The sequence below is a fragment of the Agrobacterium sp. FDAARGOS_525 genome (genome assembly GCF_003938925.1).
In the GTDB taxonomy this organism is placed as follows: domain Bacteria; phylum Pseudomonadota; class Alphaproteobacteria; order Rhizobiales; family Rhizobiaceae; genus Agrobacterium; species Agrobacterium pusense.
In genome coordinates this window covers 2956577-3042889 of sequence record NZ_RKIU01000003.1, presented here as the reverse complement: position 1 = coordinate 3042889, position 86313 = coordinate 2956577, and the positions used below count along the sequence as shown (strand labels likewise).

The following is an 86313-nucleotide window of genomic DNA, read 5'->3' as shown; positions in this document are numbered from 1 at the left end:
TCAGGAAAGCTGCCGCGGTTCGCAGGAGAAGGGGTTTAAGCCGCCAGGCGCGTGCGACCTTTTCGCGAGTCAGCATCGATGCGTCACGCGGATGTGCGGCGGCATAGGAGGCGAAGGCATTTCTCAGGCTGTCGGCCTGTCTCTTCCAGTCTTCCACCCGGCTCTGCTCTTCCGGTCTTTCCGCGAGCCATGCCTCGACAGCCGCGCGGTCATCGTCGGAGAGAAGCCCGTCGACATAGGCGTGCAGGTCGTCTTCGGTTATGGCATCAGCCCGTTTCATCGTGGTCTCCGCAGGGGAATGATATTATCCGCCGCCAGATGCTGGCGAAGGGTTTCGCGGGCGCGGGACAGTCTGGACATGACGGTGCCGAGCGGGATCGACAATGTCTCCGCCGCCTCCTGATAACTGTAGCCCTCCACCGTCACCAGCATCAGTACGGCGCGCATCTCAGGCGAAAGCAGCGCAAGCGCGCCGTGCAGGCGGTCGTTCTCCAGCGTATCGCCCAGCGTTTCGGCAGCGGCGATCGTTTCATCGAGACTTTCCGAAGGATGCCGTTTCTCTGTCCGGTGGCGGTTGCGATAAAGATTCGTCATTATCGTGTAGGCCCATGATTTCAAACCGGTTCCGCGCCATGTTGCTTTATTGGCCAGCGCCTTCTCGACGCAGTCCTGCAACAGGTCCTCTCCATCGGTATCTGAGCGCGAAAGGCTGCGGGAATAACGGCGCAGCATCGGTATCAGGGCCAGCATCTCCGCTTCGAAGCTGCCGGCCGCGGGGGACTGTCTCCCCCGCGTCGCAGCTTCCATCTCGTCAGGGTTTTGCTGCATCCCACACACCGTTCACGCCGTCGCCGGTGGCATCGCCCTTCTTGGTGTCCTTGATCCAGTAATAGAGCGGCATGCCGTCCTTCGCCCATTGCTTCTTGCCGTCCTTGCGCGTCACGATGGAGTAAGCCCCTTCGGCTTTCGCATTCTCCGCAGCGAAGAAGGGCGGCCAGTTCGTGGCGCATTTGTCATAACAATTGGATACGCCCTTCTTGTCGTTCTTGAAAGTGTAGAGCGTCATGCCTTTTTCACCTGCGAGCACATTGCCTTTTGCGGTCTTGACCGTTTCGACCGCCGGGGCGGCATAGGCTGTTCCGGCAAAGGCCAGAACGAGGGCGGGGACGATGAAGCGGATTTTCATGGACATATCCTCCTTGGTTCGGGCGGGCTCGAGCCGCCGGCACAACAAGAGACACCGTTGGTCCGTGATTTATTCCCTTCGCAAAATATTTTTTTCAGCAGCCTGATGACGAACGGGGAAAACCGGGCGTAAACCTGCGCTTCAGCGCTCACGATATTCATCTTTCGTTCTTTTTCTGTTGCGTACCGGGCTCGAATCCTGCGATGAGGGCGCATGTTATTTTCACCGCAACAGGACGAAGCGCTCAAGGCTGTTTCCCGCTGGCTCAAGGAAGGCCGGTCGCCGGTTTTCCGGCTGTTCGGCTATGCCGGAACCGGCAAGACCACGCTTGCCAGGCATTTTGCGGAAAACGTCGATGGAGAGGTGCTGTTTGCGGCCTTCACCGGCAAGGCGGCGCAGGTGCTGCGTTCCCGCGGCGCGACCAATGCCCGCACCATCCACTCCCTGATCTACCGCCCGCGCGGAGAGGAGACGGTGGAAGACGAAGAAACCGGCAAGACCTCGATTGCCCCGATGTTCTCCATCAACCGCCAGAGCCCGCTCGCCAAGGCGGCGCTCATCATCATCGATGAATGTTCGATGGTCGACGAGCAGCTTGGCAAGGATCTGATGAGTTTCGGCACGCCCATCCTCGTGCTCGGCGATCCCGGCAGCTGCCGCCGGTTTCGGGCGGAGGCTTCTTTACGAGCAGGAGCGGATTATCTGCTGTCGGAAATCCATCGCCAGGCGAAGGACAATCCCATCATCCATCTTGCCATGGATGTGCGGGAAGGCCGGGAGATCATGCGCGGCGATTATGGTTCCGCGAGGTGATCTCCAAATCCGAGGTGACGCAGTCGCTGGTGCTCGATGCCGATCAGGTGCTGGTTGGCACCAACCGCACCCGCCGCCGCTACAATCAACGTCTTCGCGAGCTAAAGGGTTTTACCGCCGATTATCCGCAATCGGGCGACAGCTGGTCTGCCTTCGCAACGATCCTGCCAAGGGCTGCTCAACGGCTCGCTGTGGCAGGTGATGAGTTCGTCGCGCGAGACGGTGAAGCCTGGTATCACCTGATGATCCGGCCTGAAGACGACGATATGGATCGCGGTGCGGCCAAGATCAAACTGCTGAAGGCGGCCTTCGAGGACGTGGAGACCGAAATTCCGTGGTCCACGCGCAAGCGTTATGACGAATTCGATTTCGGCTATGCGTTGACGGTGCACAAGGCCAGGGTTCGCAATGGAATAACGTGGTTCTCTTCGATGAGAGTTATGCGTTCCGGGACTCGCGCGAGAGGTGGCTTTACACCGCCATTACCGCGCGGCTGAGACCCTGACCATCGTTCGCTGATCCTGATCAGGCGCGGATGACGCCGAGCAGAACGCCTTGGCCACGCCTGAAACGGTTGCTGGCGCTGAACTTGCCGATAATCTTCGTTCGAGGATGTTAAGGCTCGTTTGCCGAAAGGCCAAGGGCACGGGCGAGCCTGACAGGGGCGTATCCTTCCGCCATGAGTTCGAGACATTTCCGTTCAGGATCGGTTAGCGCGATGTCGTTTGCCTGTCCCCGCTCGGCCGCGTCCGCGCCATCTTCGTCGCTATCGGTGACGAGCAGTTCCTCGATCTGCTGGGCCTGGCGCTGGAGCGTGGAAAGCTCCGCCGTCAACTCTCGCTTTCGCTGCCTTAGTGCGTCGCGAAATATATCGTCTGCCTCTTCCTGTGAGAGAGAACGGACTAGTTTTTCCATGATCTCCGTAATCGAAGCCACGGAAATACCGACTTCGCGGCAAACGTTGATAACGGCCATGCGCTGGACGTTGCGGTGAGAATAGACCCGCATCTGTCCGATGCGTTTAGACGTCAGCAGTGCCTTTTCTTCGTAAAAATGCAGGGTACGGTGGGTCACTCCGAAGATATTGGCCATGTCCGCGATCGGAACCGGTTCGGCGGGCAGCGATGAGGGCAGGCTTATATCCGGTAGAAAGCTGTTGACCCTTAGATTGGGTTTGTCCTCGTCGCCGCGACTTTCGAACGGCATCCGGCCATCCTGCATTGTCTCCCCCTTCGCGCTCTCCGGCAGCGTGTCTGCCTTTTTAAAGGCGTCTGTTGCTTATTCCCCCGCAACAGACCGTTTTTCGATAAAAACATAATGCCAAACGCTACATCAAAACCGGAACGTGTCATGCGCACTTTCGTTCCCGGTATGATAAAAAATTTATCAGCCTCCTTGCGGTCGGCGTCAACCTGCGTGAAACAGGATGTCAATTCCGAACCGGAGCCCGATGCCATGCCCGCAAAACTCTCTGTCAATCTGAACGCAATTGCCATGTTACGCAACCGCCGCGATCTTCCATGGCCGGATGTCGCGCATTTCGGGCATATTGCACTGGAGGCGGGGGCAAGCGGGCTGACTGTACACCCGCGGCCTGACCAGCGCCATATCCGCTTCTCGGATCTACCGGCCCTGCGCGCGCTGATCGATGACAGGTTTCCCTCCGCGGAGTTCAACATTGAAGGATATCCGAGCGAGGATTTTCTCCTTTTGTGCGAAAAGACCCAGCCCGAACAGGTCACACTCGTACCTGACGATCCGTCGCAGGCAACCTCCGATCATGGCTGGGATTTCCGCGCGCATGCGAAATTTCTGAAGCAGGTCGTCGGACGGCTGAAATCGGGCGGCATGCGGGTGTCGCTTTTCGCAGATGGCGACGGCGAACGCGAGCCGGTGGAACTGGCGGCTGAGACGGGCGCTGCGCGTATCGAACTTTATACCGGGCCCTATGGCGGCTGTTATGACGATCCGCACAAGGCCGATGTGCTCGTCGAGACGCTTGGGCGGACGGCGGACCATGCTGCGGCGCTCGGACTTGCCGTCAATGCGGGCCATGATCTCACCGTCGCGAACCTGCCAAAGCTGATGAAACGTATCCCTTATCTGGCCGAGGTTTCAATCGGCCACGGGTTGACGGCGGATGCCCTGGAATATGGCATGGCGGAAACAGTCCGGCGTTTTCGGCAGGCCTGCGGTCAGGCTATTTCATAACCAAAGCCAATTTTTTCGCCTATGTTCTGCCTTGCGCATGCTCCGTGCGCGAGGGCGGCGGGAGATATGTCGGAACCGGTCCCGCCGAACTAGGTTCTGGGTTGAGTATCGGCGTTTCCGATAGTCGGAATTCACTTTCCGGACCGATGCTCGGGCTTTTGAAGGCAGAGACATATGCAAGAACATCATGTTGTCGTCGTGGTGGAGGCTTCGGCGGTTTGCAGCTGGTACACGGGCTGGAGGGGGCCCTGTCCGCATCACATTGATCGATCGTCGCAATCATCACCTTTTCCAGCCATTGCTTTATCAGGTTGCGACGACTGCGCTGGCGACATCCGAGATCGCGTGGCCGATCCGTCATCTCTACCGCGATCGCAAGGAGGTCACGACGCTGCTTGCCGAGGTGACCGGCGTGGATCGGGCGGCCCGGACCGTGCATCTCAACACCGGTGAAACGATCCGCTTCGACACTTTGGTGCTGGCTACAGGCGCACGCCACGCCTATTTCGGTCACGATGAGTGGGAGCGTTCCGCGCCGGGTCTCAAGACGCTGGAGGATGCGACAACGATCCGCCGCCGCCTGCTTCGGGCTTTCGAACGGGCCGAACTCGCGACCAGCGAAGAGGAACGACAGGCACTGCTAACCTTTGTCATCATAGGGGCAGGCCCGACCGGCGTGGAAATGGCAGGCATGATTGCAGAGCTTGCCCATAAGGCGCTGCCGGCGGAATTCCGCAACGTTGACACCCGAAAGACCCGCGTGCTGCTCGTCGAGGCTGGTCCCCGCGTGCTGCCGGTCTTTACGGAGGATCTTTCGGCCTATGCCAAGGAGGCGCTTGAGAAACTTGGCGTCGAGGTTCTGCTCGGAACGCCGGTGACGGCCTGCAGCGACGAGGGCGTGACGGTGGCGAGACCCATATCCATGCCGTACGGTCGTCTGGGCCGCCGGCGTGCAGGCTTCTCCCGCGGCTAAATGGCTCAATGCCGCCGCCGACAGGGCAGGACGGGCCATTGTTGGGCCGCAGCTTAATCTGGAAGACGATCCTGATATCTTCGTCATCGGCGATACCGCCGCCGTCAATCAGGAAACGGCAAGCCGGTGCCGGGTATTGCGCCTGCGGCAAAGCAGCAGGGCGCTTATGTCGCGAAGGTCATCAAGGCGCGGCTTGACGGCAAGCCGTTTCCTTCACCCTTCCGCTACAGCCATCAGGGCAATCTTGCCACGATCGGCAAACGCGCGGCGGTGATCGATTTTGGCCGGTTCAAGCTCAAGGGCGTGTTGGCATGGTGGATATGGGGACTTGCCCATATCTATTTCCTGATCGGAACGCGTTCGCGGCTGGCCGTGGCGTGGAGCTGGCTTTGGATTTACTTGAGTGGCCAGCACAGCGCGCGGTTGATCACCCAGAAAGAGACGCTGAAGGACGAGGCGTGAGGCAAGCGACAAAGAAACGGCGGGAAGCATGGCTTCCCGCCGTTTCTGTTTCGCCGTTTCCGGACGCATCAAGCGTCGAGCGACGCCATGTCGATGACGAAGCGGTAACGTACGTCGCTCTTCAGCACGCGCTCATAAGCCTCGTTGACGTCCTTGATGTCGATCGTTTCGATTTCGGACACGATGTCGTGCTTGCCGCAGAAATCCAGCATCTCCTGGGTTTCCTTGATAGAGCCGATCATAGAGCCAGCCAGAGAACGGCGGCCGGGGATGACCGAGAAGGCGTGCACGGGATCGCATGTTCAGGCACACCGAGAAGCACCATGGTGCCATTGACCTTCAACAGGCCGAGATAAGCATTCCAGTCGATTTCCGCCGAACGGTGCAGAGGATCAGGTCGAAGGTGCCGGCGAGCTTTTCGAAGGTCGAGGCATCGCTGGTGGCATAATATTCCTTCGCGCCAAGCTTAAGGCCGTCTTCCTTCTTGGAGAGTGTCTGCGAAAGCACGGTGATATCCGCGCCCATGGCTGAACCGATCTTCACGCCCATATGGCCAGACCGCCCATGCCGACGATAGCCACCTTCTTGCCCGGGCCGGCATTCCAGTGCTGAAGCGGCGAATAAAGCGTGATACCAGCGCAGAGCAGGGGAGCGGAGGCATCGAGCGGCAGGTTTTCCGGAATGGAGAGGACGTAATCTTCCCGCACGACGATATGGTCGGAGTAACCGCCCTGCGTGGCGGTCTTGCCGTCGCGTTCGACGGAGTTATAGGTCTGCACGAGACCCGGCATGTACTGTTCATTGTCGAGATCGCGGGTGGCGCAACCGACGCAGGAATCGACAAAGCAGCCCACGCCGACATGATCACCGACCTTGAATCTGGTGACCTTGGAGCCAACGGCGCGGACGACACCGGCGATTTCGTGGCCCGGAACGATCGGGTAGACGGCGTTCTTCCATTCGTTGCGGACGGTATGAATGTCGGAATGGCAGATACCGGCATATTTGATATCGATGACGACGTCGTCATCATTCGGCTCGCGGCGTTCGAAGGTGAACGGGGTAAGCGGCTTCGACGCATCTGTAGCAGCGTAACCTCTTGCAATAGCCATCTGAATATCCTTTCGGAAGTTGGGGACGGCGGAATATGCAATGGAAGAACGAACGGGCGTTAGAGCGATCCTCCTAGCTTTTTGCACGATCCTGCAAAAATATGATGGTGCGCTCTTTGCGCGGGCCGAGAGGCTTTCTAGATAGATGACATCAAACGCACCTCTTCCGTCAGTCAAGGGATTTCCCCTATGTCCTTGTCGTTCAATGTCTATCAGGAAATTGCTTCCATCGCCGCGCGGCATGCCACCAGCGACGGCGAGGTGCAGACGGCAATCGGCTCCCTTGGCATCAGCCGGCGTACGACTCCGAGCGCTCCCTGCCACGGCAGTTATCGCCCTTGTCTCGCTATGGTGATCCAGGGATCGAAAAGCGTCCAATTGGGGACGGACACCATCAACTACAGTGCCGGCGATTATCTCCTGACATCGCTTGATCTGCCGGTTGCGTGGCGGGTGGTGGAGGCGAGCAGGGAAGTGCCGCATTTCTGCATCTCGCTTGCCATCGACAGTGAAAAGCTGCTCGATCTCATGCGGCGTGTTCCTATCGATCCGCCGGTGGAGCCGACGAATGCGCAGCGCGGCATCGTGGTCAACACAGCCACGCCGGAACTTCTCGATGCGGCCATCCGCTGCTGCGCTTGCTCGATCGTCCCGCAGACATTGCCGCCGTGGCGCCGCTCATCGAACAGGAAATCCTCTATCGCATTTTGACCGGACCGGCCGGCGGGCAGCTGATGAACATCATTGCCGCTGGAAGTCACGGCAACCGCATCGCCCGCGCCATCGCATGGCTGCGCGAGAATTTCGCACGCCAGCTGCGCGTCGAAGACCTTGCAGATCACATCGGCATGAGCGTGTCGTCCTTCCATCATCATTTCAAGACGATCACGGCCATGACGCCGGTCCAGTACCAGAAGCAGCTTCGCCTGCATGAGGCCCGGCGGCTTATGCTGCTGGAGCGACTGGATGCCGGTACCGCGGGCCATCGCGTCGGTTATCAGAGCCCTTCGCAGTTCAGCCGAGAATATAGCCGCTTTTACGGGCTGTCGCCGTCACGGGACGTCGATGCATCGCGCGAGATTGCGGCGGGGTAGATTGGGGCTGTGCATTCGTAGCGGGTCGTCGGTAGGTGTGGCTTACCCCCTTTGCCCTGCCGGGCATCTCCCCACAGGTGGGGAGATAGATATGCGGCAAGGTTTTGCCCATCTCGACGTTAGAGAATGAAGTGGCGATAGCGCATCTTGTCGATCTCCCTCCTTGTGGGGAGATGCCCGGCAGGGCAGAGGGGGGAAGCCACACTTACCGACGACCCGCTACCACACACAACCGCCTGAAGACGCACCCGCGTTGCTATTCATCCCCACGCCGCACCGCGTCAATTCTCATCCCCCTCTAAAGAATCCGCTTGACCGCAACGCCGCCTCCGCTTAAATGGCGCTCGAACCGTACCGTACGGTACATCAATCGAGCCCCTTGGAGTGGAAAGACTTGGCTTCCGACCCGATCACAGCGCAGGAATTTTCGCCGCGCCAGAACGCCGTTCTGGACCAGGCATTGCGTCTATTGGTCGAAGGCGGCGAGAAAGCGCTGACCACATCGGGACTGGCGCGCGCCGCCAACTGTTCCAAGGAAAGCCTTTACAAGTGGTTCGGTGATCGCGATGGCCTGCTGGCAGCGATGATCACCTTTCAGCAGAGCAAGGTCCGCACCTTCGAAAAGGCAGGTGACCGCGTCTCCGCACCGCAGCTTGCCGATCACCTCGAGGTTTTCGCCCATGATCTGCTGGATGTGCTGGCAGGCGACGTGTCATTGGCGCTTAACCGTTTGGCGATAGGGCAGGCGAGTCGGGATGGCTCGAAGCTCGGTGATCTGCTGCTGGAACGTGGTCGTCGCCAGATCGACCGCCGCGCCCGTGGGCTGATCGAGGCAGGTCGCCGTTCCGGTTACCTGCGTTTCGATGATGCCGAAGAGGCATATCGCAGTTTTTACGGCCTTATCGTCTCGGATCTGCATGTGCGCATGCTGCTGGGCGAGGCGCCGGACAAGGATTTTTCTGCCCGGGCGAAGAAGGCTGTCATTGCCTTCCTGACCCTCTACGGCACGGAAAAGGTACATTCGGAACTGGGCGGCAAGGTCGCTTAAGCTTCCGGTTCAGACAACTGAGAGACAAGCATTAGGGAAGGACCATAAAATGCGCGTTTATTATGATCGTGATGCCGATCTCAATCTCATCAAGTCCAAGAATGTCGTCGTCGTCGGTTACGGCTCCCAGGGCCGCGCCCATGCGCTGAACCTCAAGGATTCCGGTGCCAAGAACGTCGTCATCGCTCTCAAGGCCGGTTCTCCGACCGTCAAGAAGGCCGAAGCTGATGGCTTCAAGGTCATGACCGTTGCCGAAGCCGCCAAGTGGGGCGACCTGCTGATGATGGCAACGCCTGACGAACTGCAGGCCGACATCTACAAGGCCGACATTGCCGGCAACATCCGTGATGGCGCAGCGATTGCTTTCGCGCACGGCCTCAATGTTCACTTCGGCCTCATCGAGCCGAAGGCATCGCTCGACGTCGTCATGATCGCACCGAAGGGCCCTGGCCACACGGTTCGCGGCGAATACCAGAAGGGCGGCGGCGTTCCCTGCCTCGTTGCCGTTCACCAGAACGCTTCGGGCAACGCCCTTGAACTCGCTCTCTCCTACGCCTGCGGCGTTGGCGGCGGCCGTTCGGGCATCATCGAGACCAATTTCAAGGAAGAGTGCGAAACCGACCTCTTCGGCGAACAGGTCGTTCTGTGCGGCGGTCTCGTCGAACTGATCCGCGCTGGTTTCGAAACTCTGGTCGAAGCCGGTTACGCTCCGGAAATGGCCTATTTCGAGTGCCTGCACGAAGTGAAGCTGATCGTTGACCTGATCTATGAAGGCGGCATCGCCAACATGAACTACTCGATCTCCAACACCGCAGAATGGGGCGAATACGTCACCGGTCCGCGCATCATCACTGCCGACACCAAGGCTGAAATGAAGCGCGTCCTGCACGACATCCAGACCGGCAAGTTCACCTCCGAGTGGATGCAGGAATGGAAGGCTGGCGGCGCTCGCTTCAAGGGTATCCGTCGCAACAACGACAGCCACCAGATCGAAGAAGTCGGCGCCAAGCTCCGCGGCATGATGCCCTGGATCGGCAAGAACAAGCTGGTCGACAAGGCCGTCAACTAAGCTTCATTGCTTGATGAAAATTTTGGAGGCCGGGGCGAAAGCTCCGGCCTTTTCCGTTAGGGAACGGGCCGGTTTAGCTTGACTCTCGATTAACGATACGTACATAAATCTGTACATATCTACGAGAGGCGGTTCTCATGGCAAATGTGCGATTCACGGAATTCCGGCAGAACTTCGCGACCCATTTCGACCGGGTTCTGGAGACGCGCGCGCCGTTGCTGGTTACTCGGCAGGGGAAGGAGGCGGTCGTGGTTCTCGCTGAGGGGGAATACGAGAGCATGCAGGAAACGCTGCATCTTTTATCCAACCCGGCAAATGCCTTACGACTTCGTACTTCCATGGATCAACTTGAACGCGGCGATATCATCGAGCGGGATCCAACCGAAGAATGAAGCTCGTCTGGACGCTGAGTTCATGGGACGATTACGAGTTCTGGCAAAGAACCGATGCTCGTATGGTAGAGAAAATTAACGACCTCATACGGAATGCCAAACGGACGCCCTTTGCTGGGCTCGGAAAACCGGAGCCTCTGAAGGGCGATATGGCAGGATATTGGTCTCGGCGGATTTCCGCCGAGCATCGGTTTGTCTATCGTGTATCCGGGTCCGGCAGCGAACAAAGGCTGGAGATCATCCAGTGCCGCTTCCATTACCAGTAATCGGTCACTTGGGCGGGATGACGCCTTCGTCAGCAGAAAGCAGCCGTAAAACCGCGTCTCGCCCGTCGTGATGACGCAATAAGCCTGCTTGGCTTTTTCGTAGAAGGCAAAGCGTTCAATGCCGTACATGGGGGCGGATTTTCCTTCAGCCGCGTCGATTTCCCTCTGCACTTCGGCCTGTACCGGTTCCAGTTGATCGGGCGCGCCCATTACTTCCATGCGGCCGACCGAGGGCTGCAGCGGGGTATCGAGGGGCAGGACGGACAGGATCGCTTTCATTGCGCGGGCAGCGGAGACGTTGTCGATGTGAAGAACCTTGCCGACTGTGGTGTGGCGGGCAACAGAGTCGGAGGGGAAATTGGTGTCCGAGATCACCAGCGTGTCGCCGTGACCCATGGCGCGCAGCGCGTGCAGAACGTCGGCATTCAGCGCCGGGTCGATATTCTTCAGCATGTCCTCAAACTCCCATGATGCTTTCGCCGTGTCGTGGCTCGCGTGCAATCCAGCCGGAAAACCCCGTGGCGTCAATCGCAAAGGTGTGATTGTGAAGCTTTGCGCAAGGGTGTATTTGGCTTTGTCCGCGAAATCGGCCTCGATTGAGACCAGTTAAGGGCAATGTGCAGGGAGGCAGAAATAATTCGAAAAACTGATAAGTCAGTATTGCTGACGTATCGACATTTCTGTAAAGATGCACGCATAAAAACGACACAAGAGGAAACGTACCCATGCTCAATTGGGAACAAATTTTCGCCACGCGCTCTTCGCGCATGAAAGCGTCTGAAATCCGCGAGCTGCTGAAGCTGCTCGAGCAGCCCGACATCATTTCCTTTGCCGGCGGTATTCCGGACCCCGCTCTTTTTCCAGCAGAGGAGTTTCAGCAGGCTTACGCGGAGATTTTTTCTGGCGCGCAGGTCAACGCCGCGCTGCAATATTCCGTCAGCGAAGGTTACAAGCCGCTGCGCGAATGGCTGGCGGGAGAAATGGACAAGATCGGCATCGAATGCACCGCCGACAACGTCTTCATCGTTTCCGGTTCGCAGCAGGGTCTCGATTATCTCGGCAAGCTGTTCCTGTCGCCAAAGGATACGGCGCTGGTCACCTGGCCGACCTATCTCGGCGCGCTCTCGGCATTCAATGCCTATGAGCCCAACTATGACCAGCTGAACCCCGGCGGTAACCGCACGCCCGAGGCTTACCGCGAAACCGCGGCCAAGCTTGGCGGTTCGGTGAAGTTCGCTTATCTATCGGCCGATTTTTCCAATCCGACCGGCGAAACCGTCGATCTGGCCGGACGGCAGAAGCTCCTGGAGCTTGCTGACGAGCTCGATATCGCCGTCATAGAAGACGCGGCTTATCAGTCGCTGCGTTATGATGGCGAAGCCGTTCCGCCGATCATGGCGCTCGACATTGCCCGTTCGGGCGGCATTGAAAACACCCGCACCATCTATTGCGGCAGCTTCTCGAAGACGCTCGCTCCGGGTCTGCGCGTCGGTTACATCGTCGCTTCCGCTCCTGTCATCCGTAAGCTGGTGCTGATGAAGCAGGCCGCCGACCTGCATTCCTCGACGATCAACCAGATCGCCATCGAACGCGTCGCCTCGCGCGGCTTCGACAAGCAGGTGGCCAAGATCAAGGCAGCCTATAGCGCACGCCGCGATGCGATGCTGGCGGCGCTCGAGAAGTACATGCCGAAGACGACCAGCTGGACGAAGCCGGAAGGCGGCATGTTCATCTGGGTGACGCTGCCTGAGGGCATGGATGGGGCGGCGCTGCTTGCCAAATCCATCGCCACGGAAAAGGTCGCTTTCGTTCCCGGCCGTGCTTTCTTTGCGGATGGTTCGGGCACGAACACGCTGCGCATCAGCTTCTCCTGCGCCAACGAGGCGATGATCGAGGAAGGCATGAAGCGCCTCGGGCGGTTGATTGCGACGGCTCAGGCGGAAACGGCTGAGGTAGTTCCGGCGATTTGAGGGTTGCGAGGTTTTTCGGCGGCGACGGGGGTTGTGGCTTCACCCCCCTCTGTCCTGCCGGACATCTCCCCCTCAAGGGGGGAGATCGACTCGCGGTTAAGGTATCGCCTATCGCAACAGTTGAAAATGAAGTGCTGTCAACGCCTCTTGCCGATCTCCCCCCTTGAGGGGGAGATGCCCGGCAGGGCAGAGGGGGGTGAGCCGCAAGCACCAAGAGGCACTGTTCCCCTCAATCCCGCTGGCCCCAACAGATCACACCACTAAAATCCTGCCTGTCACATACATGTTATGCAATCATGTTTTAGCGGTCCCACCGAACAACAGGGACTGGATCCATGAAAACGCTGCTCTCCGCTTTCACCGCCGTCGTATCGCTTGGCTTCATCGCCACTGCTGCCAATGCCGCCGATCTGGTGCTTTATACCAGCCAGCCGAATGAGGACGCGCAGGCGACCGTTGACGGGTTCAAGGCTGCCAATCCCGGTCTCGACGTCGAATGGGTGCGTGACGGAACGCCGAAAATCATGGCCAAGCTGATGGCGGAAATCAGCGCCGGCAATCCGGTTGCCGACGTGCTTCTGATCGCCGATACCGTGACGCTGGAGCGCATGAAGCAGGCCGGTCAGCTGCTCGCCCACAAGTCTCCCGAAGCCAAGAATATCGATGCCACGCTCTATGATGCAGACGGCTTCTATTACTCCACGAAGCTCATCACGACAGGCATAATGTACAATACGGCCGCCGCGATGAAGCCGACGAGCTGGAAAGATCTGGCGAAGGCGGAAGCCAAGGGTCTCGTGACCATGCCGAGCCCGCTGACGTCGGGTGCGGCACTGATTCACGCGCAGACGCTTGCCGCAGCAAATGGCCTCGGCTGGTATTACTACAAGCAGCTGAAGGCCAATGAAGCCATTGCCGGCGGTGGCAACGGCGCGGTGCTGAAGTCCGTCGCTTCGGGCGAAAAGGCTTACGGCGTGGTGGTCGATTACATGCCGATCCGTGAAAAGGCCAAGGGCGCACCGGTCGAATTCGTCTTCCCGGAAGAGGGCGTTTCTGCTGTCACCGAGCCGGTCGCGATCATCAAGGGCACCAAGCACGAGGAAGCGGCCAAGAAGTTTGTCGATTACGTGCTTTCGGAAAAGGGCCAGCAGGGCTTCGTCAAGCTCGGTTACATCCCTGTCCGTGCCGATGCCGGCATGCCGGAAGGTTTCCCGGCCCGCGACAAGATCAAGGTTCTGCCGCTCAGCGCTGCCGATGCACTGAAGAATTCCGACCAGGATCTCAAGACCTTCTCCGATATTTTCGGTTCCAAGGGCTGATAAATCGGAATGACCCGTTCCAAGGCTTATGGAAACAGCCAGCCGCGCTGGCTGTTTCCTTTTGTGGTGAGTGTTGTTTTTGCGCTGAGCGCGCTGCCGCTCGGACGCCTTGCCTATACCGGCGTCGTTTCGTCACTGAATGGTGATATATGGCGACTTCTGGCCGATCCGGCGCTCTGGGATGCGGCGCTGAACACGCTCTCCACCTCGTTTTCAGGCATGCTGATTTCACTCGGAATCGGCGGCGCTTTCGCGCTTGCCCTGACTCTCTGCGACATCCGCGGCAAGTCGATCTTAAGCTTCCTGTTCATGCTGCCGATGATGATCCCGCCGCAGGTGACGGCGCTGTCGTGGATCGGCATGACCGGCCCGTCGAGTACGCTGTTGAAGGCCATCGGCCTTGCGCCGGCGATGGGTTCGCCGCAGCCGCTTTATTCCATCGCTGGCATCGCACTCCTGCTCGGTGTGCAGCACGCGCCGCTCGTCTATCTGTCGCTGCGCGCCGGGCTGCTCGCCTTACCGCAGGATGGCATTGAGGCCGCCAAGCTTTCCGGGGCTTCACCACGGCGCGTTTTGTGCGATATCATCCTGCCGCTTTCCACGCCTGGACTGATCGCCGGTGCGGCGATCTCCTTCGTCTCCAACGTCGGCAATTTCGGCATTCCGGCGATCCTCGGCATCCCCGCTTCGATCTTTACCCTGCCGACGCTCATCTACAGCCGTTTTGCCAGTTTCGGCACCAGCACCTTCGGCGATATCGCCATTCTCTCGACCATGATCGCCATCATTTCCGTGGCCGGGCTTGCTCTGCAGGAACGGGCGATGAAGGGGAGGGATTACCGCATCATCGGCCTTTCCGGAAAGGCGGCGACCTTCCGGCTCGGTTTGTGGCGGGTGGCGGCGGAGCTTGCCCTGTGGCTCATCCTGTTCTTCATGCTGGTGGCGCCGCTGACGGCGCTTGTGGCAAGCTCGCTCGCGCCCGCCTACGGCGTGCCGCTCAGCCTCAAGACCGCGACGCTGCATGCCTATGAGGAGCTGCTTTACCGGCAGAGCGTGACCCGCACGGCCTTCCGCAATTCGCTGTTTCTGGCGACGGCGACATCCTTGTGTCTCCTGGCGGTGACAGTGCTGACGGCTTATTTCCTCGTGCGTGGCAAAAGCCGGTTCATGTTCTTGCTCTCGGCGCTGGTGGATATTCCCTATGCGCTGCCGGGGGTGGTGATTTCCGTCTCTTTCGTGCTGCTTTTCGCCGCTCCCATTCCATTGCTCGGCATTACGCTTTACGGCACGATCTGGATCATTCTGCTTGCCTATTTCTCCTCTTTCTTCGCGGTCAGCCTGAAACCAATGGTCAGCGCTTTCCTGCAATTCGATCCATCGCTGGAAGAGGCAGCAAGGCTGTCGGGCGCGGGTTTCTGGCGACGGCTCAAGGATATTATCCTGCCGCTGGTAGGGCCCGCGGCAGGGGCTTCCGTCATCCTCGTGTTTCTGATCGCCTGCAACGAGCTGACGGTTTCGGCGCTCCTTTGGTCTGCCGGCACACAGACGCTCGGCGTGCTCATCTACAACCTCGATGACAGCGGCAGCTTCGATCTCGCCTCGGCGCTATCGGTGCTTGTCGTCATCATGGTGATTTTCCTCATGCTGCTGCTGGAAGTTCTGGGGCGCTATCTGCCAAAAGGAGTTGTGCCTTGGCGAAACTGATCCTTAACCGCCTGTCGAAGAGCTTCGGTGCCGGTTCGAAACCGGCCGTGGACGATGTTTCTCTCACTGTGCGGGAAGGCGGCTTTCTGGCGCTGCTCGGACCCTCCGGCTGCGGCAAGACCACGGTGCTGCGCATGGTTGCCGGGTTCGAACAGCCGACGGATGGTTCCATCCTGCTTGGCGAGCGGGTGCTGGCCGATGCCGGCAGCATGGTGGCGCCGGAGCGGCGCAACATGGCAATGGTGTTCCAGTCCTATGCGCTGTGGCCGCACATGTCGGTTGCCGACAATGCCGGCTACCCTTTGAAGGTGCGCGGTATTACGGGCGAAAAATACCGGGAGAGGGTGCGTCAGGCGCTTGCCGCCGTCCGACTTGAGAGCTTCGCGAATCGCCGTCCCGCCGAACTTTCCGGTGGCCAGCGGCAGCGTGTTGCGCTTGCCCGCTGCCTCGTCACCGAGCCTGACGTCGTGTTGCTCGATGAACCGCTCGCCAACCTCGACCGGCATCTGCGGCAGGAAATGGAAGAGACATTTCGGGATTTCCATGCCCGTTCCGGCGCGACGATGATCTATGTCACTCACGATCAGGCGGAAGCCATGGCGCTGGCAACCGATGTCGCCGTCATGTCGCACGGCAAGCTGCTTCAGGTCGCGGCGCCGGCGGAGCTTTACGCGCGGCCGGAGGGCAGGCTGGTCGGGTCGCTGGTCGGGCAGGGGACGATCCTCAGCCTCCCACTGCCGGAAGGGGCATCGCGCGATCTAGACTGGTCCGCACTTCGGGCGGCGATGGAGAGAGGCGCGGGAGCATCGCGGGCCGACGTGCTTGTGAGGCCGCAAGATGTGGTGCGGGATGCGGAAGGCATTGCCTGCACCGTCACCTCGGTTCTGTACGAGGGCGAGCGTTATGCCCTTCGTCTTGACCTGCCGGATGGGCAGGCGGTCAGGGCCTATTCGCGTGAAGCCGCAGCTGTGGGTGACAGGCTTCCGGTTGCCATTCGCAGCGGGTGGCGGCTTTAGAGCGCACGCACTGCCGAACGCTGGAAAGGCGGAGCGACACCGGCTAAGCTGGGGTCGCAGCAATAGGAATGATTCATGTCGCTTCGGCTTGCCACCTTCAATATCGAAAATCTTCTCACCCGTTTCGATTTCACCGGCTTTCGCAACCAGACGCGGCGCGACAGGGCGATCCAGCTTTTTGATATCAGGGACGAGGCGACCTATCAGGCCCTTGAAAGTGCGCGGATGGTCTCATCCACCGACGATACGCGCCAGCTTTCGGCGCTCGCCATCGCCGACGCGGATGCCGATATTCTTTGCCTGCAGGAAGTCGACAACATGGCGGCCCTGCAGGCCTTCGAATATGGCTATCTCTATCGCATGGTCGGCAATGGCTATCTGCAGAAATATCTGGTCGAGGGCAATGACAGCCGCGGTATCGATGTCGCGGTCGTCATGCGCGAGGAGACGCGGGATGGCGAGAAGATCGAGGTGGTCGACATCAAGAGCCATGCGGCGCTGACCTATCGCAATCTCGATCTCTTCAATCCGGCACTTGCCGCGACCAACCAGATCGATGACAAGATATTCAAACGGGATTGCCTTGAAATCGATCTGAGGATCGGCGGCAAGCCGCTGACGCTTTACGTCACGCATTTCAAGTCCATGACCAATGCCCGCGAAGCGTTGGACGCCCGGCTCGGCACCATGCCGATCCGCGAGGCGGAAGCCATGGCTGTGCGCCGCATCATCGAAATCGCTGGGGTGCGGGCAATACGCGCAACAAGAATTTCGCGATCTGCGGCGACATGAACGACTATCAGGAACGCGTCGCGATTGCCGGTGACAGGCGCAATGGCTACAGCTTCACGCCCGTCGAAGAGGCAAGAAGTGCGCTCGATGTCTTCACTGCCGACGATTTTGTCATCAATCCGATGCTGCGTCGCGATGTCATGGACCGCTGGACGCTCTATCATTCGCGGGGCCCACAGGAGCAGCATTTGTGCCAGCTTGATTACATCTGGCTTTCTCCGCGCCTGGCCGAAAGCAACGCGACGCGGGTTCCCGAAATCGTCCGCGCCGGCCAGCCTTATCGCACCATCTTTCCGCCGGGGCAGGAGGTGGAGCGTTATCCGCGCACTGGCTGGGACCGCCCCAAGGCTTCCGATCATTGCCCTGTCGTGATGACGCTGGACCTGATCTGACGTCGTCGGCGGTCGGAAACCGGTGGCTTCTAACCGTTGGCGGCTTTCGGGAAATAGGTGGCCCAGACCCGGTTGCGACCAGCGCGCTTGGCTTCATAAAGCCGGTCATCAGCAATCGCGATCAACTCGTCCCAGCTGTTGACCGCCCGCGCTTCCTGCCAGACGACGCCAAAGCTCGCCGTCAGCGACAATCCACTTTGTTCATCCACGATCTGGGCTTCGATCAGGCGGCGGAGGCGGTCGGCCGTTGCCGTTGCCGTGGCATGGCTGACATCCTGCAGCACCACGACGAATTCTTCGCCGCCATAGCGGGCAAGAATGTCGTTCTTGCGCAATGCGCCCCGCAACAAAGCCGCGGTCTTTTGAAGTGCAATGTCACCCATGGCATGGCCATAACGGTCATTGATCGATTTGAAATGGTCGATGTCGACGATCATCACGCCGAGCGACTGACACTGGTCCTCGCCCGTCAACAGGGAACGAACGGCCTTTTCGAGCGCCCGTCGGTTGAAGACGCCCGTCAGCGCATCCGTCTCGGAAAGTGCGCGTAACTGTTCGGCCAGCGCGCGCTGCTGGTTCTCCATTTCGCCCTTTTGACGAAGCTGCTCCCGCAGGAAGTCGAGTTCCTGGAACATCTTCTTCACCTCCGGGGCGACCCTGTCCTCATGCTGCGCCTCTGAAAGATCGCCCGCGGCGATGGCCGCAATCTGTGCCTGAACGGATTGCATGGGCCGGAACAGCGCTGTTTTGTAGACAGATGTGAGCCGTAGCAGGACCAGAACCGCAATACCTGCGAGAAAAAGCGATGTGGCGCCGTAGATCAGGGCTTCCTGCTGCTTCTTTTCGAGTCGCGCGCGTGTCTCGGCCAGAATGAGATCGCGCAACGTATCGGATGAACGCATCCCCGAAATATAGTTCCTGGAAAATTCAAGCACGCTCGGCTGGGCGGACGGCATGGCGATCACGATCGTATTCTGCGCGTAGCGCAGCGCCTGACCGAAATAATAGGTTTCGAGATCGCGGAACGCCCTGTCCAGTCGCGGCGTGGAAAGATAGGCGGCGGTGTAGTTGGTCAACGATGCCTTCAGTGATAGCAGGCTCTGCATCTCCGCATCGAACTTGGCGCGATAACCCAGCTTTTCCTGTCTGTTCGCCCGCAGACCCATGATCACATAGGAGCCGAGGCGGCCGATCCTGTCCCGCATGACACCGGCGGTGCCCGTCATCGCGATGTCTATCGCCACATCGGGCGTCACCTTGATGATGGCACGCGCTGCCTTGCCACGCAGCAGATTGACACTGTCCGCGGCCTTGAACATCGATGATATGGCGCCCGACATGGCCGTGTGGCTGCGTGCCGACAACGGCAGGGCGGCTACCTGATCCACCGCGTTGCGGGACTGCGCGAGTTTCTCGCGGGTCTCGGCCAGCGATTTCGCCAGCTCCGGCTGGGTCCTGATGTCGTCGGCGAAGAAAGCTTCCAGTTCCGACAGCTTGTCGTCCGTTGCCTTGCGCGCGGCAGCGAGAGCTGCGACCAAATCCTGTTCAGCGGTGGATGCGCCCATCACATTGTTCGCGGGACCGCGCTCCGCCGAAACCAGCCATGCGGACTGGAGAGCGGTTTCGAAGCGGGTGAGCTGCGCCGCGTTGGTACGGTAACGCAGATAGTTGGAAACGCTTGGCAGCGCGGCAAGTGTGGCCAGCAGGATGGAGCTCGCGGCGATGACGATCGTGCCCGTTAGCTGAATTTTCTGTATGCTTGCGCGCATTTGATGCGTTGTTCTCACTCAATCGGGTATAATTCATCACCATTTTAGCCGCGTCGCGTAAATACTTCGCTTATATTGCTGCGCTTTTGCCGTCTTGACGATCCTGCGGCCTGGCCTGCGGGCATGGTGTGGAAAAGCGCGCCGCCCGTGCTGCGTGATCAGTTTTCGCTTTACACCCGGTCAGAATCTGATAGTTGGCAAGGCACTGGATTGCCCTTGTAGCTCAGTTGGTAGAGCACCTGATTTGTAATCAGGGGGTCGCGGGTTCGAACCCTGCCGGGGGCACCAGTTTTTCGCTTTGAAATCAATTATTTACGCGAAATTTCAACAGCATCCATTTTACAGCCTGTCACGCGTTTTACAATTTGTTGCTAACGCGTTCCCTTGCTGATGGCGTCAATGACCTCCTGTCCAGCAAGATAATGACGCCGAATAATTCCTTCAGCTTCCTCCCGAGAATGGCCAGAGATCTCCGCAATTAGCTGGACCTTGTCCTCATGCGAGCGGTGCAGGTGCGCGTATGCGTACGTAATAGCCGTTCCTCGCAAGTCGTGGAACGTAACGCCCTTGATCTTCAGTCGCGCCATCTCTTTGCGCCAGGATGACTTGAAGCCACTTGCCGTCCAGTTCTGGCCGAACGAGTTCACCAGCACGCGCTGGCGGCCGCTGTCTTTGGCGTCCTGCAATATCGGCAGGATTGCAGGGGCGGCTGTGATGCGCACGCGAGCGCCCGTCTTCCCCTGCTTGATCGATACGCGTTGTCCATCGAATGCGATCATCGGCATCGTAAGGATGTCAGCCTGCCTCTGCATCGTCCAAAGTGCGATGCACGCCACGTTTCTGATGTGCGGCGCAGCTTTGGTCAGCACGGTATTGATCTGGTCCATAGTCCACACGCAATCGCGCCTGGTGCCCTCGTGAAGATGCTCGACGCGTTCTAGAGGGTTGCGGAGGATGATTTCATTATCCTTTGCCCACGCGAATACGCGCGCCAGCAGCCCCAGATGCATGTCAGCAGAGCGAGGAGCGTCCTTCATGGTGTCTCGCCACTCGATAAAGCGTTTCCGGCTTCCACGAGCCTCTACGGCCTCAAGCCGCAGATCCCGGAAATTGTTTTCGATCACGCCGAACATGCGCTCGTAGTCTTTCCGAGTGGTGACCGCGAGTTTTTTATATTTCGCGGTCGCTCGAAAGTCGGCGATCAAGGATCCGACCGTCCCCTGATAAGTGAACTTTGCCCGATCCTTCGTCAGCCGGATAAACTCGGCAGTGAAAGCTTTGGTGCCGGGCTTTGATGTCATGCGCGGTGCCCCTTTGCCGCGCCATGCGTAGTAGTACGTGACCGTCGAGCCATCAGCGAGTTTGGCTTTAACCTCGTGCACGCCCACCAGCTTTCCTTCCATTTTCCCAGTCCCTCCAAGCCTTCTCACCGGCATCATCTTCACGATCGACAACAGCGAAACTCTTTGGGGCGAACTCAATCTCGCCTGACGGGTGCATGATGACCCGGACGTTGTGCGCTGCTGCAGCTGATGCAGCATCCGCAATTTCGGATTTTGTGTAAGTGCGGGCCCTACTCATGAAGTGTTGTCCACATTGTTTCCACAGGGTGCGTTGATCCCGTTGGTTTCAAGAAAATACCCATTACGCGACGCCTTCGATCAACAGCGGGATTGCGTCGAGGCGATCTCTGCCGGCCGGGTTAACCCAAAGAACCTCAGTGCGAGTGCGGGCGCCGTCCGCCTGCGCTGCGCGTGTCACCCGCTTCCAGTCAGACAGGGCGTCGTCATAAAGCTCGGAGGCGTAGCCGGAGAGAACGACCATACCCTCAACCGCGCGCAGCTGCTCAAGGAGCCGAACGTGGTCGTGATCGGTCATCTCAAATTCGTACGTGTGTCGCGGTAGTTTGCCGTTTCCGCCAAGGTCACGACTGCTGTGAACATAAGGTGGATCGACGTAAAAAAGCGTCTCGGGTCCATCGAATTTACCGATTACATATTCTGCTGGCCTGCTCTCGATGACGACGCCACGGAGGCGCTCGATCAGCGCCGGCAGACAGTCCGGATAGTTCGCCCAGTCTTTCGCCGGCGGCCCGCCGCTTCGGTTGCTATCGTTGCGAAATCCCGTGGTTCTGTTTTTGACGGCATCACCGCCGAAGCCAAGAAATGACCGCGTTACCAGGCGCCGAGCCCGCTCTACCGGATCTTCGTGCTTTTCATATGCAAGGGCGAACTCCGTACGAGCGAAGGGCGTAAGGCGAAGCGCCTCAACTAGCTCTCCTGCGCGGTCGGACCGCATAACTCGAAAGAGGTTTACGGCCTCGTCGTCGAGGTCGTTGTATACCTCGGCATACGATTTGCATTTTCGCAACAGCACTGATGCGGCGCCGCCAAAGGGCTCGACATATGTGCGGTGGTCAGGAAAGTGACTGATGATCCACGGTGCAAGCAGCCACTTGCCGCCGTGCCACCGCATAGCTGGTCGGGTCGGGCTCATGCACCCACCTCGCCGGTGCTGTCTGCACCGAAAACTTCCTCGCACCGCATCCGTCGGGCCTGCTCACGGCGTATGGCGTTCTGTTTGCGTGTGACCATCTCCAGATGCTCAGGATCCGGATTGACACACAGCCGGTTACGGCACTTGTGGTCCAGCTCCTTCTTGCCGGGAATGTATCCGTGCTCGTTGGTCCACATCGCGATGTGCACCGCGACGGTTTGGCCTCCAAGCGACATGCGAGGGTAGCCGTGGCCGCGTCCGCTGGTGCCGGACGTTGGGCCTGTCCAAAGCCAGCAGCCCGTGACCGGATCAACGCTGACACGGCTCATAATCTTTTCGCGGATAGACTGGCGCCTGGACATTACACGCTCCACGGGATGAGAGGTGTGGCGTAAGCGACCATCAGCGGGTGTCGTGGCTGTCCGTCCGTCGCCACTCCCCAGCACATCGGCTTAGCTCCAGCGTCACGCAAAACACTGACGACGGATTGCCACCTGGTGCGCAAAGCTTTCGGCAGTTTGGTCGCGGGACCCCACGCCACGATGTGAATGTCCGCACCCTGTATCGCCTTCGCGATATGCGCATCATTCTCGGGGCCGACCGGATCGGCTGCGCGCGCCAAAGCCTTTACGTCCTTGTTAATGAGCGCACACAAATTCCAGACGATGACCTTGCTGGCGCCAAGGCGATAGGCGAAGCCGTCTACCTTCGTCATTGTGGAATCGTTCTTTTCCTCGTCCGCCTCAGACGGATTGACCATTCCAAGCGAAATGACGGGGCCGGAGCGTCCGTAGTCGTGTTCAAGGAGATAGCGGTAAAGACCGCAGTCGGAAAACATAGCGCGACGAGTCATAAGTAGATCGCTCATGATATACCGCCTTTAGACGCATAGAAGGCGATCCGGTGCTCGATGCCTGGGATTAGGCCCTCATTGAGCATCCCAGCTGCTTTGCGTGTCAATCGGCGTCGTAACGGGACCCCTTATCGGCTCCCAAAAGGGACCCCTGCCTCTAGTTGCATCGGGTCAGCGCGCGTAGGCCCGGGGCTCTCCATTTAGCGCAAGGGCCTGCGGGCGCGGGTTGTTTGTCTTTTCGGCTTTAGCTTTGAGAGCGGTTTTTAAAGCGCCAGGATTCGTTCCCGGTTTCCACGATCTCGCAATGGTGGGTGAGCCTGTCGAGCAGAGCGGCGGTCATCTTGGCGTCGCCGAATACGGCCGGCCACTCGCCGAAGGCCAGGTTCGTCGTGACGATGATGGACGTCCGCTCGTAGAGCCTGCTGATGAGGTGGAAGAGGAGCTGGCCGCCCGCCTGGGCAAATGGGAGATAGCCCAGTTCGTCCATGATGACGAAGTCGAGCCTGGTGATGAAGTCGGCCAGCCGTCCCTGTTTGCCGCTACGTGCCTCCGTCTCGAGCCGATTGACGAGGTCGACGACGTTGAAGAAGCGGCCGCGTGCGCCATTGCGGATCAGAGCACGAGCAAGGGCGATGGACAGGTGAGACTTTCCCGTGCCGGTTCCGCCGACCAGAACGATATTGTGCTGCTCGGCGAGGAAGGCCCCGGTTGCGAGTTGGCGCACCAGGCCTTCGTTGACCGGCGTGTCGGTGAAGTCGAAGTCGTCGATGTCCTTGGCCAGCGGCAGCTTGGCGACGGTGATCTGGTATTTGATGGAGCGCGCTTGCTTCTCGGCGATCTCCGACTGAAGCAGGTCACCGACGATGCGCGGCGGTTCGTGCTGTCGCTTGATGCCGGAGGCCATGATCTCGTCATAGGCGCTACGCATGCCGAACAGCTTCAGCGTGCCCATCATGTCGAGGATTTGGGATCGTTCCATATCAGCTTGCCCTCCTCAGGCTGTCGTAACGGGCGCAGTCGGCCAGAGGCTCATGGGTCAGGCGAAGCGCATCGGGGATGGAAAGGATGGCGGCCGGCTGCGGATCACGCTTGCGGGCCAGAATGTTGATGATGACGGCGGCCGAGAACACGCCCTGATCGATCGCCTCCTGGCAGGCCGCTTCGACGGCGGGGAGCCCGTCCAGGCCCACGCATTCGAGGATCGACACCATCTGCCGGTCGCCGTCATGCATTGCCTTCAGCCGGCGGCGCACCTTCTCCATGGCGGCGGGCAAAACCCAGTCGTGGAACGGCGCACCGTTGCGCAGTGCTCCCGGTTTGCGGGTCAGGACCGGCACGTAATGCCAGGGATTATAGATCGTCTCGCCACGGCCGAAGCAGCGATCGTGTTGGCCGATTTCCACGCCATCCTGCCGGATGACGATGCGATCTGCATAGGCATGTATCTCGGCAGGGCGGCCGACTGCCGTAGACAGTACCGAGTATTTGTTGTTGTCGAAACGCACGAGGCAGGTCTTGCCGATCGAGGCCTGCACAGCGTGGAAGCCGTCGAATTTGCCGGGATAGCCGACCAGGTGCGGCCGCTCCGCATCGAACACCTCCCAGATCGTGCGCTCCGTCTGATCGACGTGCTTATGAGCGCGGGCGTAACTGATGCACTTGTCCAGCAACCAGCCATTCAGTTCATCGTAGGATTTGAAGCGCAGTCGCGGCGTGAAGAAGCGTTCGCGCACCAGATTGACCTGGTTCTCGACCTGGCCTTTCTCCCACCCCGACGCCGGCGTGCAGGCCACCGGTTCGATCAGGTAATGGCTGCACATCTGTAGGAAGCGGCGATTGTATTGCCGTTCCTTGCCGACGAAGACCGTCTCCACCGCGGTCTTCATATTATCATAGATGCCGCGCGTGCAGGCCCCGCCGAAGAAAGCGAACGCCCTGTCATGGGCGTCGAAGACCATCTCTTGCGTCTCGCGCGGATAGGCTCTCACATACATCATCCGGCTGTGGCAGAGCCGGATATGCGCAACCTTCACCGTCGTCGTCACGCCGTTCAGCACGACAATCTCGTGGCTCCAGTCGAACTGGTAGGCCTCGCCCGGCGCGTAATAGAGCGGCACATAGGCTTGCGCCGTCACGGACCCGCGCTCCTTCGCCCATGTTCGGGCGTAACGCCGGACTGTGTCGTAACCGCCCTCGTAGCCGAGGTCGCGCAAGTCCTCGAATATCCGGATCAGTGTCAGCCGTTCGCGAGAAGATTTGGCCTCATTGGCGAGGAGCATTCCATCGAGCTGACCGCGCCAGGGGCCGAGCTTCGGCTGAGGTTGACGGGTCCGTTCGTATTTGAACTCCGTCTCATCGGTGCGCAAAACCTTCCGCACCACTTTCCGCGATATGCCCAACTCCCGGCAGATCGCCTTGATCGACTTGCCCTGAACATGGGCTAGCCGCCGTATCTTCAGAATTGTTTCCACAATAAGCATCCGAACAAAAAGCCTCCGATGAAACCGGAGGCTGTTGTAACCCCATTGCAAATGGGGGTCCCGTTTGGACGCCGATCACCCCATGTGCGGGGTCCTTATTCCATGCCTAATCACAGCCGGGCTCGACTGGCGTCGGGTTCGGTCCGTAGAGGCACGAGCGCCAACCGCAATCGAATAGGTGCGTCACGATGACTCGGTTCGCAAATTCCGGCGGCGTGATGCCGCCCAATTTGATAAGATTCCAGCATGTTGGATGCGGTCGATCTTCCAGACGATATTGCTGCCCTGAAGGCGATGCTGATTGCCTCCCAGCTTCGTGAAGTCCGCAAGGACGAGCGGATCGAACGGCTGGAGAAACTGGTCGCTGCTTTCAAACAAGCCGCCTTTGGCCGCAAATCCGAGAAGGTCGATCCTGAGCAATTCGATCTTGCACTGGAAGACCTAGAAACGGCCATTGCGGCGATCCATGCCGAAGACGAGGCCGACAGCGCTCCAGGTAAGCCGCACCCCAAAACTCGCGCCGCCAATCGTGGCTCTCTTCCCGCCCACCTTCCTCGTGTCGAGGAGATCATCGAGCCCGAAAGCTTGATCTGCAACTGTGGCGGCGGCCTGCATTGCATCGGGGAAGACGTGTCCGAGCGACTCGATATCATCCCGGCACAGTTCCGCGTCATCGTCACTCGTCGTCCCAAATATGCCTGCCGTGCCTGCACCGATGGCGTATCTCAAGCTCCAGCGTCTGCACGATTGATCCACGCCGGATTGCCGACCGAGGCGACTATCGCGCATGTGTTGGTGTCCAAATACGCCGATCACCTGCCGCTTTATCGGCAGGCACAGATCATGAGCCGCCAGGGTATCGATCTCGACCGTTCGACGCTCGCCGATTGGGTCGGGCGGGCGGCATTCGAACTCGGTCCGGTCTTTGATGCTCTGATCGCCGACCTGAAGCGCTCTACCAAGCTGTTCATGGACGAGACCCGTGCCCCGGTTCTCGATCCCGGCTCGCGCAAGACCAAGACCGGATACTTCTGGGCGCTGGCGCGGGATGATCGCCCATGGGGCGGCGGCGCTCCACCGGCGTGGCCTTCACCTACGCTCCCGGTCGCGGGGGCATTCATGCCGAACGTATATTGCAGGGCTTCTCCGGCATCCTGCAGGTGGATGGCTATGCCGGATACAACAGACTGATCGCACCAGAGCGCGTTGGGCCGGACATTCGGCTGGCCTATTGCTGGGCCCACGCACGGCGCAAGCTGGTAGAGATCACGCGCAACGGATCAGCACCCATTGCCGAGGACGGCGTCAAACGGATCGGGGAGCTGTATCGCATTGAAGCCGAGCTACGACGCCGTGATCTAACGGCTCGTCTTGCTGGACGACAGGAACGCTCAGCGCGGGTCGTCGCCGACATGCAGGCCTGGCTTGACCATCACCGTAGCCGTGTCGCGACCAAGTCCCCGCTTGGCGAGGCCTTGGCCTACATCAACAAATACTGGGATGGTTTGAAGCTCTTCCTGACAGACGGCCGCATCGAGATCGACAACAATACGGTTGAGCGGACCATCAGACCAATTGCGTTGAACCGGAAGAACGCTCTCTTCGCGGGACACGATGCGGGAGCGGAGAACTGGGCGACAATCGCCTCACTCATCGAAACCTGCAAGCTCAATGCTGTCGAGCCGTTCGCCTACATGAGCACCACCCTGACCGCCATCGCCAACGGCCACAAGCAGAGTCAGATCGATGACCTGCTACCGTGGAGCGCCCGATTTAAGTCTCGGATCGACGGCCAAATGCGGTGAGCAAAACCGCACCAATCAAGCCCGATGTCAGTGAACCCAGCAGAATGCCGATTTTCACGTGATCCTGGACGTTCGGATCGTTGAATGCCAGCAGTCCGATAAACAGAGACATGGTGAAGCCGATACCGCACAAGAGTGCCACCCCGGCCATCTGTCCCCAGCTCGCTTGTGCAGGAAGTTCGGCAAGTTTGAGGTTTACAAGAACTGCAACCGTGCCAAGAACGCCGACCAGTTTTCCGAGCAGCAGCCCGGCGGCGACACCCATGGTCAGCGGCTCGGTGACAATCGACATCGAAACCCCGGCAAATGAGACACCAGCATTGGCAAAGCCGAAGATCGGCACGATGGCAAACGCCACCGGCTTGTGAAGATGGTGCTCCAGCTTATGCAAAGGAGATTCTGCATGAGTGGCTTCCGGAGTGCCCGGCGTGAGTTTCAACGGAATCGTAAGCGCCAGTACGACACCCGCCAGCGTAGCATGGACGCCGGATGAGAACACCAGAACCCATAGCACTGCACCCAGCACCAGGTAGGGCCACAGTGCCTTTACGCCCATCCGGTTAAAGATGATGAGGTTGCCGACGACAATAGCCGCGCCGGAAAGTGCCAGCAGGTTGAGGTCGGCGGTATAGAACAGCGCAATTACGATGACTGCCCCAAGATCATCGATGATTGCCAACGCGGCCAGAAAGATTTTCAGCGATGCCGGGACACGTTTCCCGAACAGCGACAGCACGCCGAGCGCAAAAGCGATATCGGTCGCCGTCGGAATGGCCCATCCCCTGAGCGCGGACGCATCGTTCCAGTTAAAGTAAATGTAGAACAGCGCCGGAAACACCATCCCTCCGGCGGCGGCGGCTCCCGGCAGGATGCGTCTGCTCCAGGTCGATAGCTGACCGTCCAGCATCTCTCGCTTTATTTCCAGTCCCACCAGCAAGAAGAAGACAGCCATCAGTGCGTCATTGATCCAGTGCTGGATGCTGAGCGGCCCGATATAGACATGAAGGATATTGAAATACGCATCCGCCATCGGCGAATTCGCTGTCGCGATTGCCATTGCGGCAACGAACATCAGGATGACACCGCCTGATGCCTCGTTATCGAGAAAGTGGCGGAGAGTGGATTGAATGCGGCCCTTGGACATCGTCGAAGACATGGGTTCGCGCTCCTTGTGAGAGGTTGATCGTAGTCTCCGTGGATTTCGGGGGAACCCGCAGCACCGCAGCACGCGCTGTGGGCAATATCTAGCGACTATCCGTGCTCATTTCTACAAAATTCGACCCGCATGAGCCAGATACGCGCCATCAAGTGATCAAGCATGATCCTGTAAAATGTCCGCGCCGCAATTGCATGTTTGATATGGGCGCGAATTCAATGTGCCAGCGGCACACCGCTTACGGTTGAAGTAGCTCTGTCTCTGGGATTGATGAATTCATAGGTATGCTTTCTCTGGTCGGAGTCGATGGGGTGGCGTTGTTGGCCTCAATTGGATATTCAGGCTAGATGGCGCGCGCACTCGTTGTTAGACCTATACCCAGCCGGTGAAGAAATGGCTCAACAAGCGCTGGGGCTCTAAGCCTCCAGCAAACTCAGTAGGTGCTTGAACGGTGCAGCCGCCGGACTGTGAATTGACGGCGCCTTGGCCAGCGTTTCGTAAAGAGCGTTTACGATTTCGTTCCTCTGGAGCGCTCCCGAACTTATTAGGGCATTGATGAGTGTGGATATTATAGCGGTTTGTCCGGTGATAACACTCAGAAGTTCCTCGTTGGTCAATTGCTGCTTCATTGTTGTCTCCGGCACGAGTCTAGACGGTTCATTTAAACCATCTCACTACTAGCAGGATCAGCGCAGCGCAAACAACTGCCGTTGGCCAAAAGTCTGTCACACCGTCCCACGACCAATTCCAAAAATAATAGCCCTCCAAGTGGGGTGGGGGCATTTGCACGGACACCTCGTAGTCGCGTTTCTCACGTCCGTGGAAATGACCGGCGGCGAAACCCAGCCCGATAATACACGACAAACGCCAATTTAGAATCGCCCTGAAAAGGGTGGCGACGATGGCCGCCATGACCAGCGCTTCGAGAATGTGGCCTGCCCAGTCCCAGTGCTGCTGAACATAGTTCCAGTCGATCATCTATTGTCGCTCCATTTCTGGGTGGGATTCATGAGCGACAATCCGAAAATTACAATCAGGAGAAGACGAATGACTAATCTCATCGTCCACTAAAGCGGCTCGGTTATGGGGGTTTGTCTTTTCCCTTGGGGCGCTTTTTCGAAAACGCAAATGCTGTCATAGATTGTTATGGACCTGGTTGATCTCGTAAATGTGGTCGTTTCAACCGCACCCCTTGTGTGCACTGCGTTGATCTCGTCAAGTTTGGTCTTTGTGAATTCCATGAAGGATTTCGGATTGCCAAGGCCGCCCTGATACTCAGGCCAATAGCAGGTGTGAGTGTCTTCAACGAAGTAAATGCCTTTCGGCGAAATCCGTTCGTAGAGTAAATTGAACGAAGCTAGGACATGGTCCATGCGGTGGCTGCCATCGTCAATGACGATGTCGATCTGGGGGTTTTCATCGATGATAGTCTGAATGATCTGTGGGTCATCCTGGCTTCCAATGTAGACCTTAATACCCTCGGCCTCGTGAGCTTTGCACTCCGCATCGATATCAAGGCCAAGAATGTTTGCGCCGTCGCCGAAGTAGTCTTTCCACATGGCGAGCGACCCGCCGCCAAATACGCCTATTTCAAGTACTGTAGGCTTCTTGCCGCGAAACCGTTCGAAGTGGTGCTCGTACGCATCGAAATAGTGCATCCACTTGTGAAGGCGCTTGTGTCCATTGTTTAAAAAATAGCGATGCAAGAAACCGTCGCTCATTTACGCCTCCACAATATGAAACAGACCGCGATATTTTCGAGCATGTATATCGCAAATTGAAAACGAAAATAACCCATACAATCAGGAGAAAATCATGGCTCGGGAAACGCTTCCCGTCGCTCTCGACCTTATGTTTGGTCACGAGGGCGGCTACGTCAATGCAAAGACGGATCGCGGCGGCGCAACAAAATACGGCGTCACCCACAAGACGCTTGCAGCACATCGTGGCGTTGCATCTGTCACGGCCGAGCAGGTCAAGGCAATGACGCGCGAGGAAGCAGAGGAAATCTATCGCCGGTCCTACTGGACGCAGAGCGGCGGCGATCTTCTGCCCAAGGGCCTCGATTACGCTGCCTTTGACTTCGGCGTGAACTCTGGACCGGCAACCGCAGTACGGCGCCTGCAAAAGGTTCTCGGGGTTCGTGAGGATGGCGTTGTGGGCGAGCAGACGGTGGCTGCCGTCAAGGCATACCCTGGTGGTATCGCCAAGCTCATCCACGCCTATTGCGACGAGCGCATGGCTTATCTCCGCAGTCTGACGAACCCAAAGACTGGCTTCCCGGCCAATGGTCGTGGCTGGACCATCCGTGTCACCGGCAAGGATCCGAAAGGCCAGTGGGCCGATCAGCTGGGCGTCGTCGGCAATGCCGTTCGCCTGGCTACACTCAGCGCCGATATGGTCAAGGATGTGAAGGTGCCGGAGGAAGGCAAGGCGAAAGCTGATGTCCGAGACACCGGCCTGATCGAGGTGATCAAGAAACCGGAAGCTTGGGGCCCGCTTGGCGGCTTCCTGTCGGCGGCCGGCGCAATCTTTGCCGGATCTGGCCCAGTGCAGTGGGCGCTCGCCGCGCTGATGATCGGCGGCGGCATCCTCGGCTTCATCTATCTCGTTAAGCGGGTGAGGGCAGCATGATCTGGGCTCTCATCCCCAACTGGCTCAAGATCGCCGCTGGTGGACTTGTCTGTGTCGGTGTGGTGACTGTCTCATCTTACCTCGTAGGAAAGCGCGTCCAGCGCGCCGAGATGGCCACAGAGACACTGACGAAGACTGTCGAAGTCCTCCAATCAAGGAACGAAACCAATGTGGAAATCAATTCTTACCGCTGCTGCTGAGTTGTGCGCTCATTACGGGCTGCCAGACGCCGAACGTCTCGAATGTGTGCGCCGGGTGGAGCAAGCTTCAGCCGACGCTCGACACAGCGGTGAAGATCACAACGGACGATCGGCAGTTCGCTAACCAGGTGGCAAGCCATAATGCACATGGAAGGCGTGAAGGGTGCTGGAAATGAGCGCGCCTGGTTACAGGGGCGTTGGCATGTGGGTGCGCATCCAGCATCGCTTCGGCCCGAGAATGACCGAGTGGTTCATGGCGCTGCACATGATCGGCTTTGGCTGGGTTCTTCTTTTGCCGACGCAGACTTTCAACCTGCCGCAGTTTCACACCTTCCGCGAGCTGTTCCCATCGGAACCGTTCCTCGGCTGGCTCATGGCGATCGTCGGATGCTTGCGCATCATTGGCCTTGTCATCAATGGCGCCAAGGAGAAGGTAACGCCCCAGATCAGGCAGTTTTCGGCTGGGGTGGGATGCATCATTTGGACAGGCATAACATATGGCTTCGCATCCTCAGATGTCGTGAGCACGTGGATCGCCATTTATCCGCTTTTTGCTTTTGGCGAGCTCGTCAACATAAACCGCGCCGCTCGCGACCAAGGGGAAATCAGGAATGGAACAGCTGGCTAATCTGCCGACGCCCGCTCTTATCACCTTCGGCGCAACTCTCGCGATAATCTTTGGGGTTCGGTATCTCGGGCTTTGGCAAGGTGCTAAGGCGACTCCAGCGACTTCGCCAGCGGCGGCACAGGTTGCTGCGGTTATTGTAGACCCGACGGCTCTGAATAACGCCACGCGCGCGCTTGAGGCGCATACTGTTGAAGCAATCAACATGCGGAAATCTTTTGAGCGGGGTACAGAGAAGGTCTGCGATGCGCTAGATCGCCTGAGCGATCAGGTCGATGAACTTCAAAAGGAAATGATACGGCGCGGCAGTTGATTGGTGGTTAGGGGGCCTTGAACATATCGCGCTGGGGGTAGTGCTCCCAGCAGTGCCAGGATGACTTCTCGGCCTTCGACCGACTGTATCCGAAGCCACCCCACTTCTTACAGCCGGAGTGCTCGCACCAGTGGTTCTCGTGGATGCCATCGCCGGCCTTGTTGGTCTGGTCGCTCATTGATCGGCCTCCAGCTCTCGCAGTCGCCAGCCTCTCCCCGGTGCGGAGGACTTCCTGGTGGCGCGCTGCGTAAGCTTCGCTGCGGCGATGACCTTCGCCTCCCGTTTCGATGTCGCCTGAACGCTCACGACCCACCGGCCGGATTGAAAACGGTAGAGCTTGGGTTTGGCGCTATCGACAAATTTACATCCTGCGACGAAAGCAAGGCGCATTCTGGCTTTGTCCTGTTCGGTTGCGCCCCTCACAGTCTTCCACCAATTCTCAAAACTTTGATCGATCTCACTCTTAAGCATGTTCTTATTATGTTCTCTTATGAGCAAGAGTCAATCGAGCAGCAATGACACGCAGCGGACGATGCGGATCGTTCGATGATATTGGAACGGATTGAACGGATCCTGCTGGTCTGGCTCATGTTGGACAAGTTGCGGATTTCTTCAATTCGTGTTACATAACTGGAATACTTGGGTGTTTTTCGGCTTCATTTTACAGATTGCGCCACCCCACGCACCTGAAATAATTGAATGTGCGATGGAATTTGTAATCAGGGGGTCGCGGGTTCGAACCCTGCCGGGGGCACCAGTATTTTCAAGGATTTGGCCTGTCTTTCATACGCACTGCACGACTGATGTTCGTGCAGCGGCTATGGCTTTATGTGATAGAGCTTGTGCACGATCGTCCAGTTGCCGTCGTGCTCCAGCAGGGACAGATATTCGTAAAAATCCATACCGTCGAACCGGGTTGTCAGCTTTACCGAGGCGCTGTCTCCCTCCTTGTCGATGCCGAGGATTTCGAAGGCGGGGCCGTGATCGGGAAGGCCGCGTTCGGTTTTGCGGACCTGATCGACAAAGTCCTCCAGAGACAGCCATTCAGTCGCGCCTTCGAATGTGCCGACGATGCTGGCGCGCGGGTCAAAAACATCGCGCATCAGGCCTTCATCCGCATAGGCCATGGCGTGCACATAATCCGTCACGGTCTGGGTAATGGTTTGCGGCATCGGATCTTCCCTCCCTCGGATCCAAAAGGGGAGCTTACACCCCTTGGCGACATTCCACCATAACCTCCTGAAAATGCGCCTGTTCGGGGCACGTGACGATCTCTCGTGGCGGCCCGTGCTGGAGCGGTTCCGATGCCGGTCGACGTTTTGCTGCCACTGTCCACAATTTTGTCCCGGCTGTCGGTATAGTCGCCTTGGGTCCGACAAATTTCAGCCTCAAGGCTTTTTCGGCAGAGAGACCCTCTCGTGCGGGAGCGCGTAAATTCGTGTTCTGCCGGTTTAAGCGCCGTCGCGGGGTGCCGCACGGGGCGGATTTGGCCTATGATCCGGTTGCTGACCGGTTGAGAGTGATAGCAGCGTGCGGGTAACAGTTTGCGTTTGAAGGTGTTTTTGTGATTGATCCCTATGTTTTGCTTGGCGTGGAGCGGGATGCCGACGAGGCGGCGATCAAGTCGGCCTACCGCAAGGTTGCGAAGGCTGCCCATCCCGACAGCGGTGGCGATGCCGAGCAGTTCGCGCGCCTGCAGACAGCCTATGAACTTCTGAAGGATCCCGTGCGCCGCAAGGTCTTCGATGACACGGGTTACGATCCGCAGCTTGCCGATGCCAAGGATCTCAAGGGCCTGCTGATGCTGGAAACGCTGGTCAATGAATTCATCCTGGACGAGCGGGAACCCGGGAGTTTTGATCCCGTGGCTGCCATGCGCCGGAAGCTGACCGACGATATTCTGAAAAGCCGCTTCCATATTCTGGAACTCGAACGGCACCGTACCCGGGTGCGTAAACATATGGACCGTCTCGGACGGAAGCCGGAAACCGATGTGCTGAGTTCGATGCTCCGCGCCCGAAGCCAGTCCATAGCCGAAGCCATACGCAACGCGGAGGCGCAGATCGAGGCGATAGAACAGGCCTATACCATGCTCGAGGGCTATTCCTACGAGCTGGAGAGCGTGACGCTCGCCGAGCCGTTGCTGAAGGGCGAGGCGGCGGAGTAACTGCCTGTCATGGGCCGTTGACGAGGGCGAGTATGAGCTGGTGAACCCGCCCGCCCGGGGACAGTTCATCCCGGTCGAAATCTCGGCCGCGTTGGCGCTGCTCGTTGGAAAGCTCACCTAACCTTTGCTGCAGAACAGCGCGCACCTTCTGGCATTTGGGATCGTCTTCCGCCCGTAGCCCGGTGCTGAAGGCTTCGATCTTTCTCACCATATCGAGAATGTGCTCGCCATGAACTCGCTCATGGGTTTCCACCCCGGAAATGAAGGTCTTCCAGCTGGCGGCGACGGCGGCCGGCAGATGGGCAGGCGCCTTTGGCCAGGTGTAGATGATGGTGAGATTGGGTCTGGCACTGGCCAGCACACAGGCACCGTCGGGCTGCGGTCGGTAGTCTCTCCGCCACGTCAGCTTGAAGGTGGTGTGGGCAATGGCCTGCACGCCCGCAGCCGGGCCGCGCTCGCCGATGGACTGATAAAGCGCACCGCCCGTATTGCCGCTGACGGCATAGGTCTTTATCTGCTCGGCGGGTTTCCAGCCGGTGGACTGTGCTGATAGCGGGAGAGCGCTCAGCAACATGATTGCGGCGCTGAAGGTGATTTTGGGGAGGCTGTTGACGGGCACGCATCGATCCTTGCAGGTTGCGCGCCGAAGATAGGCGAGAGGCGGGCAGTGAGGCAAGGGTGCGGGCGGTGGGAATGCTGCCTGATGTTTAGACTTCCACGCATGAAAAACCCCCGCGCCGGAGCGCGGGGGGACAAGCCTCGACTGCAGGGGTAATCAGTCGTCCAGCTTGTCGTAATCGAGCTTCGGAGCGTTCTGCAGTGCATCCTTGGTGGTATCGACAAAGGCCTTCCATGTGCCGTTGTCATTATGAACGGCCACGGAGGCCGGATCGAGCACCACGTAGCTTTTGTCGATGCCCAGGAAGCCGCCGACGCTGGCCACGAGGCCGATCACCGCCTTGCCATCGCCGATCACGACGTCTTCGATTTCGCCGATGTTTTCATTCTGGGCGTTATAGATATCCATGCCATCAAGCTGGGAAGCGGTGAGATCGGTCTTCTGGACATTGACGAACTTCAGCGGGCCGGTTGCCTTCGTACCCATGGTAATGCCGGGGCCCGACAAGGTCGCATCCGCGCCGGCAGCAGGAGCCGTGGCAGCCGTCTGGGCAAATGCCACGGAAGAGGAGAGCGCTGCTGCGGCAGCGAGAGCGATGACATTGATTTTCATGATGTTTCTTCCCTTTTTATGCTGAACATTGCGTTCGGGGAAGAAACGGCAAAGAGCGGATTTGGTTCCTCATGGGATGACAGGAAAATTTGGTCTATGGTGAAAAAGAAACAGGCGTGCGTCGAAATCGGGAGGATGTCATGGCGAAAAACACGGTGACTGAAGATGCAGAGCAGACCGCACCATCAGACTTCATCGACCGGAAGATCGCGGAGCTGGGCGACTGGCGCGGCGAGACGCTCGCGCGTGTTCGCGCGGTGATCCAGAAGGCCGATCCGGAAGTGGTGGAAGAGGTGAAGTGGCGCGGCGTTCCGGTCTGGTCGCATGCGGGCATTCTCTGCACCGGCGAAACCTATAAAAGCGCGGTGAAGATGACATTTGCGAAGGGCGCCTCTCTGGAGGACCCGTCAGGCCTGTTCAATTCGAGCCTTGAGGGCAACACGCGGCGCGCCATCGATTTTCACGAGGGCGATGTCGTTGATGAGGAGGCGCTGGCAGCGCTGATCCGCGCTGCGGTGGCGTTGAACGTGGCGGGAAAAAGCGGAAAGAAGCGGGGATAAAGCCGGGCGGTGTCACCGGCAAAGAACGACAGATCGTGATTTAATCGCGGTTGGCATCCGCTGTCTTGTCCCACTCTCCGTCGATGAATTTCAGCGCATCGATGATCGAAACCTTCCACACGGACCAGACGTGATCGCCATCCGTCACCCGCAGTTCGGATTTGCGGTTGTCCGCCTGCAGGGTCTCATGCAGGGCAATGGCACCGCGCCAGAGGAAGAAGCCATCGTCATCTCCCACAGTCAAATAGGTGGCGGGGAGATCCTGACTTTCTGCGACATGCTGTGCGACGAGGGTGAAGACATTCTTTTCGTTAAAGAGACGTGCATCGAAAGGGGTGCCGAAGGCGCCGGAGAAATGATCGCCGGTTGAGGGAAGCACGATGCCGCTGGTGACGGTGGTGCGGTCGACGCGGTGGAAAAAGGCGCTGTCCTGAATGAGCTTGAGTTCGGCGGGTGTCTTGTCGAGATCGGAGGCGGGCACGCTTTGCCAGATGGCGCCCGACAGGCTGGCGACGGCGCCATAGAGGTCCTCGTGGCCGTAGGCGAGATGCAGGGCGCCGAAACCGCCCATGGAAAGGCCAACAATGGCGCGGCCTTGACGATCTTTTCGCACCGGCAGCGTTTTTTCGATCTGGTGGCGCAGATCGCCGGTGAGGGCGGTCTCGTAATCGCCGGGACCGCCGACGGCGGCAGAATCCACATACCAGCTGTTTTTCACGCCGGGCATCACGACAACCAGAGGGCGGATGGCGCCAGCCTCGATGAGCGTATCGAGCGTCTTTTCGATATTGCCGAGATCGCGCCAGCTGTTCTGGTCGCCGTCATGGCCGTGCAGGAGGTAAAGTACAGGCCAGCCGTTTTCGGGCGGCGGACCTTCGGGGCGATAGATATTGACAGGGAGCGGCGCGTTCAGGGCGGCGCTGTGAAAGGTGGCGTCTTGGATATGGCCGGCGAAAGCTGAACCGGAGGACATGAACAGACAGAAGGCCATAAGTTTTTTCGATACATATGGGTCTCCTGTCATCATTCCCGAAAACGATCAACGTTCCTCGGGCCTACGCGTTCCTGATTTCATAATGTTACGGCAATGTTGTTCGCGCAAGTTTGCGCGCGGTCTGGCGATTGCGACGCCGCAAACGTGGTTTGACGAGCCCACTTCATTAAGCTGCTTTTTTCAGGTTCCAACAGGATGACATTGCCATTATCGCGTTTTGCCTGCCTGTCTGTTTTTCTACTGTTCCTCGCCGGTTGCATGACCGTACCGATTTCCAGCATTCCCAAGCTGATGCGGCAGGATTTTCTGACGATGGATTTCGAGCATGTGCGGGTCGGATTGCAACTGCCAGCCAATCTTTCCCTCCGGTCCGGTGACGCCGTGATGATCACCCGGAGCAGGACAGACGGCGCAGCCGAAGAAACCGTTGCGACCTACGCGCTGGTGGCGGATACGGATGCGGCTGCGCTCGCTAAATTCCGGCCGGAAAAACGGGATGGTATGTTGGCGAGCGTATGGCGGGTAAAGCCCGAAGACGTCGGAAGGCTCGCGGAGCTACAGGAGCGGGTGCGCCGTTCCCGCGCTCAGGGTCCCCGTATCAGAGGCAGCACCGAGATCAAGATCGTGAAAGCCTGCTTCAAAGGCACGTTTCCCGCTGGCCCGATCTATTCCTCGATCTATATGAAACCGGCGGAAAACGAAGACTATATTCCCACATCGCTTGATGCGGATCTGGTCAAGCTGTTCGGGGCAACCGCGGTCAAGTCGCTGATCACGCCTTGTGAAGGCTGACAGGCGCCGCCGGCATGCGCAGACGGCGCCGACATGAAAGATGGGAGCCTTAGCCGCTGTTCATGTCAGGCGGGCCTTGCACAGAGCGCATCAGCGGCCCGGACGGCCAGTCTTGCCCTTGGTCCTGCTTTTGCGCTTCTGCTCTCCGGCATCTTCATAGGAACCGGCGCCGATCTTGCCACGGACCAGCGGCCGCGGATCGTCCGTGGAGCGTTCGGGCTGGCCTTCCAGCAGCGGGGAGAACCTCTTGCCGGGTTCGGTCGCGGGCTTATCGGGCACCGCGCCCCTTACGGGCTTTTCGGTACGGCCCACGGTCATCTCGTCCAGCGTGTTCTTGCGGAAAAGCGGTTTTCCTGCGTCGGAGCCCGGACCCATCTCGTCCAGCGAAGGTTTGGCGAAGAGAGACTTCCCGCTTTCGTTCGTGGAAGCGGCATCCCCGTCTGCCCTGCCGGATGTCTCCCCCTCAACGGGGGAAATCGACAAGTGGCTCCGTCTGTTGTTTTTCCCGCCGCCTTCGACCGCACGTGCTTCTTCCTTGGCCATGGGGTCGTCCATGGTGGCAAGTTCGGCTGCCTTGAGGCGTTTGATTTCGTCGCGCAGACGGGCTGCCTTTTCAAAGTCGAGGTCCGCTGCGGCGTCGCGCATGGATTTTTCCAGCGCGTTGAGATGGGCCTGGAGATTGTTGCCGACCAGATGACCGCCATCGGCGAAGCCCTTGCCGGAAACGCCTGAAATATCGGCTCTTACGTGGTCGCGTTCATATACGGAATCAAGAATGTCGGAGATCCTCGCCTTGACCGATTCCGGCGTGATGCCATGTTCCTGGTTATAGGCCATCTGCTTTTCACGGCGGCGGGAGGTTTCCTCCATCGCCCGCTTCATCGAACCGGTGATATTGTCGGCATAAAGGATGACCTTGCCATCGACGTTACGCGCGGCGCGGCCGATGGTCTGGATCAGCGAGGTCTCCGAGCGCAGGAAGCCTTCCTTGTCTGCGTCGAGGATGGCTACGAAACCACATTCCGGAATATCGAGACCCTCGCGCAGCAGGTTGATGCCGACGAGCACGTCGAAAGCGCCGAGCCGCAGGTCGCGGATGATCTCGATGCGCTCCAGCGTGTCAATATCGGAGTGCATGTAACGGACGCGGACACCCTGTTCATGCAGATATTCGGTGAGGTCTTCGGCCATCCGCTTGGTCAGCACGGTGCAGAGCGTGCGGTAGCCCTTGGCGGCGGTCTCGCGGATTTCGCCGAGAACATCGTCCACCTGGGTGCGGGCGGAGCGCACTTCGACCGGAGGATCGATGAGGCCGGTCGGACGGATGACCTGTTCGGCGAAAACGCCGCCGGATTGCTCCATTTCCCAGCCTCCGGGGGTGGCGGAGACGGAAATGGTCTGCGGGCGCATGGCATCCCATTCCTCGAAGCGCAGGGGACGGTTGTCCATGCACGAGGGCAGGCGGAAGCCATATTCGGCCAGCGTTGCCTTGCGGCGGAAGTCGCCGCGATACATGCCGCCGATCTGAGGAACGGTGACGTGGCTTTCGTCGATGAAGATCAGCGCGTTGTCGGGAATATACTCGAACAGGGTCGGCGGCGGCTCGCCCGGATTGCGGCCGGTGAGATAGCGTGAATAGTTTTCGATGCCGGCGCAGGAGCCCGTGGCCTCCAGCATCTCGACATCGTAGCGCGTGCGCTGTTCCAGACGCTGGGCTTCCAGCAGGCGGCCGGCTTTTTCAAGCTCGGCGAGGCGCAGCTTCAGCTCTTCCTTGATCGACTTGATCGCGCCGTTCAGCGTCGGGCGCGGTGTCACATAGTGCGAATTGGCGTAAATCTTCACCGATTGCAGGTCGCCGGTCTTATGGCCGGTCAGCGGGTCGAATTCGGTGATGGATTCAATCTCGTCACCCCACATGGAAATGCGCCAGGCCGCATCTTCAAGGTGGGCGGGGAAGATCTCGATCGTATCACCGCGCACGCGGAAGGAGCCGCGCACGAAGTTGATGTCCTGCCGCTTGTATTGCTGGGCCACGAGGTCGGCAAGAAGCTGGCGTTGATCCAGCTTGTCGCCTACCTGCATCTGGAAGGTCATGGCCGTATAGGTCTCGACCGAACCGATACCATAGATACAGGAAACCGAAGCGACGATGATACAGTCGTCACGTTCGAGAATGGCGCGGGTTGCGGCGTGGCGCATACGGTCGATCTGCTCGTTGATCGACGATTCCTTCTCGATATAGGTGTCGGAACGCGGCACATAGGCTTCCGGCTGGTAATAATCGTAATAGGAAACGAAATACTCCACCGCATTGTTTGGAAAGAAGTTTTTGAATTCGGAATAGAGCTGGGCAGCCAGCGTCTTGTTGGGCGCCAGAATAACGGCCGGGCGCTGTGTGGCCTCGATCACCTTGGCCATGGTGAAGGTCTTGCCGGAGCCGGTGACGCCGAGCAGCACCTGCGAGCGGTCGCCGGAATTGAGGCCTTCGACGAGATCGGCAATGGCGGTCGGCTGATCGCCGGATGGCTTGTAGTCCGTCACCATCTCGATGGCGATGCCGCCTTCCGATTTCGGCGGACGGGCCGGCCTGTGGGGTGTCCAAAGCTTGCCATCCTTGAAGAGCGGGTTGCCGCTTTCAATCAGTTTGGAAAGCGCGTCCACCGTCGCCGTCACCGCGCCCGGTGCCAGGGACTGGGCATCCTCCAAGGAGACATCGAGCCCTGCTACAGGATTGAGACCCGCGGCGGCGCGCGTTTTCGGATCGCTCGACGCGCCGATCGAAACGCCGCGCGCCGTTTTGGACGCGGTGGTCTTTTTCGCCGTCTTTGTGGCGGCCTTTTCCGCTTCCTTGCGCGCTTCTATTTCGATCTTCTTGCGGTGCTTGCCCGCCTTCGAAGCGATTTCGCGCTGGGTCTCCACGGAGGATGCTTCCGCATCCGCCTCAAGTTGCTTGACCCAATCGGCAACGCTGCCGCCGAGCGGCGCGCCTTCGAATGACGATTGCGGAGCTTCCTCGAAGCCCGAGGGCGAGGAGGTGGAGTTTTTCGGTGATCTGGCCATGGGCGAAATATGGAGAGAGTCACGCGCAAAGGGAAGGGGAGACAGTGAAAAAATGAGTACAAAAAGGAAACGGAGCATGCGGAACAAAATTCCGCCGGATGCGTTGCGTAGCGGCTGAACACGGCCTTGCCGCGATCCGTAGAAATCGATTCCGGTTTTCGGCCGGATGCGCTAGAGCAAATCCATTACGGCAGGATGAGGGATCCCCTCAGACTGCCTTCTTCCGCTGCATTTTACGACATCCCTCTTTTTTCCAGGACCCATCATGCCGTTCTCAATCAGCCCTGCCCACATCTGGCCTGTCCTGATGCTCATCGCCTCCAATGTTTTCATGACCTTCGCCTGGTACGGCCACCTCAAGCACAAGGGCAGCGCGCTCTTTCTGGCGATTGTCGCCAGCTGGGGCATCGCCTTTTTCGAGTATGTGCTCGCCGTTCCCGCGAACCGCATCGGTTCGGAGGTTTACTCCACCGCACAGCTCAAGACCATTCAGGAGGTCATCACGCTCGCGGTCTTCGCGCTGTTTTCGATCTTCTGGCTGAAGGAAAGCATCACCATCAACCACGTCATCGGCTTTGCGCTGATCGCTTTCGGTGCTTCCTTCATTTTCCGGTCCTGAATAGGAAGAGACCCGCGCTTTGCCTGCCCAGAACCATCGCAACGGACAAGAGGTGATGTATCGATGAAAATACGGCCTGCAAGACTTGACGATGCAAAGGGAATGGCAGCGGTTCAAAACGAGATATTCGCGGCCGGCCTTCGAAAAGCGCCGACGGACGTCGCGGCGGTGCTGGAGAATTACATCCAGCACGCCGACCGTATCGAGTGTTCGGTCGCGGAGGATGAAGACGGGCATATCCTGGGCTTCCAGTCGCTGCGTTATGCACGGGCGGACAATCCCTATGGCGTGGCGGAAGGGTGGGGCATCATCGGCACCCATGTCAGTCCGCAGGCGGCGCGAAGAGGCGTTGGATCCGCCCTCTTCGCCGCGACGCGCAGGGCGGCGGAGGCGCGGGGCCTCAAGAATATCGACGCCAGCATCGGCGCGGACAATGCGCTCGGGCAGAGTTATTATGATGCCATGGGCTTCATGACCTACCGCCAGCCGGAAGGGTTGGTCTGCAAGGTTTACCGACTGGACTAGATGCGGCGTGCCGCTGCCGGTCGGGTATTGCTCTGATGGTCAGCTGCGATTGTCGTTTTCGGAATATTGCAGGCGGGCCTTGCAGATGCGGACGTGGTTTTCGTCGGCCCATTGGACCAGCAATTGCATCGGTACCAGAAACGAGCGGCCAAGACCTGTCAGCTCATACTCCACGCGCGGCGGCACCTCGGCATAAAGCGTGCGCCGGATGAATCCATCCTCCTCCAGCCGCTTCAGCGTACGGGACAACATCTGCTTGGAAATGTCGTCAATCCTGCGGTTCAACTCGTTGAAGCGCAGCACGCCGCCCTGCAGCGCTTCGAGAACCAGAAGGCTCCATTGGTCTCCGATGCGGTCCAGCACATCCCGAATGGGGCAGGGCTGCTCGAAGTCGAAGATTTCTTTCGTCTGCGTATCCGACATTTCGATTACCCCATATCCTTGCAGGTCATCGCCATGTGACCAGATCACCGGCTGCTGACTTCTTGCTGCCGGGGACGCGATACCATAGCTCTTTCTTTCGGTCTATTATTTAGACCAACGACAATAGCAACAAAAGGAAGAAGCCATGGCTAAAATCGCGCTCATCGGTGCTTCCGGCAATGCCGGGTCCCGTATTCTCAAGGAACTTTCCGACCGGGGGCATCATGTTACGGCCATTGCCCGCAGCCCCGAAAAGATTGCCACCCTGCCGAACGTCGTTGCAAAGAAAGGCGATGTCTTCGATCAAACCGGACTTTCAAAACTGCTTGCAGGTCACGATGCCGTGATCAGTTCGGTGCATTTCACGGCGAGCGACCCGGTGACGCTGATCGAGGCCGTGCGTGCCTCCGGCGTTCCACGCTACCTCGTGGTTGGTGGCGCCGGCAGTCTTGAAATCGCGCCCGGTCAGCGTGTCGTCGACCTGCCGGATTTTCCTGCCGCTTACAAGGCCGAGGCCACCAAGGGTGCGGAGTTTCTTGATTTGCTGAAACAGGAAAAGCAGCTCGACTGGACCTTCCTTTCGCCTTCCGCCGAGTGAAAGAACGGGCAAATTCCGCATCGGCAAGGACAATCTTCTAAGCAATGAAGATGGTAGCCGCATTTCCTTCGAAGACTACGCGATTGCGCTTGTCGATGAAATCGAGAAGCCGCAGCATTCCCGCCAGCGCTTCACCGTCGGTTATTGAGAGGTATCACCCATGAATGTCATGACACGTCGTCTCGCCATCGCCGCTCTCGCTCTTGCGCCCGCATTGACAGCCGTTCCGGTGCTGGCCGAAACCGCCGGGCGGGATTTCGCCCGGGAAGAGGCCAATCGCAAGCTGGTGATCGAGTTTTACGATACCGTCTTCAACAAGCACGAAGTGGAAAAGGGTGCTGCCGTTATTGTCGACAGCTACAAGCAGCACAATCCCATGGTGCCGGACGGCAAGAAACCGTTCGTGGATTACTTCACCGGCCACTTCAAGGAAAACCCGCAGTCCAAGGCGCGGATCGTGAGAAGCGCCGCGGATGGCGACCTTGTCTATCTGCATATTCATTCAACAGAAAAGGACGGAGACCGGGGCAGGGCCATCGTCGATATTTTTCGGGTGACCGATGGCAAGATCACCGAGCATTGGGATGTAATCCAGCCCGTGCCGGAGACGGCGGCGAACAACAATACGATGTTCTGAGGCGACGAACTTTTGAGGCAGGCGGGCACGCCGGGATCGTGCCCGCTTGCCGGAACGGGTAAACTTCAGGCCAGAAGATCGTAAGTACGGAAAATCCAGGCGATCTGGTAAATCAGCGCAAAGATGACGAGAAACCGATGGAAACGGCGGTTCTCGATGAAGATCGCCAGCGTGAACAAAATGACGTAGATGGCGGTGCGTATAAGGTATTCCGGACCAAGTGAGGCGAGATAGTCCTGGCCCTTCAGCAAAGTATCCCCGACATCGGTGACGAAAAGCGCTGCCAGAAAGGCGAAGAACCAGCTTTTGCGGGAAAGGAAATAATCCTCATATCCCCTGTACTCCTTCATCTCCGTGGGAAAGAGCAGAACGCACAGGAAATAAAACAGCGAGCAGAACAGGATCAGGAAAAGGAACGCGCCGAAGCCCAGTACATGGCCTGTGGCAGAAAGCCGGTGCTCCCACCACCAGAAATGCACCAGCATCAGAAACAGGAACGCCACCCAGCCGATGTGCAGGGGATAAATCCGTTCTTTTTTGGGATGCTGCACGAAACCTGCAAGGCCGGTCAGCAATCGGGCGAGGCTGAGGCCGACCACCATGCCCATGACCGCGCGGATGTGCGAATAGGCTTCTGCGGCGTTGACGGCGGCCTCCATCGCTCCTACTCCGCCGGAGGAATGGGCGTCGGTTGCCCGTTTTCGTCCATCGCCACCATGATGAAGGTGCCGGCGGTTACCTTTTCCAGCTTGTCGTAACGCGACCGCTGCGCCCAGGCCTCTACCGTCAGCGTGATGGAGGTGCGGCCGACGCGGGCAATATCGGTATAGATGGACAGCGTGTCGCCGATCTTCACCGGCAGTTCAAAGGCCATTTCCTTGACTGCCGCCGTGACCACGCGACAGCGAGAGCGTTCCGCCGCACGAATGCCGCTCGCCAAGTCCATCTGTGACATGACCCAGCCCCCGAAAATATCGCCGGCCGGATTGGCGTCGGCCGGCATGGCGAGCGTTCTGAGCGTCAGCTCGCCGGTCGGTTTGATGGTCTGGTCGGTCATGTTGATGTGCTCCGTGCGAATGACAAAGGCGCAGCATGCGATGCGCTTTGTGATTTCGCAAGGAATGGCAAGCGTCAGGACGACGCTTTGCCCAGAAATTGCTGCGTTGCGTAAAGGGCGATGGCCGCCGCGTTCGACACGTTGAGCGATTTGATCGCTCCCGGCATATCGAGACGGGCGAGCGCCGAGACGGTCTCGCGGGTCTTCTGGCGCAGGCCCTTGCCTTCGGCGCCGAGCACCAGTGCGATTTTTTCGCCGCTGAAGGTCCGTTCAATCGGGGCGGGGCCCTCCGAATCGAGGCCGACCGAGAAGAAGCCGAGCTTGTGCAGTTCACCCAGCGCATCGGCGAGATTGGTGATCTGGATATAGGGGATGAGTTCCAGCGCGCCTGAGGCGGATTTCGCCAGCACACCCGACTCGGTCGGGCTATGGCGCATCGTGGTGATAACGGCGCCCGCATTGAAGGCGACTGCCGAGCGCATGATGGCGCCAACATTATGCGGATCGGTGACCTGATCGAGCACGAGAATGAGTGGGCTATCCTTCAGCGCGCCCAGCCGCTTGACCGGCAGCGGCCGGGTCTCCAGCATCACGCCCTGATGGATCGCCTCAGGCCCCAAAACCCTGTCGATATCCTGCGGGGATACTATTTCGACCGGGAAGGGCTGCGCCTCCGCCTCGCCGATATCGAGACGTGCAAAGGCATTCTGGGTAACCGAAAGCTTGACGATCTGCCGCTCCGGATTGGCAAGGGCTGCGCGTACGGTATGCAGGCCGTAAAGGTGCACCTGGTCGGGCGCAAGTTGCGGCGGCTTCCAATCGTCGGCGCCGCGGTTCCGGCGCTTCGACTGCTGCGGGGTCGGAATTTCACCGCGCTCGCGCTTCGCGTCGCGCACGGCACGACGCAGGTTGGCGTAATGTGTGTCGCGGGTGGATTTGTTGTTGGGATCGTCTTTGCTCATGGCGCCTTATATCTCCGGCGCGTTCCGCGCACCAGCCCCCGTGATAATCCACAGGGCTGCAAAGGGGATTGAATTTTTTCCCGAAAATTCGTGAAAGGGCGTGTTGACAGAAACGAACGAGGCCGTCATATACGCGCCACAGACGACGCAACGGCGCTTCGCCGCAGCGAAATCTGAAGAGCTTGGTCGCTTGATCCTCGCAGATAACTGGAGGGATGCCCGAGTGGTTAAAGGGGACGGACTGTAAATCCGTTGGCTACGCCTACGTTGGTTCAAATCCAACTCCCTCCACCATTCTGCACGGATCGAAATCGCCACCGCGGGTATAGCTCAATGGTAGAGCAGCAGCCTTCCAAGCTGAATACGCGGGTTCGATTCCCGCTACCCGCTCCAGCTTCCTCTCAGTAAATCACCTTATCGCTGCGGGACGTGTTTCGCTTCTCCGGGTTGTGCCGTGAGCATTCAGCCGATGCGGTGATGGGCTCTAGTTTATCCTATACGCCATGAATGCCGCTCCGAGTCGCGCTCAATAAGGCGAACGGCACTGGCTTCTTGTGCCTGCGGGCGCCAGGTAGCTGTTATCAGTAGGGTGATAGGAGGCGTAACGCGCCGCGCACCATTTTACGTGATTTATTTCGGCCTGAGACAGGGCGTATCCGTCAGGCGTGGCTTCTTCCCCGGTTCCCGCGGCAAAGGCGGATGCGGGATAACCGCGCTGGCCCGAATTTTGCGCCTGCGTTTCATAGGCTGGCTGTATGAGGCTCAACGCCTCAGCGGGCATAACAAAAGCGGCAGATAATGCGACGCCAAGAGCGAGCGCGGAGATGGTCTTCGGCATCCTCAACATCGATAAATCCTCATTATTCGTTCGGGATGCTAACGAAAATTTAGGAATTTCGTTCCGATGGAGGCTTGACGCCACACGAAGACGTGATTCTTCGGCTTGATCGGAGAGCGTGGGTTCGGATCGGGCCTCATGGGGGAATCCGAGGCGCGGCAGGATGGATTTATGCTCGCTCAACCGGACTTTGTATCCATGCCGCACTGCTCGTTGACAAGCGGAAAATCCGGTCAGATAGTCGACCGGCAATCATGCAAACGGGAGTCTTCAATGTTGAACAGGGTTGTCATTCTCTCATCCTTTGCGCTGCTGGCATCGGCGGCGTTTGTCTCCCCCGCTGCCGCACTCACCATGAAGGAGTGCAGCGTAAAATATCAGGCAGCGAAAGCTGACGGGTCCGCCAAGGACATCAAGTGGAACGATTATCGCGCCAAGTTCTGCGGCAGCGAGGCGGCGGCTGAAGATGCGGCCGACGACAAGCAGGTCGCGGCCACAACCGAGAAGGAACCCGAAAAAGCGACGATCAAGGCTCCGAAGGGCGTCGCTTTCCCGAGCGCTGTTGACAAGAAATATTCAAGCGAGACGCCGGCGAAGGCCCGCCTGAAAACCTCTGTCGACTCCTATCACAAGAACAAGAATGACGGTACGCTCGGCGATCTGAAATGGATCCAGAAGGGCGGCGGCTACTGGAGCCTGTGCAACACGGCGCTGAAGAGCTGAGGCGGGCAGGGGCGGCGGTCGGTTTCCGCCGCCCTGTCCCGAGCCGATATCGCATGAAGCGTGTAGCGCTGGAGGCGAAGACCCTCGCGCTGGCGGATCTGTGCGTCCTGCTCCGTCCACCGACCCCATTTCGGGCGGGTAAAATATGCGAATAGCCTGTGATTCAGCCTCTTGGTAGACAGGCTGATCCCTGCGGTTTATCCGCATCCAGCAATTCAACGGTTACGGCTGTCGAGCAACGGCCGTCCGGCGATGGGGGCGGATGACCAGACGGTTTCGAAATTATCTCGTAGTTCTGGCCATATCCTTGGCGATGTGGGCTGTGATTCTCAGCATTGTTTACTGGCTGTTTCGATAGCCAGCCCCCGCTTGGGGTTGATTGTAATGATGCACGCGTCCAGCGGCAATGAATCGGGGATAGGGCGGCGGTTCCTGGAGCTGCCGCAATTTGGCTTTGCTGGCGTGACCTTATGACGGGGTCAAACCAGGAAGGCCCATCATGAAGAAATCCGTTGCAGCACTCTATCTTGCCGCTCTGTCCTTGCCGGCTGCCTCCAGCGCGCTTGCCGAGGATCTGGTGATTCCGCTTCCCGGGGATACGACGGTTGAAAAAACCGATGCCGTCTATCGGTGCGGCGCCGAGACGGTGGAGGCGGTTTATTACAACGCCGGCGACATCAGTCTTGTTCGGCTGGGCTTGAAGGACGGCGTTATCGTCGCCGCCAATGTTGTTTCAGGCTCCGGAGCAAAATACCAGGGCGGCGCTCGTGTCTGGTGGTCCAAAGGAGACGAAGCCGATCTCTACGATGTGATGGCGGATCCGGACATGAAACAGCCGGTTCATTGTGTGGAAGAGAAAAAAACCTGATCGCCATGAGATTCATGGAGCGGCGGCAGGGCGGTTTTGAAAACCGTGCCATGCCGCCGGTCAGTGTCAGGCTGCATGCTCAGCCAAGAACAAGCGACGCTACAAGCGCCAGCAGAATGAGAGAACTGGCGACGACGCCAAGCTTCATTCGGCGAAGACGACGGGTACGTCCGCCGCTCCAGTCATAAGCCATTGGGAGCTCTACCTTTCTTTTTATTATTATGACTTATAAGTAGCTCCCTAGGCTTGCCCGTGGCTGACCTCAATTGCCAGAATCCACCGGCGACAAATCACGATTTCCCAATCTTCTCCGGATGTTGCAGCGAAGGCGACAGCTGATTCCCCGCTCGTTCCACCAACGCAAAGGCCGGGTGGTCGGTGAGCTGGCCCCCGTCATGCAAAAGGCCCGGAAAGCGAGGCTTCCGGGCCTTCTGAAAGTGTGTTTCTGCAGGTGGCTCAGCCGAGATAGGCCTGAATGTAGGGCAGGACTTCGAGCGTGCCGTGATACAGCATGTTGAGCGCCACGTAGATGATGACCATCAGGCCGAGATAGGAAATCCAGCGGTAGCGGTGCAAAAGCTTGGCGACGAAGTTGGCTGCAAGTCCCATCAGCGCAATCGAGACGATGAGCCCGATGACCAGAACAGTCACATGTTCCTGCGCGGCGCCGGCGACGGCGAGCACATTGTCCAGCGACATGGAGACGTCGGCGATGACGATCTGGGTCGCTGCCTGGAAGAACGTCTTGTGGCCCTTGGTCAGGTCGGCCTCTTCATCCGTCACCTCGTCCTCGATGGAGCCCGAAGCTTCGCGCAGTTCGCTCCACATTTTCCAGCAGACCCAAGCAAGCAGCAGGCCGCCAAAGAGCTGCAGGCCGACGATGGCAAGAAGCTGTACGGTGACGGCGGCAAACCCGATGCGGAGAACCGTGGCGGCGATGATGCCGACAAGGATCGCCTTGCGGCGGAGATGCGCAGGAAGACCGGCGGCGGCAAGGCCGATGACGATGGCGTTGTCGCCTGCCAGAACGAGATCGATCGCAATGACCTGTAAGAATGCCGTGAAACCGGCGGCTGTGAAGATTTCCATTGGCTGGTCCTGAAACGGATAGAGAGGCGGCGCGGGGAAAAGCGGCGGTCGAGACATGCATGGTAGCGCGGCAGCGCCCGTTTCCGCTCGCCCGTCTCCCCCCGGCGATGAAGTGTCCTTAAGCCATCGAGCCGCCCCAGGTAAAGAAGTTGTGATGGAAATATCTTAATTAGTGATCGGCTGCGACTGAAAAGGCGGCTCGTCTGTATCTCTGTGTGATGCCACGGCGCGGGTTTGAATGTCGCAAAACATACACCATATACGCCCCACAAGGCACGCTTAGAGCGCGCGCGAAGGCGCTTTCACAATTAAGTCTTGCGCATTCGCTTACAAAGCCTTAAACGGCGACACCAAACCGGTTCGCCGGGGAAACTACTTCACGTTCACAGGAAGCAATTCACATGGCAAAGAGCAAGTTTGAGCGGACGAAGCCGCACGTCAACATTGGCACGATCGGTCACGTTGACCATGGCAAGACGTCGCTGACGGCAGCAATCACGAAGTTCTTCGGCGAGTTCAAGGCGTATGACCAGATCGACGCGGCTCCTGAAGAGAAGGCTCGTGGTATCACGATCTCGACGGCACACGTTGAGTACGAGACGGCCAACCGTCACTACGCTCACGTTGACTGCCCCGGCCACGCCGACTACGTGAAGAACATGATCACCGGTGCTGCCCAGATGGACGGCGCGATCCTGGTTTGCTCCGCCGCTGACGGCCCGATGCCGCAGACGCGCGAGCACATCCTGCTTGCCCGTCAGGTTGGCGTTCCGGCCATCGTCGTGTTCCTCAACAAGGTCGACCAGGTTGACGACGCCGAGCTTCTCGAGCTCGTCGAGCTTGAAGTTCGCGAACTTCTGTCGTCCTACGACTTCCCGGGCGACGATATTCCGATCATCAAGGGTTCGGCGCTTGCTGCTCTTGAAGATTCCGACAAGAAGATCGGTGAAGACGCGATCCGCGAGCTGATGGCTGCGGTTGACGCCTACATCCCGACGCCTGAGCGTCCGATCGACCAGCCGTTCCTGATGCCGATCGAAGACGTGTTCTCGATCTCGGGCCGTGGTACGGTTGTGACGGGTCGCGTTGAGCGCGGTATCGTCAAGGTTGGTGAAGAAGTCGAAATCGTCGGCATCCGTCCGACCTCGAAGACGACTGTTACCGGCGTTGAAATGTTCCGCAAGCTGCTCGACCAGGGCCAGGCTGGCGACAACATCGGTGCACTTGTTCGCGGTGTTAACCGTGACGGCGTCGAGCGTGGTCAGATCCTGTGCAAGCCGGGTTCGGTAAAGCCGCACAAGAAGTTCAAGGCAGAAGCCTACATCCTGACGAAGGAAGAAGGCGGCCGTCATACGCCGTTCTTCACGAACTACCGTCCGCAGTTCTACTTCCGTACGACGGACGTCACGGGCATCGTTACGCTTCCGGAAGGCACGGAAATGGTTATGCCTGGCGACAACGTCACCGTTGACGTCGAGCTGATCGTTCCGATCGCGATGGAAGAAAAGCTGCGCTTCGCTATCCGCGAAGGCGGCCGTACCGTCGGCGCCGGCATCGTTGCCTCGATCGTCGAGTAATCTTAAGGCCTGAAAAGGCTTGACGAAAACCCCGCTGGAGACAGCGGGGTTTTTTGTTTTGTGTCTCGCGCCTGGGGGATGGGAGCTTTCGTTCCTCGGTCCCGGCTGCTACTTCATTGCTGGGGAGATGATGAGGAGTATCATGAAGAAGCGCATTCTGTTTACCGGTGGTTCCGGCAAGGCCGGACGGCATGTGATCCCGTGGCTCATCGACAAGGGATATGAGGTCCACAACATCGATCTCGTTCCGCTCGACAGGCCGGGCGTGACCAATCTCATCGTCGATATCACGGACAGCGGGCAGGTTTTTAATGCCCTTTCCATGCATCGGAACTTCGCGGAACTCGAAAGCGGGAAGGGTGTTCTGCCCTTTGATGCGGTGATCCATTTTGCTGCGGTTCCACGCATTTTGATCAAGCCGGACAACGAGACGTTCCGTATCAACACCATGGGAACCTATAATGTCATCGAGGCCGCGATAAAGCTTGGCATCCGAAAGGTAGTGATAGCATCGAGCGAGACCACATACGGGGTCTGTTTCGCCGAGGGCGAGAAGGATTTTCACCACTTCCCGCTTGAAGAGGACTACGATGTCGATCCGATGGATTCCTACGGACTGTCGAAGGTGGTGAATGAAAGAACCGCGCGGGCTTTTGCCGAGCGAAGCGGATACGACATTTACGCGCTGCGAATCGGCAATGTCATCGAACCCCATGAGTATGAGAAGTTTCCCGATTTCTTTGCCCATCCGGAAACACGCAAACGCAACGCCTGGGGCTACATCGACGCACGTGACCTCGGCCAGATCTGCCATCTTTGCATCGAAAAGGATGGCCTCGGTTATCAGGTCTTCAATGCCGTTAATGATACAGCTACGGCAACGGTCCCCACGCGCGAGCTTGCCCGGACATATTTCCCTCAGGTGCAATTCCGCCGAGAGATCGGAGAGCATGAGGGATTGATCTCCAACCGCAAGATTCGCGAGATCCTTGGTTTCAAGGAAGAGCATGACTGGCGGAAATACGTCAAAACCTGACGGGTGCATGATTTTCGGGGGCAGAGTGGAAAAAACAAAAAACACACTTGCCATTCTTTTCCCTGCACCTTAAAGGAGCGCATACCGAATTGGCCAAGCGATTTCGCGGCCGGTTCAGGTGACTAAGGGGTATAGCTCAGTTGGTAGAGCGGCGGTCTCCAAAACCGCAGGTCGGGGGTTCGAGCCCCTCTGCCCCTGCCACTTTCCATTCGCAAGCGCGGTTTTCGCTGCATGGCAGATGGGGCCGGTTTACCGGCGAATTTCGCCGAATGTCGATTTCCTCTTGTTAAAAGTGGAATCGGTGTTTATGTAGGGTCAAAACAGACACGCGGTGCGTGGGGCTGATTAGTTCGGCTTTACGCGCCGTAATTGCGTGGGCAGTCAATGGCATCCAAAACCAATCCGTTTACGTTTCTGCAGCAGGTTCGCGCCGAAGCGTCAAAGATCACTTGGCCGTCGCGCCGCGAGACCATGATTTCGACGGCTATGGTGCTGGTGATGGTCATTTTCGCAGCTCTGTTCTTTTTTGCTGCTGACCAGCTCATTGGCTGGATTCTCAGCCTTGTGCTGAACGTCGGCCGGTAACGGATTGAACGGAGAGTAAAGATGGCAGCGCGCTGGTATATCGTTCACGCATATTCGAATTTCGAAAAGAAGGTCGCCGAGTCGATCGAGGAAAAGGCCCGTCAGAAGGGTCTGGACCATCTTTTCGAGAAAATCCTCGTGCCGACCGAAAAGGTGGTCGAGGTGCGCCGCGGCCGCAAGGTCGATAGCGAGCGCAAGTTCTTTCCGGGTTACGTGCTGGTACGCGCCAACCTGACGGATGAGGCTTATCACCTCATCAAGAACACGCCGAAGGTCACCGGTTTCCTCGGTTCGGACAGCAAGCCTGTTCCGATTCCGGATTACGAAGCCGAGCGTATCCTTGGTCAGGTTCAGGAAGGTGTCGAGCGTCCGAAGTCTTCGGTTTCGTTCGAGATCGGCGAGCAGGTTCGCGTCTCCGACGGTCCTTTCGCGTCATTCAACGGCGTGGTTCAGGACGTGGACGAAGAGCGTTCGCGCCTGAAGGTGGAAGTTTCGATTTTCGGCCGCGCAACGCCGGTCGAGCTGGAATACAATCAGGTCGAGAAGGTCTGATTGGCGGGGCGATGCCCCAAGCGCGTGGAAGGCTAACTGGCTCTTTAAGCCGGGGCAGGGCGCCGCACCACGCAACCGCAGCCGCCGGAGAAATCCGGCTTAGAGAAGCCGGGCAACCGGTTTGAATTGAAAGGCAGAGAGATATGGCTAAGAAAGTTGCAGGCCAGCTCAAGTTGCAGGTAAAGGCTGGGTCGGCCAATCCGTCCCCGCCGATCGGTCCGGCACTTGGTCAGCGTGGCATTAACATCATGGAATTCTGCAAGGCGTTCAATGCCGCCACGCAGGAAATGGAAAAGGGTATGCCGATCCCGGTCGTCATCACCTATTACCAGGACAAGTCCTTCACCTTCGTCATGAAGCAGCCGCCGATGACGTACTGGCTGAAGAAGGAAGCAAAGATCACCTCCGGTTCCAAGACGCCTGGCAAGGGCGCCAAGGTCGGCTCCATCACCAAGGCTCAGGTCAAGTCGATCGCAGAAGCCAAGATGAAGGATCTGAACGCAGCCGACATCGAAGGCGCAATGGCAATGGTTGAGGGCTCTGCCCGCGCCATGGGCCTGGAAGTGGTAGGTTGATCATGGCCAAGGTAGCAAAGCGCATTCAGAAGATCCGCGAAGGCGTGGATCCGAACAAGCTCTACGTTCTCACCGACGCCATTTCGATGGTCAAGGAACGTGCAGTCGCCAAGTTCGACGAAACCGTTGAAGTTTCGATGAACCTCGGCGTTGACCCGCGCCATGCGGACCAGATGGTTCGTGGCGTTGTCAACCTGCCGAACGGCACCGGCCGTGACGTTCGCGTCGCCGTCTTCGCCCGTGGCGCCAAGGCTGATGAAGCCACGGCTGCCGGCGCTGACGTTGTTGGTGCGGAAGAACTGGTTGAAATCGTTCAGGGCGGCAAGATCGACTTCGATCGCTGCATCGCGACCCCGGACATGATGCCGCTCGTCGGCCGTCTCGGCAAGGTACTCGGCCCGCGTGGCATGATGCCGAACCCGAAGGTCGGAACCGTGACCATGGACGTTGCCGGTGCTGTCAAGGCATCCAAGGGCGGCGCTGTCGAATTCCGCGTCGAAAAGGCCGGTATCGTACACGCTGGCGTTGGCAAGGCTTCGTTCGACGCCAAGGCTCTTGAGGAAAACATCAAGGCTTTCGCCGATGCGGTCATCAAGGCAAAGCCGGCTGGCGCCAAGGGCAACTATGTCAAGCGCGTCGCCATCTCCTCGACCATGGGTCCGGGCGTCAAGATCGACCCTTCGTCGGTTACGGCTTAATCAATTCTCGCGCTTCCCGAGTGAAGTGTGAATAAAAGAATTTCCGGCTCCCAGGAGCCGGAGATTTCCGGGGAAACCCGGAACTCCTGTCCGAGATTGCGGGTGGCCATGTCCTTCGGGGCCCGGCCTTAATCATTTCGCCTGCATGAGACGGGTGAGGCTGGATTTGAGGTATCTGTCGATGCCTGACTGTCCGGTTCGAACCTGGTGTGCCTGTGCCTGTAGCCGTTTGCGGCGACAGAGCGGGGGACAGGATCCTCGAGCGTCGCTCGGGATCTTTGTAAAAAGGTCCCTTGGGGCAAAGGCAAACCCGACGGGTTCACAATCATGTGGCCCCGTCTACTGGAGACAGACAGTGGAAAGAGCGGAAAAACGCGAATTCGTCACGGAGCTGAACGAAGTCTTCAAGGCTTCCGGTTCGGTTGTCGTGGCCCACTATGCTGGTGTCACCGTTGCGCAGATGAACGACTTCCGTTCGAAGATGCGCGCTGCCGGAGGCACCGTCAAGGTCGCGAAGAACCGCCTGGCCAAGATCGCTCTTCAGGGTACGGAGTCGGAAGGGATGACCAATCTCTTCAAGGGACAGACGCTGATTGCATACAGCACTGACCCGATGATCGCTCCGAAAGTCGTCATGGATTTCGCCAAGACCAACGACAAGGTCGTTGTTTTGGGCGGCGCCATGGGCGCAACCACGCTCAACGCCGAAGCAGTCAAGTCGCTCGCGACCCTGCCTTCGCTGGACGAGCTGCGCGCAAAGCTGCTGGGCCTTCTCAATGCCCCGGCAACTCGCGTCGCTACGGTTGTCGCCGCACCTGCAAGCCAGCTGGCTCGGGTGTTCTCGGCTTACGCCAAGAAGGACGAAGCCGCTTAAGGCGGTTTTTCGCTGTAAATATTCAAACTGGTTCGAACTGAACAAAAGGAACTATCAAAATGGCTGATCTCGCAAAGATCGTAGAAGACCTCTCCTCGCTGACCGTTCTGGAAGCTGCAGAACTGTCCAAGCTTCTCGAAGAAAAGTGGGGCGTTTCCGCTGCTGCTCCGGTAGCCGTTGCTGCTGCTGGCGGCGCTGCTGCTGCTGCTGCTCCGGAAGAAGAAAAGACCGAGTTCGACGTTATCCTGGTTGACGCTGGCGCCAACAAGATCAACGTCATCAAGGAAGTTCGCGGCATCACCGGCCTCGGCCTCAAGGAAGCCAAGGACCTCGTTGAAGGCGCTCCGAAGCCGGTCAAGGAAGCCGTTTCCAAGGCTGAAGCTGCTGATCTCAAGAAGAAGCTTGAAGACGCAGGCGCCAAGGTTGACGTTAAGTAATCTTGCGATTGCTGGCGGGAAGGGGCTTAATGCCCCTTCCCGTCGTCATCGTTTTTAAAACTCATTACCCAAAAGCCGCGTGAAAATGGCTTTTGGGTAATGGGTTCTTCAAGAGAATGGTTCCGAACCGGCTCATCAAGGCAATCCGGCCTGATCGATCCGGGATGTGGAACGAGATTGAGGATACCCATTGATTGACGGGATCGACTGGCCATCGGTTCCCGTCCGTTGCAGGCCCGGATGCAATTTTTAAAGGAGCGACGATGGCTCAGACCCTTTCGTTTAACGGTCGCAGGCGCGTACGCAAGTTTTTCGGCAAAATTCCAGAAGTAGCGGAAATGCCGAACCTCATTGAGGTTCAGAAGGCTTCGTACGACCAGTTTCTCATGGTTGACGAGCCCAAGGGTGGCCGTCCCGACGAGGGATTGAATGCCGTTTTCAAATCCGTATTCCCGATCACCGATTTTTCCGGCGCCTCCATGCTCGAATTCGTATCCTACGAATTCGAAGCGCCGAAGTTCGACGTCGAGGAATGCCGTCAGCGCGATCTGACCTACGCAGCGCCGCTGAAGGTGACGCTGCGCCTCATCGTGTTCGATATCGATGAAGATACGGGCGCGAAGTCCATCAAGGACATCAAGGAACAGTCCGTCTACATGGGCGACATGCCGCTCATGACCAATAACGGCACGTTCATCGTCAACGGCACCGAGCGCGTCATCGTTTCGCAGATGCACCGTTCGCCGGGCGTGTTCTTCGATCACGACAAGGGCAAGAGCCATTCTTCCGGCAAGCTGCTCTTTGCTGCCCGTGTTATTCCGTATCGCGGTTCCTGGCTCGACATCGAGTTCGACGCCAAGGATATCGTCTATGCGCGTATCGACCGTCGCCGCAAGATCCCCGTGACCTCGCTGCTGATGGCGCTTGGCATGGACGGCGAAGACATTCTGTCGACCTTCTACACCAAGGCTTCCTATGAGCGCGACGGCGACGGCTGGCGTATTCCGTTCCAGCCCGAAGCGCTGAAGAACGCCAAGGTCGTCACCGACATGATCGACGCCGATACCGGCGAAGTGGTCGTCGAGGCCGGCAAGAAGCTCACGCCGCGCCTTATCCGCCAGCTCTCCGAAAAGGGCCTCAAGGCGCTGAAGGCGACCGACGAAGACCTGTACGGCAACTATCTGGCCGAAGACATCGTCAACTACGAGACGGGTGAAATCTATCTCGAGGCCGGCGACGAAATCGACGAGAAGACCCTCGGTCTGATCCTGCAGTCCGGTTTTGACGAGATTCCGGTTCTCAACATCGACCACGTCAATGTTGGCGCCTATATCCGCAATACACTGTCTGCCGACAAGAACGAGAACCGCCAGGAAGCCCTGTTCGACATCTACCGCGTCATGCGTCCGGGTGAGCCGCCGACCATGGATTCGGCGGAAGCGATGTTCAACTCGCTGTTCTTCGATGCAGAGCGTTACGATCTTTCGGCCGTTGGTCGCGTGAAGATGAACATGCGCCTCGACCTCGACGCGGAAGACACCGTGCGCACGCTGCGCAAGGAAGACATCCTCGCCGTCGTCAAGATGCTGGTCGAACTGCGCGACGGCAAGGGCGAAATCGACGACATCGACAACCTCGGCAACCGCCGTGTGCGTTCTGTCGGCGAACTGATGGAAAACCAGTATCGTCTGGGCCTTCTGCGCATGGAACGTGCGATCAAGGAACGTATGTCCTCGATCGAAATCGACACCGTGATGCCGCAGGACCTGATCAACGCGAAGCCGGCAGCTGCTGCCGTTCGCGAATTCTTCGGTTCCTCGCAGCTGTCGCAGTTCATGGACCAGGTGAACCCGCTTTCGGAAATCACCCACAAGCGTCGTCTTTCGGCTCTTGGACCGGGTGGTCTGACCCGCGAGCGCGCCGGCTTCGAAGTCCGCGACGTTCACCCGACCCACTACGGCCGTATTTGCCCGATCGAGACGCCGGAAGGCCCGAACATCGGTCTGATCAACTCGCTTGCAACCTTTGCCCGTGTCAACAAGTACGGCTTCATCGAGAGCCCGTACCGCAAGATCACCGACGGCAAGGTCACGAACGACGTTATCTACCTCTCCGCCATGGAAGAGGCGAAGTACTACGTCGCGCAGGCCAACGCGCCGCTCAATGAAGACGGTTCTTTCTCGGAAGAGTTCGTCGTCTGCCGTCACTCGGGCGAAGTTATGCTCGCACCGCGTGACAACATCAACCTGATGGACGTTTCGCCGAAGCAGCTCGTTTCGGTCGCAGCGGCTCTCATTCCGTTCCTGGAAAACGACGACGCGAACCGCGCTCTCATGGGCTCGAACATGCAGCGTCAGGCCGTTCCGCTTCTGCGCGCAGAGGCGCCTTTCGTGGGCACCGGTATGGAACCGATCGTTGCGCGTGACTCCGGCGCTGCCATCGCGGCTCGCCGCGGCGGTGTCGTCGATCAGGTCGATGCGACGCGTATCGTTATCCGCGCTACGGAAGATCTCGATGCAGGCAAGTCCGGCGTTGACATCTACCGTCTGCAGAAGTTCCAGCGTTCGAACCAGAACACCTGCGTCAACCAGCGTCCGCTGGTGTCCGTCGGCGATATCATCTCCAAGGGTGACATCATCGCGGATGGTCCGTCGACCGACCTCGGTGACCTGGCCCTCGGCCGTAACGCGCTCGTCGCGTTCATGCCCTGGAATGGCTACAACTACGAAGACTCGATCCTGATGTCGGAGCGTATCGTTTCCGACGACGTGTTCACCTCCATCCACATCGAAGAATTCGAAGTGATGGCGCGTGACACGAAGCTTGGTCCGGAAGAAATCACGCGCGATATTCCGAACGTTTCGGAAGAAGCGCTGAAGAACCTCGACGAAGCCGGTATCGTCTACATCGGTGCGGAAGTTCAGCCGGGCGACATCCTCGTCGGCAAGATCACGCCGAAGGGCGAAAGCCCGATGACGCCGGAAGAAAAGCTTCTGCGCGCCATCTTCGGTGAAAAGGCTTCCGACGTTCGCGACACCTCCATGCGCATGCCTCCGGGCACGTTCGGTACGGTCGTGGAAGTCCGCGTCTTCAACCGTCACGGTGTGGAGAAGGACGAGCGCGCGATGGCTATCGAGCGCGAAGAGATCGAGCGTCTGGCGAAGGACCGTGACGACGAGCAGGCGATCCTCGACCGTAACGTCTACGGCCGTCTGATCGACATGCTGCGTGGCCAGGTTTCGATTGCTGGTCCGAAGGGCTTCAAGAAGGGCGTCGAGCTCTCCAACGCCGTCGTCTCCGAATATCCCCGCTCGCAGTGGTGGATGTTCGCCGTCGAGGACGAAAAGGCCCAGGCTGAGATCGAAGCACTTCGCGGCCAGTACGACGAATCCAAGTCGCGCCTTGAGCAGCGCTTCATGGACAAGGTCGAAAAGGTCCAGCGCGGCGATGAAATGCCTCCGGGCGTCATGAAGATGGTCAAGGTCTTCGTTGCCGTTAAGCGCAAGATCCAGCCGGGCGACAAGATGGCCGGCCGTCACGGTAACAAGGGCGTCGTCTCGCGTATCGTTCCGGTCGAGGACATGCCGTTCCTCGAAGACGGCACGCATGTCGACATCTGCTTGAACCCGCTCGGCGTGCCTTCGCGCATGAACGTCGGCCAGATCCTCGAAACCCACCTCGCATGGGCATGCGCAGGCATGGGCAAGAAGATCGGCGAGATGCTCGAAGAGTATCGCAAGACGATGGACATCAGCGAGCTTCGCAGCGAGCTGACGGAAATCTATGCGTCTGAAGCCAATGACGAGGTTCAGCGTTTTGATGACGACTCGCTCGTCAAGCTCGCCGAAGAAGCCAAGCGCGGTGTTTCCATCGCGACTCCGGTTTTCGACGGTGCGCACGAGCCTGACGTTGCCGCGATGCTGAAGAAGGCAGGTCTGCATGAATCCGGTCAGTCCGTTCTTTACGACGGCCGTACCGGTGAGCCGTTCGACCGCAAGGTCACCGTCGGCTACATGTACATGATCAAGCTGAACCACCTTGTCGACGACAAGATCCACGCTCGCTCGATCGGTCCTTACTCGCTCGTTACCCAGCAGCCGCTGGGCGGCAAGGCGCAGTTCGGCGGTCAGCGCTTCGGGGAAATGGAAGTCTGGGCTCTGGAAGCATACGGCGCGGCTTACACGCTGCAGGAAATGCTCACCGTCAAGTCGGACGACGTGGCTGGCCGCACGAAGGTTTACGAAGCAATCGTCCGTGGCGACGACACCTTCGAAGCCGGTATCCCCGAGAGCTTCAACGTTCTCGTCAAGGAAATGCGGTCGCTCGGCCTGTCCGTCGAGCTGGAAAACTCGAAGATCGAGAACCAGCCCGAAGACCAGCTGCCTGACGCGGCGGAATAAACACGACAGAGGCGGGCGCCTGAGAGGGCGCCTGCCGGTTTCCCGAGCGGTCTTTGCGGTTCGGGATACTTTCGCCGCATTATGCGGTTAATCCGTATTTAAAGCTCTGGACGGCGACCCGGGAAGAAGCCGGGCCAGATGCAAACAGGGGCAGCAGCTATCCTCTCAAGGAGACAAGGCATGAACCAAGAGGTCATGAATCTTTTCAATCCTCAGGTGCCTGCGCAGCATTTCGATTCCATACGGATTTCGATCGCTTCGCCGGAAAAAATCCTGTCGTGGTCCTACGGCGAGATCAAGAAGCCGGAAACCATCAACTACCGTACGTTCAAGCCTGAGCGTGACGGTCTTTTCTGCGCGCGTATCTTTGGGCCGATCAAGGACTATGAGTGCCTGTGCGGCAAGTACAAGCGCATGAAGTACAAGGGCATCATCTGCGAAAAGTGCGGCGTCGAAGTGACGCTGTCGCGCGTTCGCCGTGAGCGCATGGGCCATATCGAGCTCGCAGCGCCGGTTGCCCACATCTGGTTCCTGAAGTCGCTTCCTTCGCGTATCTCGACCCTGCTCGACATGACGCTGAAGGATGTCGAGCGCGTTCTCTATTTCGAGAACTACATTGTCACGGAACCCGGTCTCACCTCGCTCAAGCAGAACCAGCTTCTGTCTGAAGAAGAGTACATGATCGCCGTCGACGAGTTCGGCGAAGACCAGTTCACCGCCATGATCGGCGCTGAAGCCATCTATGAGATGCTGGCTTCGATGAACCTCGAAAAGATCGCCGGCGACCTGCGTGCCGAACTTGCTGAGACCACGTCGGATCTCAAGCAGAAGAAGCTGATGAAGCGCCTGAAGATCGTCGAGAACTTCATGGAATCGGGCAACCGTCCTGAATGGATGATCATGAAGGTCGTTCCGGTCATTCCGCCGGACCTGCGTCCGCTGGTTCCGCTGGATGGCGGCCGTTTTGCGACGTCCGACCTCAACGATCTCTATCGCCGCGTCATCAACCGTAACAATCGTCTGAAGCGCCTGATCGAGCTTCGTGCGCCTGGCATCATCATCCGCAACGAAAAGCGTATGTTGCAGGAATCCGTAGATGCGCTGTTCGACAACGGTCGTCGCGGCCGCGTCATCACGGGTGCCAACAAGCGTCCGCTGAAGTCGCTCTCCGACATGCTCAAGGGCAAGCAGGGCCGTTTCCGCCAGAACCTTCTCGGCAAGCGCGTCGACTATTCCGGCCGTTCGGTCATCGTGACCGGTCCGGAACTGAAGCTGCACCAGTGCGGCCTGCCGAAGAAGATGGCGCTCGAACTGTTCAAGCCGTTCATCTACGCCCGTCTTGACGCCAAGGGTTACTCCTCGACCGTCAAGCAGGCCAAGAAGCTGGTTGAAAAGGAAAAGCCTGAGGTTTGGGATATCCTCGACGAGGTCATCCGCGAACATCCGGTTCTCTTGAACCGCGCGCCGACGCTGCACCGTCTGGGTATCCAGGCTTTCGAACCCATGCTGGTCGAAGGCAAGGCCATCCAGCTGCACCCGCTCGTCTGCACGGCCTTCAACGCCGACTTCGACGGTGACCAGATGGCTGTTCACGTTCCGCTTTCGCTGGAAGCCCAGCTGGAAGCGCGCGTGCTGATGATGTCGACCAACAACATCCTGCATCCGGCAAACGGCCACCCGATCATCGTTCCTTCGCAGGACATGGTTCTCGGCCTGTATTACCTGTCGATCATGAACCAGAACGAGCCGGGCGAAGGCATGGCCTTCTCCGACATCGGTGAGCTGCATCACGCACTTGAAAACAAGGTCGTGACGCTGCATGCCAAGATCCGTGGTCGCTTCAAGTCCGTGGATGCCGATGGCAAGCCGGTTTCGAAGATTCATGAGACGACCCCCGGCCGTATGCTGATTGGCGAACTTCTGCCGAAGAACGTCAACGTGCCTTTCGACGTCTGCAACCAGGAAATGACCAAGAAGAACATCTCCAAGATGATCGACACGGTCTACCGTCATTGCGGCCAGAAAGACACGGTCATCTTCTGTGACCGCATCATGCAGCTCGGCTTTGCCCATGCCTGCCGCGCCGGCATTTCGTTCGGCAAGGACGACATGGTCATTCCTGACAGCAAGGTGAAGATCGTTGGCGACACCGAAGCTCTCGTGAAGGAATACGAACAGCAGTACAATGACGGTCTCATCACCCAGGGCGAAAAGTACAACAAGGTTGTCGACGCCTGGGGCAAGGCAACCGAAAAGGTCGCCGAAGAGATGATGGCACGCATCAAGGCTGTCGAGTTCGATCCGGAAACGGGCCGCCAGAAGCCGATGAACTCCATCTACATGATGTCTCACTCGGGTGCTCGTGGTTCTCCGAACCAGATGCGTCAGCTGGGCGGCATGCGCGGCCTGATGGCGAAGCCATCGGGTGAAATCATCGAGACGCCGATCATCTCGAACTTCAAGGAAGGCCTGACCGTTAACGAGTACTTCAACTCGACCCACGGTGCCCGTAAGGGTCTCGCAGACACCGCCCTGAAGACCGCGAACTCGGGTTACCTGACCCGTCGTCTCGTCGACGTCGCGCAGGATTGCATTGTCAACTCCAGGGATTGCGGCACCGACAAGGGCCTCACCATGACTGCCATCGTTGATGCCGGTCAGGTGGTTGCTTCGCTCGGCGCGCGTATCCTCGGTCGTACGGCTCTCGATGACATCGACAACCCGGTCACCGGCGAGAACATCGTCAAGGCTGGCACGCTGATCGACGAAGCCGACGTGGCTGCCATCGAGAAGGCTGGCATCCAGTCCGTTCGCATCCGCTCGGCGCTCACCTGCGAAGTGCAGGTTGGTGTCTGCGGCGTCTGCTACGGTCGTGACCTTGCACGCGGTACGCCTGTCAACATGGGCGAAGCCGTTGGCGTTATCGCCGCTCAGTCGATCGGTGAACCTGGCACGCAGCTCACCATGCGTACGTTCCACCTTGGTGGCACGGCAAACGTGGTCGACCAGTCGTTCCTCGAAGCGTCTTATGAAGGCACGATCCAGATCAAGAACCGCAACATCCTGCGGAACTCCGAAGGCGTTCTCATCGCCATGGGCCGTAACATGTCCGTTACGATCCTCGATGAGCGCGGCGCGGAACGTTCCACACAGCGTGTGGCTTACGGTTCGAAGATCTTCGTTGATGATGGCGACAAGGTAAAGCGTGGCCAGCGTCTTGCAGAGTGGGATCCCTACACCCGTCCGATGATGACGGAAGTGGAAGGTACCGTTCACTTCGAAGACCTCGTCGACGGTCTCTCCGTTCTGGAAGCGACCGACGAATCCACCGGCATCACCAAGCGTCAGGTCATTGACTGGCGCTCGACGCCGCGCGGTTCGGATCTCAAGCCTGCGATCGTCATCAAGGACGCGTCCGGCGCTGTTGCGAAGCTTGCCCGTGGTGGCGAAGCCCGCTTCCAGCTCTCGGTCGACGCCATCCTGTCGGTCGAGCCGGGTGCGAAGGTCTCCCAGGGTGACGTGCTTGCACGTTCGCCGCTGGAAAGCGCCAAGACGAAGGACATCACCGGTGGTCTGCCGCGCGTTGCGGAACTGTTCGAAGCCCGTCGTCCGAAGGATCACGCCATCATCGCAGAGATCGATGGTACGATCCGCCTCGGCCGCGACTACAAGAACAAGCGCCGCGTGATGATCGAGCCTGCGGAAGACGGCGTCGAGCCGGTCGAATACCTGATCCCGAAGGGCAAGCCCTTCCACCTTCAGGAAGGCGACTATATCGAAAAGGGTGAATACATCCTCGACGGTAACCCGGCGCCGCACGACATTCTGGCGATCAAGGGCGTGGAAGCTCTGGCTTCCTACCTCGTGAACGAAATCCAGGAAGTCTACCGTCTGCAGGGCGTTGTGATCAACGACAAGCACATCGAGGTGATCGTTCGCCAGATGCTGCAGAAGGTTGAAATCACCGATGCTGGCGATAGCCAGTACATCGTGGGTGACAACGTTGATCGCATCGAGCTCGATGACAACAATGACCGCCTGATCGAAGAAGGCAAGAAGCCTGCCTATGGCGAGCCGGTTCTGCTCGGCATCACCAAGGCTTCGCTGCAGACGCCGTCCTTCATCTCGGCCGCATCCTTCCAGGAGACCACCAAGGTTCTCACGGAAGCTGCGATTGCCGGCAAGACGGACACGCTGCAGGGCCTCAAGGAAAACGTCATTGTCGGCCGTCTCATCCCGGCCGGTACCGGCGGCACCATGACGCAGATCCGCCGCATCGCCACCTCGCGCGACGACCTCATTCTCGAGGAACGCCGCAAGGGCACGGGTGCAGGTTCTGCAAACCAGATGCTGCAGGACATGACGGACCAGGCTCCGGCTGCCGAGTAAGGTCAGACAGGGCAGGGGCTTTGCGGAGCCCCCCAAAGTTCGAAGCAAAACGCCCGGAGCAATCCGGGCGTTTTTGTTTCTATGGACAGAGGCCGGGCGCCTCCACCGCCGCCCGGCATTCCTGCATATGCAGCAGGGTTAGTCCTGTTTCCGGATGTTATAGCGGGTCAGGACAGAGAGGCGCCGAACAAGATCGGTCTGGCCTGCGCTGCCGGTCTTGGCATAGATCGACTTTGCGTTGCTGCGCACCGTTTCATGGGAAATCTGCAATTGCTTCGCCACTGCCGGTAGCGAAAGTCCTTTCATGATTTCCAAAGCCACGCGTGCCTCGCCTCTTGTGAGGTCGTATAGCCCCTTCAATAACGCGCTTGCGTCGGCAATGGTGCCGGTGGGCTGCGATATGAGCACGATGGCGTTGCCTTTCGGAGATAAGTCGAGCGCCTTCTTGCGCAGCGGTATGACGTGAAGAATGCAGGGTCTATCTTCACCGGCGGGGAGAGGGAAGGAACCGGCATCGTGCCCGGCCAGCGCTTTGTATAGGAGCCGGTTCACCCTCTCGTCAGCAATGGCAATACTGTCGCGCGTGGGGGCGGCGAAACATTTCTGCAATGACAGGAAGAGATCGTTGGCCGAGAGAATGAGGCCGTTTGCCTGCAGCACGGCTGCCGGAGCGCCAATGGCATTGAGGCCGAAGGTCATCGCGTCGGCTTTCTGCCGTTGCAGCCGCGTTGCGAGCGCAAGGCTACGGGCGATATGTGGCCTCAGTCCGGCGAGCGCAGCCATCGTATCAGGCCGGATTATGCCAGCTTCCAGCCTGTGTTCAAACAGCACTGTCATCTCCGGATGGCCGGGCGGCGCGACCTGTGTCGTCGCACCATAGCCCAGGCCGCGGGGCCTGAGGAACTCACGGACGATCGGCAGTTCGGCCCATTCATCAGGGGTGAAGACGTCGAAATCCTGCACGAAGGCGAACCGGCCTTCACGGGCAGTACGCGTAAGGCGATCATTGCGGTGATTCCAGCCTCCCGCTATGTAGTCCTTCATCAGTTCTTGAAAGTTGGGCGTGTGCAGCCAGGCCTGGTCTTCCCCCTTGCCCCAGGTGATGGCGCCGCCCCAGAAACCGAGGCGGCCGCCGGCATTTGCCAGAACCTGCGACCAGCGGTCGGGAAAAAGCGCCGCTTCATAAATGTCATCGATAATGTCAGACGATGATAAAGTATCCAACCCGACCCCGAAATTTTGCGTCGGAACTATTCTAAGCCTATGTTTGTGCGGCATTCAATCTTTTAAGAATCAATACTATTATTCAGACTCTATATTCTATAAGTGACTTAATATATTGACAAGCTTTCCAAAAGGGTCGCGTACGAACAGGCGACGTACGCCCCAGGACTCGACGGTGGGACCGTATTCTATCGGCAGTCCGGCTGCGACGATCCGGTCGCGGACCTCGTCGAAATTGTCGACTTCTATGGAGAAGTCCGGCACATCTGTGCCGGAACCGCCTTCGCGCGCAAAGCTTAGCTGCGCCGGCGCCTTGAGCGGGCTGGCATGGGTGACGATCCAGCCGTGATCCATGGCGACCGGCATGCCGAGGATATCGCCATAAAAGACCTGCGCCAGCGCGGGGTCGGAGGTAGCGATGTTGGCGACGACACGTTTGACCGCCATGGCCAAGGCTCTTCAGGCGAAGCGGATGATGGCGACTTCGCCTTCGAGCGCGCCCTGATAGGCCGAGGCGTGCGGCTCTTCATCGGGAATTTCGGTCAGCATGCCGATCTGGTCGAGATCGGCTTCGATGAAGCCTTCCTCGGAAAGCGCGTTCAGCGTTTCGCGAACGGCTGTGTCGTCATCCGGCGCCCTGAGGATGACGTGAATGTCGATACCCTCGGAGTTGTCGGTCTCGTAAGCCTTGCCGATGACGATGAAGACCATCGGCTCGTCGCGTCCGTTGTCGTTGTCGGGGAGGGTGCTCATGACGCGGTTCCTTGATCTTTCGTTGCTGTCATCAGGGCAGGGGGAATCGGTTCCGCCCGCGGGGCGGCCATGTCCGGCCAGCCTGAGGGAATCAATAGACGGATTTTATGAAAAGCCAAAGGCCGGAGGTTAAAATCGCTGCCGTTGATGCCGACTTATGGTATAGGGAGGGGGAAATGGCGTTGCGGTGGCGTTCGTGGCCCCGGGCGCGAGCGCAAAATGCGGATTCACCCTTGACGAAAGCTGGCTAAAACAGTAGTACGCCCGCCATCGGAGCCTCTGTGGGTGCTGGCCGTTCGGTAAGCTTTTTCCCGAACATCATCTCAAACGGGTCTCCATTGCACGTAGAAGACACGAATGTTGCACGCAAGACGCCTCATCCGGTGTCCTCTGCTCTTGGTGGTCCATCCGTGAAACCGGATCGGGCCACGTTTTGCGCATGAGGATATATGCGTGCATCGTCGCCGGCAACGGCATAGCCGCCATCCGTGAGGGTGGCTAAAGTAGTTTTTGCAAGGGATGGTTATATGCCTACCGTAAACCAGCTGATCCGCAAGCCTCGCCAGGCACAGGTAAAGCGCAACAAGGTTCCTGCCCTGCAGGAAAACCCGCAGAAGCGTGGTGTTTGCACCCGCGTTTACACGACGACCCCGAAGAAGCCGAACTCGGCTCTGCGTAAGGTTGCCAAGATCCGCCTCACCAACGGCTTCGAAGTCATCGGCTACATTCCTGGCGAAGGTCACAACCTTCAGGAACACTCTGTCGTCATGATCCGCGGCGGCCGCGTGAAGGACTTGCCGGGCGTTCGTTACCACATCATCCGCGGTGTTCTCGATACCCAGGGCGTCAAGAACCGCAAGCAGCGCCGTTCGAAGTACGGTGCGAAGCGTCCGAAGTAATTTCGGCAACAACAATTCGGCGCTGCGCGAGGTTCTCCGCGTGGTATAGCGTCAATAACATTGAGAGACAAAAAGTATGTCCCGTCGCCATAGTGCAGAAAAGCGTGAGATCAACCCGGATCCGAAGTTCGGTGATCTGGTCGTCACCAAGTTCATGAACGCCATCATGCTTCACGGCAAGAAGTCGGTAGCAGAAAGCATCGTTTACGGCGCGTTCGACGTCGTTCAGGGCAAGACGAAGCAGGAGCCGCTCGCCGTGTTCCATTCGGCCCTCGACAATGTTGCGCCGCATGTTGAAGTGCGTTCGCGCCGCGTTGGTGGTGCGACATACCAGGTTCCGGTTGATGTTCGTCCCGAGCGTCGCCAGGCCCTCGCAATCCGCTGGTTGATCACCGCTGCGCGCAAGCGCAACGAAACGACCATGATCGATCGCCTCTCCGGCGAACTCATGGACGCTGCGAACAACCGCGGCTCCGCCGTCAAGAAGCGTGAAGACACGCACAAGATGGCCGACGCTAACCGCGCATTCTCGCATTACCGCTGGTAATCTTAACCGATCGCATATCGAAAGGCAGTCCATTATGGCTCGCGAATATAAAATCGAAGACTACCGCAATTTCGGTATCATGGCGCATATCGACGCCGGCAAGACGACCACCACCGAGCGTATTCTCTATTACACCGGTAAGTCGCACAAGATCGGCGAAGTTCACGATGGCGCAGCCACGATGGACTGGATGGAGCAGGAGCAGGAGCGTGGTATCACCATCACGTCCGCTGCGACCACGACCTTCTGGAAGGGCCGTGACGGCAAGACCCGCCGCTTCAACATCATCGACACCCCCGGCCACGTTGACTTCACCATCGAAGTTGAGCGTTCGCTGCGCGTTCTCGACGGCGCCATCGCGCTGCTCGACGCCAACGCCGGTGTTGAGCCGCAGACGGAAACCGTCTGGCGTCAGGCTGAGAAGTATCATGTTCCGCGCATGATCTTCTGCAACAAGATGGACAAGACCGGTGCTGACTTCTACCGTTCGGTAGAAATGATAAAGACCCGTCTCGGCGCCACTGCCGTTGTCATGCAGCTGCCGATCGGCGCTGAGACCGAGTTCAAGGGCGTTATCGACCTGATCGAGATGAATGCTCTCGTATGGCGCGACGAGTCGCTCGGCGCCCAGTGGGACGTCGTCGAGATCCCCGAGGACATGAAGGCCAAGGCTGAAGAATATCGCGAAAAGCTGATCGAGACGGTTGTCGAGATCGACGAAGAAGCGATGGAAGCCTACCTCGAAGGCAACTACCCGGACAACGACAAGATTCGTGAACTTGTTCGCCGCGGCACCATCGACGTGAAGTTCCACCCGATGTTCTGCGGTACCGCGTTCAAGAACAAGGGCGTTCAGCCGCTCCTCGACGCCGTTGTCGACTATCTGCCTTCGCCGCTGGACATCCCGGCGATCAAGGGCATCGACGCCAAGACGGAAGCCGAAATCGAGCGTCACGCTGACGATTCCGAGCCGCTTTCCATGCTCGCGTTCAAGATCATGAACGACCCCTTCGTTGGTTCGCTCACTTTCGCACGCATCTACTCGGGCAAGCTCGAAAAGGGCACGTCTGTCATGAATACGGTCAAGGACAAGCGCGAGCGCGTCGGCCGTATGCTTCAGATGCACTCCAACAGCCGTGAAGACATCGAAGAAGCCTATGCAGGCGACATCGTTGCTCTGGCTGGTCTCAAGGAAACCACCACTGGCGATACGCTCTGCGATCCGCTGAAGCCGGTTATCCTCGAGCGCATGGAATTCCCCGAGCCGGTCATCCAGATCGCGATCGAGCCGAAGACCAAGGGCGACCAGGAAAAGATGGGCCTCGCGCTCAACCGTCTGGCTGCAGAAGATCCGTCCTTCCGTGTCAAGACCGACGACGAATCCGGCCAGACCATCATTGCCGGCATGGGCGAACTTCACCTCGACATCATCGTTGACCGTATGCGTCGCGAGTTCAAGGTTGAAGCAACCGTCGGTGCTCCGCAGGTTGCCTACCGTGAAACGATCACGCGTCAGCACGAAGAAGACTACACGCACAAGAAGCAGTCCGGTGGTACCGGTCAGTTCGCTCGCGTGAAGATCATCTTCGAACCGAACCCCGAAGGCGAAGACTTCAAGTTCGAGTCGAAGATCGTCGGTGGTGCTGTTCCGAAGGAATACATCCCGGGCGTTCAGAAGGGTATCGAAAGCGTTCTGTCTTCCGGTCCGCTGGCTGGCTTCCCGATGCTCGGCGTCAAGGCTACGCTGGTCGACGGTGCATTCCACGATGTTGACTCGTCGGTTCTCGCCTTCGAAATCGCATCGCGTGCCTGCTTCCGTGAAGCAGCCAAGAAGGCTGGTGCACAGCTTCTCGAGCCGATGATGAAGGTCGAAGTCGTAACGCCGGAAGACTATGTCGGCGACGTTATCGGCGACCTGAACTCCCGTCGTGGTCAGATCCAGGGCCAGGAAAGCCGTGGTATCGCCGTCGTCATCAACGCGCATGTTCCGCTCGCGAACATGTTCAAGTACGTCGATAACCTGCGCTCCATGTCGCAGGGTCGCGCTCAGTACTCGATGACGTTCGATCACTATTCGCCGGTTCCGTCGAACGTGGCGCAGGAAATCCAGGCAAAGTACTCCGGTCAGAAGTGATCGGGGTACGCCCCACCGAATTTTGAAGATTATTCCCGTCACGGGACAAGAATGGAGAGCCACTAATGGCAAAGAGCAAGTTTGAGCGGACGAAGCCGCACGTCAACATTGGCACGATCGGTCACGTTGACCATGGCAAGACGTCGCTGACGGCAGCAATCACGAAGTTCTTCGGCGAGTTCAAGGCGTATGACCAGATCGACGCGGCTCCTGAAGAGAAGGCTCGTGGTATCACGATCTCGACGGCACACGTTGAGTACGAGACGGCCAACCGTCACTACGCTCACGTTGACTGCCCCGGCCACGCCGACTACGTGAAGAACATGATCACCGGTGCTGCCCAGATGGACGGCGCGATCCTGGTTTGCTCCGCCGCTGACGGCCCGATGCCGCAGACGCGCGAGCACATCCTGCTTGCCCGTCAGGTTGGCGTTCCGGCCATCGTCGTGTTCCTCAACAAGGTCGACCAGGTTGACGACGCCGAGCTTCTCGAGCTCGTCGAGCTTGAAGTTCGCGAACTTCTGTCGTCCTACGACTTCCCGGGCGACGATATTCCGATCATCAAGGGTTCGGCGCTTGCTGCTCTTGAAGATTCCGACAAGAAGATCGGTGAAGACGCGATCCGCGAGCTGATGGCTGCGGTTGATGCCTACATCCCGACGCCTGAGCGTCCGATCGACCAGCCGTTCCTGATGCCGATCGAAGACGTGTTCTCGATCTCGGGCCGTGGTACGGTTGTGACGGGTCGCGTTGAGCGCGGTATCGTCAAGGTTGGTGAAGAAGTCGAAATCGTCGGCATCCGTCCGACCTCGAAGACGACTGTTACCGGCGTTGAAATGTTCCGCAAGCTGCTCGACCAGGGCCAGGCTGGCGACAACATCGGTGCACTTGTTCGCGGTGTTAACCGTGACGGCGTCGAGCGTGGTCAGATCCTGTGCAAGCCGGGTTCGGTAAAGCCGCACAAGAAGTTCAAGGCAGAAGCCTACATCCTGACGAAGGAAGAAGGCGGCCGTCATACGCCGTTCTTCACGAACTACCGTCCGCAGTTCTACTTCCGTACGACGGACGTTACGGGCATCGTGACGCTTCCGGAAGGCACGGAAATGGTTATGCCTGGCGACAACGTCACCGTTGACGTCGAGCTGATCGTTCCGATCGCGATGGAAGAAAAGCTGCGCTTCGCTATCCGCGAAGGCGGCCGTACCGTCGGCGCCGGCATCGTTGCCTCGATCGTCGAGTAATCTCGACCGTTGAAATTCAGGCTGGCGGCGGTGTGAACAGCACCGCCGCCGGACTTTTGGTAAAAAGCCTGGCGGCGTTGCATTTTTAGTGCTTGAAAAATTCGGTGAAAGCGCGTAAACGCGCACTCACATTCACCGCTGGATTCGCAAGCGATTGCGGAACGCGGTGTTTTTAGCAATACAGACTACTGAAATGATTGGGGTGCGACGCGCATTCCTCTCGATTTTTGAAAATCTGCGGCGCCACGATCAATAGAAGTTCATGTGTTTCCGCGTGCGGAAACGAATAACAAAGAACAAGGACAAGACGAATGAACGGCCAGAATATCCGTATCCGCCTCAAGGCGTTCGATCACCGGATCCTCGATGCCTCTACCCGTGAAATCGTGTCGACCGCAAAGCGCACCGGCGCCAGCGTTCGCGGCCCGGTTCCGCTCCCCACCCGCATCGAAAAGTTTACTGTCAACCGCTCTCCCCACGTTGACAAGAAGAGCCGTGAACAGTTCGAAATGCGGACGCACAAGCGTCTTCTCGATATCGTTGACCCCACCCCGCAGACTGTCGATGCTCTGATGAAGCTCGACCTCGCTGCTGGCGTTGACGTGGAAATCAAGCTCTAAGACCCGGCCCGAACCATTCAAGGTAAGGGCTGAAATAACAAGGAAGGTACGTGGAGCAATCCAACGACTTCCAAACCGGAGACCGGAAACATCGTGAGATGTCGAAGGGCACTCCTTAACAAAGGCCAGAGAGGGTTTTCCCTTCAAGGCTCGCAAGAGGATGAACCAATGCGTTCAGGTGTGATTGCACAGAAAGTGGGTATGACACGCGTCTATAACGACGCAGGTGAACATATCCCTGTAACAGTATTGCGACTGGATAACGTACAAGTCGTTGCCCAGCGCACGGAAGACAAGAATGGCTACACCGCAGTTCAGCTCGGTGCCGGCCAGTCCAAGGTCAAGAACACGACGAAGGCGCTTCGCGGTCACTTTGCCGCTGCCAATGTCGAACCGAAGGCAAAGCTCGTCGAGTTCCGGGTTTCCCCCGAGAACCTGATCGACATCGGTGCAACACTGACCGCAAATCATTTTCAGACCGGCCAGCTGGTCGATGTCACCGGAACCACGATCGGTAAGGGTTTCGCCGGTGCTATGAAGCGTCACAACTTCGGTGGTGGCCGCGCTTCGCACGGTAACTCGATCTCGCACCGTGCACACGGTTCGACTGGTTCCAACCAGGATCCGGGTCGCGTCTGGAAGGGCAAGCGCATGGCTGGTCATATGGGCCAGACCCGCGTTACGACCCAGAACCTCGAAGTCGTTTCGACTGATGAAGACCGTGGCCTCATCCTCGTGAAGGGTGCAGTTCCCGGCTCGAAGGGTTCCTGGATCATCGTCCGCGACGCCGTCAAGTCGGCTGCGAAGTAAGGGAGCCTTATCATGGAATTGAACGTCAAGACCCTCGAGGGAAAAGACGCCGGCAAGGTTTCTCTGTCGGATGAGATCTTCGGCCTCGACCCCCGCCAGGACATTCTGGCCCGCATGGTTCGCTGGCAGCTTGCAAAGAAGCAGCAGGGAACCCACAAGTCCAAGAACCGGTCGGAAGTTTCCCGCACCGGCGCGAAGATGTACAAGCAGAAGGGTACGGGCCGCGCTCGTCACCATTCGGCTCGCGCACCGCAGTTCCGCGGCGGCGGCAAGGCCCACGGCCCGGTCGTTCGCAGCCACGCCCATGACCTTCCCAAGAAGGTTCGTGCGCTCGCCCTGCGTCACGCCCTGTCTGCAAAGCTGAAGGCTGAAGAACTGATCATCGTCGATCAGCTCGTCGCGTCCGAAGCAAAGACCAAGGCTCTGCTGGGCAGCTTCGCTTCGCTTGGCCTGACCAACGCTCTCGTTATCGGCGGCGCCGAACTTGATGGCAACTTCAAGCTCGCTGCTCAGAACATCCCGAACGTGGACGTTCTGCCGGTACAGGGCATCAATGTTTACGACATCCTGCGCCGTGGCAAGCTGGTGCTTTCCAAGGCTGCTGTAGAGGCTCTGGAGGAGCGGTTCAAATGACGGATCTTCGCCACTACGACGTGATCGTATCTCCTTCGATCACGGAAAAGTCGACGCTGGTATCCGAACAGAACCAGGTCGTATTCAACGTCGCCAAGAATGCTTCCAAGCCTGAAATCAAGGCTGCCGTGGAAGCTCTCTTCGGCGTCAAAGTCACGGCTGTGAACACGCTTATCCGCAAGGGTAAGACCCGTCGTTTCCGTGGGTTCGCCGGTAAGCTGAAGGACGTCAAGAAAGCCGTCGTCACGCTCGCCGAAGGTCAATCCATCGACGTGTCCACCGGACTCTAAAGGTTAGGCCCAAGCGGGCAAAGACCCAAAAGGGAACAATAAAATGGCATTGAAAAGTTTCAATCCGACCACGCCGAGCCAGCGCCAGCTGGTTATCGTGGACCGCGCTTCGCTCTACAAGGGCAAGCCGGTAAAGGCTCTCACCCAGGGCCTCAGCTCCAAGGGTGGCCGTAACAACCAGGGCCGGATCACCGTCCGTTTCCAGGGTGGCGGTCACAAGCGGACCTACCGTCTGGTTGACTTCAAGCGTCGCAAGTTTGACGTTGAAGGCACCGTTGAACGTCTGGAATACGACCCCAACCGCACCGCGTTCATCGCGCTGGTTACGTATGCCGACGGCGAACAGGCTTACATTCTCGCGCCACAGCGTCTCGCTGCCGGTGACAAGGTGATCGCCTCCGACAAGGCAGTGGACGTGAAGCCCGGCAACACCATGCCGCTTCAGTACATTCCGGTTGGTTCGATCATCCACAACGTCGAGATGAAGCCGGGCAAGGGCGGTCAGATCGCTCGCTCCGCCGGTACGTATGTCCAGCTCGTCGGCCGCGATGCCGGCATGGCCATCCTGCGTCTCAACTCGGGCGAACAGCGTCTGGTGCACGGCTCCTGCCTCGCATCGATCGGCGCTGTTTCGAACTCTGACCACGCCAACATCAACGACGGCAAGGCCGGTCGTTCCCGTTGGCGCGGCAAGCGTCCGCACGTTCGCGGCGTCGTCATGAACCCGGTCGACCACCCGCACGGTGGTGGTGAAGGTCGCACGTCGGGTGGTCGCCACCCGGTTACTCCGTGGGGCAAGCCCACGAAGGGCAAGCGCACCCGTTCGAACAAGTCGACCGACAAGTTCATCATGCGCTCGCGCCATCAGCGTAAGAAGTAAGAGAGGTAGTCACTAATGGCTCGTTCAGTATGGAAAGGTCCGTTTGTTGACGGCTATCTTCTCACCAAGGCTGAGAAGGTGCGCGAGAGCGGACGTAACGAAGTAATCAAGATCTGGAGCCGTCGCTCCACGATCCTGCCGCAGTTCGTTGGTCTGACCTTCGGCGTCTACAACGGCAGCAAGCATGTGCCCGTCTCCGTTAACGAAGACATGGTCGGACACAAGTTCGGTGAATTCTCTCCGACCCGTACCTATTACGGTCACGGCGCGGACAAGAAGGCAAAGAGGAAGTAATCATGGCGAAGGCTAAGACCGAACGCCGGCTGAAGGACAACGAGGCTCAGGCCGTTGCCCGTACGCTCCGCGTCAGCCCCCAGAAACTGAACCTGGTTGCCGCTCTTATCCGTGGCAAGAAGGTTGATCGCGCTCTCGCCGAGCTCGAATTCTCCCGCAAGCGCATTGCAGGCACCGTCAAGAAGACGCTGGAATCTGCAATTGCCAATGCGGAAAACAACCACGACCTCGACGTCGACGCTCTCGTCGTCGCCGAGGCCTATGTTGGCAAGTCCATCACCATGAAGCGTTTCCACGCTCGTGGCCGTGGTCGTGCTTCCCGCATTGAAAAGCCGTTCGCTCACCTCACGATCGTTGTTCGTGAAGTCGAGGAAAAAGGGGAGGCCGCATAATGGGTCAGAAAATCAATCCGATCGGCTTCCGCCTCGGCATCAACCGTACCTGGGATAGCCGCTGGTACGCTGACACCGCAGAATACGGCAAGCTGCTGCATGAAGACCTGAAGATCCGGGCTTACCTGATCAAGGAACTCAAGCAGGCCGGTATCGCAAAGGTCGTCATCGAGCGTCCGCACAAGAAGTGCCGCGTCACGATCCACTCGGCTCGTCCGGGTCTGATCATCGGCAAGAAGGGTGCAGACATCGAGAAGCTTCGCAAGAAGCTTTCCGAGATGACCAACTCCGAAACGCACCTCAACATCGTTGAAGTGCGCAAGCCGGAAATTGACGCGACGCTGGTTGCCCAGTCGATCGCTCAGCAGCTCGAGCGCCGCGTGGCTTTCCGCCGTGCGATGAAGCGTGCTGTTCAGTCCGCAATGCGTCTTGGCGCCGAAGGCATCAAGATCACCTGCGGCGGCCGTCTTGGCGGTGCTGAAATCGCTCGTACCGAATGGTACCGCGAAGGTCGCGTTCCGTTGCACACGCTGCGTGCGGACATCGACTACGGCACGGCTGAAGCTGAAACCGCATTCGGCATCTGCGGCATCAAGGTCTGGATCTTCAAGGGCGAAATCCTTGAGCACGATCCGATGGCTTCTGAGCGTCGCGGTCTCGAAGGCGACGCACAGGGCCCTGCAAGCCGTGAGCGTGGCGATCGTGGCGATCGTCGTCGCGAAAACGCTTGATTGACGCTGGCGAAAGATAAGCTCGGAGAAGTAAGAAAATGTTGCAGCCAAAGCGTACTAAGTACCGTAAGCAGTTCAAGGGACGCATCAAGGGCGTCGCCAAGGGCGGCTTTGACCTGGCATTCGGTGAATTCGGCTTGAAGTCGCAGGAACCGAACCGCGTGAATGCACGCGAGATCGAAGCGGCCCGCCGCGCGATCACGCGTTACATGAAGCGCGCAGGTCGCGTGTGGATCCGCGTATTCCCCGACGTTCCGGTTACGGCCAAGCCGACCGAAGTTCGTATGGGTAAGGGCAAGGGTTCGGTCGATTACTGGGCATGCAAGGTCAAGCCCGGTCGTATGATGTTCGAGATCGACGGTGTGTCCGAGGAGATCGCCCGTGAGGCGCTTCGTCTCGGCGCTGCCAAGCTCTCGGTCAAGACGCGCTTCGTACAGCGCATCGCAGAGTAAGGAGCAAGGCACATGAAAGCCGATGAAGTTCGCGGCCTCAGCGCCGACCAGCTCAAGGACAAGCTCGCCGATCTGAAGAAGGAGCAGTTCAACCTGCGCTTCCAGAAGGCAACTGGTCAGCTGGAGAAGTCCTCGCGCATCAACGAAGTCCGCAAGGATATCGCCCGCGTTAAAACCATTGCCCGCCAGAAGGCGGCAGAAGCCAAGGCCTAAGGAAGAATAATATGCCGAAACGCATTCTGCAGGGCGTCGTTGTGTCCGACAAGAACGAGAAGACTGTCGTAGTTCGTGTTGAGCGTCGATTCGCTCACCCGCTGCTTCAGAAGACCGTTCGTCGTTCGAAGAAGTACAAGGCACACGACGAAAACAATCAGTATAAGGTCGGCGATGTCGTTTCCATCGAGGAATGCGCACCGATCTCCAAGGATAAGCGCTGGACGGTCGTTTCCGCCCAGGCTTAATTTCATCAGAATCGCGCCAGGTGTCTTGCACTTGGCGCGAATTCCTGTATGAAGCAGCGCAAGGACGCTCGTGACCCGGGCGTCTTTTGCTTTGATGCGCACGGAAGGTCCTTCGGGAAACCACCCTGTCACGATTTTTCCGCGCAAAAAAAGAGATATTCATAAGCTGGAGCAGGGGGCTCGCTCGGGAGAGCTTGCCCAACCGTTCCGGTAACAACAAGAAGGCGACCTGACATGATTCAGATGCAAACAAACCTCGACGTGGCGGATAATTCCGGCGCACGTCGTGTCATGTGCATCAAGGTGCTGGGCGGCTCGAAGCGCAAATATGCTTCTGTTGGCGACATTATTGTCGTTTCCATCAAGGAAGCTATTCCGCGCGGCCGCGTCAAGAAGGGCGACGTGATGAAGGCGGTTGTCGTGCGCACCGCCAAGGACATCCGCCGCGCTGACGGCAGCGTCATCCGTTTCGATAACAACGCAGCCGTTCTTATCGACAACAAGAAAGAGCCCATCGGCACCCGTATCTTCGGACCGGTTCCGCGCGAACTTCGCGCCAAGAACCACATGAAGATCATCTCGCTGGCTCCGGAAGTACTGTAAGGAGCGTATGCGATGCAGAAAATTCGTAAAGGCGACAAGGTTGTCGTATTGACCGGTAAGGACAAGGGCCGTACCGGCGAAGTAATCCAGGTTTTGCCGAAGGAAGACCGGGCCGTTGTGCGTGGCGTAAACATGGTGAAGCGTCACCAGCGCCAGACCCAGGCCCAGGAAGCCGGCATCATCAACAAGGAAGCATCCTTGCACATCTCCAACATCGCCATCGTCGACAAGGATGGCAAGCCGACCCGCGTTGGCTTCTCGGTTGTGGATGGCAAGAAGGTCCGCGTGGCCAAGCGTTCGGGAGAAGTGATCGATGGCTGATAAGTACGAGCCGCGTCTCAAGACGGAATACGTTTCCCGTATCCGTGGCGCCATGCAGGAGAAGTTCTCCTACGCAAACGTCATGATGATCCCGAAGCTTGAAAAGATCGTGATCAACATGGGCGTTGGCGAAGCGACTGCCGACTCCAAGAAGCCCACGATCGCTGCCGGTGACCTGGCTGCGATTGCCGGCCAGAAGCCGGTCGTTACCCGCGCTCGCAACTCGATCGCTGGTTTCAAGGTTCGCGAAGGCATGCCGATCGGTGCGAAGGTTACCCTTCGTGGCGCCCGCATGTACGAATTCCTTGATCGTCTGGTCAACATCGCGCTGCCGCGCGTTCGCGACTTCCGGGGCCTGAACCCGAAGAGCTTTGACGGCCGTGGCAACTTCGCCATGGGCATCAAGGAACACATTGTGTTCCCTGAGATCAACTACGATAAGGTTGATCAGATGTGGGGCATGGACATCATCGTTTGCACGACGGCGACGTCGGACGACGAAGCTCGGGCTCTGCTGACAGAGTTCAACTTCCCGTTCCGTCACTAACCGTAACGACGAGCGTAGAAAAGGAACTCCGATATGGCGAAAACAAGCGCAGTTGAAAAGAACAAGCGCCGCCGCAAGTCGGTCGCCCAGCAGGCCAGCAAGCGCGCGGCCCTCAAGGCGATCGTGATGAACCAGTCCCTTCCGATCGAAGAGCGGTTCAAGGCCACCCTGAAGCTCGCTTCGCTGCCGCGTGACGGCTCGAAGACGCGTATCCGCAACCGCTGCGAAGTAACGGGCCGTCCGCGCGCGTTCTATCGCAAGCTCAAGATGTCGCGTATCGCGCTTCGTGAGCTGGGCAATTCCGGCAAGGTGCCGGGCATTGTCAAGTCGAGCTGGTAAGGAGACGGGCACATGACCATGACTGATCCTTTGGGTGATATGCTCACCCGCATCCGCAATGGTGCTGCTCGCCGTAAGTCTTCGGTAAGCACGCCTGCTTCCAGCCTCCGCGCACGCGTTCTCGACGTGCTGCAGTCTGAAGGCTACATTCGCGGTTATTCCAAGGTCGATTTCGAAAACGGCAAGTCCGAATTCACCATCGAGCTGAAGTACTACGAAGGCGCGTCCGTGATCCGTGAGATCGGCCGCGTTTCCAAGCCGGGCCGCCGGGTTTATGTCTCGGTAAAGTCCATTCCGCAGGTCGCGAACGGCCTCGGCATCACCATCCTTTCGACCCCGAAGGGCGTGATGGCCGATCACCAGGCTCGCGAACAGAACGTTGGTGGCGAGGTTCTTTGCTCGGTCTTCTAAGACCCGAGCAAGGATCTCCATAACGAACAGACAGGATTGAATAATGTCTCGTATCGGTAAAAAGCCCGTTCCGGTTCCCGCAGGTGTGACGGCCAATGTCGACGGCCAGAAGGTTACTGCTAAGGGCCCGAAGGGTGAACTGTTTTTCGTCGCTAACGACGACATTCAGCTGAAGCTCGAAGATAACGGCGTTTCCGTAACGCCGGCTAACGGCACCAAGGAAGCTCGTTCGAAGTGGGGCATGTCCCGCACGATGATCGAGAACATCTTCAAGGGTGTTAAGGACGGCTATGAGCGCAAGCTCGAAATCAACGGCGTTGGTTACCGTGCCGCCATGCAGGGCAAGAACCTGCAGCTGGCTCTCGGTTTCAGCCACGACGTTGTTTACGAGCCTCCGGTCGGCATCACCATTGCCGTTCCGAAGCCGACGGAAATCATCGTTTCCGGCATCAACAAGCAGCAGGTTGGCCAGGTTGCCGCGGAAATCCGCGAATACCGCGGTCCCGAGCCCTACAAGGGCAAGGGCGTAAAGTACGCTGAAGAGCGTATTGTACGCAAAGAAGGCAAGAAGAAGTAAGGATCACGCGAAATGGCTAGCAGGAAAGAAGCACTTGCACGTCGCGCGAGCCGTGTGCGCCGCCAGATCAAGGCGGTTGCCAACGGCCGCCCGCGCCTGTCGGTTCATCGCTCGTCGAAGAACATCTACGCCCAGATCATCGATGACGTTGCTGGCAAGACGCTTGCGTCTGCCTCCACGCTCGAAGCCGATCTGCGCGGCTCGCTCAAGACCGGCGCCGACGTTGCAGCAGCAGCTGTGGTCGGCAAGCTGGTTGCCGAGCGCGGCGTCAAAGCTGGCGTCAAGGATGTTGTATTCGACCGTGGCGCGTTCATCTATCACGGCCGTATCAAGGCTCTGGCAGATGCAGCCCGCGAAAGCGGCCTGAACTTCTGATTTTTTTCCGCCCGGACATCGATCCGGGCGGAATTTCACCGGACCATGCGGATCTCGTCTTCGAGGCCGCTGGTCTTTTCGTTTGCCGTTCCACCCGTAAAAGAAAAAGGACAAGGACAATGGCACAGGATAAAAGAGGTTCCCGCGAAGAGCGTCAGAACCGCGAAGAGCGCGATAGCGAATTCGTCGACAAGCTGGTCGCGATCAACCGCGTTGCAAAGGTTGTTAAGGGCGGCCGTCGTTTCGGCTTCGCCGCTCTCGTCGTCGTTGGCGACCAGAAGGGCCGCGTTGGTTTCGGTCACGGCAAGGCTCGTGAAGTTCCGGAAGCGATCCGCAAGGCAACTGAAAGCGCAAAGCGCGATCTGATCTTCGTTCCGCTGCGCGATGGCCGCACGCTGCATCACGACGTTAATGGCCGTCACGGCGCAGGCAAGGTTCTGCTGCGTTCGGCCAAGGCCGGTACCGGTATCATCGCCGGTGGTCCGATGCGCGCCGTTTTCGAAACGCTCGGCGTTCATGACGTTGTTGCCAAGTCGACCGGTTCTTCGAACCCGTACAACATGGTTCGCGCGACGTTCGACGCTCTGAAGCATCAGGTTCATCCGAAGGACATCGCTGCACAGCGCGGTCTGAAGTATGCGACCCTTCAGGCTCGTCGTGCCGCTTCCGGCAACGCTTCTGAAGAATAAGGAGCTGGATCATGGCCAAGAAAACTACTGAAGCCAAGAAGACTGTTACGGTCGAACAGATCGGCAGCCCTATTCGCCGCCCGGCAATCCAGCGTCAGACGCTGGTGGGTCTGGGTCTCAACAAGATGCATCGTCAGCGCACCCTGGAAGACACTCCGGCGGTTCGCGGCATGATCCGTGCGGTCCAGCATCTCGTTCGCGTCGTTGACGAGAAGTGAGACGGAGTAACCTATCATGAAACTCAATGAAATCAGAGACAACGAAGGCGCCTCCAAGGATCGTATCCGCGTAGGTCGCGGTATCGGTTCCGGCAAGGGCAAGACCGGTGGTCGCGGTGTGAAGGGTCAGAAGGCTCGTTCGGGCGTCGCCATCAACGGCTTCGAAGGCGGTCAGATGCCCATCTACCGTCGTCTGCCGAAGCGCGGTTTCAACAACATCTTCGCTTCCGAATATGTTGTCGTATCGCTCGGCCGCATTCAGACCGCCATCGACGCCAAGAAGCTTGACGCTTCCGCAACGATCGATGCTGCTGCTCTCAAGGCTGCCGGCGTTATCCGCCGCGCCAAGGACGGCGTTCGTATTCTCGCCGACGGCGAGCTGAAGGCTAAGGTCGCTTTCGAAGTTGCCGGTGCTTCCAAGCCCGCAATCGAAAAGATCGAAAAGGCTGGCGGCTCGATCAAGCTTCTCGCAGTTGCAGCAGAAGCCGCCGAGTAATATATAGACTTCAGGCGCCCGGGGCTTGTCGCTCCGGGCGTTTGCGCTCCCTGGCCACTGTTGCTTTCGATCTAAATCGATTTATAGAGCATCAGGGAAATCTCTTCGCGGTGTGCTTCCTCGGCCCCGCTTGCGGCAGAAAGTGCTGCAGGGAGAGCCTCACAGTTCTTGAACTTCCATAGGGGAGGGGATAGGACATAAAAAACAGGGTGAGGCATGATGGCGGCGCAGAGCCGCGTTTGTCCGAAGCCCGGTTTTGACCAGTATCTTTTAGACCTTTCCGCATCGGCCGGTTGCGCTGGCTGGCAAGGGTCATTCGGAGAAATTTATGGCTTCAGCAGCGGAACAACTGGCTTCGAACCTGAATTTTTCGACCTTCGCTAAGGCGGAGGATCTGAAAAAGCGTCTCTGGTTTACTCTTGCCGCACTTCTCGTCTACCGTCTCGGCACCCATATTCCGCTTCCGGGCCTGAACCCTGAAGCCTATGCGCAGGCCTTCCGTGGCCAGGCCAACGGTATTCTCGGTCTTTTCAACATGTTTGCGGGTGGCGCTGTCGAGCGCATGGCGATTTTCGCCCTCGGCATCATGCCTTACATCTCCGCTTCGATCATCGTGCAGCTCATGACCTCGGTCGTGCCTTCGCTCGAAGCGTTGAAGAAGGAAGGCGAAGCCGGCCGCAAGATCATCAACCAGTACACCCGTTACGGCACGGTGCTGCTCGGCACGCTGCAGGCCTATGGCATTGCGGTCGGCCTCGAAAGCGGTAACGGCCTTGTAGTTGATCCGGGCTGGTTCTTCCGCATTTCCACCGTCATCACGCTGCTTGGCGGCACGATGTTCCTGATGTGGCTCGGCGAACAGATTACCTCGCGCGGTATCGGCAACGGTATTTCGCTGATCATCTTCGCGGGCATTGCCGCCGGTCTGCCCAAGGCCCTGGCCGGCACGCTGGAACTCGGCCGCACCGGTGCGCTTTCGACCCCGCTCATCCTGACAGTCGTCGTCGTTGCAATCGGCGTCATTGCCCTCATCGTCTTCGTGGAGCGTGCGCAGCGCCGTCTGTTGATCCAATATCCGAAGCGACAGGTCGGGAACCGCATGTTCCAGGGCGACACCTCGCACCTGCCGCTGAAGCTTAACACGGCCGGCGTCATTCCTGCGATCTTCGCATCGTCGCTGCTGCTTCTGCCGGCAACGGCTGCAGGCTTTGCGGGTAACACCAACCTGCCGACCTGGGCGACCTCGATCATCGCCTCGCTGCAGCATGGCCAGCCGCTGTTCATGGCGCTTTATGGCCTGCTGATTGCTTTCTTCGCCTTCTTCTACACGGCGATCGTATTCAATCCGAAGGATACGGCTGACAATCTCAAGAAGCATGGCGGCTTCATTCCGGGCATCCGCCCGGGCGAGCGCACTGCGGAGTACATTGATTACGTTCTGACCCGCATCACTGTGGTCGGCGCGATTTATCTGGTCTTCGTCTGTATCCTTCCTGAGACACTTATCGCACGTACGGGCATTCCATTAGCCCTTGGTGGTACTTCGCTTTTGATCGTTGTCAGTGTAACTCTGGATACGGTTGCGCAGATTCAGGGTCACCTGATCGCCCAGCAGTATGAAGGTCTGATCAAGAAGTCGAAGTTGCGTGGAGGAAAGAGGGGACGATGAGACTGATATTTTTGGGTCCGCCGGGTGCGGGCAAGGGAACCCAGGCCAAGCGGCTTACTGACAAGTACGGGATCCCCCAGCTTTCAACCGGTGACATGCTGCGCGCTGCGGTCAGCGCGGGCACCGAAATCGGCAAGCGCGCCAAGGCCGTCATGGACGCCGGCGGGCTGGTATCCGACGATATCGTCAATCAGATCGTTTCCGAACGTATCGAAGCTCCTGACTGTGCCAAGGGCTTCATTCTCGACGGTTATCCGCGCACCGTTCCGCAGGCGAAGGCGCTTGCCGACAACATGCGCAAGAAGAACCTGGTGCTCGACGCCGTCATCGAACTCAAGGTGGACGAAGAGGCTTTGATTCGCCGAATCGAAAATCGCGTGGCTGAAACCATTGCCGCCGGCGGCACTGTTCGCTCTGACGATAATCCGGAAGCTTTCCGCAAGCGCCTGACGGAATATCGCGAAAAGACTGCGCCGCTGTCCGCTTATTACAGCGAACAGGGCGAACTGGTGACGCTGGATGGCATGGCAGATGTCGATGCCGTCACCGAGGCCATCGAGCGCGTTCTCGAGAAAGCCTCTGCCTGATCGAAGGAATGAATGGGCGAGGACTGCGTTCTTGCCCATCTTCCTTTTCGAAAGGCGGCTGATCCCTTGGATCGCAAAAGAATCTTGGCGGAGCCGGTTGCTTTTTTGCGCTGATTCCGTTAAACACCGCGCCAACTCGCGACATCCCAAGCGACTGGCGCGGATTTCCCTTAGGGAAGGGAGATCCGGGTTCGGTCGTTTTGACTTGTCACGGACATCAATTTGAACTGGCGGTCTTGTCGGCCGCTCGAATGGAATCACCACTTGCCGGATGGCAACTGGAACCAAGGAGAAAAGACGTGGCACGTATCGCTGGCGTCAACATCCCGACTGCGAAGCGCGTTGTTATTGCGCTGACCTACATTCACGGGATTGGTCCGAAATTTGCGCAGGAAATCATGGACAAGGTCGGTCTTCCGGCTGACAAGCGCGTTCATCAGCTGACGGATGCTGAAGTTCTTCAGATCCGCGAAGCCATCGACCGCGACTACCAGGTCGAAGGCGACCTGCGTCGCGAAACGTCGATGAACATCAAGCGTCTGATGGACCTCGGTTGCTACCGCGGCCTGCGTCACCGTCGTGGCCTTCCGGTCCGCGGTCAGCGCACGCACACCAACGCCCGCACCCGCAAGGGTCCGGCGAAGGCTATCGCTGGTAAGAAGAAGTAATTTTCCGGTTCTCCGGAAAGGGGAGGCTGGTGCAGTCCGCGCCAGCCTTTCTGAGTTTGGCGAAAAGCTCGGTTACGGGCTGATTGCCGGTGTAGCCGCTGGTGTTACGGCGGTGAAGAGATCAATGAAAGGTATAAAATGGCCAAGGAAGCCGCACGCGTCCGTCGTCGCGAACGCAAAAATATCACGTCTGGCGTCGCGCACGTCAATTCGACCTTCAACAACACGATGATCACCATCACCGACGCACAGGGCAATGCTATTGCCTGGTCGTCCGCTGGTGCCAAGGGCTTCAAGGGTTCGCGTAAGTCGACCCCGTTTGCTGCCCAGATCGCTGCTGAAGATTGCGCGAAGAAGGCTCAGGAACACGGCATGAAGTCGCTTGAAGTTGAAGTTTGCGGTCCGGGTTCCGGCCGTGAATCGGCACTTCGCGCCCTGCAGGCTGCCGGTTTCATGATCACTTCCATTCGCGACGTGACGCCGATCCCGCACAACGGTTGCCGTCCGCGCAAGAAGCGCCGCGTCTGACGCGACCGTGGTTCGGAAATTCCGCCTTACCTCAGGTCTGGCGGAATTTTCGTGTATCTGGCGTGTGCGCGTCGATTTCGATCGGCGGACTTGCGCTCAAGAACCCACCGATGAACCGCTGAATTTGGTTCCTCTCGGTGTTTTCATGCTCGGTCCGTCACGATTGGATGGTGGCGGCGAACGGAAGGTTTAAAGATGATTCAGAAGAACTGGCAGGAACTTATCAAGCCGAACAAGGTCGAGTTCACCTCGTCCAGCCGCACCAAGGCAACGCTCGTTGCCGAGCCGCTGGAGCGTGGTTTCGGTCTTACCCTCGGCAACGCGCTGCGTCGCGTTCTGTTGTCTTCTCTGCGCGGCGCCGCTGTTACGGCCGTGCAGATCGACGGTGTCCTGCACGAATTCTCCTCCATCCCCGGCGTCCGGGAAGATGTGACGGATATCGTGCTCAACATCAAGGAAATCGCCATCAAGATGGATGGCGACGATTCCAAGCGCATGGTCGTGCGCAAGCAGGGCCCGGGTGCCGTAACCGCTGGTGACATCCAGACGGTTGGTGACATCGAGATCCTGAACCCCGACCACGTGATCTGCACGCTCGACGATGGCGCTGAAATCCGCATGGAATTCACCGTCAACAACGGCAAGGGTTACGTACCGGCTGAGCGCAACCGCGCGGAAGATGCCCCGATTGGCCTCATTCCGGTGGACAGCCTCTATTCTCCGGTCAAGAAAGTGTCCTACAAGGTTGAAAACACCCGTGAAGGCCAGGTTCTCGACTATGACAAGCTGATCATGACGATCGAGACCAACGGTTCGGTTTCCGGCGAAGACGCCGTTGCCTTCGCCGCTCGCATTCTTCAGGACCAGCTGGGCGTCTTCGTCAATTTCGACGAGCCGCAGAAGGAAGCAGAAGAAGAATCGGTTACGGAACTCGCGTTCAACCCGGCGCTTCTCAAGAAGGTCGACGAGCTCGAGCTGTCGGTTCGTTCGGCAAACTGCCTGAAGAACGACAACATCGTTTACATCGGCGACCTGATCCAGAAGACCGAAGCCGAAATGCTCCGCACGCCGAACTTTGGTCGCAAGTCGCTGAACGAAATCAAGGAAGTTCTCGCTTCCATGGGTCTGCACCTCGGCATGGAAGTGCCGGCATGGCCGCCTGAGAACATCGAAGATCTCGCAAAGCGTTACGAAGACCAGTACTAACAAACAAGAAGGCAGACCTCAAAGACTGCCTTTCCCCGTCAAACAGCAGGTAAGTCACCTGCATGTGCCAGGAAACGGCAGGCCTTAAAGAAGGAACCTGCGTAGAAGGAGAATAGCAATGCGCCACGGTAATTCAGGCCGCAAGCTCAATAGAACCGCCAGCCACCGCAAGGCAATGTTTGCCAACATGGCTGCTTCGCTCATCACCCATGAGCAGATCGTCACCACGCTTCCGAAGGCGAAGGAAATTCGCCCGATCGTTGAGAAGCTCGTCACTCTCGGCAAGCGCGGCGACCTGCACG

The 86313-nt window shown here is 58.5% G+C and carries 94 protein-coding genes, 4 tRNA genes and 7 pseudogenes (1 of these 105 running past the window's edge); 73 read left to right on the top strand and 32 right to left on the bottom strand.

Going from position 1 to position 86313, the window contains the following annotated elements; translation table 11 throughout:
* From EGT36_RS16495 to EGT36_RS16485, 3 genes are all read right to left on the bottom strand, one after another.
* Window positions 1-280, bottom strand: a 280-nt coding sequence (locus EGT36_RS16495) for an anti-sigma factor family protein (protein ID WP_502697442.1), incomplete at its 3' end; no start/stop codon positions are given.
* Window positions 277-828: an RNA polymerase sigma factor gene (locus EGT36_RS16490; protein WP_022556561.1), complete on the bottom strand. Its 552-nt coding sequence runs from the start codon at window positions 826-828 to the stop codon at window positions 277-279. The genes EGT36_RS16490 and EGT36_RS16495, both read right to left, overlap by 4 nt.
* Window positions 812-1192: a COG4315 family predicted lipoprotein gene (locus tag EGT36_RS16485; RefSeq protein ID WP_051634433.1), complete on the bottom strand. Its 381-nt coding sequence runs from the start codon at window positions 1190-1192 to the stop codon at window positions 812-814. Before EGT36_RS16485 ends, EGT36_RS16490 begins: the two co-directional genes overlap by 17 nt.
* 207 nt (window positions 1193-1399) lie before the next feature.
* Between EGT36_RS16485 and EGT36_RS31060 the strand changes: the two genes are divergently transcribed.
* Both EGT36_RS31060 and EGT36_RS31055 read left to right on the top strand, forming a co-directional pair.
* Window positions 1400-1999, top strand: a complete 600-nt coding sequence (locus EGT36_RS31060; protein WP_286084042.1) for an ATP-dependent DNA helicase — start codon at window positions 1400-1402, stop codon at window positions 1997-1999.
* Between the two features lie 418 nt (window positions 2000-2417).
* Window positions 2418-2504 carry a hypothetical protein gene (locus EGT36_RS31055; protein ID WP_286084063.1) on the top strand — a complete coding sequence of 29 codons (87 nt, stop codon included), beginning with the start codon at window positions 2418-2420 and terminating at the stop codon, window positions 2502-2504.
* A 110-nt stretch (window positions 2505-2614) separates the two neighbouring features.
* Here EGT36_RS31055 and EGT36_RS16475 read toward each other — a convergent pair whose 3' ends face one another.
* Window positions 2615-3205 (bottom strand): MerR family transcriptional regulator, encoded by a 591-nt coding sequence (locus EGT36_RS16475; RefSeq protein WP_286084039.1) that lies wholly within the window; start codon window positions 3203-3205, stop codon window positions 2615-2617.
* A gap of 249 nt (window positions 3206-3454) precedes the next feature.
* On the opposite strand from EGT36_RS16475, the gene EGT36_RS16470 reads away from it, so the two are divergent.
* Window positions 3455-4210: a pyridoxine 5'-phosphate synthase gene (locus tag EGT36_RS16470; RefSeq protein ID WP_006697805.1), complete on the top strand. Its 756-nt coding sequence runs from the start codon at window positions 3455-3457 to the stop codon at window positions 4208-4210.
* A gap of 174 nt (window positions 4211-4384) precedes the next feature.
* Window positions 4385-5645, top strand: a pseudogene (locus tag EGT36_RS16465) (NAD(P)/FAD-dependent oxidoreductase).
* A gap of 68 nt (window positions 5646-5713) precedes the next feature.
* Here the strand turns inward: EGT36_RS16465 and EGT36_RS16460 are convergent.
* Window positions 5714-6757: pseudogene (locus tag EGT36_RS16460) on the bottom strand (NAD(P)-dependent alcohol dehydrogenase).
* Window positions 6758-6946: 189 nt separating this feature from the next.
* Here EGT36_RS16460 and EGT36_RS31525 point away from each other — a divergent pair.
* The 5 genes and pseudogenes from EGT36_RS31525 to EGT36_RS16435 all read left to right on the top strand — a co-directional run bounded on the left by EGT36_RS31525 (window position 6947) and on the right by EGT36_RS16435 (window position 10626).
* Window positions 6947-7851: pseudogene (locus tag EGT36_RS31525) on the top strand (AraC family transcriptional regulator).
* A 394-nt stretch (window positions 7852-8245) separates the two neighbouring features.
* Window positions 8246-8899 (top strand): TetR/AcrR family transcriptional regulator, encoded by a 654-nt coding sequence (locus EGT36_RS16450; protein WP_004442706.1) that lies wholly within the window; start codon window positions 8246-8248, stop codon window positions 8897-8899.
* 49 nt (window positions 8900-8948) lie between these two features.
* A complete protein-coding gene (gene ilvC / locus EGT36_RS16445) occupies window positions 8949-9968 on the top strand; it encodes a ketol-acid reductoisomerase (protein WP_003495030.1) in 1020 nt (339 codons plus the stop codon).
* 137 nt (window positions 9969-10105) lie between these two features.
* Window positions 10106-10360: a type II toxin-antitoxin system Phd/YefM family antitoxin gene (locus tag EGT36_RS16440; protein ID WP_037089948.1), complete on the top strand. Its 255-nt coding sequence runs from the start codon at window positions 10106-10108 to the stop codon at window positions 10358-10360.
* Window positions 10357-10626, top strand: a complete 270-nt coding sequence (locus EGT36_RS16435; RefSeq protein WP_037089950.1) for a Txe/YoeB family addiction module toxin — start codon at window positions 10357-10359, stop codon at window positions 10624-10626. The genes EGT36_RS16440 and EGT36_RS16435 overlap by 4 nt, the downstream gene beginning before the upstream one ends.
* 3 nt (window positions 10627-10629) lie before the next feature.
* Here the strand turns inward: EGT36_RS16435 and EGT36_RS16430 are convergent.
* Window positions 10630-11079 (bottom strand): annotated as a pseudogene (locus EGT36_RS16430) (RbsD/FucU family protein); the annotation flags it as partial.
* Between the two features lie 272 nt (window positions 11080-11351).
* On the opposite strand from EGT36_RS16430, the gene EGT36_RS16425 reads away from it, so the two are divergent.
* The 5 genes and pseudogenes from EGT36_RS16425 to EGT36_RS16400 all read left to right on the top strand — a co-directional run bounded on the left by EGT36_RS16425 (window position 11352) and on the right by EGT36_RS16400 (window position 17819).
* Window positions 11352-12596, top strand: coding sequence for an aminotransferase-like domain-containing protein (locus EGT36_RS16425; RefSeq protein ID WP_004442697.1), 1245 nt, complete (start codon window positions 11352-11354; stop codon window positions 12594-12596).
* A 335-nt stretch (window positions 12597-12931) separates the two neighbouring features.
* On the top strand, window positions 12932-13915 hold the full coding sequence (locus tag EGT36_RS16415) for an ABC transporter substrate-binding protein (protein WP_037089952.1): 984 nt from the start codon (window positions 12932-12934) through the stop codon (window positions 13913-13915).
* Between the two features lie 9 nt (window positions 13916-13924).
* The gene (locus EGT36_RS16410; protein ID WP_037089954.1) at window positions 13925-15619 is read left to right on the top strand and encodes an ABC transporter permease; all 1695 of its coding nucleotides are present in this window, start codon (window positions 13925-13927) and stop codon (window positions 15617-15619) included.
* Window positions 15607-16635: an ABC transporter ATP-binding protein gene (locus EGT36_RS16405; RefSeq protein ID WP_037089956.1), complete on the top strand. Its 1029-nt coding sequence runs from the start codon at window positions 15607-15609 to the stop codon at window positions 16633-16635. Before EGT36_RS16410 ends, EGT36_RS16405 begins: the two co-directional genes overlap by 13 nt.
* A gap of 75 nt (window positions 16636-16710) precedes the next feature.
* Window positions 16711-17819: pseudogene (locus EGT36_RS16400) on the top strand (endonuclease/exonuclease/phosphatase family protein).
* 29 nt (window positions 17820-17848) lie between these two features.
* Here EGT36_RS16400 and EGT36_RS16395 read toward each other — a convergent pair.
* Window positions 17849-19588: a GGDEF domain-containing protein gene (locus EGT36_RS16395; protein ID WP_125269968.1), complete on the bottom strand. Its 1740-nt coding sequence runs from the start codon at window positions 19586-19588 to the stop codon at window positions 17849-17851.
* 212 nt (window positions 19589-19800) lie between these two features.
* On the opposite strand from EGT36_RS16395, the gene EGT36_RS16390 reads away from it, so the two are divergent.
* A tRNA-Thr gene (locus EGT36_RS16390) sits at window positions 19801-19876 on the top strand.
* Window positions 19877-19959: 83 nt separating this feature from the next.
* Here EGT36_RS16390 and EGT36_RS16385 read toward each other — a convergent pair.
* The 6 genes from EGT36_RS16385 to istA all read right to left on the bottom strand — a co-directional run bounded on the left by EGT36_RS16385 (window position 19960) and on the right by istA (window position 25417).
* Window positions 19960-21033: a site-specific integrase gene (locus tag EGT36_RS16385; RefSeq protein WP_286084062.1), complete on the bottom strand. Its 1074-nt coding sequence runs from the start codon at window positions 21031-21033 to the stop codon at window positions 19960-19962.
* Between the two features lie 199 nt (window positions 21034-21232).
* Window positions 21233-22063 carry a DNA adenine methylase gene (locus tag EGT36_RS16380; protein ID WP_210211228.1) on the bottom strand — a complete coding sequence of 277 codons (831 nt, stop codon included), beginning with the start codon at window positions 22061-22063 and terminating at the stop codon, window positions 21233-21235.
* 17 nt (window positions 22064-22080) lie between these two features.
* Window positions 22081-22446 carry an HNH endonuclease signature motif containing protein gene (locus tag EGT36_RS16375; RefSeq protein ID WP_125270546.1) on the bottom strand — a complete coding sequence of 122 codons (366 nt, stop codon included), beginning with the start codon at window positions 22444-22446 and terminating at the stop codon, window positions 22081-22083.
* Window positions 22446-22952: a DUF1643 domain-containing protein gene (locus EGT36_RS16370; RefSeq protein WP_125270545.1), complete on the bottom strand. Its 507-nt coding sequence runs from the start codon at window positions 22950-22952 to the stop codon at window positions 22446-22448. The genes EGT36_RS16375 and EGT36_RS16370 overlap by 1 nt, the downstream gene beginning before the upstream one ends.
* A 229-nt stretch (window positions 22953-23181) precedes the next feature.
* The gene (istB, locus tag EGT36_RS16365; RefSeq protein ID WP_003501246.1) at window positions 23182-23916 is read right to left on the bottom strand and encodes an IS21-like element helper ATPase IstB; all 735 of its coding nucleotides are present in this window, start codon (window positions 23914-23916) and stop codon (window positions 23182-23184) included.
* A gap of 1 nt (window position 23917) precedes the next feature.
* Window positions 23918-25417, bottom strand: a complete 1500-nt coding sequence (gene istA / locus EGT36_RS16360) for an IS21 family transposase (RefSeq protein ID WP_052821263.1) — start codon at window positions 25415-25417, stop codon at window positions 23918-23920.
* A gap of 246 nt (window positions 25418-25663) precedes the next feature.
* Here istA and tnpC point away from each other — a divergent pair.
* Window positions 25664-27222 (top strand): annotated as a pseudogene (gene tnpC / locus EGT36_RS16355) (IS66 family transposase).
* Here the strand turns inward: tnpC and nhaA are convergent.
* The 3 genes from nhaA to EGT36_RS16340 all read right to left on the bottom strand — a co-directional run bounded on the left by nhaA (window position 27191) and on the right by EGT36_RS16340 (window position 30099).
* Window positions 27191-28378 (bottom strand): Na+/H+ antiporter NhaA, encoded by a 1188-nt coding sequence (nhaA, locus tag EGT36_RS16350; protein ID WP_125270076.1) that lies wholly within the window; start codon window positions 28376-28378, stop codon window positions 27191-27193. The pseudogene tnpC and the gene nhaA sit on opposite strands and share 32 nt — an antisense overlap.
* Window positions 28379-29035: 657 nt before the next feature.
* Entirely contained in the window at window positions 29036-29356 is a 321-nt protein-coding gene (locus EGT36_RS16345) for a hypothetical protein (protein ID WP_125270544.1), read from the bottom strand.
* An 89-nt stretch (window positions 29357-29445) separates the two neighbouring features.
* A complete protein-coding gene (locus tag EGT36_RS16340) occupies window positions 29446-30099 on the bottom strand; it encodes a class I SAM-dependent methyltransferase (RefSeq protein WP_125270543.1) in 654 nt (217 codons plus the stop codon).
* Window positions 30100-30193: 94 nt separating this feature from the next.
* Between EGT36_RS16340 and EGT36_RS16335 the strand changes: the two genes are divergently transcribed.
* The 4 genes from EGT36_RS16335 (at window position 30194) to EGT36_RS16315 (ending at window position 32150) form a co-directional block, all read left to right on the top strand.
* Window positions 30194-31012: a glycoside hydrolase family 108 protein gene (locus EGT36_RS16335; RefSeq protein ID WP_125270542.1), complete on the top strand. Its 819-nt coding sequence runs from the start codon at window positions 30194-30196 to the stop codon at window positions 31010-31012.
* On the top strand, window positions 31009-31212 hold the full coding sequence (locus EGT36_RS16330) for a hypothetical protein (RefSeq protein ID WP_125270541.1): 204 nt from the start codon (window positions 31009-31011) through the stop codon (window positions 31210-31212). Before EGT36_RS16335 ends, EGT36_RS16330 begins: the two co-directional genes overlap by 4 nt.
* A gap of 172 nt (window positions 31213-31384) precedes the next feature.
* Window positions 31385-31840: a hypothetical protein gene (locus EGT36_RS16320; protein ID WP_125270540.1), complete on the top strand. Its 456-nt coding sequence runs from the start codon at window positions 31385-31387 to the stop codon at window positions 31838-31840.
* Window positions 31824-32150: a hypothetical protein gene (locus EGT36_RS16315; protein WP_125270539.1), complete on the top strand. Its 327-nt coding sequence runs from the start codon at window positions 31824-31826 to the stop codon at window positions 32148-32150. Before EGT36_RS16320 ends, EGT36_RS16315 begins: the two co-directional genes overlap by 17 nt.
* A gap of 7 nt (window positions 32151-32157) precedes the next feature.
* Here the strand turns inward: EGT36_RS16315 and EGT36_RS30540 are convergent, their stop codons facing one another.
* The 3 genes from EGT36_RS30540 to EGT36_RS16305 form a co-directional block, all read right to left on the bottom strand.
* Window positions 32158-32328, bottom strand: coding sequence for a hypothetical protein (locus EGT36_RS30540; RefSeq protein WP_172965652.1), 171 nt, complete (start codon window positions 32326-32328; stop codon window positions 32158-32160).
* Window positions 32325-32540 carry a hypothetical protein gene (locus tag EGT36_RS16310; RefSeq protein WP_125270538.1) on the bottom strand — a complete coding sequence of 72 codons (216 nt, stop codon included), beginning with the start codon at window positions 32538-32540 and terminating at the stop codon, window positions 32325-32327. The genes EGT36_RS30540 and EGT36_RS16310 overlap by 4 nt, the downstream gene beginning before the upstream one ends.
* A 428-nt stretch (window positions 32541-32968) precedes the next feature.
* The gene (locus EGT36_RS16305) at window positions 32969-33322 is read right to left on the bottom strand and encodes a nuclear transport factor 2 family protein (protein WP_037089958.1); all 354 of its coding nucleotides are present in this window, start codon (window positions 33320-33322) and stop codon (window positions 32969-32971) included.
* 392 nt (window positions 33323-33714) lie between these two features.
* Between EGT36_RS16305 and EGT36_RS16300 the strand changes: the two genes are divergently transcribed.
* A complete protein-coding gene (locus EGT36_RS16300) occupies window positions 33715-34317 on the top strand; it encodes a J domain-containing protein (protein ID WP_003522436.1) in 603 nt (200 codons plus the stop codon).
* Between the two features lie 7 nt (window positions 34318-34324).
* Here EGT36_RS16300 and EGT36_RS16295 read toward each other — a convergent pair whose 3' ends face one another.
* Window positions 34325-34891, bottom strand: coding sequence for a DUF922 domain-containing Zn-dependent protease (locus tag EGT36_RS16295; protein WP_479829515.1), 567 nt, complete (start codon window positions 34889-34891; stop codon window positions 34325-34327).
* A gap of 201 nt (window positions 34892-35092) precedes the next feature.
* A complete protein-coding gene (locus EGT36_RS16290) occupies window positions 35093-35548 on the bottom strand; it encodes a PRC-barrel domain-containing protein (protein ID WP_004442682.1) in 456 nt (151 codons plus the stop codon).
* Window positions 35549-35688: 140 nt separating this feature from the next.
* Here EGT36_RS16290 and EGT36_RS16285 point away from each other — a divergent pair, with 140 nt between their 5' ends.
* On the top strand, window positions 35689-36108 hold the full coding sequence (locus EGT36_RS16285; protein WP_004442680.1) for a DUF1801 domain-containing protein: 420 nt from the start codon (window positions 35689-35691) through the stop codon (window positions 36106-36108).
* 40 nt (window positions 36109-36148) lie between these two features.
* On the opposite strand, the gene EGT36_RS16280 is transcribed toward EGT36_RS16285, so the two are convergent.
* The gene (locus EGT36_RS16280) at window positions 36149-37099 is read right to left on the bottom strand and encodes an alpha/beta hydrolase (protein WP_172965613.1); all 951 of its coding nucleotides are present in this window, start codon (window positions 37097-37099) and stop codon (window positions 36149-36151) included.
* 198 nt (window positions 37100-37297) lie between these two features.
* On the opposite strand from EGT36_RS16280, the gene EGT36_RS16275 reads away from it, so the two are divergent.
* The gene (locus EGT36_RS16275) at window positions 37298-37894 is read left to right on the top strand and encodes a hypothetical protein (RefSeq protein WP_004442676.1); all 597 of its coding nucleotides are present in this window, start codon (window positions 37298-37300) and stop codon (window positions 37892-37894) included.
* Between the two features lie 90 nt (window positions 37895-37984).
* Here the strand turns inward: EGT36_RS16275 and uvrB are convergent, their stop codons facing one another.
* Window positions 37985-40954 (bottom strand): excinuclease ABC subunit UvrB, encoded by a 2970-nt coding sequence (gene uvrB, locus EGT36_RS16270; RefSeq protein WP_037089984.1) that lies wholly within the window; start codon window positions 40952-40954, stop codon window positions 37985-37987.
* 265 nt (window positions 40955-41219) lie between these two features.
* Here uvrB and EGT36_RS16265 point away from each other — a divergent pair, with 265 nt between their 5' ends.
* Both EGT36_RS16265 and EGT36_RS16260 read left to right on the top strand, forming a co-directional pair.
* A complete protein-coding gene (locus EGT36_RS16265) occupies window positions 41220-41573 on the top strand; it encodes a DMT family protein (RefSeq protein ID WP_003507620.1) in 354 nt (117 codons plus the stop codon).
* Between the two features lie 102 nt (window positions 41574-41675).
* Window positions 41676-42098 carry a GNAT family N-acetyltransferase gene (locus tag EGT36_RS16260; RefSeq protein ID WP_081859515.1) on the top strand — a complete coding sequence of 141 codons (423 nt, stop codon included), beginning with the start codon at window positions 41676-41678 and terminating at the stop codon, window positions 42096-42098.
* A gap of 39 nt (window positions 42099-42137) precedes the next feature.
* Here EGT36_RS16260 and EGT36_RS16255 read toward each other — a convergent pair whose 3' ends face one another.
* Window positions 42138-42521 (bottom strand): winged helix-turn-helix transcriptional regulator, encoded by a 384-nt coding sequence (locus EGT36_RS16255; RefSeq protein ID WP_004442667.1) that lies wholly within the window; start codon window positions 42519-42521, stop codon window positions 42138-42140.
* A gap of 145 nt (window positions 42522-42666) precedes the next feature.
* On the opposite strand from EGT36_RS16255, the pseudogene EGT36_RS16250 reads away from it, so the two are divergent.
* Both EGT36_RS16250 and EGT36_RS16245 read left to right on the top strand, forming a co-directional pair.
* A pseudogene (locus EGT36_RS16250) lies at window positions 42667-43267 on the top strand (NAD(P)-dependent oxidoreductase).
* 12 nt (window positions 43268-43279) lie between these two features.
* On the top strand, window positions 43280-43756 hold the full coding sequence (locus EGT36_RS16245; RefSeq protein WP_037089965.1) for a nuclear transport factor 2 family protein: 477 nt from the start codon (window positions 43280-43282) through the stop codon (window positions 43754-43756).
* A 65-nt stretch (window positions 43757-43821) separates the two neighbouring features.
* On the opposite strand, the gene EGT36_RS16240 is transcribed toward EGT36_RS16245, so the two are convergent.
* From EGT36_RS16240 to EGT36_RS16230, 3 genes are all read right to left on the bottom strand, one after another.
* Entirely contained in the window at window positions 43822-44415 is a 594-nt protein-coding gene (locus EGT36_RS16240) for a hypothetical protein (RefSeq protein ID WP_006700353.1), read from the bottom strand.
* 5 nt (window positions 44416-44420) lie between these two features.
* Window positions 44421-44813 (bottom strand): acyl-CoA thioesterase, encoded by a 393-nt coding sequence (locus EGT36_RS16235; protein ID WP_004442658.1) that lies wholly within the window; start codon window positions 44811-44813, stop codon window positions 44421-44423.
* A 74-nt stretch (window positions 44814-44887) separates the two neighbouring features.
* Complete coding sequence (locus EGT36_RS16230) at window positions 44888-45775, bottom strand: TrmH family RNA methyltransferase (RefSeq protein WP_006700352.1); 888 nt, start codon at window positions 45773-45775, stop codon at window positions 44888-44890.
* Between the two features lie 209 nt (window positions 45776-45984).
* On the opposite strand from EGT36_RS16230, the gene EGT36_RS16225 reads away from it, so the two are divergent.
* A tRNA-Tyr gene (locus tag EGT36_RS16225) sits at window positions 45985-46069 on the top strand.
* 25 nt (window positions 46070-46094) lie between these two features.
* Window positions 46095-46168 (top strand) — tRNA-Gly (locus tag EGT36_RS16220).
* A gap of 133 nt (window positions 46169-46301) precedes the next feature.
* Here the strand turns inward: EGT36_RS16220 and EGT36_RS16215 are convergent.
* Window positions 46302-46622 (bottom strand): BA14K family protein, encoded by a 321-nt coding sequence (locus EGT36_RS16215; RefSeq protein WP_004442654.1) that lies wholly within the window; start codon window positions 46620-46622, stop codon window positions 46302-46304.
* Between the two features lie 264 nt (window positions 46623-46886).
* On the opposite strand from EGT36_RS16215, the gene EGT36_RS16210 reads away from it, so the two are divergent.
* Together EGT36_RS16210 and EGT36_RS16205 are read left to right on the top strand one after the other, a co-directional pair.
* Window positions 46887-47336 (top strand): hypothetical protein, encoded by a 450-nt coding sequence (locus EGT36_RS16210; protein ID WP_125270537.1) that lies wholly within the window; start codon window positions 46887-46889, stop codon window positions 47334-47336.
* A 499-nt stretch (window positions 47337-47835) separates the two neighbouring features.
* Window positions 47836-48204: an MliC family protein gene (locus EGT36_RS16205; protein WP_004442650.1), complete on the top strand. Its 369-nt coding sequence runs from the start codon at window positions 47836-47838 to the stop codon at window positions 48202-48204.
* A gap of 456 nt (window positions 48205-48660) precedes the next feature.
* Here the strand turns inward: EGT36_RS16205 and EGT36_RS16195 are convergent, their stop codons facing one another.
* Window positions 48661-49293, bottom strand: coding sequence for a TerC family protein (locus EGT36_RS16195; protein ID WP_004442646.1), 633 nt, complete (start codon window positions 49291-49293; stop codon window positions 48661-48663).
* Between the two features lie 401 nt (window positions 49294-49694).
* Between EGT36_RS16195 and tuf (EGT36_RS16190) the strand changes: the two genes are divergently transcribed.
* From tuf (EGT36_RS16190) to rpoC, 11 genes are all read left to right on the top strand, one after another.
* Window positions 49695-50870 carry an elongation factor Tu gene (tuf, locus tag EGT36_RS16190; RefSeq protein ID WP_004442617.1) on the top strand — a complete coding sequence of 392 codons (1176 nt, stop codon included), beginning with the start codon at window positions 49695-49697 and terminating at the stop codon, window positions 50868-50870.
* A gap of 142 nt (window positions 50871-51012) precedes the next feature.
* A complete protein-coding gene (locus tag EGT36_RS16185; RefSeq protein WP_037093947.1) occupies window positions 51013-51906 on the top strand; it encodes an NAD-dependent epimerase/dehydratase family protein in 894 nt (297 codons plus the stop codon).
* Between the two features lie 125 nt (window positions 51907-52031).
* Window positions 52032-52107: transfer RNA gene (locus tag EGT36_RS16180), tRNA-Trp, on the top strand.
* A gap of 183 nt (window positions 52108-52290) precedes the next feature.
* The gene (secE, locus tag EGT36_RS16175) at window positions 52291-52491 is read left to right on the top strand and encodes a preprotein translocase subunit SecE (RefSeq protein ID WP_004442643.1); all 201 of its coding nucleotides are present in this window, start codon (window positions 52291-52293) and stop codon (window positions 52489-52491) included.
* Between the two features lie 21 nt (window positions 52492-52512).
* Window positions 52513-53043: a transcription termination/antitermination protein NusG gene (nusG, locus tag EGT36_RS16170; protein ID WP_003523721.1), complete on the top strand. Its 531-nt coding sequence runs from the start codon at window positions 52513-52515 to the stop codon at window positions 53041-53043.
* Between the two features lie 143 nt (window positions 53044-53186).
* On the top strand, window positions 53187-53618 hold the full coding sequence (gene rplK, locus EGT36_RS16165) for a 50S ribosomal protein L11 (RefSeq protein WP_004442641.1): 432 nt from the start codon (window positions 53187-53189) through the stop codon (window positions 53616-53618).
* A 2-nt stretch (window positions 53619-53620) separates the two neighbouring features.
* On the top strand, window positions 53621-54316 hold the full coding sequence (gene rplA, locus EGT36_RS16160) for a 50S ribosomal protein L1 (RefSeq protein ID WP_003507704.1): 696 nt from the start codon (window positions 53621-53623) through the stop codon (window positions 54314-54316).
* 355 nt (window positions 54317-54671) lie between these two features.
* Window positions 54672-55190, top strand: coding sequence for a 50S ribosomal protein L10 (rplJ, locus tag EGT36_RS16155; RefSeq protein WP_004442637.1), 519 nt, complete (start codon window positions 54672-54674; stop codon window positions 55188-55190).
* 59 nt (window positions 55191-55249) lie between these two features.
* The gene (gene rplL, locus EGT36_RS16150) at window positions 55250-55627 is read left to right on the top strand and encodes a 50S ribosomal protein L7/L12 (protein WP_004442635.1); all 378 of its coding nucleotides are present in this window, start codon (window positions 55250-55252) and stop codon (window positions 55625-55627) included.
* Between the two features lie 263 nt (window positions 55628-55890).
* On the top strand, window positions 55891-60027 hold the full coding sequence (gene rpoB, locus EGT36_RS16145) for a DNA-directed RNA polymerase subunit beta (RefSeq protein ID WP_022556539.1): 4137 nt from the start codon (window positions 55891-55893) through the stop codon (window positions 60025-60027).
* A gap of 180 nt (window positions 60028-60207) precedes the next feature.
* Window positions 60208-64416, top strand: a complete 4209-nt coding sequence (rpoC, locus tag EGT36_RS16140) for a DNA-directed RNA polymerase subunit beta' (protein ID WP_125270536.1) — start codon at window positions 60208-60210, stop codon at window positions 64414-64416.
* 138 nt (window positions 64417-64554) lie between these two features.
* Here the strand turns inward: rpoC and EGT36_RS16135 are convergent, their stop codons facing one another.
* The 3 genes from EGT36_RS16135 to EGT36_RS16125 form a co-directional block, all read right to left on the bottom strand.
* Window positions 64555-65640, bottom strand: coding sequence for a helix-turn-helix transcriptional regulator (locus EGT36_RS16135; protein ID WP_125270535.1), 1086 nt, complete (start codon window positions 65638-65640; stop codon window positions 64555-64557).
* Between the two features lie 96 nt (window positions 65641-65736).
* Window positions 65737-66087, bottom strand: a complete 351-nt coding sequence (locus tag EGT36_RS16130) for a VOC family protein (protein ID WP_125270534.1) — start codon at window positions 66085-66087, stop codon at window positions 65737-65739.
* A 12-nt stretch (window positions 66088-66099) separates the two neighbouring features.
* Window positions 66100-66393: a hypothetical protein gene (locus tag EGT36_RS16125; RefSeq protein ID WP_003523731.1), complete on the bottom strand. Its 294-nt coding sequence runs from the start codon at window positions 66391-66393 to the stop codon at window positions 66100-66102.
* A 527-nt stretch (window positions 66394-66920) separates the two neighbouring features.
* Between EGT36_RS16125 and rpsL the strand changes: the two genes are divergently transcribed.
* From rpsL to rplQ, 31 genes are all read left to right on the top strand, one after another.
* Window positions 66921-67292, top strand: a complete 372-nt coding sequence (rpsL, locus tag EGT36_RS16120) for a 30S ribosomal protein S12 (RefSeq protein ID WP_003507760.1) — start codon at window positions 66921-66923, stop codon at window positions 67290-67292.
* Between the two features lie 76 nt (window positions 67293-67368).
* Complete coding sequence (gene rpsG, locus EGT36_RS16115; protein WP_004442621.1) at window positions 67369-67839, top strand: 30S ribosomal protein S7; 471 nt, start codon at window positions 67369-67371, stop codon at window positions 67837-67839.
* A gap of 34 nt (window positions 67840-67873) precedes the next feature.
* Window positions 67874-69973: an elongation factor G gene (gene fusA / locus EGT36_RS16110; protein WP_004442619.1), complete on the top strand. Its 2100-nt coding sequence runs from the start codon at window positions 67874-67876 to the stop codon at window positions 69971-69973.
* A gap of 65 nt (window positions 69974-70038) precedes the next feature.
* Complete coding sequence (gene tuf / locus EGT36_RS16105; RefSeq protein WP_004442617.1) at window positions 70039-71214, top strand: elongation factor Tu; 1176 nt, start codon at window positions 70039-70041, stop codon at window positions 71212-71214.
* Between the two features lie 311 nt (window positions 71215-71525).
* Window positions 71526-71834, top strand: coding sequence for a 30S ribosomal protein S10 (gene rpsJ / locus EGT36_RS16100; protein ID WP_003507767.1), 309 nt, complete (start codon window positions 71526-71528; stop codon window positions 71832-71834).
* A gap of 168 nt (window positions 71835-72002) precedes the next feature.
* Entirely contained in the window at window positions 72003-72644 is a 642-nt protein-coding gene (gene rplC / locus EGT36_RS16095; protein WP_004442604.1) for a 50S ribosomal protein L3, read from the top strand.
* A 12-nt stretch (window positions 72645-72656) separates the two neighbouring features.
* A complete protein-coding gene (rplD, locus tag EGT36_RS16090) occupies window positions 72657-73277 on the top strand; it encodes a 50S ribosomal protein L4 (RefSeq protein WP_003495173.1) in 621 nt (206 codons plus the stop codon).
* On the top strand, window positions 73274-73567 hold the full coding sequence (locus EGT36_RS16085) for a 50S ribosomal protein L23 (RefSeq protein WP_003521003.1): 294 nt from the start codon (window positions 73274-73276) through the stop codon (window positions 73565-73567). Before rplD ends, EGT36_RS16085 begins: the two co-directional genes overlap by 4 nt.
* A gap of 43 nt (window positions 73568-73610) precedes the next feature.
* Entirely contained in the window at window positions 73611-74447 is an 837-nt protein-coding gene (rplB, locus tag EGT36_RS16080) for a 50S ribosomal protein L2 (protein ID WP_037092981.1), read from the top strand.
* Window positions 74448-74462: 15 nt separating this feature from the next.
* Window positions 74463-74741, top strand: a complete 279-nt coding sequence (gene rpsS, locus EGT36_RS16075) for a 30S ribosomal protein S19 (protein WP_003507772.1) — start codon at window positions 74463-74465, stop codon at window positions 74739-74741.
* Window positions 74742-74743: 2 nt separating this feature from the next.
* The gene (gene rplV / locus EGT36_RS16070; RefSeq protein ID WP_003521005.1) at window positions 74744-75133 is read left to right on the top strand and encodes a 50S ribosomal protein L22; all 390 of its coding nucleotides are present in this window, start codon (window positions 74744-74746) and stop codon (window positions 75131-75133) included.
* Complete coding sequence (gene rpsC, locus EGT36_RS16065; RefSeq protein ID WP_004442600.1) at window positions 75133-75864, top strand: 30S ribosomal protein S3; 732 nt, start codon at window positions 75133-75135, stop codon at window positions 75862-75864. The genes rplV and rpsC overlap by 1 nt, the downstream gene beginning before the upstream one ends.
* 38 nt (window positions 75865-75902) lie before the next feature.
* Window positions 75903-76316 carry a 50S ribosomal protein L16 gene (gene rplP / locus EGT36_RS16060; protein ID WP_003495190.1) on the top strand — a complete coding sequence of 138 codons (414 nt, stop codon included), beginning with the start codon at window positions 75903-75905 and terminating at the stop codon, window positions 76314-76316.
* Window positions 76317-76328: 12 nt separating this feature from the next.
* A complete protein-coding gene (gene rpmC, locus EGT36_RS16055) occupies window positions 76329-76529 on the top strand; it encodes a 50S ribosomal protein L29 (RefSeq protein ID WP_003495193.1) in 201 nt (66 codons plus the stop codon).
* Between the two features lie 11 nt (window positions 76530-76540).
* Entirely contained in the window at window positions 76541-76777 is a 237-nt protein-coding gene (gene rpsQ, locus EGT36_RS16050) for a 30S ribosomal protein S17 (RefSeq protein WP_003495195.1), read from the top strand.
* 234 nt (window positions 76778-77011) lie between these two features.
* The gene (gene rplN, locus EGT36_RS16045; protein ID WP_003495199.1) at window positions 77012-77380 is read left to right on the top strand and encodes a 50S ribosomal protein L14; all 369 of its coding nucleotides are present in this window, start codon (window positions 77012-77014) and stop codon (window positions 77378-77380) included.
* 12 nt (window positions 77381-77392) lie between these two features.
* Window positions 77393-77701, top strand: coding sequence for a 50S ribosomal protein L24 (gene rplX, locus EGT36_RS16040; protein WP_003521006.1), 309 nt, complete (start codon window positions 77393-77395; stop codon window positions 77699-77701).
* Window positions 77694-78248 (top strand): 50S ribosomal protein L5, encoded by a 555-nt coding sequence (rplE, locus tag EGT36_RS16035; protein WP_003495201.1) that lies wholly within the window; start codon window positions 77694-77696, stop codon window positions 78246-78248. The genes rplX and rplE overlap by 8 nt, the downstream gene beginning before the upstream one ends.
* Before the next feature lie 33 nt (window positions 78249-78281).
* Window positions 78282-78587 (top strand): 30S ribosomal protein S14, encoded by a 306-nt coding sequence (gene rpsN / locus EGT36_RS16030; protein ID WP_004442591.1) that lies wholly within the window; start codon window positions 78282-78284, stop codon window positions 78585-78587.
* Between the two features lie 12 nt (window positions 78588-78599).
* On the top strand, window positions 78600-78998 hold the full coding sequence (gene rpsH / locus EGT36_RS16025) for a 30S ribosomal protein S8 (RefSeq protein ID WP_004442588.1): 399 nt from the start codon (window positions 78600-78602) through the stop codon (window positions 78996-78998).
* 43 nt (window positions 78999-79041) lie between these two features.
* The gene (rplF, locus tag EGT36_RS16020) at window positions 79042-79575 is read left to right on the top strand and encodes a 50S ribosomal protein L6 (RefSeq protein ID WP_003495204.1); all 534 of its coding nucleotides are present in this window, start codon (window positions 79042-79044) and stop codon (window positions 79573-79575) included.
* Window positions 79576-79587: 12 nt separating this feature from the next.
* Window positions 79588-79950, top strand: a complete 363-nt coding sequence (rplR, locus tag EGT36_RS16015; RefSeq protein ID WP_003507787.1) for a 50S ribosomal protein L18 — start codon at window positions 79588-79590, stop codon at window positions 79948-79950.
* Window positions 79951-80069: 119 nt separating this feature from the next.
* Window positions 80070-80639, top strand: coding sequence for a 30S ribosomal protein S5 (gene rpsE / locus EGT36_RS16010; RefSeq protein WP_004442585.1), 570 nt, complete (start codon window positions 80070-80072; stop codon window positions 80637-80639).
* An 11-nt stretch (window positions 80640-80650) separates the two neighbouring features.
* Window positions 80651-80857 carry a 50S ribosomal protein L30 gene (gene rpmD / locus EGT36_RS16005; RefSeq protein WP_003495212.1) on the top strand — a complete coding sequence of 69 codons (207 nt, stop codon included), beginning with the start codon at window positions 80651-80653 and terminating at the stop codon, window positions 80855-80857.
* A gap of 16 nt (window positions 80858-80873) precedes the next feature.
* Window positions 80874-81353, top strand: a complete 480-nt coding sequence (rplO, locus tag EGT36_RS16000) for a 50S ribosomal protein L15 (RefSeq protein ID WP_003521009.1) — start codon at window positions 80874-80876, stop codon at window positions 81351-81353.
* A 328-nt stretch (window positions 81354-81681) separates the two neighbouring features.
* Window positions 81682-83022 (top strand): preprotein translocase subunit SecY, encoded by a 1341-nt coding sequence (gene secY / locus EGT36_RS15995; RefSeq protein WP_004442582.1) that lies wholly within the window; start codon window positions 81682-81684, stop codon window positions 83020-83022.
* The gene (locus EGT36_RS15990; protein WP_003507790.1) at window positions 83019-83609 is read left to right on the top strand and encodes an adenylate kinase; all 591 of its coding nucleotides are present in this window, start codon (window positions 83019-83021) and stop codon (window positions 83607-83609) included. Before secY ends, EGT36_RS15990 begins: the two co-directional genes overlap by 4 nt.
* 299 nt (window positions 83610-83908) lie before the next feature.
* The gene (gene rpsM / locus EGT36_RS15985; protein WP_003516122.1) at window positions 83909-84277 is read left to right on the top strand and encodes a 30S ribosomal protein S13; all 369 of its coding nucleotides are present in this window, start codon (window positions 83909-83911) and stop codon (window positions 84275-84277) included.
* Between the two features lie 138 nt (window positions 84278-84415).
* Window positions 84416-84805, top strand: coding sequence for a 30S ribosomal protein S11 (rpsK, locus tag EGT36_RS15980; RefSeq protein WP_003495225.1), 390 nt, complete (start codon window positions 84416-84418; stop codon window positions 84803-84805).
* 195 nt (window positions 84806-85000) lie between these two features.
* Window positions 85001-86011, top strand: a complete 1011-nt coding sequence (locus EGT36_RS15975; RefSeq protein ID WP_003495228.1) for a DNA-directed RNA polymerase subunit alpha — start codon at window positions 85001-85003, stop codon at window positions 86009-86011.
* Between the two features lie 118 nt (window positions 86012-86129).
* On the top strand, window positions 86130-86313 hold the 5' end (the start) of the coding sequence (gene rplQ, locus EGT36_RS15970) for a 50S ribosomal protein L17 (RefSeq protein WP_003521014.1). 242 nt of this gene lie beyond the right edge of the window; the window shows 184 of its 426 coding nt (coding positions 1-184); the start codon lies at window positions 86130-86132; the stop codon falls past the right edge of the window.

Coding starts and splice junctions, on each gene's coding strand:
- EGT36_RS16330 (WP_125270541.1), top strand. CDS start 31,009: ATGATCTGGGCTCTCATCCCCAACTGGCTCAAGATCGCCGCTGGTGGA.
- EGT36_RS15975 (WP_003495228.1), top strand. CDS start 85,001: ATGATTCAGAAGAACTGGCAGGAACTTATCAAGCCGAACAAGGTCGAG.
- secY (WP_004442582.1), top strand. CDS start 81,682: ATGGCTTCAGCAGCGGAACAACTGGCTTCGAACCTGAATTTTTCGACC.
- EGT36_RS16305 (WP_037089958.1), bottom strand. CDS start 33,322: ATGCCGCAAACCATTACCCAGACCGTGACGGATTATGTGCACGCCATG.
- EGT36_RS16215 (WP_004442654.1), bottom strand. CDS start 46,622: ATGTTGAGGATGCCGAAGACCATCTCCGCGCTCGCTCTTGGCGTCGCA.
- rpsG (WP_004442621.1), top strand. CDS start 67,369: ATGTCCCGTCGCCATAGTGCAGAAAAGCGTGAGATCAACCCGGATCCG.
- EGT36_RS16470 (WP_006697805.1), top strand. CDS start 3,455: ATGCCCGCAAAACTCTCTGTCAATCTGAACGCAATTGCCATGTTACGC.
- ilvC (WP_003495030.1), top strand. CDS start 8,949: ATGCGCGTTTATTATGATCGTGATGCCGATCTCAATCTCATCAAGTCC.
- rpoB (WP_022556539.1), top strand. CDS start 55,891: ATGGCTCAGACCCTTTCGTTTAACGGTCGCAGGCGCGTACGCAAGTTT.
- rpsH (WP_004442588.1), top strand. CDS start 78,600: ATGACCATGACTGATCCTTTGGGTGATATGCTCACCCGCATCCGCAAT.
- EGT36_RS16085 (WP_003521003.1), top strand. CDS start 73,274: ATGACGGATCTTCGCCACTACGACGTGATCGTATCTCCTTCGATCACG.
- nusG (WP_003523721.1), top strand. CDS start 52,513: ATGGCAGCGCGCTGGTATATCGTTCACGCATATTCGAATTTCGAAAAG.
- EGT36_RS16230 (WP_006700352.1), bottom strand. CDS start 45,775: ATGAGCAAAGACGATCCCAACAACAAATCCACCCGCGACACACATTAC.
- EGT36_RS16130 (WP_125270534.1), bottom strand. CDS start 66,087: ATGGCGGTCAAACGTGTCGTCGCCAACATCGCTACCTCCGACCCCGCG.
- EGT36_RS16395 (WP_125269968.1), bottom strand. CDS start 19,588: ATGCGCGCAAGCATACAGAAAATTCAGCTAACGGGCACGATCGTCATC.
- rplK (WP_004442641.1), top strand. CDS start 53,187: ATGGCTAAGAAAGTTGCAGGCCAGCTCAAGTTGCAGGTAAAGGCTGGG.
- EGT36_RS16375 (WP_125270546.1), bottom strand. CDS start 22,446: ATGTCCAGGCGCCAGTCTATCCGCGAAAAGATTATGAGCCGTGTCAGC.
- EGT36_RS16490 (WP_022556561.1), bottom strand. CDS start 828: ATGCAGCAAAACCCTGACGAGATGGAAGCTGCGACGCGGGGGAGACAG.
- EGT36_RS16240 (WP_006700353.1), bottom strand. CDS start 44,415: ATGGAGGCCGCCGTCAACGCCGCAGAAGCCTATTCGCACATCCGCGCG.
- rpmC (WP_003495193.1), top strand. CDS start 76,329: ATGAAAGCCGATGAAGTTCGCGGCCTCAGCGCCGACCAGCTCAAGGAC.
- EGT36_RS15990 (WP_003507790.1), top strand. CDS start 83,019: ATGAGACTGATATTTTTGGGTCCGCCGGGTGCGGGCAAGGGAACCCAG.
- EGT36_RS16440 (WP_037089948.1), top strand. CDS start 10,106: ATGGCAAATGTGCGATTCACGGAATTCCGGCAGAACTTCGCGACCCAT.
- secE (WP_004442643.1), top strand. CDS start 52,291: ATGGCATCCAAAACCAATCCGTTTACGTTTCTGCAGCAGGTTCGCGCC.
- rplV (WP_003521005.1), top strand. CDS start 74,744: ATGGCGAAGGCTAAGACCGAACGCCGGCTGAAGGACAACGAGGCTCAG.
- istB (WP_003501246.1), bottom strand. CDS start 23,916: ATGGAACGATCCCAAATCCTCGACATGATGGGCACGCTGAAGCTGTTC.
- rpoC (WP_125270536.1), top strand. CDS start 60,208: ATGAACCAAGAGGTCATGAATCTTTTCAATCCTCAGGTGCCTGCGCAG.
- rpsQ (WP_003495195.1), top strand. CDS start 76,541: ATGCCGAAACGCATTCTGCAGGGCGTCGTTGTGTCCGACAAGAACGAG.
- EGT36_RS16345 (WP_125270544.1), bottom strand. CDS start 29,356: ATGATCGACTGGAACTATGTTCAGCAGCACTGGGACTGGGCAGGCCAC.
- uvrB (WP_037089984.1), bottom strand. CDS start 40,954: ATGGCCAGATCACCGAAAAACTCCACCTCCTCGCCCTCGGGCTTCGAG.
- EGT36_RS16410 (WP_037089954.1), top strand. CDS start 13,925: ATGACCCGTTCCAAGGCTTATGGAAACAGCCAGCCGCGCTGGCTGTTT.
- EGT36_RS16260 (WP_081859515.1), top strand. CDS start 41,676: ATGGCAGCGGTTCAAAACGAGATATTCGCGGCCGGCCTTCGAAAAGCG.
- rpsC (WP_004442600.1), top strand. CDS start 75,133: ATGGGTCAGAAAATCAATCCGATCGGCTTCCGCCTCGGCATCAACCGT.
- EGT36_RS16185 (WP_037093947.1), top strand. CDS start 51,013: ATGAAGAAGCGCATTCTGTTTACCGGTGGTTCCGGCAAGGCCGGACGG.
- rpsJ (WP_003507767.1), top strand. CDS start 71,526: ATGAACGGCCAGAATATCCGTATCCGCCTCAAGGCGTTCGATCACCGG.
- EGT36_RS16290 (WP_004442682.1), bottom strand. CDS start 35,548: ATGAAAATCAATGTCATCGCTCTCGCTGCCGCAGCAGCGCTCTCCTCT.
- EGT36_RS16335 (WP_125270542.1), top strand. CDS start 30,194: ATGGCTCGGGAAACGCTTCCCGTCGCTCTCGACCTTATGTTTGGTCAC.
- EGT36_RS16380 (WP_210211228.1), bottom strand. CDS start 22,063: ATGCGGTGGCACGGCGGCAAGTGGCTGCTTGCACCGTGGATCATCAGT.
- EGT36_RS16285 (WP_004442680.1), top strand. CDS start 35,689: ATGGCGAAAAACACGGTGACTGAAGATGCAGAGCAGACCGCACCATCA.
- EGT36_RS16425 (WP_004442697.1), top strand. CDS start 11,352: ATGCTCAATTGGGAACAAATTTTCGCCACGCGCTCTTCGCGCATGAAA.
- rplO (WP_003521009.1), top strand. CDS start 80,874: ATGAAACTCAATGAAATCAGAGACAACGAAGGCGCCTCCAAGGATCGT.
- rplA (WP_003507704.1), top strand. CDS start 53,621: ATGGCCAAGGTAGCAAAGCGCATTCAGAAGATCCGCGAAGGCGTGGAT.
- EGT36_RS16315 (WP_125270539.1), top strand. CDS start 31,824: ATGGAACAGCTGGCTAATCTGCCGACGCCCGCTCTTATCACCTTCGGC.
- EGT36_RS16205 (WP_004442650.1), top strand. CDS start 47,836: ATGAAGAAATCCGTTGCAGCACTCTATCTTGCCGCTCTGTCCTTGCCG.
- EGT36_RS16485 (WP_051634433.1), bottom strand. CDS start 1,192: ATGTCCATGAAAATCCGCTTCATCGTCCCCGCCCTCGTTCTGGCCTTT.
- EGT36_RS16245 (WP_037089965.1), top strand. CDS start 43,280: ATGAATGTCATGACACGTCGTCTCGCCATCGCCGCTCTCGCTCTTGCG.
- rplE (WP_003495201.1), top strand. CDS start 77,694: ATGGCTGATAAGTACGAGCCGCGTCTCAAGACGGAATACGTTTCCCGT.
- EGT36_RS16295 (WP_479829515.1), bottom strand. CDS start 34,891: ATGTTGCTGAGCGCTCTCCCGCTATCAGCACAGTCCACCGGCTGGAAA.
- EGT36_RS16340 (WP_125270543.1), bottom strand. CDS start 30,099: ATGAGCGACGGTTTCTTGCATCGCTATTTTTTAAACAATGGACACAAG.
- EGT36_RS16370 (WP_125270545.1), bottom strand. CDS start 22,952: ATGAGCGATCTACTTATGACTCGTCGCGCTATGTTTTCCGACTGCGGT.
- fusA (WP_004442619.1), top strand. CDS start 67,874: ATGGCTCGCGAATATAAAATCGAAGACTACCGCAATTTCGGTATCATG.
- EGT36_RS16310 (WP_125270538.1), bottom strand. CDS start 32,540: ATGCGCCTTGCTTTCGTCGCAGGATGTAAATTTGTCGATAGCGCCAAA.
- tuf (WP_004442617.1), top strand. CDS start 70,039: ATGGCAAAGAGCAAGTTTGAGCGGACGAAGCCGCACGTCAACATTGGC.
- EGT36_RS16255 (WP_004442667.1), bottom strand. CDS start 42,521: ATGTCGGATACGCAGACGAAAGAAATCTTCGACTTCGAGCAGCCCTGC.
- EGT36_RS16195 (WP_004442646.1), bottom strand. CDS start 49,293: ATGGAAATCTTCACAGCCGCCGGTTTCACGGCATTCTTACAGGTCATT.
- rplD (WP_003495173.1), top strand. CDS start 72,657: ATGGAATTGAACGTCAAGACCCTCGAGGGAAAAGACGCCGGCAAGGTT.
- rplC (WP_004442604.1), top strand. CDS start 72,003: ATGCGTTCAGGTGTGATTGCACAGAAAGTGGGTATGACACGCGTCTAT.
- rpsS (WP_003507772.1), top strand. CDS start 74,463: ATGGCTCGTTCAGTATGGAAAGGTCCGTTTGTTGACGGCTATCTTCTC.
- tuf (WP_004442617.1), top strand. CDS start 49,695: ATGGCAAAGAGCAAGTTTGAGCGGACGAAGCCGCACGTCAACATTGGC.
- rplN (WP_003495199.1), top strand. CDS start 77,012: ATGATTCAGATGCAAACAAACCTCGACGTGGCGGATAATTCCGGCGCA.
- EGT36_RS31060 (WP_286084042.1), top strand. CDS start 1,400: ATGTTATTTTCACCGCAACAGGACGAAGCGCTCAAGGCTGTTTCCCGC.
- rpsE (WP_004442585.1), top strand. CDS start 80,070: ATGGCACAGGATAAAAGAGGTTCCCGCGAAGAGCGTCAGAACCGCGAA.
- rplR (WP_003507787.1), top strand. CDS start 79,588: ATGGCTAGCAGGAAAGAAGCACTTGCACGTCGCGCGAGCCGTGTGCGC.
- rplX (WP_003521006.1), top strand. CDS start 77,393: ATGCAGAAAATTCGTAAAGGCGACAAGGTTGTCGTATTGACCGGTAAG.
- rplP (WP_003495190.1), top strand. CDS start 75,903: ATGTTGCAGCCAAAGCGTACTAAGTACCGTAAGCAGTTCAAGGGACGC.
- rplB (WP_037092981.1), top strand. CDS start 73,611: ATGGCATTGAAAAGTTTCAATCCGACCACGCCGAGCCAGCGCCAGCTG.
- EGT36_RS16320 (WP_125270540.1), top strand. CDS start 31,385: ATGAGCGCGCCTGGTTACAGGGGCGTTGGCATGTGGGTGCGCATCCAG.
- EGT36_RS16415 (WP_037089952.1), top strand. CDS start 12,932: ATGAAAACGCTGCTCTCCGCTTTCACCGCCGTCGTATCGCTTGGCTTC.
- rpsL (WP_003507760.1), top strand. CDS start 66,921: ATGCCTACCGTAAACCAGCTGATCCGCAAGCCTCGCCAGGCACAGGTA.
- EGT36_RS16475 (WP_286084039.1), bottom strand. CDS start 3,205: ATGCCGTTCGAAAGTCGCGGCGACGAGGACAAACCCAATCTAAGGGTC.
- rpmD (WP_003495212.1), top strand. CDS start 80,651: ATGGCCAAGAAAACTACTGAAGCCAAGAAGACTGTTACGGTCGAACAG.
- istA (WP_052821263.1), bottom strand. CDS start 25,417: ATGCTTATTGTGGAAACAATTCTGAAGATACGGCGGCTAGCCCATGTT.
- nhaA (WP_125270076.1), bottom strand. CDS start 28,378: ATGTCTTCGACGATGTCCAAGGGCCGCATTCAATCCACTCTCCGCCAC.
- EGT36_RS16235 (WP_004442658.1), bottom strand. CDS start 44,813: ATGACCGACCAGACCATCAAACCGACCGGCGAGCTGACGCTCAGAACG.
- rpsN (WP_004442591.1), top strand. CDS start 78,282: ATGGCGAAAACAAGCGCAGTTGAAAAGAACAAGCGCCGCCGCAAGTCG.
- EGT36_RS16275 (WP_004442676.1), top strand. CDS start 37,298: ATGACATTGCCATTATCGCGTTTTGCCTGCCTGTCTGTTTTTCTACTG.
- EGT36_RS16210 (WP_125270537.1), top strand. CDS start 46,887: ATGTTGAACAGGGTTGTCATTCTCTCATCCTTTGCGCTGCTGGCATCG.
- EGT36_RS16435 (WP_037089950.1), top strand. CDS start 10,357: ATGAAGCTCGTCTGGACGCTGAGTTCATGGGACGATTACGAGTTCTGG.
- rplL (WP_004442635.1), top strand. CDS start 55,250: ATGGCTGATCTCGCAAAGATCGTAGAAGACCTCTCCTCGCTGACCGTT.
- EGT36_RS16125 (WP_003523731.1), bottom strand. CDS start 66,393: ATGAGCACCCTCCCCGACAACGACAACGGACGCGACGAGCCGATGGTC.
- EGT36_RS16280 (WP_172965613.1), bottom strand. CDS start 37,099: ATGGCCTTCTGTCTGTTCATGTCCTCCGGTTCAGCTTTCGCCGGCCAT.
- EGT36_RS16265 (WP_003507620.1), top strand. CDS start 41,220: ATGCCGTTCTCAATCAGCCCTGCCCACATCTGGCCTGTCCTGATGCTC.
- rplF (WP_003495204.1), top strand. CDS start 79,042: ATGTCTCGTATCGGTAAAAAGCCCGTTCCGGTTCCCGCAGGTGTGACG.
- rpsK (WP_003495225.1), top strand. CDS start 84,416: ATGGCCAAGGAAGCCGCACGCGTCCGTCGTCGCGAACGCAAAAATATC.
- EGT36_RS30540 (WP_172965652.1), bottom strand. CDS start 32,328: ATGAGCGACCAGACCAACAAGGCCGGCGATGGCATCCACGAGAACCAC.